112 protein-coding genes, 1 other RNA gene and 1 pseudogene (2 of these 114 running past the window's edge) are annotated in these 112,176 nt (G+C 57.9%); 73 read left to right on the forward strand and 41 right to left on the reverse strand.

Features of this window, described 5'->3' with window-relative positions; all coding sequences use genetic code 11:
* The 3 genes from MWU51_RS00360 to ubiA all read right to left on the reverse strand — a co-directional run.
* Window positions 1–140: the start of a hypothetical protein gene (locus tag MWU51_RS00360; RefSeq protein ID WP_247033005.1), read on the reverse strand. Its footprint begins 190 nt before the window's first position; the window shows 140 of its 330 coding nt (coding positions 1–140); its start codon is at window positions 138–140; its stop codon lies beyond the left edge, outside the window.
* Window positions 141–164: 24 nt separating this feature from the next.
* Window positions 165–2,198, reverse strand: coding sequence for an OmpA family protein (locus tag MWU51_RS00365; protein ID WP_247033007.1), 2,034 nt, complete (start codon window positions 2,196–2,198; stop codon window positions 165–167).
* Between the two features lie 64 nt (window positions 2,199–2,262).
* Window positions 2,263–3,231, reverse strand: coding sequence for a 4-hydroxybenzoate octaprenyltransferase (gene ubiA, locus MWU51_RS00370; RefSeq protein WP_247033009.1), 969 nt, complete (start codon window positions 3,229–3,231; stop codon window positions 2,263–2,265).
* 11 nt (window positions 3,232–3,242) lie between these two features.
* Between ubiA and MWU51_RS00375 the strand changes: the two genes are divergently transcribed.
* The 4 genes from MWU51_RS00375 (at window position 3,243) to MWU51_RS00390 (ending at window position 6,780) form a co-directional block, all read left to right on the forward strand.
* A complete protein-coding gene (locus MWU51_RS00375; RefSeq protein WP_247033010.1) occupies window positions 3,243–3,968 on the forward strand; it encodes a 16S rRNA (uracil(1498)-N(3))-methyltransferase in 726 nt (241 codons plus the stop codon).
* 5 nt (window positions 3,969–3,973) lie between these two features.
* Window positions 3,974–4,837, forward strand: a complete 864-nt coding sequence (locus tag MWU51_RS00380; RefSeq protein WP_247038627.1) for a GNAT family N-acetyltransferase — start codon at window positions 3,974–3,976, stop codon at window positions 4,835–4,837.
* A 5-nt stretch (window positions 4,838–4,842) separates the two neighbouring features.
* Window positions 4,843–5,346 carry a hypothetical protein gene (locus MWU51_RS00385; RefSeq protein WP_247033011.1) on the forward strand — a complete coding sequence of 168 codons (504 nt, stop codon included), beginning with the start codon at window positions 4,843–4,845 and terminating at the stop codon, window positions 5,344–5,346.
* Window positions 5,347–5,409: 63 nt separating this feature from the next.
* Window positions 5,410–6,780 (forward strand): glutamate--cysteine ligase, encoded by a 1,371-nt coding sequence (locus tag MWU51_RS00390; RefSeq protein WP_247033013.1) that lies wholly within the window; start codon window positions 5,410–5,412, stop codon window positions 6,778–6,780.
* A gap of 315 nt (window positions 6,781–7,095) precedes the next feature.
* Here MWU51_RS00390 and MWU51_RS00395 read toward each other — a convergent pair whose 3' ends face one another.
* On the reverse strand, window positions 7,096–7,338 hold the full coding sequence (locus MWU51_RS00395) for a hypothetical protein (RefSeq protein ID WP_247033015.1): 243 nt from the start codon (window positions 7,336–7,338) through the stop codon (window positions 7,096–7,098).
* 83 nt (window positions 7,339–7,421) lie between these two features.
* Between MWU51_RS00395 and MWU51_RS00400 the strand changes: the two genes are divergently transcribed.
* Window positions 7,422–7,787 (forward strand): YigZ family protein, encoded by a 366-nt coding sequence (locus MWU51_RS00400; RefSeq protein ID WP_247033017.1) that lies wholly within the window; start codon window positions 7,422–7,424, stop codon window positions 7,785–7,787.
* An 86-nt stretch (window positions 7,788–7,873) separates the two neighbouring features.
* Window positions 7,874–8,239, forward strand: a pseudogene (locus tag MWU51_RS00405) (diacylglycerol kinase).
* On the opposite strand, the gene MWU51_RS00410 reads toward MWU51_RS00405, so the two are convergent.
* Window positions 8,145–8,603 carry a hypothetical protein gene (locus MWU51_RS00410; RefSeq protein WP_247033020.1) on the reverse strand — a complete coding sequence of 153 codons (459 nt, stop codon included), beginning with the start codon at window positions 8,601–8,603 and terminating at the stop codon, window positions 8,145–8,147. The pseudogene MWU51_RS00405 and the gene MWU51_RS00410 overlap by 95 nt on opposite strands.
* Before the next feature lie 360 nt (window positions 8,604–8,963).
* Here MWU51_RS00410 and MWU51_RS00415 point away from each other — a divergent pair, with 360 nt between their 5' ends.
* The gene (locus tag MWU51_RS00415) at window positions 8,964–9,557 is read left to right on the forward strand and encodes a thymidine kinase (RefSeq protein WP_247033022.1); all 594 of its coding nucleotides are present in this window, start codon (window positions 8,964–8,966) and stop codon (window positions 9,555–9,557) included.
* Window position 9,558: 1 nt separating this feature from the next.
* On the opposite strand, the gene MWU51_RS00420 is transcribed toward MWU51_RS00415, so the two are convergent.
* The 4 genes from MWU51_RS00420 to MWU51_RS00435 all read right to left on the reverse strand — a co-directional run bounded on the left by MWU51_RS00420 (window position 9,559) and on the right by MWU51_RS00435 (window position 12,277).
* Window positions 9,559–10,509, reverse strand: coding sequence for a D-glycerate dehydrogenase (locus MWU51_RS00420; RefSeq protein WP_247033024.1), 951 nt, complete (start codon window positions 10,507–10,509; stop codon window positions 9,559–9,561).
* Window positions 10,509–10,847: a tRNA-binding protein gene (locus MWU51_RS00425; RefSeq protein ID WP_247033025.1), complete on the reverse strand. Its 339-nt coding sequence runs from the start codon at window positions 10,845–10,847 to the stop codon at window positions 10,509–10,511. Before MWU51_RS00425 ends, MWU51_RS00420 begins: the two co-directional genes overlap by 1 nt.
* Window positions 10,840–11,664 carry a pyrroline-5-carboxylate reductase gene (gene proC, locus MWU51_RS00430; protein ID WP_247033028.1) on the reverse strand — a complete coding sequence of 275 codons (825 nt, stop codon included), beginning with the start codon at window positions 11,662–11,664 and terminating at the stop codon, window positions 10,840–10,842. The genes MWU51_RS00425 and proC overlap by 8 nt, the downstream gene beginning before the upstream one ends.
* Before the next feature lie 109 nt (window positions 11,665–11,773).
* Window positions 11,774–12,277, reverse strand: a complete 504-nt coding sequence (locus MWU51_RS00435) for a YbjN domain-containing protein (RefSeq protein WP_247033030.1) — start codon at window positions 12,275–12,277, stop codon at window positions 11,774–11,776.
* Between the two features lie 326 nt (window positions 12,278–12,603).
* Between MWU51_RS00435 and MWU51_RS00440 the strand changes: the two genes are divergently transcribed.
* The 3 genes from MWU51_RS00440 to MWU51_RS00450 all read left to right on the forward strand — a co-directional run bounded on the left by MWU51_RS00440 (window position 12,604) and on the right by MWU51_RS00450 (window position 15,081).
* Window positions 12,604–13,890: a lipoprotein-releasing ABC transporter permease subunit gene (locus MWU51_RS00440; RefSeq protein ID WP_247033032.1), complete on the forward strand. Its 1,287-nt coding sequence runs from the start codon at window positions 12,604–12,606 to the stop codon at window positions 13,888–13,890.
* The gene (locus tag MWU51_RS00445) at window positions 13,883–14,575 is read left to right on the forward strand and encodes an ABC transporter ATP-binding protein (protein WP_247033033.1); all 693 of its coding nucleotides are present in this window, start codon (window positions 13,883–13,885) and stop codon (window positions 14,573–14,575) included. Before MWU51_RS00440 ends, MWU51_RS00445 begins: the two co-directional genes overlap by 8 nt.
* Window positions 14,576–14,667: 92 nt before the next feature.
* Window positions 14,668–15,081, forward strand: a complete 414-nt coding sequence (locus MWU51_RS00450; protein ID WP_247033035.1) for a cytochrome c — start codon at window positions 14,668–14,670, stop codon at window positions 15,079–15,081.
* A gap of 155 nt (window positions 15,082–15,236) precedes the next feature.
* Here MWU51_RS00450 and MWU51_RS00455 read toward each other — a convergent pair whose 3' ends face one another.
* Window positions 15,237–15,944, reverse strand: coding sequence for a hypothetical protein (locus MWU51_RS00455; RefSeq protein ID WP_247033036.1), 708 nt, complete (start codon window positions 15,942–15,944; stop codon window positions 15,237–15,239).
* Between the two features lie 15 nt (window positions 15,945–15,959).
* Complete coding sequence (gene parE / locus MWU51_RS00460; protein ID WP_247033038.1) at window positions 15,960–17,918, reverse strand: DNA topoisomerase IV subunit B; 1,959 nt, start codon at window positions 17,916–17,918, stop codon at window positions 15,960–15,962.
* Window positions 17,919–18,056: 138 nt separating this feature from the next.
* Here parE and MWU51_RS00465 point away from each other — a divergent pair, with 138 nt between their 5' ends.
* Complete coding sequence (locus MWU51_RS00465) at window positions 18,057–19,520, forward strand: pyridoxal-dependent decarboxylase (RefSeq protein WP_247033039.1); 1,464 nt, start codon at window positions 18,057–18,059, stop codon at window positions 19,518–19,520.
* Between the two features lie 70 nt (window positions 19,521–19,590).
* Here MWU51_RS00465 and MWU51_RS00470 read toward each other — a convergent pair whose 3' ends face one another.
* Both MWU51_RS00470 and truA read right to left on the reverse strand, forming a co-directional pair.
* Entirely contained in the window at window positions 19,591–20,442 is an 852-nt protein-coding gene (locus MWU51_RS00470; RefSeq protein WP_247033041.1) for a DUF533 domain-containing protein, read from the reverse strand.
* A gap of 158 nt (window positions 20,443–20,600) precedes the next feature.
* Complete coding sequence (gene truA / locus MWU51_RS00475) at window positions 20,601–21,368, reverse strand: tRNA pseudouridine(38-40) synthase TruA (protein ID WP_247033042.1); 768 nt, start codon at window positions 21,366–21,368, stop codon at window positions 20,601–20,603.
* 133 nt (window positions 21,369–21,501) lie between these two features.
* Here truA and MWU51_RS00480 point away from each other — a divergent pair, with 133 nt between their 5' ends.
* From MWU51_RS00480 to MWU51_RS00490, 3 genes are read left to right on the forward strand one after another with little or no spacing between them, the layout of a single operon-like run.
* Window positions 21,502–22,917, forward strand: a complete 1,416-nt coding sequence (locus tag MWU51_RS00480) for a YcjX family protein (protein ID WP_247033043.1) — start codon at window positions 21,502–21,504, stop codon at window positions 22,915–22,917.
* Window positions 22,914–23,348 carry a GNAT family N-acetyltransferase gene (locus tag MWU51_RS00485; protein ID WP_247033044.1) on the forward strand — a complete coding sequence of 145 codons (435 nt, stop codon included), beginning with the start codon at window positions 22,914–22,916 and terminating at the stop codon, window positions 23,346–23,348. Before MWU51_RS00480 ends, MWU51_RS00485 begins: the two co-directional genes overlap by 4 nt.
* Window positions 23,348–24,355, forward strand: a complete 1,008-nt coding sequence (locus tag MWU51_RS00490; RefSeq protein ID WP_247033045.1) for a TIGR01620 family protein — start codon at window positions 23,348–23,350, stop codon at window positions 24,353–24,355. Before MWU51_RS00485 ends, MWU51_RS00490 begins: the two co-directional genes overlap by 1 nt.
* Before the next feature lie 18 nt (window positions 24,356–24,373).
* Here MWU51_RS00490 and MWU51_RS00495 read toward each other — a convergent pair whose 3' ends face one another.
* On the reverse strand, window positions 24,374–24,811 hold the full coding sequence (locus tag MWU51_RS00495) for a group III truncated hemoglobin (RefSeq protein ID WP_247033047.1): 438 nt from the start codon (window positions 24,809–24,811) through the stop codon (window positions 24,374–24,376).
* Window positions 24,812–25,083: 272 nt separating this feature from the next.
* Between MWU51_RS00495 and ileS the strand changes: the two genes are divergently transcribed.
* The 12 genes from ileS (at window position 25,084) to MWU51_RS00555 (ending at window position 36,759) form a co-directional block, all read left to right on the forward strand.
* Complete coding sequence (gene ileS / locus MWU51_RS00500) at window positions 25,084–28,077, forward strand: isoleucine--tRNA ligase (protein ID WP_247033049.1); 2,994 nt, start codon at window positions 25,084–25,086, stop codon at window positions 28,075–28,077.
* Between the two features lie 77 nt (window positions 28,078–28,154).
* Window positions 28,155–28,613, forward strand: coding sequence for a methylated-DNA--[protein]-cysteine S-methyltransferase (locus tag MWU51_RS00505; protein WP_247033051.1), 459 nt, complete (start codon window positions 28,155–28,157; stop codon window positions 28,611–28,613).
* A gap of 62 nt (window positions 28,614–28,675) precedes the next feature.
* Complete coding sequence (locus MWU51_RS00510) at window positions 28,676–29,602, forward strand: ABC transporter ATP-binding protein (RefSeq protein WP_247033053.1); 927 nt, start codon at window positions 28,676–28,678, stop codon at window positions 29,600–29,602.
* On the forward strand, window positions 29,599–30,360 hold the full coding sequence (locus MWU51_RS00515) for an ABC transporter permease (protein WP_247033056.1): 762 nt from the start codon (window positions 29,599–29,601) through the stop codon (window positions 30,358–30,360). The genes MWU51_RS00510 and MWU51_RS00515 overlap by 4 nt, the downstream gene beginning before the upstream one ends.
* An 80-nt stretch (window positions 30,361–30,440) precedes the next feature.
* On the forward strand, window positions 30,441–31,244 hold the full coding sequence (locus MWU51_RS00520; RefSeq protein WP_247038628.1) for a S49 family peptidase: 804 nt from the start codon (window positions 30,441–30,443) through the stop codon (window positions 31,242–31,244).
* Window positions 31,245–31,409, forward strand: a complete 165-nt coding sequence (locus tag MWU51_RS00525) for a hypothetical protein (protein ID WP_247033057.1) — start codon at window positions 31,245–31,247, stop codon at window positions 31,407–31,409. It abuts the gene before it with no gap.
* 3 nt (window positions 31,410–31,412) lie between these two features.
* Window positions 31,413–32,387, forward strand: a complete 975-nt coding sequence (locus tag MWU51_RS00530; protein ID WP_247033062.1) for a calcium/sodium antiporter — start codon at window positions 31,413–31,415, stop codon at window positions 32,385–32,387.
* Window positions 32,384–33,175 carry an SDR family oxidoreductase gene (locus MWU51_RS00535; RefSeq protein ID WP_247033063.1) on the forward strand — a complete coding sequence of 264 codons (792 nt, stop codon included), beginning with the start codon at window positions 32,384–32,386 and terminating at the stop codon, window positions 33,173–33,175. The genes MWU51_RS00530 and MWU51_RS00535 overlap by 4 nt, the downstream gene beginning before the upstream one ends.
* A 315-nt stretch (window positions 33,176–33,490) precedes the next feature.
* A complete protein-coding gene (gene uvrC / locus MWU51_RS00540) occupies window positions 33,491–35,374 on the forward strand; it encodes an excinuclease ABC subunit UvrC (protein WP_247033064.1) in 1,884 nt (627 codons plus the stop codon).
* An 18-nt stretch (window positions 35,375–35,392) separates the two neighbouring features.
* A complete protein-coding gene (gene pgsA, locus MWU51_RS00545; RefSeq protein WP_247033067.1) occupies window positions 35,393–36,067 on the forward strand; it encodes a CDP-diacylglycerol--glycerol-3-phosphate 3-phosphatidyltransferase in 675 nt (224 codons plus the stop codon).
* Window positions 36,060–36,308 (forward strand): molybdopterin converting factor subunit 1, encoded by a 249-nt coding sequence (gene moaD, locus MWU51_RS00550; protein ID WP_247033069.1) that lies wholly within the window; start codon window positions 36,060–36,062, stop codon window positions 36,306–36,308. The genes pgsA and moaD overlap by 8 nt, the downstream gene beginning before the upstream one ends.
* Window position 36,309: 1 nt before the next feature.
* Entirely contained in the window at window positions 36,310–36,759 is a 450-nt protein-coding gene (locus MWU51_RS00555; RefSeq protein WP_247033071.1) for a molybdenum cofactor biosynthesis protein MoaE, read from the forward strand.
* Between the two features lie 11 nt (window positions 36,760–36,770).
* Here the strand turns inward: MWU51_RS00555 and MWU51_RS00560 are convergent, their stop codons facing one another.
* The 4 genes from MWU51_RS00560 to fsa form a co-directional block, all read right to left on the reverse strand.
* Window positions 36,771–37,469 carry a CDP-alcohol phosphatidyltransferase family protein gene (locus tag MWU51_RS00560; RefSeq protein WP_247033073.1) on the reverse strand — a complete coding sequence of 233 codons (699 nt, stop codon included), beginning with the start codon at window positions 37,467–37,469 and terminating at the stop codon, window positions 36,771–36,773.
* A gap of 62 nt (window positions 37,470–37,531) precedes the next feature.
* Window positions 37,532–38,467: a tyrosine recombinase XerC gene (locus tag MWU51_RS00565; protein ID WP_247033075.1), complete on the reverse strand. Its 936-nt coding sequence runs from the start codon at window positions 38,465–38,467 to the stop codon at window positions 37,532–37,534.
* Window positions 38,464–39,171, reverse strand: coding sequence for a DUF484 family protein (locus MWU51_RS00570; RefSeq protein WP_247033076.1), 708 nt, complete (start codon window positions 39,169–39,171; stop codon window positions 38,464–38,466). The genes MWU51_RS00565 and MWU51_RS00570 overlap by 4 nt, the downstream gene beginning before the upstream one ends.
* Before the next feature lie 141 nt (window positions 39,172–39,312).
* On the reverse strand, window positions 39,313–39,966 hold the full coding sequence (fsa, locus tag MWU51_RS00575; RefSeq protein ID WP_247033077.1) for a fructose-6-phosphate aldolase: 654 nt from the start codon (window positions 39,964–39,966) through the stop codon (window positions 39,313–39,315).
* Between the two features lie 102 nt (window positions 39,967–40,068).
* On the opposite strand from fsa, the gene MWU51_RS00580 reads away from it, so the two are divergent.
* Together MWU51_RS00580 and MWU51_RS00585 are read left to right on the forward strand one after the other, a co-directional pair.
* Window positions 40,069–42,264: a primosomal protein N' gene (locus MWU51_RS00580; RefSeq protein ID WP_247033079.1), complete on the forward strand. Its 2,196-nt coding sequence runs from the start codon at window positions 40,069–40,071 to the stop codon at window positions 42,262–42,264.
* A 65-nt stretch (window positions 42,265–42,329) separates the two neighbouring features.
* Window positions 42,330–42,764 (forward strand): GNAT family N-acetyltransferase, encoded by a 435-nt coding sequence (locus MWU51_RS00585; protein WP_247033082.1) that lies wholly within the window; start codon window positions 42,330–42,332, stop codon window positions 42,762–42,764.
* Window positions 42,765–42,779: 15 nt separating this feature from the next.
* On the opposite strand, the gene MWU51_RS00590 is transcribed toward MWU51_RS00585, so the two are convergent.
* A complete protein-coding gene (locus MWU51_RS00590; RefSeq protein ID WP_247033083.1) occupies window positions 42,780–43,853 on the reverse strand; it encodes a YeeE/YedE family protein in 1,074 nt (357 codons plus the stop codon).
* A 133-nt stretch (window positions 43,854–43,986) separates the two neighbouring features.
* Here MWU51_RS00590 and MWU51_RS00595 point away from each other — a divergent pair, with 133 nt between their 5' ends.
* The 5 genes from MWU51_RS00595 to MWU51_RS00615 all read left to right on the forward strand — a co-directional run bounded on the left by MWU51_RS00595 (window position 43,987) and on the right by MWU51_RS00615 (window position 47,862).
* Window positions 43,987–45,222: an MFS transporter gene (locus MWU51_RS00595; protein WP_247033085.1), complete on the forward strand. Its 1,236-nt coding sequence runs from the start codon at window positions 43,987–43,989 to the stop codon at window positions 45,220–45,222.
* A gap of 83 nt (window positions 45,223–45,305) precedes the next feature.
* On the forward strand, window positions 45,306–46,175 hold the full coding sequence (locus MWU51_RS00600; RefSeq protein WP_247033088.1) for a 50S ribosomal protein L11 methyltransferase: 870 nt from the start codon (window positions 45,306–45,308) through the stop codon (window positions 46,173–46,175).
* Between the two features lie 103 nt (window positions 46,176–46,278).
* Window positions 46,279–46,623: a hypothetical protein gene (locus MWU51_RS00605; protein ID WP_247033090.1), complete on the forward strand. Its 345-nt coding sequence runs from the start codon at window positions 46,279–46,281 to the stop codon at window positions 46,621–46,623.
* A gap of 202 nt (window positions 46,624–46,825) precedes the next feature.
* The gene (locus tag MWU51_RS00610; RefSeq protein WP_247033092.1) at window positions 46,826–47,149 is read left to right on the forward strand and encodes a 2Fe-2S iron-sulfur cluster-binding protein; all 324 of its coding nucleotides are present in this window, start codon (window positions 46,826–46,828) and stop codon (window positions 47,147–47,149) included.
* Entirely contained in the window at window positions 47,149–47,862 is a 714-nt protein-coding gene (locus MWU51_RS00615; protein ID WP_247033094.1) for a VCBS repeat-containing protein, read from the forward strand. The genes MWU51_RS00610 and MWU51_RS00615 overlap by 1 nt, the downstream gene beginning before the upstream one ends.
* Here the strand turns inward: MWU51_RS00615 and purD are convergent.
* The gene (purD, locus tag MWU51_RS00620; RefSeq protein ID WP_247033096.1) at window positions 47,859–49,121 is read right to left on the reverse strand and encodes a phosphoribosylamine--glycine ligase; all 1,263 of its coding nucleotides are present in this window, start codon (window positions 49,119–49,121) and stop codon (window positions 47,859–47,861) included. The two genes, MWU51_RS00615 and purD, sit on opposite strands and share 4 nt — an antisense overlap.
* An 80-nt stretch (window positions 49,122–49,201) precedes the next feature.
* Between purD and xseA the strand changes: the two genes are divergently transcribed.
* Window positions 49,202–50,710, forward strand: a complete 1,509-nt coding sequence (gene xseA / locus MWU51_RS00625; RefSeq protein WP_247033101.1) for an exodeoxyribonuclease VII large subunit — start codon at window positions 49,202–49,204, stop codon at window positions 50,708–50,710.
* Between the two features lie 12 nt (window positions 50,711–50,722).
* Here xseA and MWU51_RS00630 read toward each other — a convergent pair whose 3' ends face one another.
* Window positions 50,723–51,715, reverse strand: a complete 993-nt coding sequence (locus tag MWU51_RS00630; RefSeq protein WP_247033102.1) for a pseudouridine synthase — start codon at window positions 51,713–51,715, stop codon at window positions 50,723–50,725.
* Window positions 51,716–51,786: 71 nt separating this feature from the next.
* On the opposite strand from MWU51_RS00630, the gene MWU51_RS00635 reads away from it, so the two are divergent.
* Window positions 51,787–52,239 carry a nucleoside deaminase gene (locus MWU51_RS00635; protein ID WP_247033104.1) on the forward strand — a complete coding sequence of 151 codons (453 nt, stop codon included), beginning with the start codon at window positions 51,787–51,789 and terminating at the stop codon, window positions 52,237–52,239.
* Window positions 52,240–52,242: 3 nt separating this feature from the next.
* Here MWU51_RS00635 and MWU51_RS00640 read toward each other — a convergent pair whose 3' ends face one another.
* A complete protein-coding gene (locus MWU51_RS00640; protein ID WP_247033106.1) occupies window positions 52,243–52,941 on the reverse strand; it encodes a metal-dependent hydrolase in 699 nt (232 codons plus the stop codon).
* Window positions 52,942–53,089: 148 nt separating this feature from the next.
* Here MWU51_RS00640 and gatC point away from each other — a divergent pair, with 148 nt between their 5' ends.
* The 6 genes from gatC (at window position 53,090) to rpmG (ending at window position 57,085) form a co-directional block, all read left to right on the forward strand.
* Window positions 53,090–53,377 (forward strand): Asp-tRNA(Asn)/Glu-tRNA(Gln) amidotransferase subunit GatC, encoded by a 288-nt coding sequence (gene gatC / locus MWU51_RS00645; protein WP_247033108.1) that lies wholly within the window; start codon window positions 53,090–53,092, stop codon window positions 53,375–53,377.
* Window positions 53,377–54,858, forward strand: coding sequence for an Asp-tRNA(Asn)/Glu-tRNA(Gln) amidotransferase subunit GatA (gene gatA / locus MWU51_RS00650; RefSeq protein ID WP_247033110.1), 1,482 nt, complete (start codon window positions 53,377–53,379; stop codon window positions 54,856–54,858). The genes gatC and gatA overlap by 1 nt, the downstream gene beginning before the upstream one ends.
* Window positions 54,859–54,900: 42 nt before the next feature.
* The gene (locus MWU51_RS00655) at window positions 54,901–55,674 is read left to right on the forward strand and encodes a hypothetical protein (protein ID WP_247033112.1); all 774 of its coding nucleotides are present in this window, start codon (window positions 54,901–54,903) and stop codon (window positions 55,672–55,674) included.
* Window positions 55,675–56,361 carry an N-acetylmuramoyl-L-alanine amidase gene (locus tag MWU51_RS00660; RefSeq protein WP_247033114.1) on the forward strand — a complete coding sequence of 229 codons (687 nt, stop codon included), beginning with the start codon at window positions 55,675–55,677 and terminating at the stop codon, window positions 56,359–56,361.
* A 12-nt stretch (window positions 56,362–56,373) separates the two neighbouring features.
* Window positions 56,374–56,764: RNase P RNA component class A (rnpB, locus tag MWU51_RS00665), an RNA gene on the forward strand.
* A 153-nt stretch (window positions 56,765–56,917) separates the two neighbouring features.
* Window positions 56,918–57,085 carry a 50S ribosomal protein L33 gene (gene rpmG, locus MWU51_RS00670; RefSeq protein WP_008034579.1) on the forward strand — a complete coding sequence of 56 codons (168 nt, stop codon included), beginning with the start codon at window positions 56,918–56,920 and terminating at the stop codon, window positions 57,083–57,085.
* Between the two features lie 79 nt (window positions 57,086–57,164).
* On the opposite strand, the gene MWU51_RS00675 is transcribed toward rpmG, so the two are convergent.
* The 3 genes from MWU51_RS00675 to MWU51_RS00685 form a co-directional block, all read right to left on the reverse strand.
* Entirely contained in the window at window positions 57,165–57,869 is a 705-nt protein-coding gene (locus tag MWU51_RS00675; RefSeq protein ID WP_247033116.1) for an SGNH/GDSL hydrolase family protein, read from the reverse strand.
* Window positions 57,870–57,934: 65 nt separating this feature from the next.
* Window positions 57,935–58,708 carry a Bax inhibitor-1/YccA family protein gene (locus tag MWU51_RS00680; RefSeq protein ID WP_247033123.1) on the reverse strand — a complete coding sequence of 258 codons (774 nt, stop codon included), beginning with the start codon at window positions 58,706–58,708 and terminating at the stop codon, window positions 57,935–57,937.
* Between the two features lie 121 nt (window positions 58,709–58,829).
* Complete coding sequence (locus MWU51_RS00685) at window positions 58,830–59,039, reverse strand: DUF1127 domain-containing protein (protein ID WP_247033124.1); 210 nt, start codon at window positions 59,037–59,039, stop codon at window positions 58,830–58,832.
* Between the two features lie 123 nt (window positions 59,040–59,162).
* Here MWU51_RS00685 and MWU51_RS00690 point away from each other — a divergent pair, with 123 nt between their 5' ends.
* The gene (locus MWU51_RS00690) at window positions 59,163–60,017 is read left to right on the forward strand and encodes a LysR family transcriptional regulator (RefSeq protein WP_247033126.1); all 855 of its coding nucleotides are present in this window, start codon (window positions 59,163–59,165) and stop codon (window positions 60,015–60,017) included.
* On the opposite strand, the gene MWU51_RS00695 is transcribed toward MWU51_RS00690, so the two are convergent.
* Window positions 60,014–60,985, reverse strand: a complete 972-nt coding sequence (locus tag MWU51_RS00695) for an NADPH:quinone oxidoreductase family protein (protein WP_247033127.1) — start codon at window positions 60,983–60,985, stop codon at window positions 60,014–60,016. The two genes, MWU51_RS00690 and MWU51_RS00695, sit on opposite strands and share 4 nt — an antisense overlap.
* 317 nt (window positions 60,986–61,302) lie before the next feature.
* On the opposite strand from MWU51_RS00695, the gene MWU51_RS00700 reads away from it, so the two are divergent.
* From MWU51_RS00700 to MWU51_RS00715, 4 genes are all read left to right on the forward strand, one after another.
* Window positions 61,303–61,671, forward strand: a complete 369-nt coding sequence (locus MWU51_RS00700) for a helix-turn-helix transcriptional regulator (protein WP_091428302.1) — start codon at window positions 61,303–61,305, stop codon at window positions 61,669–61,671.
* Between the two features lie 56 nt (window positions 61,672–61,727).
* Complete coding sequence (hisN, locus tag MWU51_RS00705) at window positions 61,728–62,534, forward strand: histidinol-phosphatase (RefSeq protein WP_247033128.1); 807 nt, start codon at window positions 61,728–61,730, stop codon at window positions 62,532–62,534.
* A gap of 122 nt (window positions 62,535–62,656) precedes the next feature.
* Window positions 62,657–63,988 carry an 8-oxoguanine deaminase gene (locus tag MWU51_RS00710; RefSeq protein ID WP_247033130.1) on the forward strand — a complete coding sequence of 444 codons (1,332 nt, stop codon included), beginning with the start codon at window positions 62,657–62,659 and terminating at the stop codon, window positions 63,986–63,988.
* A 116-nt stretch (window positions 63,989–64,104) separates the two neighbouring features.
* Window positions 64,105–64,416, forward strand: coding sequence for a 5-aminolevulinate synthase (locus tag MWU51_RS00715; protein ID WP_229836738.1), 312 nt, complete (start codon window positions 64,105–64,107; stop codon window positions 64,414–64,416).
* Here the strand turns inward: MWU51_RS00715 and guaD are convergent.
* Window positions 64,406–65,692: a guanine deaminase gene (gene guaD / locus MWU51_RS00720; RefSeq protein WP_247033133.1), complete on the reverse strand. Its 1,287-nt coding sequence runs from the start codon at window positions 65,690–65,692 to the stop codon at window positions 64,406–64,408. The two genes, MWU51_RS00715 and guaD, sit on opposite strands and share 11 nt — an antisense overlap.
* A gap of 127 nt (window positions 65,693–65,819) precedes the next feature.
* Here guaD and mgtE point away from each other — a divergent pair, with 127 nt between their 5' ends.
* The 4 genes from mgtE to MWU51_RS00740 all read left to right on the forward strand — a co-directional run bounded on the left by mgtE (window position 65,820) and on the right by MWU51_RS00740 (window position 70,564).
* Window positions 65,820–67,202 (forward strand): magnesium transporter, encoded by a 1,383-nt coding sequence (mgtE, locus tag MWU51_RS00725; protein WP_247033134.1) that lies wholly within the window; start codon window positions 65,820–65,822, stop codon window positions 67,200–67,202.
* A complete protein-coding gene (locus MWU51_RS00730) occupies window positions 67,202–67,771 on the forward strand; it encodes a 5-formyltetrahydrofolate cyclo-ligase (protein ID WP_247038631.1) in 570 nt (189 codons plus the stop codon). The genes mgtE and MWU51_RS00730 overlap by 1 nt, the downstream gene beginning before the upstream one ends.
* A gap of 51 nt (window positions 67,772–67,822) precedes the next feature.
* A complete protein-coding gene (locus tag MWU51_RS00735) occupies window positions 67,823–68,647 on the forward strand; it encodes a TIGR00282 family metallophosphoesterase (protein WP_247033135.1) in 825 nt (274 codons plus the stop codon).
* A 138-nt stretch (window positions 68,648–68,785) separates the two neighbouring features.
* Entirely contained in the window at window positions 68,786–70,564 is a 1,779-nt protein-coding gene (locus MWU51_RS00740) for an SLC13 family permease (RefSeq protein WP_247033137.1), read from the forward strand.
* A gap of 12 nt (window positions 70,565–70,576) precedes the next feature.
* Here the strand turns inward: MWU51_RS00740 and MWU51_RS00745 are convergent, their stop codons facing one another.
* Both MWU51_RS00745 and MWU51_RS00750 read right to left on the reverse strand, forming a co-directional pair.
* Window positions 70,577–72,358 carry an SLC13 family permease gene (locus MWU51_RS00745; protein ID WP_247033139.1) on the reverse strand — a complete coding sequence of 594 codons (1,782 nt, stop codon included), beginning with the start codon at window positions 72,356–72,358 and terminating at the stop codon, window positions 70,577–70,579.
* Between the two features lie 32 nt (window positions 72,359–72,390).
* Window positions 72,391–72,984, reverse strand: a complete 594-nt coding sequence (locus tag MWU51_RS00750; protein WP_247033140.1) for a LysE family translocator — start codon at window positions 72,982–72,984, stop codon at window positions 72,391–72,393.
* Window positions 72,985–73,055: 71 nt separating this feature from the next.
* Here MWU51_RS00750 and MWU51_RS00755 point away from each other — a divergent pair, with 71 nt between their 5' ends.
* From MWU51_RS00755 to MWU51_RS00765, 3 genes are all read left to right on the forward strand, one after another.
* Window positions 73,056–73,508: an Lrp/AsnC family transcriptional regulator gene (locus MWU51_RS00755; RefSeq protein ID WP_247033141.1), complete on the forward strand. Its 453-nt coding sequence runs from the start codon at window positions 73,056–73,058 to the stop codon at window positions 73,506–73,508.
* Window positions 73,509–73,600: 92 nt separating this feature from the next.
* Window positions 73,601–74,341 (forward strand): YebC/PmpR family DNA-binding transcriptional regulator, encoded by a 741-nt coding sequence (locus tag MWU51_RS00760; protein WP_247033142.1) that lies wholly within the window; start codon window positions 73,601–73,603, stop codon window positions 74,339–74,341.
* A gap of 92 nt (window positions 74,342–74,433) precedes the next feature.
* Entirely contained in the window at window positions 74,434–75,342 is a 909-nt protein-coding gene (locus MWU51_RS00765) for a DMT family transporter (protein ID WP_247033143.1), read from the forward strand.
* Between the two features lie 43 nt (window positions 75,343–75,385).
* Here the strand turns inward: MWU51_RS00765 and MWU51_RS00770 are convergent, their stop codons facing one another.
* A complete protein-coding gene (locus MWU51_RS00770) occupies window positions 75,386–76,855 on the reverse strand; it encodes an ABC transporter substrate-binding protein (protein WP_247033144.1) in 1,470 nt (489 codons plus the stop codon).
* Window positions 76,856–77,009: 154 nt separating this feature from the next.
* Between MWU51_RS00770 and panB the strand changes: the two genes are divergently transcribed.
* Window positions 77,010–77,837 carry a 3-methyl-2-oxobutanoate hydroxymethyltransferase gene (panB, locus tag MWU51_RS00775; protein ID WP_247033145.1) on the forward strand — a complete coding sequence of 276 codons (828 nt, stop codon included), beginning with the start codon at window positions 77,010–77,012 and terminating at the stop codon, window positions 77,835–77,837.
* A complete protein-coding gene (panC, locus tag MWU51_RS00780; RefSeq protein ID WP_247033151.1) occupies window positions 77,834–78,670 on the forward strand; it encodes a pantoate--beta-alanine ligase in 837 nt (278 codons plus the stop codon). The genes panB and panC overlap by 4 nt, the downstream gene beginning before the upstream one ends.
* Window positions 78,671–78,739: 69 nt before the next feature.
* Here the strand turns inward: panC and MWU51_RS00785 are convergent, their stop codons facing one another.
* Window positions 78,740–80,017 carry an acetylornithine deacetylase/succinyl-diaminopimelate desuccinylase family protein gene (locus MWU51_RS00785; protein ID WP_247033153.1) on the reverse strand — a complete coding sequence of 426 codons (1,278 nt, stop codon included), beginning with the start codon at window positions 80,015–80,017 and terminating at the stop codon, window positions 78,740–78,742.
* A 204-nt stretch (window positions 80,018–80,221) separates the two neighbouring features.
* Here MWU51_RS00785 and MWU51_RS00790 point away from each other — a divergent pair, with 204 nt between their 5' ends.
* From MWU51_RS00790 to MWU51_RS00830, 9 genes are all read left to right on the forward strand, one after another.
* Entirely contained in the window at window positions 80,222–81,298 is a 1,077-nt protein-coding gene (locus MWU51_RS00790) for a hypothetical protein (RefSeq protein WP_247033155.1), read from the forward strand.
* An 18-nt stretch (window positions 81,299–81,316) separates the two neighbouring features.
* Entirely contained in the window at window positions 81,317–81,697 is a 381-nt protein-coding gene (locus MWU51_RS00795; protein ID WP_247033157.1) for a hypothetical protein, read from the forward strand.
* Window positions 81,690–82,859, forward strand: a complete 1,170-nt coding sequence (locus MWU51_RS00800; RefSeq protein ID WP_247033162.1) for a hypothetical protein — start codon at window positions 81,690–81,692, stop codon at window positions 82,857–82,859. The genes MWU51_RS00795 and MWU51_RS00800 overlap by 8 nt, the downstream gene beginning before the upstream one ends.
* 14 nt (window positions 82,860–82,873) lie before the next feature.
* Window positions 82,874–84,805 carry an ATP-binding protein gene (locus tag MWU51_RS00805; RefSeq protein ID WP_247033167.1) on the forward strand — a complete coding sequence of 644 codons (1,932 nt, stop codon included), beginning with the start codon at window positions 82,874–82,876 and terminating at the stop codon, window positions 84,803–84,805.
* Window positions 84,806–85,528, forward strand: coding sequence for a hypothetical protein (locus MWU51_RS00810; protein ID WP_247033168.1), 723 nt, complete (start codon window positions 84,806–84,808; stop codon window positions 85,526–85,528). It begins immediately after the preceding gene.
* A gap of 91 nt (window positions 85,529–85,619) precedes the next feature.
* Complete coding sequence (locus tag MWU51_RS00815; RefSeq protein ID WP_247033170.1) at window positions 85,620–85,961, forward strand: hypothetical protein; 342 nt, start codon at window positions 85,620–85,622, stop codon at window positions 85,959–85,961.
* Window positions 85,958–87,319 (forward strand): DUF6638 family protein, encoded by a 1,362-nt coding sequence (locus MWU51_RS00820; RefSeq protein WP_247033175.1) that lies wholly within the window; start codon window positions 85,958–85,960, stop codon window positions 87,317–87,319. Before MWU51_RS00815 ends, MWU51_RS00820 begins: the two co-directional genes overlap by 4 nt.
* A 2-nt stretch (window positions 87,320–87,321) precedes the next feature.
* On the forward strand, window positions 87,322–87,588 hold the full coding sequence (locus MWU51_RS00825) for a hypothetical protein (RefSeq protein WP_247033176.1): 267 nt from the start codon (window positions 87,322–87,324) through the stop codon (window positions 87,586–87,588).
* A gap of 8 nt (window positions 87,589–87,596) precedes the next feature.
* The gene (locus MWU51_RS00830) at window positions 87,597–88,274 is read left to right on the forward strand and encodes a DUF1523 family protein (protein WP_247033177.1); all 678 of its coding nucleotides are present in this window, start codon (window positions 87,597–87,599) and stop codon (window positions 88,272–88,274) included.
* Between the two features lie 57 nt (window positions 88,275–88,331).
* Here MWU51_RS00830 and MWU51_RS00835 read toward each other — a convergent pair whose 3' ends face one another.
* Window positions 88,332–90,683: an aldehyde dehydrogenase family protein gene (locus MWU51_RS00835; RefSeq protein WP_247033178.1), complete on the reverse strand. Its 2,352-nt coding sequence runs from the start codon at window positions 90,681–90,683 to the stop codon at window positions 88,332–88,334.
* Window positions 90,684–90,693: 10 nt separating this feature from the next.
* Window positions 90,694–91,713 (reverse strand): deoxyribose-phosphate aldolase, encoded by a 1,020-nt coding sequence (gene deoC / locus MWU51_RS00840; protein WP_247033185.1) that lies wholly within the window; start codon window positions 91,711–91,713, stop codon window positions 90,694–90,696.
* 335 nt (window positions 91,714–92,048) lie between these two features.
* Here deoC and MWU51_RS00845 point away from each other — a divergent pair, with 335 nt between their 5' ends.
* The 5 genes from MWU51_RS00845 to oppF all read left to right on the forward strand — a co-directional run bounded on the left by MWU51_RS00845 (window position 92,049) and on the right by oppF (window position 97,584).
* Window positions 92,049–93,671 carry a peptide ABC transporter substrate-binding protein gene (locus MWU51_RS00845; protein ID WP_247033186.1) on the forward strand — a complete coding sequence of 541 codons (1,623 nt, stop codon included), beginning with the start codon at window positions 92,049–92,051 and terminating at the stop codon, window positions 93,669–93,671.
* 71 nt (window positions 93,672–93,742) lie between these two features.
* Window positions 93,743–94,684: an oligopeptide ABC transporter permease OppB gene (oppB, locus tag MWU51_RS00850; RefSeq protein ID WP_247033187.1), complete on the forward strand. Its 942-nt coding sequence runs from the start codon at window positions 93,743–93,745 to the stop codon at window positions 94,682–94,684.
* 12 nt (window positions 94,685–94,696) lie between these two features.
* Window positions 94,697–95,614, forward strand: a complete 918-nt coding sequence (locus MWU51_RS00855; protein ID WP_247033188.1) for an ABC transporter permease subunit — start codon at window positions 94,697–94,699, stop codon at window positions 95,612–95,614.
* 12 nt (window positions 95,615–95,626) lie between these two features.
* Window positions 95,627–96,601 carry an oligopeptide/dipeptide ABC transporter ATP-binding protein gene (locus MWU51_RS00860; RefSeq protein WP_247033189.1) on the forward strand — a complete coding sequence of 325 codons (975 nt, stop codon included), beginning with the start codon at window positions 95,627–95,629 and terminating at the stop codon, window positions 96,599–96,601.
* Window positions 96,598–97,584: a murein tripeptide/oligopeptide ABC transporter ATP binding protein OppF gene (gene oppF, locus MWU51_RS00865; RefSeq protein ID WP_247033190.1), complete on the forward strand. Its 987-nt coding sequence runs from the start codon at window positions 96,598–96,600 to the stop codon at window positions 97,582–97,584. Before MWU51_RS00860 ends, oppF begins: the two co-directional genes overlap by 4 nt.
* Before the next feature lie 48 nt (window positions 97,585–97,632).
* Here the strand turns inward: oppF and MWU51_RS00870 are convergent, their stop codons facing one another.
* Window positions 97,633–97,824, reverse strand: coding sequence for a heavy-metal-associated domain-containing protein (locus MWU51_RS00870; protein ID WP_247033192.1), 192 nt, complete (start codon window positions 97,822–97,824; stop codon window positions 97,633–97,635).
* Window positions 97,825–97,973: 149 nt separating this feature from the next.
* Between MWU51_RS00870 and MWU51_RS00875 the strand changes: the two genes are divergently transcribed.
* The 4 genes from MWU51_RS00875 to MWU51_RS00890 all read left to right on the forward strand — a co-directional run bounded on the left by MWU51_RS00875 (window position 97,974) and on the right by MWU51_RS00890 (window position 104,571).
* Complete coding sequence (locus MWU51_RS00875; protein ID WP_247033194.1) at window positions 97,974–100,436, forward strand: heavy metal translocating P-type ATPase; 2,463 nt, start codon at window positions 97,974–97,976, stop codon at window positions 100,434–100,436.
* Entirely contained in the window at window positions 100,433–100,840 is a 408-nt protein-coding gene (gene cueR / locus MWU51_RS00880) for a Cu(I)-responsive transcriptional regulator (protein ID WP_247033196.1), read from the forward strand. Before MWU51_RS00875 ends, cueR begins: the two co-directional genes overlap by 4 nt.
* Window positions 100,841–100,940: 100 nt before the next feature.
* Entirely contained in the window at window positions 100,941–103,622 is a 2,682-nt protein-coding gene (locus MWU51_RS00885) for a bifunctional acetate--CoA ligase family protein/GNAT family N-acetyltransferase (RefSeq protein ID WP_247033198.1), read from the forward strand.
* A 25-nt stretch (window positions 103,623–103,647) separates the two neighbouring features.
* Entirely contained in the window at window positions 103,648–104,571 is a 924-nt protein-coding gene (locus tag MWU51_RS00890) for a histone deacetylase family protein (protein ID WP_247033200.1), read from the forward strand.
* Here the strand turns inward: MWU51_RS00890 and MWU51_RS00895 are convergent, their stop codons facing one another.
* From MWU51_RS00895 to xdhC, 7 genes are all read right to left on the reverse strand, one after another.
* Entirely contained in the window at window positions 104,572–105,645 is a 1,074-nt protein-coding gene (locus MWU51_RS00895; RefSeq protein WP_247033202.1) for an FAD-binding oxidoreductase, read from the reverse strand.
* Between the two features lie 166 nt (window positions 105,646–105,811).
* Window positions 105,812–106,891: a BMP family ABC transporter substrate-binding protein gene (locus tag MWU51_RS00900; RefSeq protein ID WP_247033204.1), complete on the reverse strand. Its 1,080-nt coding sequence runs from the start codon at window positions 106,889–106,891 to the stop codon at window positions 105,812–105,814.
* Window position 106,892: 1 nt separating this feature from the next.
* Window positions 106,893–107,687, reverse strand: coding sequence for an ion transporter (locus tag MWU51_RS00905; protein WP_247033206.1), 795 nt, complete (start codon window positions 107,685–107,687; stop codon window positions 106,893–106,895).
* A 9-nt stretch (window positions 107,688–107,696) separates the two neighbouring features.
* Window positions 107,697–108,620, reverse strand: coding sequence for an ABC transporter permease (locus MWU51_RS00910; RefSeq protein ID WP_247033208.1), 924 nt, complete (start codon window positions 108,618–108,620; stop codon window positions 107,697–107,699).
* Between the two features lie 11 nt (window positions 108,621–108,631).
* Window positions 108,632–109,717: an ABC transporter permease gene (locus MWU51_RS00915; protein ID WP_247033210.1), complete on the reverse strand. Its 1,086-nt coding sequence runs from the start codon at window positions 109,715–109,717 to the stop codon at window positions 108,632–108,634.
* Window positions 109,714–111,195, reverse strand: coding sequence for an ABC transporter ATP-binding protein (locus MWU51_RS00920; protein WP_247038633.1), 1,482 nt, complete (start codon window positions 111,193–111,195; stop codon window positions 109,714–109,716). The genes MWU51_RS00915 and MWU51_RS00920 overlap by 4 nt, the downstream gene beginning before the upstream one ends.
* 4 nt (window positions 111,196–111,199) lie before the next feature.
* Window positions 111,200–112,176: the 3' portion of a xanthine dehydrogenase accessory protein XdhC gene (xdhC, locus tag MWU51_RS00925; RefSeq protein ID WP_247033212.1), read on the reverse strand. Its footprint extends 16 nt past the window's final position; the window shows 977 of its 993 coding nt (coding positions 17–993); its start codon lies beyond the right edge, outside the window — the gene reads right to left on this strand; it ends in the stop codon at window positions 111,200–111,202.

Here is a 112,176-nt window from a genome sequence, read left to right on the forward strand (position 1 = left end):
TGTGCCATTTTGTCCAATTCGTCCATTTCGGTTCCAGCGACCTGAACGAACCGATGGATCAGCCAATGGGCGAACCATCCAAGCGCAAAGGCCACGAACAAGATGATGGCGGTGACGATGATAAACTCGGTTCTGTTCATCGTAGAAAGTCCTTGCTTGGAGGCCTAGCGCTCGGGGCGCGGTTTTGGGCGGGTGTCATCGGTTTTGGGCGTGAACACGTCCACGCCACTGTAAGGTGGAGCGTCGGCGTCTTGGGTCGCATCTGCGTCCTCGTCGGACGTACTGGCCTCTCCTTCGCGTGCGTCAGTATCCGAGGCCGCGGCATCCGCGTCATTGGGCCCTTCCGGATCAGTGCCGGTATCGCTGTCTTCTGCATCAGAAGTGTCCAGCAAGCGGAACTCGATCCGGCGGTTGGCTTCGCGGCCGTCTTCGGTGCCATTATCGGCGATTGGATCTGCTTCGCCATAGCCTTGTGCTGTCAGGTTTGTCGTCAGGATGCGGCGCGTTAGAAGCGCGTTCAAAACCGCCTGCGCCCGGCTTTGCGACAGGGCCAGGTTCATTTCCTCACGTCCCTGACTGTCGGTGTAGCCTTGGATTTCCATTCGCACATCCGCGCAATCTTTCATGATCTCGGCGATCTCGTCGATGGTTCCGGCGGCCGAGGCTTCGATATTCGCTGAACCGGGGGCAAATGTGATCTTTTCTTTGGCCATGATCGCGTTGATGTTGGCCGCACATTGTTCTGGGCTGGGCAACGACAGGCGCGGATCAAGTTCTTCCTGATAGTCTACATCGACCTGAAAGTTCTCAGATGCACCCAGTTTTTCGCTCAGTATGCGCGAAACTGAATCGCTTGCATCCGGGTCGCCGGTCACGCCGCGAATATCAACGACCTCGGGCTGAACCACGACCGACCCGCTCGACAGAAAGGACAGGGCTTCCAGCCCGGCCAGAACGCGGGTCGGCCAATCATTTGGCAATTCACCATCCAGCCGCGTAGCAGGGTACACGTTGCCCGATCCGAACTTTGCCCGGGCAAAGCTCTCAGTGGCGCTGCGCAGGGTTTCGTCTGTCAGACGACCCCGCATCTGGACCAGCCCTTCCGGGCTGCGGGTGGCGACAAATTCGGGTGGCCCGCTGCCTTCACCGCTGCCGTCGATCTTGACCGGGGCAGGCAAAACGGAGTGCAGGGAGTAAAGGTCGGGCAGATCGTTCTCCAACTCGCCGACAATGCGGTCAAATGTGGCTTGCGGGGTGGTGTCGGGGGCGACAAGGGTCACATCTGCATCCGAGAAGGTGATCGAGCCTCCACCCAGCTCACTGACTGCACGAATACCGGTTTCGACGGCATCCGGCCAATCGGGCGACGGAACACCAAGACCGATGGTGCAATTGGCGGCCTTGGTCAGGCCTGCTTCGGTCGCAGCAGATACAATGCGCGCGCGTCCGACGGTTGTGTGGGCTGAACACGCGTCGAAACGTGGGCCATCTTCGTCAATCAGGAACCGCAGGGTGAAAGGGGTGATAACTGGCCGTGGTGCCGAGATATCAATCGACAAAAGGGCGGTACGAGGGGCTGCGCGTTTCAGGTCACGCGCCCATTTGGCTTTCTGATCCACACTGTCGGCCAATGCAGTGATCGCCACCTTGTCCGCATCCATCGAGATTTTCGAGCGCGGCAACGTCTCAAGTGCATAGACCGCAAAGGCCAGCACCTCGTCCCAATTGGCAGGCACCGGATAGTCAGCGGTTTCAAGCAGGTCGGTGACATGAGAATCGCGTGCTATCGCGTTGACGTCTTTGTTCAAGCCTTCGCGGTCAGAAGCTGCCGGGATCAGTCCGATCATCGAAATACCCGCATCATTGCGCAGAATCTCGATCGAAAAGCGTGGTGGTTTGATGGCTTCGGCGGCCGGGATGGTCACGTTGTCGATGACGCGTGTCGAATCGACGACCTTGCCGGCGGCAGCAAGTGCGCGAAACCGTGCGGCCTCATTCGGGGCCACACCTGACAGGATCACCTGAAGCCCATCGGCTTCGGCGCTGGCCCATTCGTGACCTTGCAGAAACAGTTCGTCCATGACGCCGTCCTGCGACGTTGCCTCGATTGCGGACACGGCAAGGTTTGCTGCGAGAAGTGACACCAATGCAGCGATAAAGAACGAGGCAGGAACCAGAAAAACTTGCGAAAGGCGCATACTGAATGGCGTCCGTTATCTTGTGAATCCTATGCTTCTTAAGGCCTGTCGCAGTCCGGCGCAATCAAAGCAATATTGCGATGGCGAGAAACAGCACAGGGATCAGCCCGGTGTTTCGGTTGGAACGGAACAGTCGCAAACAAGTCTTGGGATCGTCTGTTTTCAATTGCCTGAGTTGCCACATCATATGCCAACCCATGAACCAAACACCACCAAGGGCAATGACCAATGACAGGATGTTTTCACCCGGAACCATGGCTAAAATCACTGCAAATGCCATCAAAACGATGGTCAGGACCTGAAACAACAGCAACCATTTTTGGCTGTTTTCACCGAACAATCGGGCAGTGGATTTGACCCCGATCAGAGCGTCATCTTCGGTGTCCTGATGGGCATAGATTGTGTCGTAGAACAGCGTCCAGGTAATGCCTGCGACATAAAGCACCACCGCAGGCAATCCAAGGCTTCCGGTGTGCGCTGTCCATGCCAGAAGCGCGCCCCAGTTGAAGGCGATGCCCAGAAAAACTTGCGGCCACCATGTGAATCGCTTGGCAAAGGGATAAATGGCAACCGGCACAAGCGAGACGATGCCCAATAAAATCGCGGCAGCGTTGAAGGTCAGCAGAATCCCGAACGCGATCAGGGCTTGCAGCGCCATCCAGATTGCCGCCTGTCGCGCTGTGACTTGCCCTGACGGAATAGGGCGGCTGCGCGTCCGTTCAACCCGCTCATCAATATCGCGGTCGGTGATGTCGTTCCACGTGCACCCCGCGCCGCGCATCAACCAAGCACCAATGGCACACCCCACCATGATCCACACATCCGACCAGCCGAAACGTCCGCTGACATTGGCCGCCAGCAATACCCCCCACCAACAAGGCAACAGTAATAGCCATGTGCCGATGGGCCTGTCCGCGCGGCTCAGGCGCAGATAGGGGCGGCTCCAGGCCGGGGCGCGATGGTCGACCCAGTTGTCGGTATAGGCGTCGGACACGCGTCCTTTTGGCTCTGGCATATCGGCGTTTTGGGTCATAGGTTTCCCTCATGAAACAGGCGAAAGTCAGGCTCTATGTAGATCACCCCTTGGCTGAGGGGCAAACCGTTTCGCTGGAGCGGGATCAGGCGCATTACCTTTTTGGGGTGATGCGGCTGGGCGAAGGCGATCTGGTGGCGCTGTTCAATGGTCGGGACGGAGAGTTTCCGGCAGAGATCATCGAGGCAGGTAAACGCAAGGGTGTTCTGGAATGTCAGACCCAGTCTCGACCTTTGCACATGCCGCCCGATCTGTGGCTGTGCTTTGCGCCGATCAAGAAAGCGCGCACTGATTTCATCGTGGAAAAGGCCGCCGAAATGGGCGCGGCCCTGATACAGCCCATGCAGACCGACTTTACCAATTCCGAACGTATCCGCCGTGACCGCCTGCAGGCTCATGCCATCGAAGCCGCCGAGCAATGCGGTGGCACCTATGTGCCCGAAGTGGTCGATCTGATGCGCATGGACAGGCTGTTGGACGCATGGCCAGATGATCGCCAGATCATGTTTTGTGACGAAGCGCTTGTGGGTGCGGCCGAGACACTCTCTGCCGCCAGTGGGCACCGCTGGGCCATCTTCATCGGCCCCGAAGGCGGGTTCTCTGACCGGGAACGGGCGCGCCTGCATGCGATGGAAAACGCCCACCCCGTCAGCCTTGGCCCGCGCATCCTGCGCGCCGATACTGCCGCCGTGGCGGCCATGACCATGTGGCAGCAGGTGTTGGGAGATTGGTCTTGATCCGCATGGCGAGGCCTGGTGATGAGGGCGCGATAGATGCGTTCCTGAAGCCCCATTCGGCAAGCTCCATGTTCTTGCGATCCAACCTTGCGCAATTCGGGCTGGGACTTGGCCCGGATCGGTCCGACGACCCGCGCGCGACAACGTTTTGGCTGGCCAAGAATGGTGCCATGCGCGCGGTCTTTGGGCTGAGCAACGCCGGGTTTGTTATGGGTCAAGCACTAGACAACGACCCCGATGACTGGATCGCTTTTCGCGACGCGCTGAAAGGCGCAACGGTGGCAGGCATCACGGGGGCCACGCCTCAGATCAAGACTGCAATGGAGGTTCTGGGGCTACAGAATGCGCCATATTCGGTGATGCGCGATGAGCCGCATTACAGGCTGGACCTTTACGATCTTGAAGACCCCGCCAGCAACGCGCGGTTGCGTCCCGCCAAACCTGACGATCTTGACCTGCTGTTCGACTGGATCATTGACTATGACACCAGTGTTTTGGGGTCCCCTTTGAACGACGTGACTCGTGCGCGCACCAGTGCAAATGCGCAGGCGCACATGAATTCAGACAGCCATCGCATTCTGGAGGTCGACGGCATGCCCGTCGCGAAGACCGCGTTCAACGCGTCCTTGCCCGACATGGTGCAGATCGGCGGCGTCTATACGCCCCCGGAACACCGGTCGAAAGGCTATGCCCGAACCGCTGTCGCGCTTCACCTATTGGAAGCGCGCGAACGCGGTGTGAAAACCGCGATCCTGTTTGCCAGCGGTGAACCAGCCTGCCGCGCTTACGAAGCTATCGGTTTTCAAAGGATTGGCACCTATACATTGGCCATTCTTGCCAAACCGCGCGTGATCGGAGCCAACGGATGAGTTTCATGCGACCAGAAGCCCGGGAAACACTGGCCAGATATCGCGAATCCTTGGTTGGCGGTGCGGTGATCGTAATGGGGCTTTGGTGGGCAATCGGATCGCTGGGGCTGATCAAGTGGATCGGCCTGACCGTCGCGGCGTTCGGCGCAGCGATCCTGTGGTTAGGCCTGCGTCACGCGCGCATTCGGGCGGGGCATGGTGGCGTTGGTGTGGTGCAGGTAGATGAACGGCAAATCACCTATCTGGCGCCCGTCGGGGGCGGGTTCGCTTCGCTCGACGATGTGGGCCGGATCGAGATCGCAAAAGACCGCGCGGGCATGGCGGTTTGGCGCTTTCGCACAGGCAACGAGATTTTGTTCATCCCGGTGCGCGCAGAAGGGGCCGAGGCGCTGTTTGACGCGCTCACCGCTCTGTCTGGCGCAGACATTGATGTGGCCATCCGTGCCGCCAACACTCCGCCCAATGAAACTGTCGTGATCTGGCAACGCGCGGTCGTAAAGCTGCATTGACAGTCTCGACCCATTGCCCCACGACTTGAAGACCCTGCAAGGCGCGAACAGTAGGAGACGCCCATGTCCATCCCTCAGTCCGGCGGCGGACCGATCACCCACCAAGACCAGTTGGCCCAGTATTTGTCAGACGGCTGCAAGCCGCGTAATGCGTGGAAGATAGGGACCGAGCATGAGAAGTTCGGCTATTGCAAGGACACGCTAAAGCCGCTGTCTTATGATGGGCCGCGGTCGATCTTGGCGATGCTGGAAGGTTTGCGCGACCGCTTCAACTGGACTGAGGTGCGCGAGGCGGGCAACCTGATCGGGCTAGAGCGTGACGGCGCGAATATCAGCCTTGAACCGGGCGGACAGTTCGAGCTGTCCGGGGCACCACTGGAAACCATCCACCAAACCTGTGACGAGGTGAACGAACATCTACGCGAAGTGCAGGAAGTCGCGGATGGGATCGGTGCGCGCTTCATCGGCCTTGGCGCAGCGCCCGATTGGACGCATGAGCAGATGCCGGTGATGCCCAAGGGGCGTTACAAGCTGATGACCGACTACATGGACAAGGTCGGCACCCACGGCAAACAGATGATGTATAGAACCTGCACCGTACAAGTGAACCTCGACTTCGCAAGCGAAGCCGACATGGTGAAAAAGTACCGTGTGGCACTGGCATTGCAGCCCGTGGCCACCGCGCTTTTCGCCAATTCGCCGTTTTTTGAAGGCAAACCCAACGGTCACAAGTCGTGGCGCTCGCGCATCTGGCGCGATCTGGATCCGGCCCGCACCGGAATGCTGCCCTTCGTGTTCGAAGACGGGATGGGGTTCGAGCGCTACGTGCAATACGTGCTCGATGTGCCGATGTATTTCGTCTATCGCGACGGGGAATATATCGACGCGCTGGGCCAATCGTTCCGCGACTTCATGCAGGGCAAACTTCCGGCACTGCCGGGTGAAACACCGACCCTATCCGATTGGGCCGATCACCTGACAACGATCTTCCCCGAAGCTCGTATCAAGCAATACATGGAGATGCGCGGTGCTGATGGTGGCCCGTGGCGCCGCCTTTGTGCGCTGCCTGCGTTCTGGGTGGGCCTGATGTATGATCAAAACAGTCTGAACGCGGCTTGGGATTTGGTTAAGAGCTTGGACGCCGAGACCCGAGAAGGATTGCGGGTGGCTGCGTCGGTCAAGGGCTTGCAGGGCGAAGCGGGCGGCATTAAGCTGCACGACCTTGCCCGCGAGGCGGTTAAGATCGCCGAAGCCGGGCTAAAAGCCCGCGCCCGAGCCGGCAACGCCGGACTGGTGCCAGACGAAACCCATTTCCTGAATGCCCTTCAGGAAAGCGTCGAGGAAGGGCGCTCGCCTGCCTGTGAATTGCTTACCAAGTATAATGGCGAATGGGGCGGCGATCTGACTCACCTTTATGAAGAATACAGTTACTGAGTGGGATTGCGCGCTAAGCCCGATATCCAAGTAATACGCCGCAAGCTAGGGGCGCTGCCCCTCGGCCCCCCGCGGCGCGGGTGGCCTCACCCCGAGATATTTGGAACAAGAAAAAAGAGAGGGGGATGCCCTCTCTTTCAAGCTCTCGCTTTTCCTTGTGCGGTCATCGGCGTCCCCGCCTGTACCGCAAAACCAGACTAGCCCGCATTGGTTAACAAAAGCTTACGCTTTTTCTTGTTACAAATATCCCCGCCGGAGGCATCGGCAGTTCAATTTTGCAAAGGGGAAGTTCATCTCCGTCATGTAGACGAAGGCCTACTCGTCCTTAACTTGCGTCGAGCGATAGATCCCTTCAGGCAGGTTCAGGGCTGCGGTCAGATCCCTGAGCTGCGCAAGTGACAGTGTTATTCTATGCACCAGATCCGTGCGTGGATCCCATTGCTCTAATGTGACGCAATCGTCGAAAGCATTGATGATGACATCTTCGTTCAGATGCTCTCTACCCTCGTCCACAAGGGTAACGACAGTGGCATCAAATTCGTGCTCAATGGTAAACATAGGTCGAGTTTAAGCGTTCACACGGTAAACGCCATAGCCTTGGTTAGACGCGGTCGTTGTAAACTAGGAGACAGCTGGGACATATGCAGCAATTCAGTGGGTTTCTAACGGATCGAGGGTCCAAATACGCAGTATCGGGTGGCCCGGTTACGTCGCGCGCCGATGTAAAGGCGTTTCTGAAAAAGCTTGCTCGCGACAAGCGGTTTGCCAAGGCCACCCACAACACCTGGGCTGCGATCTTGCCTGATGGCGGCCCCATCAAGGGGGATGACGGCGAGGCCGGCGCGGGACTGGTCATTCTTAGGATGCTGGAGCGGGAAGGTTTGCATGGACATATTATAGTGGTCACACGTTGGTTTGGTGGCATCAAGCTGGGCGGCGACCGGTTTCGCCGCGTGCAGGATTGTGTGGATCACTATGTTACCCATGCAAAACCGGAGGCGCGGTGATGAACCGGACGGAACTGAAACGTTTCTGGAACACCTGCCTCTGGTCTTGGGTAGGATGGCGTGCTGCATGGAAAACATAAAAATCGCTGCACCAGTGGACGATTGTATGCCTTTTATCCTGCGGTCTTGCGCTTTGGCTTGATCTTAGCCGTGGAGAGTGCGCTTTGACGCTTGCCCTGTCCATTTTGGTCGTGGCGTCCGAGCTTATCAATACGGCGATCTAGCAAGTTGTGGATCTTGTGACAAAAGACCGTCATCCGCTTGCAGAGCAGGCGAGGGATGCAGGCAGTGCCTTTGTTGCGCTGACGGCCTTGGCCGGTGGCGTCACATGGCTGGCGATCTTGATGGGTTGCACCCTCAGCTGCCGCTTTCTTCTTCCAAATGCAGCTTCATGTCGATCAGCACGTGCTGCAGCGCCAAGGTTTCGCGCAGCAGCCGTTTGGCTTCATTGATTGTGATGATGCCGTCTTCGATAGATTGCTGATACTCGCCCATCAACATGGCAAACCGTTGTGAAAGAGCGATCACGTCGGAATTGACACCGCCGCCCTGGGTGTTCTTGCGCTCTGCATCATAGGACATGGTAATGCCACGTAGCTCCGCCAGTGCGCCTGTCACATGGGGGTAACGCGCGGCCTTTTCTAAGGCGGCAACGGCGTCGACGGGCATAAACCGATCCGAGTGTTCGTCACTGTCAGAATAATACCGGCCCAGCGTTGCCTTGGATTTGCCTGTAAGCTCACAGGCGGCTTCAAGCCCCACATCCTTGACCAAAGCCTCGGTGTGTTTTTTCAGATAGCTGCCAATACTGTCCATCTTCGTAACCTCATCGCGTCCGCACTGCTTTGCGGGGAAAACCGGTTTTCTTTTCCCATTATTCTAAGCGCAATGGAATGGCTTATTTAATCCGTGGCAAGTTGGTGAGTTTATCGAGTGCTTGGTGCAGGTTGTGCCAGCGCACGGAAAGGGCCCGTCATGTGTATTATGGCGGGGATTTGGTCAGGTGATCAGGTCAGTGTCAGCAGGACACGCGTAGTGAGTTTGAGGTCCGTTCCATCCCCAGGGTTTCGACCCGCAGACCTCGGTATTGATTTCGTCTCTGCTACCCCCTTTTCGTCTGCGCTCATGTTGTCAGATGGCCTTGATCACGAGGCCTGTGCGGCGTAATCCCTGTGCATGGCAAAACTATACTTTCAGTATTCGACGATGAATGCAGGAAAATCGACCCTGCTCTTGCAAGCCAGCCATAACTATGGCGAACGTGGGATGCAGACTTTTCTGATCACTGCGCAGTTGGACAAGCGCGTTGGCGCTGCACGGATTGGTAGTCGAATCGGGATCGGGTCTGATGCTGATACATTTGCTGCCGGTGAAGACCTGTTTCAAAAAATAAAAGCGCGGTTGGATGCTGGTCCCTGCGCCTGTGTGTTTATTGACGAAGCGCAGTTCCTTGAACCTGATCAGGTGTGGCAACTGGCGCGTGCGGTGGACGACCTTGGTGTGCCGGTCATGTGTTATGGATTGCGCGTGGATTTTCAGGGCAAGCTTTTTCCCGGTTCCGCCGCCCTTTTGGCGCTGGCTGACGAAATGCGCGAGGTGCGCACAATCTGCCATTGTGGCAAGAAGGCCACGATGGTTGTGCGCCAAGACGGGGAAGGTAACGTGATGACCGCAGGTGATCAGGTGCAGATCGGCGGGAACGAAAGCTATGTTTCGCTGTGTCGGCGACACTGGCGCGAGGCGGTGGGTGATATTGCCACCGGGGCTTAGCCTAGACGGGACTGACCAGCGGCTTGCCTGCCGCGAACGCCTCCAGATTGTCCATCGCCAGCATTCCCATTGCGGTCCGGACCTCCAGCGTCGCCGTGCCCAGATGGGGCAGCAACGTCACGTTTTCGCGGGCGATCAGAGCGTCCGGAACTTTGGGTTCGAACTCGTAAACGTCCAGCCCGGCACCGGCAATTTGTACAGAGTCAAGCGCCGCGATCAGGGCGGTTTCGTCGACGATCTCGCCGCGGGCAATGTTGATCAGGATGGCGTGGGGTTGCATGGCAACGAAGGTGTCAGGGCCGATCAAGTGCCGTGTATCCGCGCCGCCGGGGACCGCGATCACCAGAATATCGCAGGTGCGCGCCACTTCCCGAATGCTGTCCATCTGTAGCGCCGGGAAGGGCAGGGATTTGGGCGAGCGGTTGAAAAACACCACATTCATCCCGAAACCATGGTGGCAACGGGCGGCGATGGCTTCGCCGATCCGGCCCATGCCGATGATGCCCACAGTCTTGCCGGTAATGTGCAAGCCTAGCATCTGCGTCGGGTGCCAACCTTCCCATCGGCCCGCACGCACCATCCGTTCACCTTCACCCGCGCGACGTGCTGTCATCAGGATTAGCGTCATCGCTGTATCGGCGGTGGCATCTGTGACGGCGCCGGGCGTGTTGGACACGGCTACGCCATGGGCGCGGGCGGCGTCCACGTCGATATGATTGTAGCCGACGCCGAAATTGGCCAACAGTTTGGCGCGAATGTTGTTAGCCGCCTTGAACACCTCGGCGGTATAGCAATCACCCAAAGTTGGCAGCACCAGATCGAAGCCGCGCAGGCTGGCGATCATTTCGTCTTGCGACAACGAGGTCGTTTCTGTGCGAAGAGTCACATCGAATGTTGCCCGAGCGCGATCAATCACGTTGTCGGGTAGGGCGCGCGAGATGAACAGCCGCATCAGTACATCCGCGCGCCGTTTGGCACGGTCTTGTCCGGCGTCAACAGCACGATATCTTCGTTGTCATCGGGCAGCCCTAGCACCAGAACCTCGCTCATCACCGGGCCGATCTGGCGCGGGGGGAAGTTGACAACGGCCAACACCTCTTTCCCCACCAGAGTGTCCGGCTCGTAATGCACGGTGATCTGGGCCGAGCTTTTCTTCTCGCCCAACTCCGGTCCAAAATCGACCCATAGCTTGATAGCGGGCTTGCGGGCCTCGGGGAAGGGTTCGGCGCGCGTAATGGTGCCTTTGCGAATGTCGACCTTCAAGAAATCGTCAAAACTCAGATCACCCATTGGCAAGCTCCTTGGATCGGTTGGCAGCGGCGGCAACAGCACGAGATAGAAGGGCGGGGAAGCCGCTTTTTTCGTTCATCAAGACCTCAAGCGCAGCGGCAGTGGTTCCGCCTGGGCTTGTCACGTTCACCCGCAATTGGGTCGGATCGTCATCGGACTGCATCGCTAGGGCGCCCGCCCCGGCGACGGTCGCCTTGGCAAGCTGCATCGACAATTCCATCGACAATCCTTGAGCAGCGCCAGCAGCGGCGAGTGTTTCGATCAGGTGGAACACATAGGCCGGTCCTGAACCGGAAACACCTGTGACCGCGTCCATCTGGTGTTCGCCGTCGAGCCGGACCACCTGCCCAACGGCGGACAAAAGCGCCTCGGCCATGTCCATATGCACGGCGGTTGCATGATCGTTGCCGCACATTGCCGTGATCCCACGCGCGATGGCGGCGGGCGTGTTGGGCATGGCGCGAATGATCGGCGTCTGGTTCCCAAGCATAGCTTCATACGTCGAAATCGGTGTACCAGCGGCGACAGACAGAAAAAGCGTGGTGCCGTTGCCGTATCCAGCCAGCGTGGGCAGCGCATCCGCCATCATTTGAGGTTTGACGGCGACCAAAACGATGGCTGGGCTGTTAGGCAAGGTCGTGTTCAGGTTCACCCCTGTCCCAGATAGCCAATCGGATGGGTATGGATCATTCACCCAGACCGACCCTGAGGGTAGCCCTTGCGCCAACCAGCCTTCCAGCATGGCGGACCCCATCTTGCCGCAACCCAGAAGCACAAGTCCGCGTGCCTCAAGCTTTTTCATGTTCCCAGCGCTCATGATGGCTCCTTCATTATTGGGCTTATGGATAACGCGGGGCTTGGGCAGGGCGCCAGCAAAAAAGCCCAGCCGAAGCCGAGCTTTGTCGTGAGAACATCATGTGGCCGGATCAGGCGCGGCCATAGGCCTCGGCAATGGCGACCTGAAGCGCGTCGTCCACACTGCGATCGGCCCAACAGACCAATTGGAAGGCCGGATAGAACCGTTCAGAAGTGGCAACCGCGCTTGAGATCAACTGGTCAATCTGCTGTGGGCTGACAATCTGTCCGCCATTCAGGGCCAGACCATAGCGATACACCATCAGTCGCTGTTCGTGCCAATAGGTGAACGCCCCGGTCCAACACATGTCATTGGTACGATTCAGCGCCTCGTAAAGGCGGGGCAGGCTTTGTTCGGGTGGTTCCATTTCAAACGTGCAGATCAGACGCAGGGTTTCGTCATAGGGCGACCAAGCCAAGGTCAGGGAATAGGTTCGCCATTGCCCTTCGACGGCCATCGCAATCTGGTCATCTGCTACACGGTCAAACTCCCACGCGTTGTGTTCCGCTATGGTTTCGACGATGTCGATGGGGTGAAGATCGTCACTTTCGATAAACTGCTCGGTCGCGGACATTGTGTTGTCCTTCCCTTCGTTTCAGCCTTACGGCGCTTTGTGCAGATGGTCTGCCAAGACCAAATGCGGCCACTAAGACTTGATGCCTGTACTAGGTTCGGCGTTCTGCGCACCTTGCCCTTACTAGATATGGTGTCAGGTCACTGACTCTCTGTAAAGACAAACTTTCGCAGGTGAAGCAGTTGTCCACAGAAAACATTTGTTTCTCCACAGGTTAACAGGGAATGACGGGAAAGGCGGAACCAAGCCAGTTTTATTGGGCCTGCTTGACGTTACCCCTCCGAACCCCCAACTTGCCGCGAAAGATCAGAGTTCAGGAGACACAGGTGTCCAAAAACACAGCCCCGTTTTCACGGTTCGAGTGGCAGATTGCGTGGCGATACCTTCGGGCGCGCCGCGCTGATGGGGGCGTCAGCACGATGACCTGGATCAGTCTGATCGGAATTACGCTGGCCGTCGCTGCTCTGATCATCACACTGGCGGTGCGCACCGGGTTTCGCGACGAGTTTGTTGATACGATCCTTGGCGCCAATGCTCATGTTGAAGTCTTTGCCCAAAGCTATGTGAACGAGAATGGGCAGGTCGAACAGTCGATAACCGATTTTGGCGGCTGGGCAGACCGCATCGCGCAAGTGCCCGGAGTTCTGCGGGCGGCCCCGTTGATCAAAGGGCAGGTCATGGCAAACTCTGGTCAGAACAATGCTGGTGTTGAAGTTTTTGGCATCACTTATCACGACCTGCTTGCCATCCCGCGCGTGGCCAAGCCCGAGAGCTTTCTGGGCGACATCACCGCGTTCGAGGACGGGATTGCCATCGGGTCCGGTGTGGCGGCTGAACTGGGTGTCGGGTTGGGTGATAAGATCAAGATCATCTCGCCCAATGGGGTGAAAACCGCGTTTGGTACCAGTCCGCGAGTCAATGCCTATGACGTGACCTATATCTTCACCGCAGGACGCTGGGACATCGACCGCACACGTGTTTATCTACCGTTTGCCGAGGCACAGAGCTTTTTCAACCGCGAAGGCACCGCCGACCAGATCGAGGTGATTGTCGAAGATCCCGAACGCGTGGATCGGTTGATCGAGGACATTTTGTCTGCCACCGAAGAGCCATCGTCCTATTGGACCTGGCGCGACCGCTCGGGCGCGTTCCTGCGGGCGCTGGATATGGAGGACAACGTGATGTTCATCATCCTGTCCGTTCTGGTGCTGATCGCGTCGATGAACATCACCTCGGGCCTGATCATGCTGGTGAAGAACAAGGGGCGCGACATCGGCATCCTGCGCACCATGGGCCTGACCGAGGGGTCGATCCTGCGGGTGTTTTTCCTGTGCGGATCGCTGACGGGGATCGTCGGCACCATCGCAGGGGTCATCCTTGGCTGCCTGTTCGCAATCAATATCGACGCCATCTTCTCGGCGGTAAATTACTTTGCCGGGGGCGGGGTGTGGGACCCATCAATTCGCGGTATCTATCGCCTGCCGGCGAAACTGGAGTTCTGGGACGTGGCGTCCGCCGTGGGCCTGTCTCTGACCCTGTCTTTCCTTGTCACCCTGTTTCCGGCGCGCAAGGCGGCCCGGATGAACCCGGTCGAGGCGCTGCGCTATGAATAACTCCGTCCTGCACCTCTCGGGCATCGAAAAGACCTATAACGAAGGCACGCCCGGCGAAATCCGGGTTCTGCGCGGCGCCGATCTTCAGATCGCGCGGGGTGAGGTCGTGGCGCTGGTCGCGCCCTCGGGGTCCGGTAAATCGACGCTTCTACATATCGCGGGGCTGCTGGATACGGCAGACGCGGGGCAGGTGGCGATCAACGGGCAGGACATGGGCGCGCTGTCGGACCGCAGGCGTACTGCGGCGCGACGCAATCAGGTGGGCTTCATCTATCAGTTCCACCACCTGCTGCCGGAATTTACCGCGCTGGAGAACATCGTCTTGCCGCAACAGGCAAATGGTATCGACGACAAAGCGGCCCGCGATCATGCGATGGAACTGATGACGCGGGTCGGCGTCGATACACGCGCGACGCACCGGCCCGCAGAGCTGTCAGGCGGAGAACAACAACGCGTTGCCTTCTGTCGGGCGCTGGCCAACCGCCCCGCGCTTTTGCTGGCGGACGAGCCGACGGGCAACCTTGACCCCGACACCGCCGACACGGTCTTTGCCGCGCTGATGGAGCTGGTGCGCGACACTGGCCTGTCGGCCCTGATCGCCACCCACAATCTTGAGCTTGCCGCGCGGATGGATCGAACGCTCAGGCTGGATGCGGGCGTGATCGTGGACGGAGCGGGCATATAAGCGCAAATCGCCGCCGCCCAAACCACCTTCCAGTTGAACGCAAACCAGCGCGTGATACTCTGCCCTCAACACCCCAACCCAAGCGAGGTTCCATGCTGCGCACCGCCCTGATCATCCCCGCCCTGACCCTGACCCTTGCCGCCTGCGGGCCGGATGGGTTGTTCACCGCAAGCACCGATAAAGTTGACGTGACGGACGAGACCGGCGCGCAAATCTTTGCAGAGAACTGCGAGTCCTGCCACGGGGCGGACGCCAAGGGCGGCGCGATGGCAGGTGCCCCCGACCTGACCACATTAACCGCCCGCCACGGCGGCAAATTCCCCGCGCGCTATGTCATGTCCACAATTGACGGCTATGCCCAAGGCACCCACCGCGGACCCATGCCCGAATTCGGCGCCTATCTGGAAAGCGAAATGGAGGTCTGGGTGGACGAAAAAGGCGTGCAAACCCCGACGCCAGGGGCCTTGGTGCGGCTGGCGGAGTATTTGGAGAGTGTGCAGGGGTGAGGTTTCGCCCGGCTGATAGGCCGGGCAGCGCCCGACCCTCCCCACGGGAGGGCGCTTTTGCAACGTTATCAGCACACGGAATGGGTTCGGGGGTTGTGAGTGGTTGCCTCACGAGAGCTGAACGAGCGCCCACCCAGGGTCGGGCGCTGCCCTAGTCATACTTCTTTGTCCGAACTGCGGTTTTTTTCGAGCTCGGACAAAGGGGGGACTAAATCCCAAAAATCAGAACAGTATCGCTTTGCTACACTTAACTGATCTTCGCAGTTGACTACATGAAATGTCCAAATTCTTATTGCTTCTTCAGTGAGCCTAGCGCATTGATTTGCAAGTTTAATTACTTGTCGATAATTCACCTTTCTCACTTCGTAGCCAGACCTTTCAAGCTTTCGGCGGTGACCACTGATGTTCTCGAGATGATGCGCCAGAATCTCGTCGCGATGGATCTTTACCGCATCGAACTCAGGACTTTTCAAAGCATTTTCGACATTCTCGGCAAGACTTTCGATTGAAGATCTGACTTTGCCAATCTCAAAAAATTCCTCCGGCCAATCAGGATGTGCTTGTCTTCGAGCGTTTTCAATATGTTGCTCCATGCCTTGAATGGACCTGACGAACGTCGGAAGCGAGTTTCCATGATTGTCCAGGATCCGGCAAACGAACATGACCATACTGCCGATGACAGCCTGAACAGCAGTATCTAGGGCGTGCCCAGAAAAGGAATCGTTGATAACTTTGGTGACTCTTTCGTTCCCGACTACCGCATCCATAAAGGCCACTTCCCATAGCGAAGCAGTGAGTCTTTTTTCTAGTTCTGCAGCTACTTGGTCCAGCTTCTGAGTGTTTTTACTTGGGCTTTTTATCATTGATAAGTTTAACCCTCAAACATCCAACTCCTCCACAAACTTCGCGTTTTCCTGAATATACTGGAATCGCAGTTCCGGCTTTTTCCCCATGAGTTGCTCAACCAAGGCCGCCGTTTCACCTGGTTCATCCTCGTCAATCGTGACGCGGATCAGCTTGCGGGACGCCGGGTCCATCGTGGTTTCTTTCAGGTCTTTCGCGTCCATCTCGCCCAGACCCTTGAACCGGCTAACGTCGATTTTCCCTTTGCCGCCCAGACCTTTTTCCAGCCACGCGTCCCGCTCGGCTTCATCAAGGCAATAGACGCGTTTGGCGCCTTGGGTCAGGCGGAACAGGGGCGGGCAGGCCAGATACAGGTGGCCTGCGTCGATCATCGGGCGCATTTGGGTGAAGAAGAACGTCATAAGCAGCGCCGCGATATGCGCACCGTCGACATCCGCGTCAGTCATGATGATGATTTTGTCATAGCGCAGGTCGTCGACGTTGAACCGCGTGCCCAGCCCCACACCCAAAGCTTGGGTCAGGTCGCTGATTTCGGCATTGGTGCCGATCTTTGAGCTGGCCGCGCCCAACACGTTCAGGATTTTGCCGCGCAGGGGCAGAAGCGCCTGCGTTTTACGATTGCGCGCCATTTTGGCGGACCCGCCTGCGCTGTCGCCCTCGACAATGAACAACTCGGTCCCTTCGCGGCTGGTGGCGGAACAATCGACCAGCTTGCCAGGCAGGCGCAGCTTCTTGGTGGCGGTCTTGCGGGCGGTTTCTTTCTCCTGCTTGCGGCGCAGACGTTCCTCAGCCCTGAGCACAAGGAAATCAAGGATTGCACCGGCGGATTTCGTGTCGGCGGCCAGCCAGTTGTCAAAATGGTCGCGCACGGATTGTTCGACCATCTTGTTGGCGCTTTCGGTCGACAGCCGGTCCTTGGTCTGCCCCACGAAGGACGGATCGGCGATGAAACAAGACACCAGCGCGCAGCCGCCTGTCATCAGGTCATCGCGGGTGATGTTGGCGGCTTTCTTGTTGCCCACCAATTCGCCATAGGACTTGATCCCTTTCAGGATCGCGGCCCAGAAGCCGGTGACATGCGTGCCACCTTCGGGTGTCGGTACCGTATTACAATAGGACTGGATGTAGCCATCGCGCGACGGCGTCCAATTGATCGCCCATTCGACATATCCGGGTTCACTGAAACGCTCACGAAACTCGACCTTTCCGGCGAAGGGTTGATCGGCATAGACCGACGCACCGCCCAGCGTTTCCTTGAGGTAATCGGCAAGCCCGCCGGGAAAGTGGAACGACGCCTCGGTCGGGGTTTCGCCGTCGTCAATGTGCGACTTCCAACGGATCTCGACACCCGAAAACAGATAGGCCTTGGACCGCACCATGGTGAACAGCCGCTTGGGCTTGAAACGGTGGTGGCCAAATATTTCCTCGTCTGCGTGGAAGGTGACATCCGTGCCCCGCCGGTTGGGGGCCGCGCCAACCTTCTCAACCGGGCCCAGGGGGATGCCGCGCGAAAACCGTTGTTCGAACAGTTCCTTGTTCTTGGCAACCTGCACGACCATCGTATCAGACAGGGCATTCACAACGGACGAGCCAACCCCATGCAATCCGCCTGATGTCTGGTAAGCCTTGCCAGAAAACTTGCCGCCCGCATGCAGAGTGCACAGGATCACTTCCAACGCCGATTTGTCGGGAAACTTCGGGTGCGGATCTATCGGGATGCCGCGCCCGTTGTCGCGGACGGTGACGGCATAATCTGCATGCAGTTCAACCTCGATCCGGTTGGCATGGCCCGCTACAGCCTCGTCCATAGAGTTATCAAGAATTTCGGCGACCATATGGTGCAACGCGCGTTCATCTGTGCCGCCGATATACATGCCCGGTCGCTGGCGAACAGGCTCCAACCCCTCCAGCACCTCGATCGAGGATGCATCATAGGTATCGTGGCCCTGATCAGCCAGAAGATCGTTGCTCATAGATTTTTTGCCCTGCATGCTGCTTTGCTTTGCTATTTGGTGTAGTATGACAGAGCACCCCGACCGGGAAAAGGGCGGGTATGCAACTTGATTGTATTAAAAGACCTTTTTTTGCTAAGATTTTTGAAGGACCGGATTGTGACGGAACAGATGAATATTAAAGGTATTGTACCTGTCGAAAGTGACCCCGATGGGCACCTTAACCCTCCCGATTGGAACGTATTTCGCGAGCAGATGCACGATTTGCTTGATCGCTGCCTTGATCGGATGTGCGCTGCCGAAAGCCATCCATGGCAAGTTCCACCAGATGACCTGACCGAGACTTATGCGATTGGGCAGGGTGGTGATCTTGTTGATCGCCTGACGAAACAAGTCATGCCCTATCACAGCGGCAACACACATCCGCAGTTCTGGGGATGGGTGCAGGGCAGTGGGTTGCCGACAGACCTGATGGCCGGGTTGGCAAGTGCCGTGATGAATTCGAATGTCGGCGGGCGCCACCATGGTGCCAATGCTATGGAGCAGGCTGTTGTCGATTGGACACGCCGCAAGATGGGTATGGGGCCGGAAGCAAGCGGTGTGCTTGTCACAGGCACCTCGCAGGCCACGGTGCTGTCATTGCAGGCTGCCAAGGTTCGCGCCATTCCAAATCTGCGGGCTGAAGGTTCGCAAGAGAAATTGACGGTTTACGCCGGAAATGGGGTTCACAATGCCACGCGTAAGGCGGTTGAACTTTTGGGTCTTGGCCACAACGCGTTGCGGCTGATCCCAACCCATCACGGCAAGATGGATGCCCTAGCCTTGGCGCAGCAGATCGCACAGGATCGCGCAGACGGTTTTATGCCGCTTGCGGTTGTTGGCACGGCCGGATCGGTGGACGTCGGCAGTTTCGATGATCTGAATGCTCTGGCGGATGTCGCGAAAGCGCAGGATATCTGGTTGCATGTTGACGGCGCTTTCGGGGCGTGGACGCGATTGGCTGGCGATCCGTGGTGTAGTCTAAGTGATGGGATCGAGCGGGCCGACAGCATTGCGTTGGATTTCCACAAGTGGATGTATGTTGGTTACGATTGCGGCTTGGCCCTGATCGCAAGCGAGGCTGATCACCGTGCCGCTTTTGCAATCCGTCCACCCTATCTGGAGGGGTTCGAAGCCGGGCTGTCCGGGGGCGACCGTTGGTTTTGCGACTATGGCATCGACCTGTCTCGTGGTAACCGCGCGCTGAAGGTTTGGTGCGCTTTGGAGATGTTCGGGGAAGAAGCATTTGCGGCCTCGATCACACGCAACTGTGCGCAGGCCGCGCTGTTGGCTGATCTGGTCCAATCGCAAGGGATGGCGCTGGTTGCCCCGGTCGTGTCGAACATCTGTGTGTTTACGGCAAATCCAGATTTGTCGCCGCAAGAACAATCGACGCTGAACAGTCAGATTGCGATCAAGCTGCAACTGGATCAGCGAGCGGTGTTTTCGACCACCCATGTAAACGGGATGACATGTTTGCGGGCTGCATTTACCAACCATCGAACGCGGGACCGTCATATCCATGCTGCGGTGCAAGATGTGAAGGCACTCGCCGAAAAAGGCGCTTTAGCCGACAAAAAATAACGTATCGACCATCTAAAATGTAGAAATGGCACCAGTTGAATGGCGCCATTTCAATCTAACCGGTTCGCGCTTAGCTATACAGCGCGGGCTCTCCCATGCGTTGATGGATTGCGTTGGCAGTGCGGGCGTCAATTCCCAATGCCTGTCCAAGCGCATGCAAGTATTTCGCTTCGGCCTGACTGTCGAGGTCCAGACCAATCAGCGACATCGCATAAACCTGCGCTTCCATCCCGCGCGGCACGTCGCGGGCAAGACCTTCGACGCTGACAGGGCGGCGGAACGCGTCGTTCACAGCATCCACATCGTCCTGAGACATATCACCCATATGCTGCATCAACGCCTCTTTTTCACGTTCATCAACACGCCCGTCACATTTGGCAGCCTGCACGATGGCGCGCAACAACACGGCAGCTTGTTGTTCCTGTTCTTGGGTAGGGGTGGCTTCGGGTGCGCCTCCATGTTGAAACGCATCGTTCAACACACCGCCAAGCGATCCAGGTGCAGGTGCCTTTGCGCCTGTCTCTACCGCTCCACTGCCAGACAGGCTTTCCAGCAGGCCACCCAAACCACCTTGTGCGGCGCCACCGCGGGCACCACCCAGCATTCCGCCGAGCATGTCCATCAAGTCGCCACCCGGAGCGGATTGTTGACCTGATTGCGCGCTTCCTCCAGGCTGCATGATGCTTCCCAGAATATCGGACAGCCCACCGCCTGAACCTTGTGTGCTGGTCGATGCCCCACCGGTCAAACCGCCCAACAGATCACCAAGACCACCTTCTGGGGAATGGTCGCTGCCAAAGATGCTTCCGGTGCCTGGATCGGATGCGGGACGCTGGCGGGCTGCGCCTTTGCTCATACTCGACACGCCTTTTGCGATCGCAGCCCCTAAGGCCATTTTTGCCAATGTTCCGACAAGACTCATTTCAATACCTCCCAGTTATATCTTGATGGATACTAAAGGAGCAGCCGCGCCGACATAAGGGGAAAGCCGGTGGACATGCGTCATTCATGAGAAGTGACCGGGCAAAACGCCCTTGAAGGAAGACCGGCGTCGCCGCCTCGGCGCATCGTGATAACGCGCTATGCGAAGGGGTCTTTGGGATAGGTCACGCCCGCCAGATACAGCCCATCGGGTGAACATACAGGTCCGCAAGCCGCGCGATCCCGCGCCTGCAACGCGCGGCTGACATCATCAGGCGACCAAGCGCCAATACCGACCCGTTCCAACGTGCCGACGAAACTGCGCACCTGATTGTGCAGGAAAGAGCGTGCGCGAATGTGGAAGCGGTATTCCGTGCCGTTGCGGATGGAAAGTTGCTCTACCCGTAACTCGTCCAGAGTTTTGACCGGACTTTCGGCCTGACAGACAGACGAGCGGAAGGTCGTGAAATCGTGTCGCCCCACCAGCCTGTCTGCCCCCGCCTGCATGGCGACCGCATCGAGCTTGTGCTTGATGTGCCATGCAAGCCCACGATCATGGGTCAAAGGTGCACGGCGGGAAATCAAACGGAACAGATACCGCCGTTCAAGTGCCGAAAAGCGTGCGTGGAAATCCTCATCCACACAGGCGCAATCAACAATCGCGACACGCAGACCACGTAGGTGATAATTCAAAGCTTCGGACAGCCGGAACGCATCCCAATCCTTTGCCAGATCGCAATGGGCCACTTGCGCTAGGCCGTGCACGCCTGCATCTGTGCGCCCTGCCGCAGCGATGGTGTGATCGCCGGGTTCCAGTTCGGCCAACGCAGCTTCGATCGCTCCCTGAACCGAGGGTTGCTCTTTCTGGCGTTGCCAACCGGCAAAACCTGCGCCGTGGTATTCGATCTTCAAAGCGTATCTGGGCATAGTATTCCGCATATCGCGCGACAAAGGGGTGGGCAAGGCAGGATACGACGGGGAGGGCGGATTGAAAGCTCCCCTCTGGCACACCGGTGTTCGTGCACATATGTTCAGTTGAACAAAAAAGACGGAGGCACCCGTGGGGCTAGGCGATATCGCAGACAGCATCACCCGACAGATCGAGGCCATCGGCGACGCCACAAGCGAGGTGTTGTTCGAGCCGGTTATCCGTCTGGGGGTTACCGGCCTGTCGCGTGCAGGCAAGACGGTGTTCATCACATCGCTTGTCGCTAACTTGATGAACCGGGGCCGCATGTCCGGACTTTTGGCTGCGGCTGACGGGCGCGTCCAGACAGCTTTCTTGCAGCCGCAGCCGGACGATACGGTGCCGCGTTTTGATTTTGAAACCCATTTGGCGGCGATGACGGGCCCGACACCGCATTGGCCCGCATCGACCCGCGCCACGTCTGAACTGCGTCTGTCGTTCCGGGTGCAGCCGTCAGGCTTGCTGGGTGGACTACGTGGGCCACGTACTGTGCATCTGGATATTGTGGACTATCCGGGCGAATGGCTGCTTGATCTGTCTTTGCTGGATCTCAGCTATGCCGATTGGGCCGCACAGGTGTTAGATCGGATTGCCAGCCGCCCGCAAGCAGCAAGCTTTCTGGGCATGGTGCAAGGCGTCGATGGCGCCGCACCGCTGGACGAGATGGAGGCAAAACGCCTTGCTGGCGGGTTTGCAGCCTATCTGACGTCCGCACGCGAAGATGGTTACAGCGATTGCACCCCTGGCCGGTTCCTTTTACCCGGTGATCTGGAGGGTAGCCCCGTTTTGACTTTCGCTCCGATTCTTCAGCCCGGATCGACCCCGCGAAAAAGCTTGTGGCGCGAGATGGAGCGACGGTTCGAAGCGTATAAAACCCGTGTGGTCAAACCATTCTTTCGTGACCATTTCGCCAAGATTGATCGACAGATTGTGCTGGTTGATGTGTTGGGTGCGATCCATTCCGGCCCCGCGGCCTTGGAAGACCTGCGCCGCGCCATGGCCGAGATTCTGACCGCCTTCCGCCCCGGCGCGAATGCGTTCCTTAGCTCGATCTTTTTGGGACGACGTGTCGAACGGATCCTGTTTGCCGCGACCAAGGCTGACCATCTGCATCATAGCCAACACCCCCGCCTGACCGCGATCACCGAGGCGCTGCTGCGTGAAGCGCGTGACCGGGCGGATTTTGCTGGTGCGAAGACCGCTGCCATGTCCATCGCCGCGCTGCGCACAACTGTTGAAGAGCGAATGGAGCATAACGGGCAAGTGCTGGATTGTGTGCGCGGGCGGCTTTTGGACAGCGGCAAAACCGCTGCGTTTTATCCAGGTGCCTTGCCTGAGGACCCCGCGCGCTTGCTATCGCCTGCCCGAAAGGGGGCCGAGGTTTGGCTTGATGCGGATTACGAGGTCATGCGCTTTGCACCGGCCGTCGTATCGCTCAAGCCCGGCGAAGGGCCGCCGCATATTCGCTTGGACAAGGCGGCTGAATTTCTGTTTGGGGATCGACTATGAAAATCTTGCCTGCAACCCCGGCAGATGCTCCCGCTATTGCAAACATCCTGACGGGGTGGATCGCGGCAACTCCATGGATGCCACGCGTTCATTCCCGCGCGTCCGAAAAAGAGTTCGCGCGACTACTTGTGGATCGTGGCTGGACCCAAGTGGCACGGGATGGGGGGCGAACATTTGGCTTTCTGTCACGCGATGGGTCCGAAGTGCATGCGCTTTATCTGTCACCCGCAGCGCGTGGGCAGGGGATCGGCAAGGCTTTGCTGGACGTTGCGAAGACCGTGAGCCCGCAACTATCACTCTATTCCTTTCAGGCAAACGAAGGTGCGTGTCGGTTCTATCTGCGCGAAGGGTTCACCGAAGAATTTCGCACAGATGGGGTTGGTAACGATGAACATCTGCCAGACGTTCGCTTTAGTTGGAGGGCTGCGTGATGAGCAGATCTGAGAAACCCAGAACCGGCCCCGTGTTGATCGAGTTGGAAGATACGCAGACGATCTCGCCTGCTGATGCACCTCCGGTGCCGGAGGTTCCGGCGGTGGATGCCACCGGGGCAGCAATGCAGGGCGCGATCAGCTTCGCAGGGCGCAAGCGATCGCGACTGGCCGGGTGGTTCTGGTCTCTTCTATTGACCATCACCGGGTTCGTTTTGTCGGTAGCGGCTTATGACTTCGTCAGCAGCCTGATAGCCCGCCAACCTGTGCTTGGGTATGCGGCACTAAGTTTGGTCGGAGCCTTTATTTTGGTGCTTCTGATCATCGCGCTTAAAGAATGGGTGGCCTTTGTCCGGCTGCGCCGCGTTGACATGCTTCACCACGCCGCCGAAGCCGCCATGGTACACAACAACTTGGCCGAGGCGCGAGGCGTTGTTGAAAAGCTCAAACATCTCTATCGCGGTCGTGATGATTTGCGCTGGGGGCTAGAACGTCTGGCAGAGCGCGAAGCGGATGCTTTCGATGTGGACACGTTGCTTGATCTGACGGAACGCGAGTTGTTGACCCCGCTTGACGCTGCGGCGGTGAAAGAGGTTGAATCCGCCGCCCGTCAAGTGGCCATGGTTACAGCCATCGTTCCGATCGCATTGGCCGATGTGATCACGGCACTGACCGCCAATATCCGCATGATCCGTCGCATTGCCGAGATTTACGGAGGTCGTTCTGGCGTTTTGGGTGGCTGGCGGCTGACCCGCGCGGTGATGGCGCATCTTGTAGCCACGGGCGCGGTCGCCGTTGGTGATGACATGATCGGGTCGCTGGCCGGTGGCGGGATGCTGTCAAAACTCAGCCGCCGGTTTGGCGAGGGGGTGGTAAACGGTGCGCTGACCGCCCGCGTAGGAGTGGCAGCTCTTGAGGTCTGCCGCCCGCTGCCATTTGGGCCGAAAAAACGCCCCAGCGTGTCGGGAATCGTGAAGCGGGCACTGACGGGTCTGTTCGGAAAATAGTCAACAGCCCGGGCAGTATCAGCTCAGTTTTGGCACCTGATGCGGGGGGTGCGACAAGTCTTCGACGCCCATCCGAAGCCCGCGCCCGATCCGATGGGCCAGCATTATCCACGCGCGCGCCGTTTCAGGTGGAAGCAATTCTGTCGTGACTTCTTCAAACAGGTCCAGCCATGGATTGAAATGGGCTGGTTTCACGTCTCCGGCTTGCATATGTGCCCGCATTGGATTGCCGTCGTAACCGGGTTCTCGCAGGATAGCCCCACGCCAAAACCGTGAAATCAGGGCGATATGCTCCGCCCATTCGTCATCGGTGGTTCCCACATGACCGTTGAAAATGGGACCGAGTTCGGGGTGTAGCCGGATTCGCGCATAAAACACGGCCAAAACCCGGTCGATCTGATCCGGCGAGATATCAAAAAGCCTGAGTGGATTTGGCTTTGAAGCTGTCTGTGCCATCGCACACCTTTTTTCCGAGTAAAATACTCGACAAACTCGGGGCCGCCAAGTGGGGGCGACATGGACAAAACAGCACAGGCCTTCAGGTCTTCATGACTTTACGCCGCCCAACCACGCGCCTATAACGCCCCCATGATGCACGCACAGGCGATCATTATTCGAATTATATGCCCGGCGCTCTGATCCAGACGAGCCGCCGGGACAAGGCGTTTGGATGACCCGCGCCGCCCCCTATTCCATTTGCAGAAAATATCCTGAAAAGGACCGGACAGATGTGTGCCGACACCCCTGAATACAAAAACACCCTGACGCTTCCCGTCACTGATTTTCCCATGCGTGCGGGTCTGCCCAAACGTGAGCCTGAATGGTTGGCCCGGTGGGAAAAAATCGGCGTCTATGATCGCCTGCGCGAAACTGCTGGTAGTCGCACGCCTTTCGTGCTGCATGATGGCCCACCCTACGCCAACGGGCATTTGCATATCGGCCACGCGCTGAACAAGACGATCAAGGACATCATCGTGCGCAGCCACCAGATGATGGGTTTCGACGCGCGTTACGTGCCGGGTTGGGATTGCCACGGCCTGCCCATCGAATGGAAGATCGAAGAACAATACCGCAAAAAGGGCAAGAACAAAGATGACGTCGATGTCGTCGACTTTCGCCAGGAATGCCGCAAGTTCGCCGAGGGTTGGATCGACATCCAGCGCGAGGAATTCAAGCGTCTGGGCATCACCGGCAACTGGGCTGACCCCTATCTGACGATGGATTTCCACGCCGAACGCGTGATCGCTGAGGAATTCATGAAGTTCCTGATGAACGGCACGCTTTATCAGGGATCGAAACCCGTGATGTGGTCACCGGTCGAAAAAACCGCGCTGGCCGAGGCCGAGGTGGAATATCACGACAAGGAAAGCTTCGCCATCTGGGTGAAGTTCAAAGTCACGGATTTCAACCTGCCTGACATGGTTTTGTCGGATGAAGAAGAAACCGACGACACCCGCGAAGCCATAGCCGAGGCGAAAGACGCTGCCGCCCATGATTTCATCGGTGCGCATGTGGTGATCTGGACCACCACGCCGTGGACCATTCCGTCCAACAAGGCCGTCGTGTTTGGCGAAAAGTTCGAATACGGGCTTTATGAAGTGACCGATTGCCCGGATGAGTGCTGGGCTGCCAAGGGCGACCGTTTCATCCTTGCCGACAAACTGGCAGCGGATGTAATGGCGCGTGCCCGTCTGGAACCCGGCACGTATCGCCGCGTGCGAAGCGTGACCCCCGCGCAATTGTCGGGCATGATGTTGCAACACCCGCTGGCCGGGGCCGAAGGTGCCAATGGCGAATGGGACGCGCCCCGCGATTTCCGCGCTGCCGATTTCGTGACCGACGAGGAGGGCACCGGGTTCGTTCACTGCGCTCCCTCGCACGGGATGGAAGAATTCGAGTTGTATCGCGATCTGGGAATGCTGGATCAGGTCATCACCTATAACGTGATGGATGATGGGTCATTCCGCTCCGATCTGCCCTTCTTTGGCGGCACCTACATCCTGAACCGCAAGGGCGGCGAGGGTGACGCAAACAAGACCGTCATCGACAAATTGGTCGAGGTGGGCGGGTTGCTGGCGCGCGGCAAGATCAAGCACTCCTATCCGCATTCGTGGCGGTCGAAGGCGCCGATCATCTATCGCAACACACAACAGTGGTTTGCATCCGTGGACCGCGAAGTTGGCGATGGACAGGACGAGATGGGCAAGACCATCCGGGAACGCGCTCTGAATTCGATCGACCAACTGGTGAAGTGGTGGCCGCAATCTGGGCGCAACCGCCTGTATTCGATGATCGAGGCACGGCCCGATTGGGTTCTGTCACGCCAACGCGCTTGGGGCGTGCCGCTGACCTGTTTCACCAAGAAGGGCGCATTGCCGACCGACCCGGACTTCTTGCTGCGCGATCCCGCCGTCAATGCGCGCGTCGCCGAAGCCTTCGAGGCCGAAGGCGCGGATGCGTGGTATAAGGACGGAGCTAAAGATCGCTTCATCGGCGATGCGGCGAACCCCGACGACTATGATCAGGTCTTCGACGTGCTGGATGTGTGGTTCGACAGTGGCTCGACCCACTCTTTCGTGCTGCGCGACCGTGAAGACGGCACGCCGGACGGCATCGCGGATGTCTATATGGAAGGCACCGACCAGCACCGCGGTTGGTTCCACTCCTCGCTTCTGCAGGCCTGCGGTACCAAAGGTCGTGCGCCCTATAAAAATGTCGTGACCCATGGTTTCACGCTGGATGAAAAGGGCATGAAGATGTCCAAGTCCTTGGGCAATACCATCGTGCCCGAGACCGTCGTGAAGCAATATGGCGCGGATATCCTGCGCTTGTGGGTGGCACAGACGGACTACACGGTTGATCAGCGGATCGGGCCGGAAATCCTGAAAGGTGTTGCCGACAGCTATCGCCGTCTGCGCAATACGATGCGCTTCATGTTGGGCAACCTGCACGGTTTTGACGAAGGAGAGCGCGTCGACGCCGCCGATATGCCCGAGTTGGAGCGTTGGGTGCTGCACCGACTGGCGGAGCTTGATCACGTTGTACGCGAGGGTTACCGAACTTTTGACTTCCAAGGCGTGTTCTCGGCGGTGTTCAACTTTGCCACCGTCGACTTGTCGAGCTTTTATTTCGATATCCGCAAGGACGCGCTTTATTGCGACGGGGCGGACAGTCTGAACCGCCGCGCGGCGCGCACGGTTCTGGACATCCTGTTCCATCGTTTGACCACATGGCTTGCGCCTGTTCTGGTTTTCACCATGGAAGATGTGTGGTTGGAGCGGTTCCCCGGCGATGAAAGCTCGGTGCATCTGGTTGATTTCCCCGACACACCTGCGGACTGGTTGGATGAACCTCTGGCGGCAAAATGGTTCGGTGTCCGTAAGGCCCGCCGCGTTGTCACGGCCGCGCTGGAAGTTCAGCGGCGCGACAAAGTGATTGGCGCATCTTTGGAAGCGGCCCCTGTGGTGCATGTGCGCGACAAGGACATCTTGTCGGCCCTGAAATCCGTGAACTTCGCGGACATCACAATCACTTCTGCTGTGTCGCTGACAAATGACCCGCTGCCCTCGGAAGCCTTCCGCCTGCCGGAAATCGAGGGCGTGGGCGTGGTGTTCGAAAAAGCGTCTGGCGACAAATGCCAACGCTGCTGGAAAATCTTGCCGGATGTGGGCAGCCACGATCACACAGGTGTCTGCGGACGCTGTGATGAGGCGCTGAACTGATCTAATAGGGCCGAATAGCAAAGAAACGGAGCGCTCCGGCCATTGTGCGGGGGCGTTTTCTTTTGCAGGCTGTCCCAATGGGAATTGCAGTGGTTGATAGCCCCGTCGGGCGTTTAGGAGTGGAAGAGAAGGCCGGGGCCATCGTCCGGCTGGTTTGGAATGCCGAACCCGACGGAGCAACGACACCCCTGCTGGCCGAGGCGCAGGAGCAACTCAACGCCTACTTCGAGCGGCGATTGACGCGGTTTGATCTTCCAACACGCGTCGAGGGTAGCGATTTTCAACGGGCGGTATGCAATGCAATATCGTCCATTCCTTATGGAGAAACCCTGACATATGGCGATATTTCAAAGTTGACAGACAATTCGGCACAGGCGGTCGGCAATGCCTGCGGCGCCAATCCGATTCCAATTATTATTCCCTGCCATAGGGTCATGGGCGCGGGGGGTAAACTGGTGGGATTTTCGGGCGCAGGCGGGGTCGAGACAAAAGTTCAGCTTTTGCGCCTTGAAGGTGCTGCTGGGTTGCTTATCTGAAAGACTTGGTCCGCAACGCGCTGTTGAACAACAAACAGCCAGCGGAAAATCTGGGGGACAGCATGACCACGATCCTGAATGTCAGCGGCGTGACCAAGACCTATGAAGGCGGACACCAAGCCCTTAAGGGCGTCGATCTTGAAATCGAAGAAGGCGAGATCCTTGCCTTGCTTGGTCCCAATGGCGCAGGCAAGACGACCTTGATCTCGATCATCTGTGGCATCGCGACGGCAAGCTCGGGCACGATTACCGTCGGTGGGTTTGATCACGTGAAAGACTACCGCGCTGCGCGCAACCTGATCGGACTCGTGCCACAGGAAATCAATCTTGAGCCGTTTGAAACTGTCATGAACTCTGTGCGCTTTTCACGCGGCCTGTTTGGACAGCCTCGTGATGATGCGCGGATTGAAGAAATTTTGAAGCTGCTCAGCCTGCATGACAAGAAAGACAGCCGTATCATGACGCTGTCGGGTGGCATGAAGCGGCGTGTTTTGATCGCGAAGGCTCTGTGTCACGAACCCCAGATTCTGTTTTTAGATGAACCCACTGCAGGCGTCGATGTCGAACTGCGCAAGGATATGTGGGCGATTGTGGCGAAGCTGAAGCAGACCGGTGTGACGGTCATCCTGACCACCCACTACATCGAAGAAGCCGAGGCGATGGCTGACCGGATCGGGGTGATCTCGAAGGGGGAAATCCTGCTGGTCGAGGACAAGGAAGCGCTGATCAAGCGCTTGGGCCAGAAGGAATTGTTGATCGAACTGGATACGCCGATTGACGCCGTGCCTGAAACACTGGCTGGCTATCCTCTGACCCTGTCGGAAGAGGGTGGGTTGGTCTATAGCTATGATGCGCAAGCGGGCAGCACCGGGATCACTGGGCTGCTGGCAGATCTGCGCAAAGCAGGGCTGCATATGTCGGACCTGTCCACGCGCCAAAGCTCGCTTGAGGATATCTTTGTGGATTTGGTGAAGGAGGACGCCGCATGAACTGGAATGCAATCGCCGCAATCTATCGGTTCGAAATGGCCCGGACCTTCCGAACGCTGATGCAGTCCATCGTGTCGCCCGTTCTGTCTACATCGCTCTATTTTGTCGTGTTTGGCGCCGCCATTGGGTCGCGTATTGATCAGGTCGAAGGTGTCAGCTATGGCGCGTTCATTGTACCCGGTCTGATCATGCTGACTGTGCTGACGCAAAGTACCACCAATGCCTCGTTCGGAATCTACTTTCCCAAGTTTATTGGCACGGTTTACGAACTCTTATCCGCTCCAATTTCGTTTTTCGAGATTGTCATCGGCTATGTAGGGGCGGCGGCGACCAAGGCCTTTGTGATCGGTCTGATCATTCTGGCCACGGCGCATTTCTTCGTCGATCTGACCATTGTCCATCCCTTCTGGATGATGGTGTTTCTGGTGCTGACCTGTATCAGTTTTGCGTTGCTTGGATTTATCATTGGCATCTGGGCGCAGAACTTCGAACAGTTGCAGCTGGTGCCACTGCTGGTGATCACGCCGCTGGTGTTTCTGGGTGGGTCGTTCTATTCAATCTCGATGTTACCGCCGGTCTGGCAGACCATTACGCTGTTCAATCCCGTCGTTTATCTGATCTCTGGATTCCGATGGGCGTTTTTTGGCATGGCGGACGTGTCGGTCGGCTGGTCAGTGCTTGCGATCGCAGTTTTCATGACCACATGCCTTGCAACCATCGGCTGGATTTTCCGCACCGGTTATCGGTTGCGCAGTTGATGATGGGCGATTTGCAACAGCGGGAATACGCAATGCCCCTTTCCCTTGTTTGATCCGGAGGCACAATCTAAATGACAGCCATGACGACCTATATTCCGTTCATCAAGAAGCCGCCGCTGGTTGCGGTGATCCGCCTGTCTGGCGTGATTGCTTCAGGGGCGCGTGGGCAATTGAACGACGCCGCCCTTGCCCCGGTGATCGAACGTGCGTTTCGCAAAGGAAAGCCGCAGGCTGTCGCGTTGGTGATCAACTCGCCGGGTGGCAGCCCGGTGCAATCCAGCCTGATCACCGCGCGCATTCGTCGCTTGGCGGCTGAGAAAGAAATCCCTGTCTATGCGTTCGTCGAGGATGTCGCGGCGTCCGGCGGATACTGGCTGGCAACGGCGGCGGATGAGATCTATGCCGATGAAAGTTCGATCCTTGGATCCATCGGCGTGATTTCGGCTGGGTTCGGCCTGACCGGCCTGATCGAAAAGATCGGGGTCGAGCGGCGGGTTTACACGGCGGGCAAGTCGAAATCCATGCTGGACCCGTTCCAGCCGGAAAAACCGGATGACATCAAACGTCTGAAGACGTTGCAGGAAGACATTCATTCTGCATTCAAGGTGCAAGTGGCCACTCGCCGCAAAGGAAAGTTGGAAAGAGGTGCTGGCGCTGATTTGTTCAACGGCGATGTATGGCTAGGCAACGAAGCATTTGAGCTCGGCCTTATCGACGGGATCGGGCATGTGGTGCCGACCATGAAAGAGCGATACGGCGACAAGGTGCGGTTCCGGGTGCATGGCCCGCGCCGTCCGTTCATCAGCCGGTTCGGATTGCAGCTTGGCGCCGATGCGATTGCGGCAATAGAGGAGCGGGCGGAATTTGCGCGCTTTGGTCTTTGAATGATCATCAAGATCGTCGTTCTGTTTCTGGTTGCCATGGGTGTGTTGGCGATGTTCGGAAAGCTCAAATATCCCGGACAGCAGCGCATTGAATCGATGAAATGTCCGCGCTGCGGGCGTTATCGGCTGGGGAAGTCCCCCTGCGACTGTAACGGGAAGGGCTGAGCTTTGGATCTGATCTATGCCGCGCTTGGCCTTGTCATTCTTCTGCTTGCAGGCGACAGCCTTGTGCGCGGGGCGGTGAACATGTCGCTGCGATTGGGCGTGCCTGCCCTGATCGTCTCGCTGACCATCGTCGCGTTCGGCACGTCGGCACCCGAGCTTTTGATCTCGGTCCAGGCGATTGCCGAAGGCGTGCCGGGGCTGGCCATGGGTAACGTGGTTGGTTCGAACACAGCAAATATCCTGCTGGTGCTTGGCGTTCCCGCTCTGATCTCGGGTCTGTCCACGGCAACATGTGACACCAAGAAAAGCTATCTTCAGATGATGGGGGCCACGTTGCTGTTCATCGTCTTGTGCATGGGTGGCGTCATCACATGGGTGCAAGGGCTGGTGCTTTTGGCCGCGCTTGGTCTGATGTTAAGCTCAGCGTTTCGCGAAGCTCTGTCGCACCGTCGTTCTAACCACGTTGCAGCGAATGATGCCTGTTGTGATGGCGAGGAAGAGGTCGAAGGCGCAGACCCCGACATGCCGTGGTGGAAAGTCATTCTGTTTCTTTTTCTGGGTCTGATTGGACTTCCGCTGGGGGCTGATCTTCTGGTCGACGCTTCGACCAATATCGCCCGGCATTATGGCGTTTCTGAAACGGTCATTGGCCTGACACTTGTGGCGTTGGGCACGTCTTTGCCCGAACTGGCGACGACGGTTATGGCCGCTCTGCGCAATCAGGCCGAAGTCGCATTGGGGAACGTGATCGGATCGAACATGTTCAACCTTCTGGCAATCATTGGTATTGCGTCGTTTATCGGTCCGATCCCGGTTGAGCTTGGCATCCTGCAATTTGATCTTTGGGTGATGCTGGGCACGTCTATTCTGTTGGCGCCTTTCGTGTTCCTGAAATGGCATATGGGTCGCATTTGGGGCATCGTATTGTCTGCGCTTTACGTGATCTATGTGATGATCGTTCTGGGGATGTCCGGATGAACCAGCCACGCGCATTGATAACCGGGGCAGGTGCGCGTCTTGGCCGTGCCATGGCGTTGGAACTTGCGCGGCAAGGATGCGATGTGGTCGTTCACTATGCCACGTCAGAAGACGGGGCAGCCGAGACCGTCAGAGAACTACAAGCCATGGGTCGCAACGCCGTTACCGTGCACGCCGATCTATTGGACATGGAGCAAGTTGAAACGCTCATCCCCCGTGCAGCAAATGCGTTGGGCGGACCGCTATCTGTTCTGGTCAACAACGCGTCGATCTTCGAATATGACACGCTGACCTCGGCTACACAGGAAAGCTGGGACAGGCATATCTCGTCAAACCTTCGTGCACCGTTCTTCCTGATGCAGTCTTTTGCCGCGCAAGTGTCCAAAGCCGTTCTTGATGAAAACGGCGAAAGCCTTCCCCAATCGCTTGTCGTGAACATGCTGGATCAGCGCGTGCAAAAACCCACGCCCGAGTTCATGACCTATAGCCTTGCCAAGAACGCCTTGTGGGCCCTGACCCGGTCGGGCGCGCAGGCATTGGCCCCACATGTCCGCGTCAACGGCATCGCTCCTGGCACCACACTGATCGGTGCGCGTCAGTCGCAGGCGCACTTTGACGGACAGCGCGCTGCATCACTTTTGCAACGTGGTGCGAACGTCGAAGATATCACTGCGGCACTTGCATTTTTCCTAAATGCACCAGCCGTAACGGGCCAAATGATTGCGGTGGATGGCGGGCAACATTTGGCATGGCATACCCCGGACATACGCGGCGTCGAAGGTTACTGAAACCCGATAAAACAGCGCTGGTGGCTTTCAACCACGGGAAAGTTGTGCACTCGTGAAGTTCCCCCTACGGAAGGACCATATTTTTTGCAATGATTTCATCTATTTACGCAGTCGCTGTATTTCTTTCTATGATTATCAATGGGTTAGATAACTGCCTAATAAATAGGCACATCGTGGAAGCAGGCTGAATACAAAGGATTTTTGTGAATGGTCAAAACATGTCCTCAGAGTTATCCACAGAAATTGTGGGCAGGTTTCCTCTTGTCTTCGTGGCGTTAAGATTGCAGGCGCGCAGAGAATCGGGGCGGCACTTTCATGAACGCTAAAAACACCAGAGATGAGCAGGAAAAACTGGAGGTTCCGGTTGGGCATGGTGTTATCCAATCCTACCTGAAAACGCTAGACAATTCGCCGGGTGTCTACCGGATGCTCGATGCCAAAGGGCGGGTGCTATATGTCGGCAAAGCGCGCAGTCTGAAAAAACGCGTGTCGAGCTATGCCAAACCAACGGGCCACACCGCTCGCATCGCTCGGATGATCAGCCAGACCGCCTCGATGATGTTTCTAACCACGCAGACAGAGACCGAGGCGCTGCTGCTGGAACAGAACCTAATCAAGCAATTGAAGCCACATTTCAACGTGCTGCTGCGTGACGACAAGAGCTTTCCGAACATTCTGGTCACCGGACATGATTTTCCGCAGATCAAAAAGCACCGGGGTGCGCGGAAAGAAAAGGGTGCTTACTACGGCCCCTTTGCCAGCGCTGATGCGGTGAACCGGACGCTGAACCAGTTGCAGAAGGTGTTCCTGCTGCGCGATTGTTCGGACGCGATGTTTGAAACCCGTACACGGCCTTGTCTTCAATATCAGATCAAGCGGTGTGCCGGTCCGTGCGTGGGGAAAATCAGCGATGCAGACTATGCAAAGCTGGTGCGTGACGCCGAAGATTTTCTGTCGGGCCGCACGACAAAAATGCAAGAAAACCTGGCCGCTGATATGCAAGCGGCATCCGAGGCGATGGAGTTCGAAAAAGCCGCCATTCTGCGCGACCGTATCCGCGCTTTGACGCAAGTGCAGCAGGCGCAAGGCGTCAACCCGCGCGGCGTGGCCGAGGCGGACGTGATTGCGCTTCACATGGACGGGGGGCAGGCCTGTGTGCAGGTGTTCTTCATCCGCGCGCACCAGAACTGGGGCAACCGCGACTTCTATCCGCGCACAGGAGCGGGGGCAGAGCCGGGAGAAGTGCTTCAAGCCTTCGTAGGCCAGTTCTATGACCAGAAGGAACCGCCACGCCTGATCCTGCTGTCCGACCCGCTGGACGAACAGGACCTGATGGCCGAGGCGTTGTCGGAACGGTTGGGGCGCAAGGTTGAGATATCGGTGCCCCTGCGGGGCGAGAAATCCGAGCTTGTCGCCAACGCCCAACGCAATGCCCGCGAAAGCCTGGGGCGCAAGATGGCCGAAACGGCTACGCAAGCACGGCTGCTGGACGGAATCGCTCAGGCGTTTGATCTGGACGGTCCGCCCCGGCGGATCGAGGTCTATGACAACTCGCACATTCAAGGCGCCCACGCCGTTGGCGCGATGATCGTGGCCGGGCCAGAAGGCTTCATGAAAAGCCAGTACCGCAAATTTAACATCAAGGGCGACGACCTGACCCCCGGCGACGATTTCGGCATGATGAAAGAGGTGCTGACCCGCCGCTTCAAACGCCTGCTGAAAGAAGATCCCGACCGCGAGGGCGAACACTGGCCCGACCTTCTGCTGATCGACGGCGGGGCCGGGCAAGTCAGTGCGGTGCATCAGATCATGGAAGAACTGGGTGTGACCGACATTCCGATGATCGGGGTGGCGAAGGGGGTCGATCGTGATCAGGGTAAAGAAGAATTCTACCGACGGAAAAAGCGCCCCTTCGCGTTGAAACGAAATGACCCGGTTCTGTATTTCATCCAACGCCTGCGGGACGAAGCGCACCGTTTCGCCATCGGCACCCACCGCGCCAAACGCGCCAAAGCGCAGGGCTCGACGCCGCTGGACGATGTGCCTGGCGTCGGTGCGACCCGCAAACGTGCGTTGTTGCAGCATTTCGGTTCCGCCAAGGCGGTCAGTCGGGCAGGGCTTGACGACCTTAAGACGGTCGATGGAATTTCCGAAACACTTGCCGAAACAATTTATGGCTTCTTCCATGACAAGGGCTGACGGGGTAAGGAGAAACCTATGAGATGGAACTTGCCCAACATTCTGACCGTCGCCCGGTTGGTCGCCGCGCCGTTGTTGCCGGTGATGTTTCTATACTTTGCGCGCCCGTGGGCGGATTGGTATGCGATGATCTTGTTCATTGTCGCTTCGATCACCGATTATCTGGACGGGTACCTGGCACGTGCGTGGAAACTGGAAAGCCTGTTCGGAGCAGCGATGGACCCGATTGCCGACAAGGCGATGGTGTTGATCGCGCTGCTGGTGATAAACGGCTATGCCGGGGTGACGCCGTGGATCCTGTTGCCCTCGGCGCTGATCATCTATCGCGAAGTGTTCGTATCCGGCCTGCGCGAGACGCTGGGCGACCGTGCGCGTGCGCTGAAAGTGACCAATCTGGCAAAATGGAAGACCACCGTGCAGATGGTGGCGATCGCAGTTCTGTTTTCGACCGGAATTTTTCAACACAGCTTGCTGGACCGGATGCAGGGCATGGATCAAGCGACCGTTGACGGCATCTTTAACGGTACGATCCCTGATGGAATTGGTTTGCTATACTACGAGGCCGCTGGTCGGTGGTCCGCTTGGTTGGGAATTACACTGCTGTGGATCGCTGGTGCGTTAACGGTTGTGACGGGCTGGGACTATTTCCGCAAAGCGCTGCCCTTTTTAAAAGAAGAGCCTGACCATGGTTGAGATTATGTATTTTGCCTGGGTGCGTGAACGCATTGGCGAACCGCGCGAAAAAGTTGAAACTGAAGCGTCAACTGTAGCTGAACTGGTGGACGAACTGCGAGCCCGTGAACCACGGTATGCTGCTGCGTTCGCCGATCTGTCCGCACTTCGTGTAGCGTTGGATCAGGAGCTTGCAGATTTCGATGCCCACTTGAAAGGCGTGCGCGAGGTTGCGTTCTTCCCGCCTATGACAGGAGGGTAAGATGGCTGTCAGGGTTCAGTCTGAACCGTTCGATCCGGGCGAAGAACTGTCGCGGTTTGGTCAAGATCGCACCGATATCGGGGCTGTTGTCAGCTTCACTGGACTGGTGCGTGATGATGACGGAACGTTGGACCGGATGGAGATCGAGCACTACCCCGGCATGACAGAAAAGGCGATTGCCACAATTGTGGATGAGGCGTCTCAGCGGTGGTCGTTAACAGACTGTCTGGTGATCCACCGTCATGGCCCCCTCGCTCCGGGTGAGGTGATTATGATGGTCGCAACAGCCGCCAAACACCGCGTCGCCGCGTTTCAGGCGGCCGAGTTTCTGATGGACTTTCTGAAATCCCGCGCTCCGTTCTGGAAAAAAGAGTTTCAGAGCGACGGATCAACCGATTGGGTGGATGCCAAGGTAGACGACGAAGATGCCCTGAAGCGGTGGTCAGATTAGGCAATTGTCCCTCAGGCCGTGGTGCGTTCCGGTAAAATTTGCTGCGCGATTCCAGCCCCAAGCAAATAGATCGACGTCAGGACCAACCCCCAATGCGCCCAGCTTTCCGGGTGGAAATCGACCCATGCCGCCCAGCCTGCAAAGAATGTCCACGCAAGGGCGCAAGGCAGACTGATCGCGCGCCAACGTTCGGTGCGGACCGGATGGATGAATTTCAACGGCAGGAACATCGCCACAGCAAGCGCCGTGACCAGTACCAGCATGAACCAGAAGTTCGGCTGTGTTGCGAAGAGCACGATGACCAGCATGTTCCAGCATCCGGGAAACCCTGAAAAGCTGTTGTCCTTGGTCTTCATTCGCGTGTCCGCGAAATAGATTGCACTGGCGAAAATGATGACGATGATGGCGAACCAGCCGGTCCAACCGGGCATCAGTCCTGACTTGAACAGGGCATAGGCCGGGATGAACACGTATGTCAGATAGTCGATGATCAGGTCCATCAGCACGCCGTCATACTGCGGAGCGTTGACCGACACGTCATAACGCCGTGCCAGCGGCCCGTCGATGCCATCGACCCCGAAGGCGACAACCAGCCACAGAAACATCAGGCTCCAGTTCTCGTCTACGGCGGCAAGCATGGCCAGCATTGCAAAAACGGCACCTGTCGCGGTCAACAGATGGACGAGAAGGGCTTTTGTCGAAAGTTTCATGCGCGCTTTGTGCCGGAAAATTGAAAAGGGGGAAAGAAGAAACCTTGGAGGCTTCGGTTTGGTCATGCGCGTGGATGGGCGGCGTTGTAGACCTCTAACAACCGTGAAGTGTCAACCGTTGTATAGGCTTGGGTCGTGGACAGACTGGCATGGCCCAGCAATTCCTGAATGGCGCGCAGATCGCCACCGGCGGCCAGAAGATGGGTTGCAAAACTGTGCCGCATGGCGTGGGGCGTGGCGGTTGCGGGCAGACCCAATTGCAAGCGCACCTGCTCCATCATCTTTTGTACGATGCGCGGACCCAGCGCCCCGCCGCGCACGCCGCGAAACAGCGGCGCGTCTGGTGTTTCCGGATGAGGGCATAGGCGGCGATAGGCTTCGACTGCGCCGCGGGCGGCAGGCAATACCGGCACAACCCGCTCCTTGCCGCCCTTCCCTTTGATCCGCAGGGTGTCTGGCAAAGGGGCATCGGCGCAGGTCAGACCCAGCGCCTCGGAAATGCGCAAACCGCACCCGTAAAGAAGCGTTGCGACTGCAATGTTACGCGCCCCGACCCAGCCATGCTGTGATTGAATTCCGGCGGTTTCGATCACCGCTTTCGCAGCATCTGGCGCCAGTGGGCGAGGCAGTTTCTTGGTGAATTTGGGGCTGCGGGTCGACAAAACCGCAGTCGCGTCAAATTCATCCCGTTCGCTGAGCCAGCGGTAGAAGCTCTTCACAGCGGATAAAGATCGGGCCAGAGATCGCGCGCCAACGCCTCGACCTCGTTCATGCGCCATCCATGCACGCATATCTGATAGCGTTACGCGGGCCAATCCGCCTCGTCCTGCAGACCCACCCAGATGTTGGGCCATGAACGCCAGAAACCCGGTCAGATCAGTCTGATATGCCGTGATCGTGTTCGTGGACGCGCCGTCCAGAGCGCGTATGTTGTCCAGCCATTCAGACAACGCATCCCGAGCGCCGTCCGGGATCGCCAATGTGTCCTTGGCGGTCACGACAACCAGCGGCGCATCGCGCGTTCAAACACTCCGCCGAAAAAGGCCAGAAGATCGGTGCCTTGTCCGGGTTTGAATTGCTCGGCATTCTCAACCCCCAGAACCAGCATACCGGGTAAACGGCCTTCCCCCAGATCCAGACGAATGCAAGCCTCGGACCGGACCCAGAAGCCAGTGTCGCCATAGATCGTTTCGTCTTGTTCCTGAATTTGGCGCAGGAAGACCTGACGGGTCGATTGATCGCCACTCATACCCAGATAGTCATCGACGAACCCGGGGGCCGCGATAGACAAAACCGGTCCCAACCGCCCGACAGCGCTGTTTTTCTGGCCAAGTTCAGTTTCCAGAACCAATCGCACACAATCAACGCGCAATATCTCGGCCACTTCGCCGCTGAGGTCTGCCATGAACAGTTCAAAATCCGCCGGGTCCAGCATCCTGAGAACAGCTCGATGGATCATGTTCATGCCGGAGATATTGTTATATGCCGCCGCGATCACCGACCGGTGCGTGTCTTCCAGCCGGTCCAGTCGGGCTTCGAGCCGTTCCATCGCAATGCCGCGAAGGTCCACGATATTAGCCCCCATCGCGCGCTCATTCGCGGCGATTAACGCGCGCATAATGTCCTGATCATCCAGAATGGTTTCGGGTTGCGCGATTAAATGCGCGCGCAATTCATCATCAATCGTAGCTGGTACGCTCATCTGCTGCCTCGGTGTTTTGTTCTTGTCGTTTTATGCGAACATACACCAAGGCATCGCGCGGGTGGCAGATTTTTCGCACCAGCCACAACAGAAAGAGGGGGCCGTGGCCCCCTCGTAACAGTCGTGGTTTTAAGATCCAGCTTACAAGATCTTAATGTCTGCCGCTTTAATGTCCGCCAGAAACGCGTCCAACCCCTTGTCGGTCAGCACGTGTTTCGCCATCGCCTGAATGACCGATGTTGGTGCGGTTGCCACATCTGCCCCGACCAGCGCGCAGTCTTTCATGTGGTTGACCGACCGGATCGAGGCCGCCAGAATCTGCGTCTCGAACCCGTAATTGTCATAGATGGTGCGAATGTCCTCGATCAACTCCAGCCCATCCATGTTGATGTCATCCAGACGACCGATGAACGGCGAAATGAAGGTCGCGCCGGCTTTTGCGGCCAGCAGTGCTTGGTTGGCCGAGAAGCACAGCGTCACGTTCACCATGGTGCCTTCGTCGGTCAGAACTTTACAGGCTTTTAGCCCGTCCCAAGTCAGCGGCACCTTGACCGCGATGTTGTCGGCGATCTTGGCCAGTTTGCGGCCCTCGGCGATCATGGTGTCAGCATCGACGGCGGTGACTTCGGCTGACACGGGACCTTCCACAATGTCGCAGATTTCCTTGGTCACTTCCAGAATGTCACGCCCCGATTTCTTGATGATCGAGGGGTTGGTGGTTACGCCGTCAATCATCCCGACGTCGTTCAGTTCCTTGATGGCGTCGATATCGGCGGTATCAGCGAAGAATTTCATGTGCGCGGCTCCTGCAGCTTATGAGCGTTTGCGCTCTCATACCCCATGGGCGCGCGGGCAGAAAGCCCTTATGGTGCACTGGAAGACAGGGAATCTGGCTATATGAGCGACGTTGAGCAGTTTCCAGAGGGCACAAGGGTCGGCGTGTTGACCACTCAGCCACTGGACCGAATCCTGACCTACCGGGCCCCCGAAGGCGGTTGCGTACAAGGTGCATTTGTTGAGGTGCCGCTTGGCCCGCGCAAGGTGTTGGGCGTTGTTTGGGGTCCGGGAGAAACTGGATTTGACGCATCCAAATTACGCGCTGTGAACCGTGTTCTGGATGTTGCCCCCATGCGCATCGAAATGGCCGAGTTTCTAACCCGTGTGGGCGACTACACTCTGACGCCGATGAGTCAAATGCTGCGCCTTGCTACCCGTGCGCCGGGGCTGTCCGACCCACCTTCGATGCGGAAAGTGTTGAAGGCGTCGGGCCATCGCCCCAACCGCTTGACGGATGCACGTGCCAAGGTGATGGACGTGTTAATGGATCAGCCCGGCGTTGGGTTCACACAGAAAGAACTGGCCGATCTGGCGGGGGTCAGCGGGTCGGTTGTGAAGGGGTTGGTAAAGCTTGGGGCGATCCGCGAGGAAGATACGCCGCGTGACATGCCTTATCCGCGTCTTGACCCCGACTTGCCGAGCAAAGAGCTGACTGAAGATCAAGTCGCGGCCGCCAAGCAACTGACCGTCGGCGTGCGCGCGGGCCGCTATGGCACCACGCTTCTGCGTGGGGTCACCGGCGCCGGCAAGACCGAGGTGTATCTGGAAGCCGTCGCCGCCTGTTTGAAGAAAGGCCGTCAGGCGCTGGTGCTTTTACCCGAAATCGCCCTGACCGCCGAGTTTCTGAAACGGGTCGAAGAACGCTTTGGCGCGCGGCCCGCCGAATGGCATTCGGGCGTCACCATGACCGAACGTCGCCGCTGTTGGCGGATGGTCGGGCAGGGGGATGCCTCGCTTGTTGTGGGTGCGCGCTCCGCACTCTATCTGCCCTTTCGCGACCTTGGGCTGGTGATCGTGGATGAGGAGCATGACAGTTCCTACAAACAGGAAGACGGTGTGCTCTATTCGGCCCGCGATATGGCGGTGATGCGGGCATCCATCTGTGACGCGCAGGTGGTGCTGGCCTCGGCCACGCCGTCGCTTGAGACATGGGCCAACTGCGAGGCGGGGAAATACAAGCGGATTGACCTGACCAGTCGCTATGGCCCGGCCGTCATGCCCGACATGCGCGCGATTGATATGCGGCAGGAGAATATGCTGACGCAAAGCTGGATCTCGCCCACGCTGAAAGCGGCCGTGACCCTGCGCATTGCGAAGGGCGAGCAATCGCTGCTCTTCATCAACCGCCGTGGCTATGCGCCTGTCACGATCTGCCGGGCCTGTGGACACCAGATCGGTTGCGATCATTGCGACGCGCGCATGGTCGAGCACCGGTTCCAAAAACGGCTTGTCTGCCACCAATGCGGCGAGACGAAGCCGATGCCAGAGGCCTGCCCGGAATGCGAAGTCGAAGGGAAACTCGCCCCTGTCGGGCCGGGTGTGGAACGGCTGGCGGAAGAAGTCCGCGCAAGCTTCCCCGATGCCCGCGTGGCGGTGTTGTCGTCGGACCTCTTCGGTTCAGCCCGCGCACTGAAAGAACAGATTGAACTGATCGCCGACGGTGGGGCTGACATCATCATCGGCACGCAGTTAGTGGCGAAGGGGCACAACTTTCCAAAGCTAACTTTGGTAGGCGTAATCGATGCCGATCTGGGTCTGCAAGGGTCCGACCTGCGTGCCGCAGAACGCACGTTTCAATTGATCCGACAGGTCGCTGGCCGGGCTGGGCGAGCCGAGACACCGGGCGTCGCACTTCTGCAAACCTTCCAACCCGAACACCCGGTGATCCGCGCGATTCTTGCGGGCGAGGAAGAGAATTTTTGGCGCGCCGAGGCAGGCGAACGCCAAGCGGCTGGCGTGCCGCCTTATGGGCGTTTGGCGGGGATCGTCCTGTCGTCGCCCGATATTCAAGCAGTGTTTGATCTGGGGAGCGAGATGGCGCGGCGGTCCGAGCCGCTCATCCAGATCGGTGCGCAGCTTTATGGCCCTGCATCAGCGCCCATCGCGCGCGTCAGAGGGCGGCATCGTGTCAGGCTTTTGGTGAAAGCTGAGAAGGGTGCGCCCATCCAAGCTGCATTGAAACGCTGGCTCGCACAATTCCAGATCAAAGGGGATATGCGCGTATCGGTGGATATCGATCCGCAAAGTTTTTATTGAGGCAACCGTGCTTCCAGATCGTCCCTGGTATTTCAAGCAATCACAGCATCGGCTATGATGTATTTATGACCGACCGGGTGACCTATCATGTATTGAGCCGCGAGAACGCCGCGATGCTCGATAAAGCAGAAGCTTTTGACAACGCGGTTGATCCTGAGCAGTTGAAGACGTTCGTGTCCAGAACCGGACACGAACTGGTATTTGCGCGATTGGGCGACAGAGTGATCGGCTTTGCGTCAGGCAACGTCCTGTTGCATCCAGACAAGCCCCCAGTGTTTTTCATCAACGAAGTTGGTGTTCTTCGCGACATGCGCAGACAAGGCATTGCCTCCGCACTTTGCCGAAAGTTGATCCAACAAGCGCGTGGCGCCGGGTGTCAGGGCATCTGGCTGGCTACTGAGAAGGAAAACGATGCAGCGCGAGCACTTTATCATAGCTTGAGAGCACGCGAGACCGGCGGCATTGTTGTCTATGATTGGGATGACGCTATGGGCGCCTGATGCGCCTTTGGCTGATTATTGCGCCGGAAGTGCCGCACCTCGGCCCTGTTTTTGATCCACCAACGCATCGGTGAACACAGCCCCAATCCACATGCACAATAGTGCGAGCCATGCCGTACCGACAAAGATCGAGGTGCCGGTGACGCCCGCGCCAATCGCACAACCACCAGCCAGCATCGCACCGAAACCCATCAAGACAGCCCCGAACATCGAACGGCGCATGTTGGCCTCGCCATCGAACCCTTGGAACTTGAACTCTCCAGCCAGCCAGCTTGCGGCAAAGGCCCCGATGACAACGCCCGGCACAAGGCCCACGTCGAACTCCAGCACCGGGTCGGGAATCAGGAAAAACATTAGCGTATTGGCGGACGGGCCGGAGAAGGTGGCAGAGGTGACCGAGACGGGCTCGAACGCCGCCAGCGACAATTGATAGGTCAGCACCCACCCCAATGCGACGGCAAAACCGACACCGGATCCAAACACCAAACGCCGATAGCCCATGCCGGACTTGCGCGCGATATAGATCGCGAACACGGCGGTCAGAATACCAAGCGCAAAACCGGACCAGTCCGGGACCCCAAGGGCATTCAACAGGTTCAGGTTCACGCCACGCTCGGTCATCCAGAGCCGGGCCAGCTTGTCGCGTGCAGGGGCCAGCCAGCCATGCAAACTCATTTGAGCGACCACAGCGAAAATCAATCCGGATACCACAGACCGAAGGTTGCCCGTTGCGGCCAACACCAGAAGTCGACCAGAACAACCACGTGCCAGCACCATGCCGACACCAAACATTAACCCGCCAATGATGGCACCCGACCACGTTCCGGTCACCGCCATCATGCGCGCATCCTCGGGTCGCAGCAGGCCTAGAAGCGACGCGCCTTGCACCCAGACCAGAGCGGTCGAGAAAGTCAAAAGCCAGATTGCGAGGGAACTGTCCATCATGCGCCGGGCGAACTCGACTGTGGCAGCGCGCAGACAAAACCGCGACCGTTGGGCGGCCACGCCAAAGACAATACCGGTGACAAGCCCAAACAGCGCGGCTGTCGGCTCTTCTCCGATACGGTCAATTAGGGGCACAATGTCCATGCGGGTTCCTTCAATTGTTGGATACCTTGCCGTGATTCACGGTAACCTGCCTTGACATAAATCATAAACATATAAGCTTAAATGAATGCGTTTTGATCTCGCAAACTGGTAAAAACAGGCGTAATGCGGGGCCATGAGACACCAGATCCTGACCCTTGAAGAAGCTCGAGCGCTACCGTTCTGGCGCCGCCCCATCTTTCTGCTGATGTTGATGGCAGCGGGGATGCCCATTGCGTTTTTCACGTGGTCTGCGCTTCTGAACAACTTCGTGATCGAAGCGGCCGGGTTCACAGGCGTCGAAATCGGCTGGTTGCACACAGTGCGCGAAATTCCCGGCTTTCTGGCCATCGGTGTGATCGCGCTTCTGATGTTGTTTCGCGAACAGGTGCTGGGCGTTGTCGCCTTGGGTATGCTTGGCGCGGCCACAGCCATCACCGCGTGGTTTCCGAGCTTCGGTGGCATACTAACAGTCACCATGCTGTCGTCGATCGGGTTCCACTATTTCGAAACGGTGAACCAATCGCTTCAATTGCAATGGATCGATAAAAAGCGAGCTCCGCAAATGCTGGGGTGGATCATGTCAATCGGATCGGCGGCGGCTCTGTTGAGCTACGGGCTTCTGGTGCTGACGTGGAAGGCGTTCGATCTGAGCTATAATCTAGTCTACATGATCGCAGGCGGCACGACCCTGGCCATCGCAATCTTTGCATATTTTGCCTATCCACAGTTTGAAAGCCCCGAGCCGCAGTTGAAGCAATTCGTGCTGCGCCGTCGTTACTGGCTCTACTATGCACTGCAATTCATGGCAGGCGCGCGGCGACAGATCTTTACGGTGTTTGCCGCCTTCATGATGGTCGAACGCTTCGGGTTCGAAGTGCATGAGGTCACGGCGCTGTTCCTGATCAACTATCTGGCCAATATCTTCTTTGCGCCACTGATGGGGAAAGCGGTTGCCAAATGGGGCGAGCGTCGCGCGTTGGCCTTTGAATACACCGGACTGATCAGTGTGTTTCTGGCCTATGGCGGGATTTACTATTTTGGTTGGGGTGTGGTGTTGGCCGCGGCGCTTTATGTGCTCGACCACCTTTTCTTCGCGCTGGCCTTCGCGCTGAAAACCTATTTCCAGAAGATTGCGGACCCGCAGGATATTGCGCCGACGGCCGCCGTGGCATTCACAATCAACCACATCGCCGCGGTCTTTCTACCCGCTCTGCTGGGCTACCTGTGGGTTGTGTCTCCGGGGGGCGTTTTTGCATTAGCAGCGGGAATGGCCTGCGTCTCATTGATGTTGTCTCTTCTTATTCCACGTCATCCGGAAAAGGGGAACGAGACAGTATTCTCGCGCCCGTTGCCGCAGATCGCCGAGTAAACATCCGTTTCGGCAGCGCAGTTGTGGTTGACCGCGCAGGCGCTGCTCGGTAGGCCGTTCCCGTCATCAGAAAGGATTTTGTCATGTCCACTTGGACTGCACTGACCACGCTGGACGGTCAAGACGCCGCCGAAGCGCTTGGCTTGGCGATGGAGACATTAACCCCTGAGCCCACCGGTATCGGCGTCTTTGAAGTTGAAGACGGAAGCGGCACTTGGGAGGTTGGCGGCTATTTCACCCACGAACCAGACACCGCGGGACTGGCCTTGCTGGCGGCAATGCACAATGCGAAAGATTTCACCGTCTCGGAATTGCCCGAGGTTGATTGGGTCGCCCATGTTCGGCGCGAACTTTCCCCGGTGGAAGCGGGCCGCTTCTTTGTGCATGGCAGTCACGATGCGGATAAAGTGCCTGACGGAAAAATCGCGTTGCTGATCGAAGCCGCGATGGCATTCGGGACAGGACACCACGGCACCACGCTAGGTTGCCTGAAGGCGCTGGATGGATTGGTAGAACACGGGTTTGTCGGCAAGAATGTGGTCGATATTGGTTGCGGGACCGCCGTCTTGGCAATGGCTGCCGCGCGTGTTTGGCCTAATCCGGTCTTGGCCAGCGATATTGATCAGGTCGCCGTTGACGTTGCAAAAGCCAATGTCGCAGCCAACAATTTGGAAGAAAGAGTTTACTGTGTCGAGGCGGCAGGATTTAACGCGCCTGAACTTCAAGAAGCGTCTCCATTCGACCTAGTATTTGCTAATATTCTGAAAGGGCCGCTGATCGGTCTTGCCCCGGATATGGCGAAGCACCTTTCTACCAAGGGTTATGCGATTCTGTCGGGCATTCTGAACCCGCAAGCGGACGAAGTGATTTCCGTTTATGTCCGAAACGGGTTCAATCTGGTCGAACGCACCGAAATTGTTGACTGGACAACACTAGTTTTACAAAAAAGTTAGTGTTTATTACGTGAAAATTTAACAGATTTCTGGCCACCACCACTTTTTTGCCATATTCTGAGGTGGGTGTATTATTTTTTTTATTGAGGGGAGGGTATTGATCGTGACTGATGCACAAGTTCAAGACTTTCAAAAACGGGTGCGCGGAATTAGCCGACAGCATCGCCGCTTGTCGCAAGGCTATGTTCAATTGGTCGAGCGTGATGGGCTGTTGGTGCCCAGCAAACCTAGGCTGCGCCGGGGGTTCCCGATCAAGGGGCTGCTCCTGACGCTTGTCGGATTCATGTTGTTCAAGGGGTTCCTTTTCAGCCAAGTCGGCGTGATCAATTACAATGATCGTGTTGACCGACTGTCGCAGGGGTCAATGATCGAACAGGCCGGTGCTTGGATCATGCAGGACGATCCGGTGACCACTGCCATTGCCGGGTTCATGACCAACCCATTCTGACGCGGAAATCGAATTTGAAAACCCAGCCCGTGCGCCACGACGCGTTTCGGGCTGATTTCATTTTGGAACCCAGCTTTCGCGATGTCATTGCGCAGCAAAGCCACATTTTTAAACCACTTCAAGCTGTCTTGACTGGCAAATCCTCTTTGCCTTGCCTATTTGCCTTGTCTAGAACGATCGGAGCATGAACAGGAGGCGCCAGATGGCAAAGATTACCTATATCGAGCACAACGGAACACAGCACGTCGTCGACGTCGCCAACGGTTTGACCGTGATGGAAGGTGCGCGCGACAATAATATTCCCGGCATCGAAGCCGATTGTGGTGGTGCTTGCGCCTGTTCGACCTGCCACGTCTATGTCGACGCCGCGTGGGTGGAAAAGATGCCTGCCAAGGATGCGATGGAAGAAGACATGCTCGACTTCGCCTATGAGCCGGATGCCGAGCGTTCGCGCCTGACCTGCCAGCTTAAGGTCACAGACGATCTTGACGGTCTTGTCGTGCACATGCCTGAAAAGCAGATCTAATGACCGGTCTTCGGGTCGCGCTGGTTTTCATCTGCCTTGCGACCCCGGCGGCCGCGCAGATCACCTCGGCCCGCTATGTTGAACCTACAGATCGCTATGGCCATGGGGCTGTTCCCGGCGGCGAGTATGGCGCGCTTGAGGTCAATCTGTCTGACGGATCGCGCACTATCACACGCGTTTCAGACGGTGTTTTTGAAGACACCATACCACGCCTTCACGATTTCAATGGTGACGGAGTGCGCGAAGTTGTGACTGTGTTCAGCGGCGATGATGTCGGCGCAATGATACGCATCTATGCGTTGGATAAGGGCGAACTGGTGCTGCGCGGCTCCAGCAACCCCATCGGCATGCGCCATCGTTGGTTGGCAGTGGCAGGCATCGCGGATTTCAATGGCGATGGAGTGGACGAGGTCGCCTATGTCGATCGCCCTCATTTGGCCCGCAGGCTCACGCTTGTCTCGGTCCGACCGGATGCGGGAGGATTTTTGTTCAAAGATTTGGCAACGGTTGGGGGTGTCACAAACCACAAGTTCGCAAGCCCAGTCATCGAAGGCGGTGTACGGGACTGCGTGGGGCATCCGCCTGTCGTCGTAACTGCCAGCGCCAATTGGTCGCGTGTTATTGAAACACGCCTGGACGGCGGTGAGCTGAAGCTGACCAATGTCGCACCTTACACCGGACCGGATAGCCTGTCGGCGCGTCTGGGCTGTTAAAGCGCGCGCCAGCCGATATCTGCGCGGTTGAATCCTTCCGGCCAGTCTATTTTGTCAATCATCGCATAGGCGCGGTCACGAGCCTCTTGCAAGCTATCGCCGCGCGCGGTGACGTTCAGGACACGCCCGCCGGAAGCTGTGATCTTACCGTCTACTTCGGTGGTGCCTGCGTGAAACACCATATTCATCGAATCCTCAGGCAGGTTATCCAATCCATTGATGATTGATCCCTTCTGGTAAGCGCCGGGATAGCCATTCGCCGCCATCACCACGGTGATCGCGTGATCGTCAGCCCAGTTGACCTTAGCCTTGTCTAACTGCCTCTCGGCACAAGCCAACATCAAGTCCAGCGCCTGTGCACCCAGCCTCATCATCAAGACCTGACATTCCGGGTCGCCAAAACGTGCGTTGTATTCGACCAGCCGTGCCTGCCCGTCCTTGATCATGAACCCCGCATAAAGCACACCTTGATAGGGTGTGCCGCGCTTGGCCATTTCAGCCACAGTCGGCTCGATGATCTCACGCATGGCGCGGGCGGCAATCTCGTCCGTCAGGACCGGGGCGGGGGAGTAGGCGCCCATGCCGCCGGTGTTCGGGCCCGTGTCGCCATCGCCGACGCGTTTGTGGTCCTGTGCTGTGCCGATGGGCAGAGCGGTCTTACCGTCGCAGAGGATGAAGTATGATGCCTCTTCGCCCTCCATGAATTCTTCGATCACCACTTCGGCCCCGGCCCCGCCAAACGCGCCGCCGAACATGTCGTCGATGGCGTCCAGCGCCGTCTGCTTGTCCATCGCGACGATCACGCCTTTGCCGGCTGCCAGTCCGTCCGCCTTGACGACAATCGGTGCGCCCTGTTCGCGAATATAGGCCTTGGCGGCATCTGCGTCGGTGAAATGACCATAGGCAGCGGTTGGCGCGCCCGCGGCATCGCAGACCTCTTTCGTGAAGGACTTGGATGCCTCAAGCTTCGCGGCCTCGGCCGAGGGGCCGAAGACACTGACGCCCGCCTCGCGCAGACGGTCGGCCACGCCTTTGGCCAAGGGCGCTTCCGGCCCGATGATCACGAAATCAATGGTGTTTTGCTGCGCAAAGGTCACCACCGCGTCACCGTCTTCGATGTCCAGCGATGCGCACTCCGCGATCTGCGCCATGCCGGCATTTCCGGGTGCCACGATCAACCGATCACATTTCGGGTTTTGCATCACAGCCCACGCCAGCGCGTGTTCGCGCCCACCGCTGCCCAGAATAAGGATGTTCATGGCTCTTCCCCCGCTTGGCCTTCTGTCATCGGCGTTCTAAGGTCGGGGCGCTGAAATCACAAGGAAAGAGACACCGGCCCATGTCCGACCTGATCGACGATCCACAGCCCGGCGAAAACGCACCGGAGTTCACCGTCTCGGAAATCTCCGGCGCGCTGAAGAAAACAATCGAGGGGGCATTTGGGCGTGTCCGCGTGCGGGGCGAGGTTGGGCGGGTCATGCTGGCACGCTCGGGGCATCTGTATTTCGATGTGAAGGATGACCGGTCCGTGCTGGCGGCGGTCAGTTGGAAAGGGCAGGTCAGCCGCCTGTCGATCAAGCCCGAAGAAGGCATGGAGGTGATTGTCACCGGCAAGCTGACCACTTTTGGCAGCCAGTCGAAATACCAGTTGAACGTCGATGATGTCGTCGTCGCGGGCGAAGGCGCGTTGATGGCAATGTTGGAAAAGCGCAAGAAAACGCTGGCGGCAGAGGGACTTTTCGCGCCCGAACGCAAGAAAAAGCTGCCTTTCCTGCCCGAAGTGATTGGCGTTGTCACATCACCGTCCGGTGCGGTGATCCGCGATATCTTGCACCGTCTGCGGGACCGTTTCCCGCGCAAAGTGCTGATCTGGCCCGTCGCCGTGCAGGGCGAGGCGTGTGCGCCTCAGGTCGCCGCCGCAATCGAAGGTTTCAACCGTATGCAACCGGGCGGCGCGCTGCCGCGTCCTGACTTGCTGATCGTTGCGCGCGGTGGTGGTTCAATCGAGGATCTGTGGGGGTTCAACGAGGAAATCGTCGCGCGCGCCGCCGCCGCGTCGGATATTCCCCTGATCTCGGCGGTGGGGCACGAGACGGACACGACCCTGATTGATTACGTGTCTGACTTGCGCGCGCCGACGCCGACCGCGGCTGCCGAACATGCCGTGCCAGTGCGTCTGGAATTGCTAGCGTGGACCGAGGAACAAGGCACCCGCTTGACCCGTTCGTTGGAACAGGCGTTGACGCAACGCGGCCAGCGCCTGCGTGACGTGGCCCGCGCCCTGCCGCGCCCCGAGGCGTTGTTGGACACTCCACGCCAGCGGCTTGATGCCGCCAGCCACAAACTGCCCTCAGCCCTGCGCAGCATGACGCAAGTGAGGCGAGTCAAGTTGACCGAGGCGTCCGCAGGTCTGCGCCCGCGCGTTTTGACCGCGCGACTGGCCCCGATGCGGGACCGGCTAAATATGGCAAGCGCACGCTTGGACCCCGACCGAATCACAGACGCCAACAAACGCCGAACGGTTGAGATCACCGGACTGTCCGCGCGATTGGATCGGGCCTTCTTGGCAAATACAAAGCGGCACGAGGATCGGCTGACCAGCCTTGAACGAATGCGCCAAACGCTGGGCTATACCGAGACGTTGAAGCGTGGGTATGCGGTTGTGCGGGGCGACGGAGATGTGGTGACCAACCAAGCCGCTGCCGCAAAAGCCAAAGCGCTTGAGATCGAGTTCGCGGATGGTCGATTGGCGCTGGATGGGTCAGGGACATCGGCGGTGAAGCCGATCAAACCCGCAACAAAGCCCAAGCCCAAAAAGGACGCCCCCGATCAAGGATCGCTGTTCTAGCCGGTAACCATGCTACTTGTTGCGCGAACCGGGGCGGCCCTGGGGCTTGCCGCCCGGACCTTTGCCGCCGGGGCCTTTTCCCGCCGGACGTTGACCTGGTTTCCCTCCGGGCCGCCCACCTTTGAATGCAGGCTTGGCCCCCGGTTTGCTTCCATGCTTGCCGCGCGGGATCTCTTTGCGCGTCCGCACGGGCGCCGGCTTTGCGTCTTCCATCCCAAGCTGGTCGCGCACAACGCGTTGGCGGATTTCCTCGACCTCTCCGGGTTTCAATTCGCCCAGTTGGAAAGGGCCGTAGCTGACGCGCAGCAGACGGTTGACGGTCAGCCCGACTGCTTCCATCGCGCGGCGCACCTCGCGGTTCTTCCCTTCGCGGAGGGTCACGGTCAGCCACGCGTTCGCGCCTTGTTGCCGGTCCAGCGACACGGCCATCGGCTGGAACCGCTCGCCATCAATCGTCAAACCCTTGCGCACCGGCGCCAGTGTGTCCTCGGTGGGTCGCCCGTTCACCCGCACGCGGTATTTGCGTGACCACCCGGTCGAGGGTAGTTCCAGCTTTCGCTTCACCTCGCCATCATTGGTCAGAAGCAACAGGCCTTCGGAATTGATGTCGAGCCGCCCGACGCTGACCACGCGGGGCAGGTCGTCGGGCAGGTTTTTGAATACCGTGTCGCGCCCCTTCTCATCCCGCTCGGTCGTCACAAGGCCGATGGGCTTGTAATACAACCACATGCGGGGCGGTTCCGGTTCGGCCAAAGGGGCTTCGTCAAACAGGATCGTGTCCTTGGCGGTGACGTTCAGCGCGGGGCTGTCGATCACTTTTCCGTTCACGGTTACGCGGCCCGCTTCGATCATCCGTTCAGCCTCGCGACGGCTGGCGACACCGGCGCGGGCCAGCACCTTGGCGATGCGGTCGCCTTTGGACGGATCAGCCGTCGCGGCATCCGGCTTTTTCGGGGCGGGCTTGCGGGCCGATTTGGGAACGGGGGGGCATTTTTTGTCTGTCATGCCTTCGCATAGCGCGGGGCGGGGCAAAGGGGAAGCCTTGGCAAGCGGTCGGCGCCAAGGCAAAAGGGGGCATGAGCCGTTTTAAAAGCCATATGGATGCCGCAATGGCAGAAGCCCGTGCTGCCGCCGCGCGCGGTGAGGTGCCCGTGGGAGCGGTGCTGGTGTCGCCGGACGGCAAGGTGATCGCTGCGGCAGGCAACCGGACGCGCGAGTTGAACGACCCTACGGCCCACGCCGAAGTGTTGGTGATCCGCGAAGGCTGCGCTCAGGCCGGGTCGGAACGCCTGCCCGACCACGACCTTTACGTGACGCTGGAGCCGTGCGCGATGTGCGCAACCGCCATGTCGGCGGCGCGTATTCGCCGGGTCTATTACGGCGCGGCGGACCCGAAATCAGGCGGCGTGGCACATGGCGCGCGCATCTTCACGCATTCGCAATGCCACCATGTGCCCGAAGTCTATGATGGCATAGGCGCAGATGAGGCAGAACAGATCTTGAAGGACTTCTTCGCGTCCCGGCGCTGATCCTTAGATCGTTATCGGCTTCAGAACCTCTGGTTCAATCACATTCACGTCGGGCAGTGCAGCGACCAATTCATCAGCGGACTGCGCCAGAACGGGGAAGGTCTTGTAGTGGCAGGGAATCACGGTCTTGAAATCGAAGTACCGTTTTGTCGCGTAGCCCACCCGCGCCATATCCATCGTGTAATGCCCACCCGCGCACAGGATACCGATATCGGGTTTGTGCAGATCGCCCATCCACTCCATATCCGCCATGATGTCGGTGTCGCCAGAGACATAGATCACGTGACCTTCGCCTGCGATCATGAACCCGACCTCGGCGCCTGCGCAGAGTGGCCGATCGCCGCCCAGATAATCGAAACTGGCGGAATGCGAGGCATTCACCATCGTCACTTTCGCCCCGTTCAGGTCTATGGTGCCGCCTTTGCCAAAGCCCAGCGTCTCTATCCCATCTTCATTGCCCCAGAAAGTGGCAAGCTCGTGGATCGCCGCAATCGGAATGTTCTTCTCGCGCGCGATGGCCAGGGTCGATGAGGCGTGGTCGCCATGCCCGTGGGTAATCAGGATGTGTGTCGCGCCTGCCGTCGCCTCGTCCCGACGATCTTCTGGAAACATCGGGTTACCGTCTAGCCACGGATCGACCAGCAATACCGCGCCTTCAATTTCGATCCGAAACCCCGAATGGCCAAGAAATGTGATTTGCATAGAAGCCTCCCTTTTGATCATTCATGGTCAGACTAGCAGCAAAACCGTGCCTGTCATCTGTGGGACAGTGCCGCAACCTGCGCACATGGCTTGCGGGCGGGGCGGGTGCGCGCTAAACGATCTGGCGAAACACACACGGGAGCCACCCATGTCGATCGACATCGAAACCGCGCGCAAGGTTGCGCATCTGGCCCGCATCAAGGTCGAAGACGACCGCCTGCCGGAGCTGGCCGAAAACTTCAACGCGATCCTCGGCTTTATCGAGCAGTTGAACGAGGTGGACGTGGACGGCGTCGAGCCGATGACCTCGGTTACGCCGATGCGCCTGAAGCGTCGGGAAGACGTGGTGACCGATGGCGACATGCAGGACAAGATCCTGTCGAATGCGCCTGATGCGCGCGAAGGCTTCTTTGCCGTGCCGAAGGTGGTGGAATAATGGCTGACCTGAACAAACTGACGATTGCCGAGGCCCGTGACGCGATGCGCAAGGGCGATCTGACCTCGGCGGAATTGACCGAGGCGTGTCTGACCGAAATCGAAGGCGCAAGCGCGCTGGGCGCATTTGTGCATAACACGCCTGAATTGGCACGCGAACAGGCCAAAGCGGCGGACGCGCGGATCAAGGCAGGTGACGCGCCTGATATGTGCGGCATTCCGTTGGGCATCAAGGATCTGTTCTGCACCAAGGGCGTGGCGTCGCAGGCGGGCAGCCGCATCCTTGAGGGCTTCATTCCGGAATACGAATCGACCGTCAGCCAGAACCTTCTGGACAGTGGCACAGTCATGTTGGGCAAGCTGAACATGGACGAATTTGCTATGGGGTCGTCGAACGAGACATCGGTTTATGGCAATGCTGTGAACCCGTGGAAGATTGATGATCGCAAGTTGACACCCGGCGGGTCGTCCGGCGGGTCGGCGTCCGCTGTGGCCGCTGACCTTTGTCTCGCTGCCACCGGCACAGACACGGGCGGCTCGATCCGTCAGCCCGCCGCGTTTACCGGCATCAACGGCATCAAGCCCACCTATGGCCGCTGCTCGCGCTGGGGCGTTGTGGCTTTTGCCTCGTCGTTGGATCAGGCCGGGCCAATGACCAAATCGGTGCGCGATGCGGCCATCATGCTGGAAGCCATGTGCGGCCACGACATGAAGGATTCGACCAGCGCCGATATTCCGGTACCGAATTTCGAAGCGATGCTGACCGGCGACATCAAGGGCAAGAAAATCGGCATCCCCAAGGAATACCGCATGGACGGCATGCCGGATGAGATCGAGGCGCTTTGGTCCAAGGGCGCAGACATGCTGCGCGATGCCGGGGCCGAGATCGTGGATATCAGCCTGCCGCACACGAAATACGCGCTGCCTGCCTACTACGTAATTGCACCTGCCGAGGCGTCATCGAACCTCGCCCGTTATGACGGCGTGCGATACGGCCACCGCGCCAAGCTGGGGCAGGGGGACGGTATCACCGAGATGTATGAAAAGACCCGCGCCGAAGGGTTCGGCGACGAGGTACAGCGGCGCGTGATGGTTGGCACCTACGTGCTGTCGGCGGGCTTTTATGACGCCTATTACAACCGCGCCCGCAAGGTCCGCGCGTTGATCAAGAAGGACTTCGACGATGTGTTCGCACAGGGCATCGACGCGATCCTGACACCGGCCACACCGTCAGCCGCGTTTGGGCTGGGCGAGATGGAAAACGCAGACCCGGTCAAAATGTATCTGAACGACGTGTTCACCGTGACCGTGAACCTTGCCGGTCTGCCCGGTATCTCGATTCCCGCCGGTCTGGATGCGCAAGGTCTGCCACTTGGTCTGCAACTGATCGGACGACCGTGGGAAGAAGGCGATTTGCTGAATATCGCTCACGAGGTCGAGGCGCGCGCCGGATTTGTAGCAAAGCCCCAGAAATGGTGGTAACGCAGGCGGGTCAACCAATCTGCCTGCCAGAAAGAGGGTTCTATGCGGTATTTCATTGGGTTCGCCTTTGTAGCATCACTGTCTGCCTGCGTTAGCAATGCGCCTGACAGCCGTTCACCGGACACCGTTGTGCCGCGTGCCGAGGCTGTATCGGGTGCGCCATTGTCGGCGATGATCGAAGGAAGCTCAGTAACTAGTCAGTCGATTGATGGCGGCCAGGATACAGCTGCTGCACCAGCCATTTCCGACGAACAGAATTTCAGCGCCGTGGCCGCCCGCGAAAGCATCGAAAGCGATGCAGAGCGGCTGGAAAGCTATCAAGCCGCTTATACTCAGGCTGAAGTCGTGGCTGTGCCGGATCGGCCTGATGGGGGCGATGTGTCTGTGGTCGAGTTCGCATTGTCGACTACCAATACGGTGGGGCAATCGATCTACTCGCGTTCGGCCTTGTCAGGCGAAGCGCGGGCGCAGCGCAATTGTGCGCGCTATACCTCGGCCGATTTTGCTCAGATCGCATTTCTTGAGGCTGGTGGCCCGAATCGAGACAGACATGGACTGGACCCTGATGGCGACGGTTTTGCCTGTGGTTGGAACCCAGCCCCCTTCCGGACCGCACGCGGTGTGGCCGAAGATGCCACCGTGGTCGAAGAAACGGGCATCAGCAGAGCGGACCTTGAGGCGCTGGGCATCACGACAGATGACACGACGGACGCAGCGGAATCGGCAAATACGTCCGATTCGACAGATCTGTCTGATCCAGCTCCGCTTCCGGGCGATACGTTGAATATTTCGGGCGAAACTGTCGCGAGCGAATAGGTGCAGATCACGCCCTGTCCGTCCCCGAATTTCGGCCCGCGCCGGGGCGGGCTTACGCCGTCACTGGTCGTACTTCACTACACTGCGATGCCCGATCCCGCTGAGGCGTTAGAGCGGCTATGTGCCCCCGAACACGAAGTGTCTGCCCATTATTTGCTGCATCGCGACGGACAGTTGTTTCAACTGGTCGATGAAGACAAGCGCGCCTGGCATGCGGGCGCGGGTATGTGGCGCGGGATGGATGACATCAACTCCCGCTCGGTCGGTATTGAAATCGACAATGACGGGTCGTCCCCTTTCAGCGAAGCGCAACTTGCGCAGCTTGATCGGATTTTGCCGCAAATCATGGACCGTTGGTCCATCCCGGCGGAAGGGGTGATTGGCCACAGTGACATGGCACCAGGCCGCAAATTCGACCCCGGCCGCCGGTTTCCGTGGTCCCGGCTAGCACGCCAAGAGCTAACCATCTGGCCGGATGGGTCAGAGGTCGCGCCGGACGAGGCAGCGTTTCTTCGTCAGGCTGCCATTTTCGGCTATCCCACTGACACCGGGTGTGATGCTGTGTTGGATGCCTTGCGCCAACGCTTCCGTCCTTGGGCGCACGGACCGCTAGACGCCCGTGACATGGGGATCGTCAGTGACCTTGCCAAACGCTTCGGCGTTGACCTGCCTGCACCCTTGGCCTAAGTCAAACTTTGCGCGGATGGCTGGATGACCGCGGGTGACTGTGGGGGCATGCCCCTGCGTGACGCGAGGAAAGTCCGGACTCCATAAGGCAATGGTGCCGGGTAATACCCGGCCGGGGAAACCCGAGGGAAAGCGCCACAGAGAACAGACTGCCTGCGCTTGCGCGGGTGATGGTGAAACGGTGGGGTAAGAGCCCACCGCGCGCTTGGCAACAAGGGCGGCACGGCAAGCCCCACCAGGAGCAATGCCAAATAGGGACCGCACGGGGCTTGCCCCAAAGCCGCCTTGGCTTTTGCAGGTCCGGGTTGGCAGCTTGAGGTGTCTGGTAACAGGCATCCTAGAGGAATGGTCATCCACGGTGGCAACACCTGGACAGAATCCGGCTTATAGGCCATCCGCGCATGAATTCACGCCGTAAGGGCACCGTTGCACGCGTGGTTTCGGAACGCACGCGAATTTCCCGATTGCCTGTTGACTCGGGGGCCAATGGCGCTAAAAGGCGGGTTCCAGAGATTTACCCGGGCGGGGTGCGCCCACCCGATGAGGAGCTGACGACATGGCGAAGCCGACCACTATCAAAATCCGCCTGAACTCGACCGCGGATACAGGCCACTTCTATGTGACCAAGAAAAATGCTCGCACCATGACCGAAAAAATGGTCGTGAAGAAATACGACCCGGTTGTACGCAAGCACGTTGAGTATAAAGAAGGTAAGATCAAGTAATCTTGATCTCTTTCGAGTTTCGAAAAGGCCGTGCTGTTGGGCGCGGCCTTTATCTTTGCCGCGCGTCCACAACTGGTCGTTAGCGGTGAAGAATTTTTTCGGCGACTGTTCTGCCTATCAAGAAATACGCGTTGACCCCCGGATGAAAGCCGTCTTCGGCCATCATTTCAAGCGTCAGTGGGATGTCGAACGGGACGTAGTCAACGCCAAGCTCTTGGGCTTGCCGTTGTAGAGCCTTATCAAAACGACGCGCCTGAACGCCCAGAAACCAGCGCAAAGGTTGCGGCAACAAAGGGAAATTACCCAGCGGCGGTATGCCAGCGGCAATCACCCGTTTGGCACCCCAAACACTGAAAAGGTGTTCATAGAGTTTTTCGCGCGCCTGAAGAAGATGGGCTAGCGGGATCTGGCTGGTCACATCATTCACCCCAAGCACGACAAGCGCGACGTCTGTCGGAACGGAAATCTGCGATCTTAGTAAAGGTAACGCTTCGCGGGTGGTGGCGCCGGTTCGGGCGACCAGTTTCCAGTCAATTCGGTGTGACGATCCAAGCGCTTGTACCAGTTGACCTGACAAGGCCTCGTTCTGGTGTTTGGCACCAACACCAGCGGCCGAGCTGTCACCAACGATCAAGAGGCGCAGAGGTGTGCCGATGCCGAATTGACCAGACCTATGCCCCGGGGGTTCAGGCAGGGTTGAAGCAGTGTTTCTAACCTTAAGGGCTTGCGCCACCAAAAGTGGGCTGAGAACGAGTTTTGCAATGGTTTCGATAGTGGGGTTCATGGGTGTCTCATAACAAAAAAAGGCCGGTCGCAGTGACCGGCCTTTCTTTTTCTATTGCGCTCCCATCACTCGCGATTGCCCAGGAATTGCAGCAGAAACATGAACAGGTTGATGAAGTCCAGATACAGGTTCAGAGCACCCATGATCGCGGATTTCGCAAGCCATTCGCTATCCATCGCCTGCGCATGCGCGATATAGTCTGTCTTGATCTTTTGCGTGTCATAAGCGGTCAAGCCTGCAAAGATCAGCACACCGATCACCGAAATGGCGAAATGAAGCATCGAGCTTCCGATGAAGATGTTCACGATTGAGGCCACGATCAGACCGATCAGGCCCATGATCAGGAACGCACCCAGCGCGCTAAGATCGCGCTTGGTGGTGTAGCCATAAAGGCTCAGACCCGCAAATGCGATTGCGGTGATCAGGAAGGTTTGCACGATCGACACACCGGTGAAGACCAGGAAAATCGAACTGATCGACAGCCCCATAAGCGCGGCAAATGCATAGAAGAACAGTTGCGCACCAGATGCGGACAAGCGGTTAATCGCAGCTCCGAAGGCGAAAACCATCGCCAAAGGCGCAAACATGACCACCCATTTCAGCGGGGACATGTAGATCGCCTGACCTAATCCGGTCAGATACTTACCTTCGCTGATTGCAGCGGTTGCACCTGTCGGATCGGTGGTGACAGCAAGGCCAGCAATGGCCCAGCTTGCCAACGCGGTAATTAGAAGACCGACGGACATAAGCCCGTAGACCTTATTCATATGGGCGCGAAGCCCCTCGTCGATTGCGGCACGGGTGCCTACACCTGCGCGAACCGTATCAAATTGAGCCATTTAGACCTCCAGAAAATCACAACTGGCGAGCCCCAAACGGAAACCGCCCTTGGCCTTAATATCGGCAAGAGCGGTCAGTATTTCAAGAGGAATAGGGTAACTTGATCGGAAAGATCAGGTATTAGTCCAACTGTGCTGGAATATCCCAAACGGGCCGACTTGCTTCGCGATACGCAGCGTCGGCGGTCAGGCCGATATCTTTCAACTGGTTGGCGTCCAGATTTGCCAGCGCACGACGTTCGCGGTGAACTTCCCAAGCGTGGACTAGCCAAGCCAGCGGCGAGAACGCGCGTTTTGCGATAGGGGTATTGGTGCAGGTAACAGCAGACATCTCGTCACTCCTTCTTAGGGTATATGGTTGATAGACGTTGCATCAACGTTCTTGATGTTTATGCTGATTTGGGTTTGATAAGTAAAATGAATGTTTTTGCTCTAATATATCAAAAGGTGTGATATGCCCCGAAACCTTGATCTGACGGCAATGCGCAGTTTTGTCACCGTGGCGGACGCAGGCGGAGTAACGCGGGCGGCAGGGCTTTTACACCTGACCCAATCAGCAGTGTCGATGCAATTGAAACGACTTGAAGAAAGTCTGGGGCGTCCCCTTTTGGACCGTTCGGGTCGGGGCGTGTCTCTGACAGCAGACGGCGAGCAGTTGTTGGGATATGCGCGTCGCATGATGCGTCTGAATGACGAAGTCTATGCGCGGCTCACCGATCACGCGTATGAGGGCGAAATCGTATTGGGCGTGCCCTCGGATGTTGTTTATCCGGCGATCCCGACGGTGTTGAAACAATTTCACGCTGAGTATCCGCGTATGCGCGTCCACTTGATCTCGTCCTATACAAGCCGTTTGAAGTCCATGTTTGCGCGTGGTGAATGTGACATCATATTAACCACCGAGGAAGAAAAGGATGCGGGCGCTGAAACTCTGGCAGCGCTTCCCTTGGTTTGGGTTGGCGCGCCAAATGGTCAAGCGTGGCGCAGTCGCCCCCTGCGCCTTGCTTTCGAGCGGAACTGCATCTTCCGTAAAGGTGTTCAGAAGGCGCTTAATGCAGCGAATATTCAGTGGGAGATGGGCGTGGATGGCGATTCCACACGCACGATCGAGGCTTCGCTGTCGGCAGATTTGGCGGTGCACGCGGTAATCGACGGCACCGTCCAACCATTTTTGGAGCAGATCGACCACGGCGGAGCATTGCCCGAGCTGGCTGTCACTCGAGTGAACATGTATGCGGCGAGTAATTCTGGTGGTCAGGCCATGCAGGATCTGTTGTCGATGATCCGCCGCGCGTTTGCCGAGCTTTAGGGCGAAGTCGGCATGGTGACGACCACCTTGCCCGTCGATTTGCGCTGTCGGAGTAGGTCCAACGCCTCGTTCGCGCGGTCTAGTGGCAGCGTGTGGCTGACATGCGGTTTGATCTTGCCCATGCCATACCATGTCAGCAATTGACGCAGGCTGTCGGTTAATAGTCCAGGCCGGAATTTCAGATATCCGCCCCAGTAAAAGCCGATCAGTGTGATATTCTTGACCAGCATATGGTTGGGTCGCACGTCAGGCAGATCGCCGCTTGCAAACCCGATCAGCAGGATGCGGGCATCCGGATTGCAGGCGCGAAAAGCTGCGTTGAATTGCTTGCCTCCGATGGCGTCATAGACCACATCTGCCCCGCCCAGTGCCTTGATCTCATCCCGGATGTCCTGAGTGTCGGTGTCAATCAGATGATCCGCGCCTGCTCGGCGGCAAATCTCCAGCTTCTTGGTCCCACGTGCGCAGGCAATAACGCGGGCACCCATGACTTTGCCAATCTCGACTGCAGTCAGACCGACCCCGCCAGCTGCCCCCAAGACAACCAGTGTTTCGCCAGGTTGCAGCCGTGCTTTGTAGTCTAGTGCCATGTGGCTGGTACCATAGGCGATCTGGAAAGCGGCAGCGTCTTCGAAGCTCATGTTGTCGGGCAGAGCCAGGCATCGAGTTGCATCGAACACACCTTTCTCGGCCAGACCGTTGCGGCCTGAGAAGACGACAACCCGCGTTCCCGGTTCAGGCCCGTCAGTGTCAGGTCCAAGCGCGATGACGATCCCCGCCGGTTCCATCCCCAGCGAAAAAGGAGGTGTGGGCGTGTCTTGATATTTGCCTTTGGTCATCAGAAGATCGGCGAAATTCAAACCGCAGGCTCGAATGTCCACCAGTGCCTGGCCCGTCGCGGGGGTCGGTGTGGGAACGTCGGCCAGTTGAGCGGGGCGGTCGAAATCGGTGACTAGAAAGGTTTTCATACGGCCTCCTTTTGGTCACTCCTTAGGCGTTTCCGCACAGAAAATCGAGCAAGATAGTAGAGAATCATTCGCTCGCCTTTGCGTTGTGGAGTTGCAAAATGCAAAACTTGCTGCTAATCTCCTTTTGCGTGTGCTTTCCTCTGGGCGACTTTCGCTGTGGTGGAGGCGCGAAAAACAACGATTAGTATGCATATCGCATTGGTATTAATAAGTTTTTCATTATTGACGCTGAAGCTGACCAAAAAGACAGGTTGAGTGAATGCGCCGTCGCGTGATCAGTGGTTGCGTAATTCAATCTAGTAACGAGGAGTGGTTCAATGAAGCATCCAGTGGATGTCCATGTCGGTAAACGCGTTCGTCACCGCCGTTGGATGGTGGGGATGACGCAGCAGCAGTTGGCTGAAAAAGTAGGGATCAAATTCCAGCAGATCCAGAAATACGAAACCGGCATGAACCGCGTCTCGGCCTCACGGCTTTGGGATATTGCGGCCGCGCTTTCTGTACCAGTCAGCTTTTTCTTCGAAGGGTTGGAAAGCAAACCTGATGCCGATACCGAAGGTGCGCTGCCCGGCGATATTCTGGCCGACAAAGAAGCGCTGGAACTGGTGCGCAGCTATTATGCTATCCCCGACAATCAGCGCAGACGCCTGTTTGAATTGGCGCGTGTCCTGTCGGACGTGGCCTGAGCTTGACGCCAGACCGGTTGCCCTGCTACCGCGCAGTCAACAACTGCCGGGGTGACATGGTGACCGATCTGACGACAGAGACCCAACAAGACTTGTTGCGCGTTGCAGAGGCATTGGCCGAAGCGGCGCGCAAAGCCATTCTACCCTTTTTCCGTGCCGATGATTTGTCCACTGATAACAAGCTCAACGAAGGGTTTGACCCTGTCACCGAAGGCGACCGTGCGGCAGAACGCGCGATGCGCGATATTCTGGCAGTTCGACGTCCCAAGGACGCCATTCTGGGCGAGGAATACGGCATGACGGCCGGGGAGAGTGGTCTGACATGGGTGCTTGACCCGATCGATGGCACCCGTGCCTTTTTGTCGGGCACGCCCACATGGGGGGTTTTGATCGCGGTCGGAGATGACAGCGGCCCCCAACTTGGCATCATAGATCAACCTTACATTGGGGAAAGGTTTGTCGGCGGTTTCGGTGAAGCCCGTGTGGATGGGCCGCAAGGGTCGCGCCGCTTGCAAACCCGCGCACCACGCAATCTATCGGATGCCATCCTTTTCACCACGTTTCCCGAGGTCGGCACGTGTGAAGAAGGGCAGGCGTTTCAACGACTGTCAAAAAAGGTCAAGCTGACGCGGTTCGGATTGGATTGTTATGCCTATGGATTGGTGGCGTCGGGGCAGATCGACCTTGTGGTCGAGGCGGGCTTGCAGGCCTATGATATCCAAGGCCCGATGGCGGTGATCCAGGCGGCGGGTGGTATTGTTACCAATTGGGATGGTGGCCCAGCGCATCAGGGCGGACGCGTTTTGGCCGCAGCCAATTCGCAGATTCATGCAGCCGCATTAGAAATCTTGTCCAAGGCCTAAACAGTTGATCAAGGGTATTGTCGGACACCTTCGCCGCATGGCAAGCTGACACTGCGCGCGAGTCCTTTGCCCTTTCTGTCGCCGCCACAGTTGTCTCACCGAAATGGGCGGGAGGAGACAACATGGACTATCTGATCCGCAATGCACGAACCATTCTGACAATGGATGATGACAGTCGCGAATTGTCGTCCACCGACATTCGCATCTCGAATGGGATTATCATCGCTATTGGGCCCGAGCTTGAGCGGGATTGCGAGGTGCTGGACGCAAGCCGCGCCGTCGTGACGCCGGGTTTGGTGAATACGCATCATCATCTGTATCAGACTTTGACGCGGGCGGTGCCAGGGGGGCAGGATGCGCTTCTGTTCGGCTGGCTTCAGACACTGTATCCGATCTGGGCACGCTTCGGACCGGACGAGATGCGCGTGTCGGCGATGGTTGGTTTGGCCGAACTAGCCCTGTCAGGCTGCACGATGAGCTCGGACCACCTTTATCTCTACCCCAACGGAGCGCGGCTTGAGGATACGATTGACGGCGCACGTGAACTTGGGCTTCGGTTTCATCCCACGCGTGGTGCGATGTCGATTGGGGAAAGCGATGGCGGTCTGCCACCCGACATGCTGGTCGAACGTGAAAGCACCATTCTTGAAGATTGCATTCGCGTGATCGACGCCTTTCACGATCCGTCCGAAGGGTCGATGCTGCGCGTGGGTGTGGCGCCGTGTTCCCCATTTTCGGTCAGTCGCGAGTTGATGAGGGACGCCGCCGTTCTGGCACGCGATAAAGGTGTGATGATGCACACTCATCTGGCCGAAAACGACGAGGATATAGCCTACAGTCAAGCACAGTTCGGTTGCCGCCCCGGTCAATACGCAGAGGATCTGGGTTGGGTAGGGAATGATGTTTGGCACGCCCATTGCGTCAAGCTGGACAGCACCGAGATAGACCTGTTCGCCCACACTCGAACCGGGGTGGCGCATTGTCCGTGTTCGAACTGTCGACTTGGATCGGGGATCGCACCGGTGCGCCAAATGCGCGATGCGGGCGTCAAGATCGGCTTGGGGGTCGATGGATCGGCGTCCAATGATCAAGGCAATCTGATGGATGAGGTTCGGCAAGCCATGCTGTTGCAACGCGTCGCCTTTGGTGCCGACAAGATGAGCGCCCGCGAAGTGTTGCGCATAGCCACCCGTGGCGGGGCCGAGGTTTTGGGGCGGTCCGATTGCGGTCAGATCGCTGTGGGGCAACGTGCAGACATCGCGATTTGGGATGTTTCGGGGCTGGAATCTGCAGGCAGTTGGGACCCGTCAGCGCTGGTTCTGGCTGGTCCGCGTCAGGTCCGCGACTTGTTTGTTGAAGGACGCCAGGTCGTGCAAGACGGACAGATTACAACGGTCGACCTGCCGCGTCTGATCGAAGATCAAAACCGCCTTGCGGCTCGCCTTGGTGCGTAAGGAGCTGATCGTGGTGCTTTGAGAACGGATCAAAATCTGTTAAGGTCAACCTTATTTTAAAACCTCTCTCACGCGGATATTGCCGCAGAAAGGATGGACTCACCATGCTTTCCGTAATGAGTGACAAGACATTTTTAGCACTGGCCGCTGCCCTTGGTTACGGGGTTTCGACCATTTTGATGAAGCATTTTTCTTATGGATTTGCGCTGTTGCCACTGGCGCTACTTGTCGCCGTTTTGGCAGGCACCGTCGTTTCAGAAGTGCTTTTGCTTCGCCAAGTTGAACTTGGTCTTGCCTATATTGCGATCATTGCCACCGAATCCCTTTTGGTGCTGGCCTATGCCTTTGTAATTGGCGAAGGGCTATCACGGCAGGAAATGGCCGGGGCGGCGTTTGTTCTGGTCGGGGTGGCCCTGGTCAGCTTCTAAGAAGCGCGCCATTGGTCCAGACGGCTTTGATCGCGCGGTCATCCCCCATCATGATGGTGGGGAAGATGGTTTGCCATATATCCTCGGCGCGTACAGCGCGCTGAGCGATGGCGTGTGTCGAGGCCAAATCGATCACCGTAATGTCGGCCTCGGTGCCCGGTTCAAGTGTGCCAATCTTGTCGTCCAAACGCAGAGCCCGAGCCGAACCTTTGGTTGCCAGCCACCAAAGCTGCGCGGGGTGTAGCGGATGGCCGCGAAGTTGGGCCACCTCGTAGGCTGCCGCCATGGTGCGCAGCATCGAAAAGGATGATCCGCCGCCGGTATCGGTGGCCAAGCCGATCCGGTGCCTTTGCTCCATCAAGCCGTGCATGTCGAACAGTCCGGACCCGATGAACATGTTTGATGTCGGGCAATGGATCAGGCTCGCGTCCACCTCTCGGATGCGGTCGCGTTCGCGGTCGGTCAGGTGAATGGCGTGCCCCAAAAGCGCACCGGGGCCGACCAGGCCGAAACGCTCATAGACATCAAGATAATCCTTCGCGTCCGGAAACAGGTCCGCGACCCACGCGATTTCCTCATGCTGTTCGCTGATATGGGTCTGCATCAGCACGTCCGGGTTCTCGGCCCACAGCGTGCCCAACGCCTCAAGCTGTTCGGGGGTCGAGGTGGGCGCAAAACGGGGTGTGATGACATAGGATAGACGATCCTGCCCGTGCCAGCGGTTCAACAGCGCCTTGCTGTCGTCATATGCGCTTTGCGGTGTGTCTTGCAGCGTATCGGGGGCGTTGCGATCCATGCAGGTCTTGCCGCCCAGCACCCGCAACCCGCGCTTAGCGGCGGCGGTGAAATAAGCGTCCACGCTTTCCGGGTGGATGGTGCAATAGCTGACCGTGGTTGTGGTGCCCGATGCGGTGACAAGATCGAAATAGGTCTCGGCAACCCCGGCGGCGTGGGCAGGATCGCCGAAACGGCTTTCCTCGGGAAAGGTATAGCTGTTCAGCCAGTCAATCAGCCGCTTGCCCCATGACGCGATGATCGCGGTCTGGGGATAATGCGCATGCGCGTCGACAAACCCCGGCGAGATCAGCGCATCGCCATAATCGGTGACCTCTGCCTGCGGGTACTTCATCCGCAGGTCATCTACTGATCCGATATCTGCAATCTTTCCACCATTTAGGGCGACCGCGCCGCGACGTTCGTGTGTCGCACTATCGGTCACGGGGACCTTGAATGGGTCAGCGGCAAAGCGGATGGTTTGTCCCAGAAGAAGCTGCATGTCGCGCCTTTCGTCAATGCATCGGGCAGATTACGTTTGGAAAATTAACGTGGCAACGAGTTTCTTCCTGTTCCATTGCGTTGGGCCATGCCCTATGTTCGCGCAGACCAATCAGGAGGGCTTCGTGATGCTGGATGAACAACATAGCGACGATGCGCTCGAAGAAGGCGATTATGAACTGGATAGTGAGGTGTTCCAGCCGGTTCTGAACGCCCTTGAGGCGGAAGACGCCGAGGCGTTGGTCCGGGCGCTTGAACCCGTCCACCCTGCAGACATCGCCGATATTATTGAACAATTGGGCCATGATGAGCGTGTCGCGCTTGTGCGCCTATACGGTGGTGAACTGGACGGAGAGATTCTGTCCGAATTGGACGAGGGGCTGCGCGAGGAAATCGTTGGGGCGATGTCGCCCAAGGTTCTGGCCGATGCGGTTCGCGAGTTGGAAACCGACGATGTTGTTGACCTGATCGAAGACCTTGATGAACCGCAAACAGCGGCGGTTCTGAAAGCGTTGGATGATGACGACCGGGCTGTGGTCGAACAATCCCTATCCTATCCCGAGGAATCTGCCGGCCGTTTGATGCAGCGCGAACTGGTGTTTGCACCGGAGCACTGGGATGTTGGGCAGACCATTGATTTTCTACGCAATCAGGATGACCTGCCTGAACAGTTCTATCATGTCATTCTGGTCGACCCTCGGATGCGCCCGACCGGATATGTCACTTTGGGGCGCTTGATGGGCAGTGCCCGCAAAGTCAAGATGACGGAAATTGCCGAGGACAGCTTTCGCACAATCCCTGTGATGCAAGATGAAGGCGAAGTCGCCTATGCGTTCAACCAGTATCACTTGATTTCAGCCCCCGTGGTCGATGCGGATGACCGTCTGGTCGGGGTGATCACCATCGACGATGCCATGGTGATTCTGGACGAAGAGCATGAAGAAGACATCATGCGTCTGGCGGGGGTCGGTGAAAGCAGCCTGTCGGATCGGGTGATCGACACCACCAAGCGCCGCTTCCCTTGGCTTGCGGTGAACCTTGTGACTGCCATTCTGGCGTCACTGGTGATCGCGCAGTTCGAAGACGTGATCGCACGGTTCGTTGCCTTGGCCGTCCTGATGCCGATCGTGGCGTCGATGGGGGGCAATGCGGGCACGCAATCGCTGACCGTGGCGGTGCGTTCGCTGGCAACGAAAGACCTGACCTCGGCCAACGTCTGGCGAGTGATCCGGCGAGAGGCTGCGGTCGGATTGATTAACGGTCTGATCTTTGCAGTTGTGATGGGGCTTGTGGGCGTCGCGTGGTTTGGAACCCCATTGCTGGGCGTCGTGATCGCCGTTGCGATGGTCGTGAATTTGGTGGTGGCGGGTCTGGCGGGAGTTATCATCCCTGTTGTGTTGGAACGTCTCGATATTGACCCCGCGCTGGCATCGGGCGCGTTTGTGACAACGGTCACCGATGTTGTGGGCTTCTTTGCTTTCTTGGGACTTGCTGCGGTGATGCTGCAATGATGATAGATCAAACCGACCTGAAAAAGACAAAGGACGAGGCGCGTAAGGCGGCCTTTGCCCGTCGGAAAGATGTGCATAGCGAAGCACGATCTGCAGCGGGTGTGGCGCACCTTCTATCGGTCGTGACCGAGCACAAGGGCGAGGCACTGTCCGGCTATATGCCGATCCGTACCGAAATCACGCCGGTGCCAGTGATGGCGGCGATGGCTGTGCATGGACCTGTCTGCGTGCCTGTCATTGGCAAGCTGGGCGAACCGCTGCGCTTTGCGCTCTGGACTCCGGATTGCGAGATGACCGAGGGTGCCTTCGGGGCCTTCATCCCAGCTTCGCGCCAGTTTATCGAGCCCGAACTGTTGATTGTGCCCTTGCTGGCTTTTGACCGCAACGGAGGTCGCTTGGGCTATGGAGGTGGGTTCTATGACCGCACGCTGGAGGGGCTTCGAGCCAAGCGGCCAACACTTGCCGTCGGTTATGCCTACAGCGCACAAGAAGTAGAAACGGTGCCGCTTGAACCCACCGATCAGTTGTTGGACGCCATCGTCACGGATGAAGGCGTGCATTGGGTTTGATTCCAACGCTTTGGCTTGCCCTTTCATGTGATCCGCCCTAGGGCTGGGGGCATGAAGATACTTTTTCTTGGCGATGTAATGGGGCGCGCGGGCCGGCGCGCGGTGACCGAACGGCTGAAGTTTCTGCGCGAGGCATGGAAACTGGATTTCGTGGTGGTGAACAGTGAAAACGCGACGGGGGGGGCGGGACTGACCGCTGCACATGCGCGCTCAATCCTGGATGCGGGTGCCGATGTGATCACGCTAGGCGATCATGCGTTTGACCAGCGCGAAATGCTGACATTTTGCGAGCAGGAATCGCGGATCATTCGCCCGCTGAACTATGCCAAGGACGCCCCGGGCACCGGGGCGCGGGTGTTTTCGGACGCGCGTGGGCGCAAGATTTTGGTGACGCAAGCTCTGGGCCAGGTGTTCATGAAGCGGCCTTTTGACGACCCATTTTCGGCGGTCGATGCGGTGCTGAAACGTCATCCTCTTGGCGGGGCGGTTCAGGCGTCGCTGGTCGACATCCATTGCGAGGCTACGTCGGAAAAGATGGGCATGGGGCATTGGTGTGACGGGCGGGCCAGTGTGGTCGTGGGCACCCACACCCATGTGCCGACCGCGGATGCGCAGATCCTGGCCAGAGGCACGGCGTTCCAGTCCGATGCCGGGATGTGTGGCGATTATGACAGCGTGATCGGAATGCAGAAAGAAGAGCCGATGCGCCGATTCATCACTGGCATGTCGAAAAGCCGTTTCACCCCCGCATCAGGCGAGGCCACATTGTCGGGCCTGTATGTTGAAACGGATGACCGTACAGGCAAAGCCACGCGCGTTCAGATGATCCGCGAAGGGGGGCGATTGGAGCAATCGACTCCATCCGATCTGGGCTGAACAGACGACCCAACGGTATTAACCTGTGAAACGTGCGGTCGGTCCCGTATCGTACGCCATATATTTGGTGAAAACCGCGCTTGCTCACCGGGCGCGCACGGGGCAAGACTGCACTGACGAACCAAACAGGGACAGCGAATGGGCCTATTTGATTTTGGCGATATGACATTGGCAGTGCTTTCATTGCTGGTCGTGGCAGGTATGTTCGTGATGTTCTTGCGCGAGACTTTCCCGACCGAGGTCGTGGCCATTGGTGGTGTCGCCATCATGCTGGTCTTAGGCATCTTGGATTATAATCAAGGCTTGAAGGTTTTATCGAACCCCGCTCCGTGGACCATTGCAGGCATGTTCATCGTGATGGGCGCGCTTGTGCGCACGGGCGCACTTCATTGGTTCACGCAAATTGCCGAACGCAGGGCCGAAAAAAGCCCCGTTCTGGCGCTATCGGCGCTGATGGGTTTCGTGGTGATTGCTTCGGCCTTTGTCTCAAATACGCCTGTCGTCGTGGTGATGATTCCTGTCTTCGTGCAACTTGCCAAGAAGATCGGCACCTCGGCGTCGAAACTGCTTATACCGCTTAGTTATGGGGCCATCCTGGGGGGGACGCTGACGTTGATCGGGACCTCCACAAACCTGTTGGTGGATGGTGTGGCGCGCGCCAACGGATTGCAGGCCTTCACGATTTTCGAAGTCACGCCGCTGGGCATAGCGCTGGTCGCCTGGGGGATGATCTATATCTATTTCATCGCGCCGAAGATCCTGCCGGATCGCGACAGTATGGCATCGCTATTGTCCGATCGGTCCCGCAAAAAGTTCTTTACCGAAGCCGTGGTTCCGCCGGAAAGCAACCTGATCGGGCGCGAGGTGAACGGCGTGCAATTGTTTAAACGCGATGGTGTCAGGCTGGTCGACGTGGTGCGAGGCGATGCCTCGTTGCGGCGCAATTTGGACGGGGTCACGTTGCAGGTCGGCGACCGTGTTGTCCTGCGTACGGCAATGACCGAACTTCTGAGCTTGCAACGCGACAAAAGCCTAAAACGTGTGGACCAGGTGTCTGCGGTCGAAACCACGACTGTCGAAGTTCTGATCACCCCGGATTGCGGCATGGTCGGAAAGCAGTTGGGCCGGATGCGTTTGCGCCGCCGTTACGGCGTTTATCCCCTTGCGGTGCATCGCAAGAACCAAAACATCGGTCGGCAACTGGATGATCTTGTGGTACGCGTGGGAGATACGCTGCTGCTGGAAGGTGCGCCCGAGGATATTCATCGGTTGGCGCAAGATATGAACCTTCTGGATGTCTCAAAACCGTCTGCGCGGGAATATCGACGCGGTCACGCACCGATCGCCATCGGGGCACTGGTGGGTCTGGTTGTCCTGGCTGGCCTTGGGGTGGCGCCGATTTTTTATCTGACCGTGCTGGCCGTGGCGATGGTGCTGCTGACACGATGTATCGACGCGGACGAGGCTTTTGGCGCGGTAGATGGCCGATTGTTGGTCTTGATTTTCTCGATGCTGGCCATCGGTGCTGGGTTGGAAAACTCGGGCGCGGTTAGCCTTATCGCGGAAAACGTAGCGCCGCTTCTAGGCAACTTGCACCCGTTCCTGATTGTCTGGGCGATCTATCTGCTGACGTCAGTCCTGACCGAGCTTGTGTCAAACAATGCGGTGGCCGTGGTTGTGACTCCGATTGCCATCGGCCTTGCCAATGCTTTGGGTTTGGACCCGCGCCCACTTGTCGTGGCTGTAATGGTCGCGGCTTCGGCCAGCTTTGCAACCCCCATCGGATACCAGACCAATACGCTGGTTTATGGTCCGGGCGGCTATAAGTTCTCGGACTTCCTGAAGGTCGGTATTCCGCTGAATCTGTCGGTGGGGCTTCTGGCCTCGGCTCTGATCCCGTTCATCTGGCCACTCTAAACATAGCGCGGATCATAACGGCCAGAACACCAGAATGGCGGGGATCGAGACGGCAACGACCAAAACTTCCAACGGCAATCCCATTCGCCAGTAGTCGCCAAAGCGATAGCCGCCGGGGCCAAGGATCAGCGTGTTGTTTTTGTGACCGATCGGCGTCAGGAAGGCGCAGCTTGCTGCCACTGCGACCGCCATCAGAAACGGGTCGGGGTTCTTGCCAAGGGTCTGCGCCATCTGGATGCCAACCGGGGCGGCCACGATGGTGGTGGCGGTGTTGTTCAGCACATCGGACAGGGTCATGGTGACGACCATCAAAACCGTCAACACAGCCCAGGCGGGCATGCCCTGCGTGATCCCCACCAATGCGTTCGCGATCAGTTCGGTGCCGCCCGAGGTTTCTAGCGCCGCGCCCAGCGGAATCATCGACCCCAGCAGAACAACCACCGGCCATTCTATGTGGGAATAAAGTTCGGACAGCGGCACAATCTTGGTCAGGGTGTATCCCACGACCACAAGCCCCAACGCGACGGGCAGATAGACAAGGCCAAAGCTGGCTGCCGCGACGGCCCCGCCAAACAATCCAATCGCCAACCAGACCTTGTCGTCCTGCGTGACTTTCAGCCCGCGTTCTGCAAGTGGCAGAGCACCTAGCCACTCGGTGACATCAGCCTCGGTTCCTTGTGGGACGAGCAGTAGAAGTATGTCACCGGCGCGCACTTCCGTCTTGCGGACCTGCTTGGTGATTCGCTTTCCGGCACGTGAAATGCCCAGAAGGACAGATCGCTGTCGCCAGTTCAGCCCGATGGACTGAGCGGTCTTGCCCACGATGCGGGCATTAACGGGCACAACAATCTCGATCTTGGACAACCCATCACCTTCTGCCCGTAGTTTTTCCTCGCGCTCGGCATCTGTGAATTTCAGGCTCAGGGCGGCGCGAAATTCGTCCAACGCCTCGGGCCGGGCTTCCAGCACCAAAGCATCGCCAGCTTCAAGTTTCGTAGCGCGTTGGGTGCCGTAACGACGTTTGCCAGCGCGCACAAGACCAAGGATCGCGACATCGTTCTTCTCGGCCACTTCGTCCAGATCTTTCAGGCGTTTGCCGATATGTTTCGACTCTTCCGGCACGGTCAGCTCCGCGACATAAAGGCCGAAATTCTCCATTGGATCCGATCCATTCTCGACGGTTTCAGCCTGCGGAATCAGCCGCCAACCAATCAGGGCGACGAAAATCAGACCTGCAACGGCTGTGGCAGCTCCAACTGGAGCGAAATCGAACATGTGGAACGGCTCGCCCAAGGCTTCCCCTCGAATCGAGGCGATGATGATGTTGGGTGGGGTGCCGATCAGCGTGACCATGCCGCCTAAAATGGTCGCGAAGGACAGGGGCATCAGGCTCAACCCCGGTGGGCGACCTGCTTTGCGAGCGGTCTGCACATCGACCGGCATCAGAAGTGCCAAGGCGGCTACGTTGTTCATAAACGCTGACAAGACGCCACCAATCGCGCCCATCAATGCGATATGCGCCCCAAGCGAGCGCGAAGCATCCACCATCGTGCGGGTGATTAGGAACACTGCGCCCGACCGCACCAATCCCGCAGACACCACCAGCACCAGCGCCACGATCAGCGTGGCCGGATGGCCAAAGCCCGAAAACGCATCTTTGGTTGGTACGACGCCCAAGACGACACCGACCATTAAGGCGGTAAAAGCCACAAGGTCATAGCGATAGCGGCCCCAAAGCAGCAGGCCGAAAACCGCACCGAAAAGCGAGAAGAGGATGATTTGATCTGTTGTCATGCCTCAAGGCTTACCGCCTGTACGCGGCAACGTCACCCGTAGATTACGGGGAAAAGTGTAGCGACCAGCAACAGAGCCATCGTTATATTGAACGACCGAAGGCGCGTTGGGTTGGTCAGGATCACCCGTATTTTCTGCCCCAAAATGGTCCACACCGAAACAGAAGGCAGGTTCACGATGCCGAAGATCGTGGCGACAAGAACCACGGCCGCCATATCGCGCGAAGGCGCATAAACACTGATCGCAGTCAGCGCCATGGCCCAAGCCTTGGGATTAACCCACTGAAAAGCGGCGGCTTGCAGAAAGCTCATCGGTGAGCCGCCCGCTTTGCCGGAGCCGGGTTCGGACGCGTTTGCAATTTTCCATGCGAGCCAAAGCAGATACACCACACTGCCAGCTTTTAGGATGGTGTAGCTGACGGGATAAAGATCAAACAAAGTCATCAGTCCCGCGCCGACCAGCACGATCATGAAGGTAAAACCGATGCCGATCCCCAGCATATGCGGAATGGTGCGCTGAAATCCGAAATTCGCGCCAGACGCCATTAGCATCAGGTTGTTTGGTCCCGGTGTGATTGAGGACACGAAGGCAAAGGCCACAAAGGCAAAAAGAAGTTCAAAAGACATAATGCAATTATCCGAAGATTTGGCGACGAAAGATTGCATTGTTGTATGATTGACGGCTATCTCTGCAACAAATGTCAAATGTTGATCAAATAAACCAGAAAATATTGCAAGAGCTGTCCCGGGACGGCCGTCTGCCCAACACCGAGCTTGCTGACCGTGTCGGGCTATCCCCTTCGGCATGCCTGCGCCGTGTGCAAGAGCTTGAGCGTCGAGGCGTGATCAAGGGCTATCGCGCCGTGCTGGACCCTGTTGCATTGGGGAATGGCTTTGTCGCCTATGTGACGGTCGGCCTGTCAGATCACACCAAGGCTGCGCAGGAAGGCTTCGAACGGTCGGTCGCGCTGTATGACGAAGTACGGGAGTGTCACAATATTACCGGCACAGTCGAGTACCTGCTGCGGGTCGAGGCCGAAGACTTGATCGCCTATAAACGCTTCCACACGGACAAGCTGGGCACGCTGCCGCAGGTGCACCAAATCGTTACCCATGTCGTGATGGGATCGCCCAAGGACGAACGCGCTTAGACAACTTGCTAGCAACACTCTTGCGGCCCACCCGGCCCCTGCTGTATTGAACCGCGCAACACATCTACACCTGAATTAATTCGGAGGTCGCCATGGCTGGCCACTCAAAATGGGCAAACATTCAGCACCGCAAGGGGCGTCAGGACGCCGCGCGTTCGAAGCTGTTTTCCAAGCTCGCCAAAGAAATCACCGTGGCTGCCAAGATGGGCGACCCGGATCCGGACAAGAACCCGCGTCTGCGCATGGCCGTTAAAGAAGGCAAAAGCCAGTCTTTGCCAAAGGACGTCATTGATCGAGCGATCAAAAAAGCCATCGGTGGAGATGCCGAGAACTATGACGAAATCCGCTACGAGGGTTATGGCCCGAACGGCGTGGCCGTTATTGTTGAGACGATGACCGACAACAAGAACCGGACAGCTTCGACCGTGCGCTCGACTTTCTCAAAAAACGGCGGCAACCTTGGGGAAACCGGATCCGTAGGGTTCATGTTCGATCGCAAAGGTGAAGTAACCTATCCGCTGGATGCAGGCGACGCTGACACAGTGATGGAAGCCGCGATTGAAGCTGGTGCTGAAGATTGCGAAACCTCAGAAGACGGGCACCGGATCGTCTGCGCCGACACTGACCTGAACGACGTGTCAAATGCGCTGGAAGCCGCGTTGGGCGAGTCGGAGTCGACCAAGCTGATCTGGCAACCCAACATGACCACCGAGCTTGACCTTGACGGTATGCAAAAGCTGATGAAGTTGGTTGATGCCTTGGAGGATGACGACGACGTGCAGCGCGTTACCACAAACTTTGAGGCCACGGACGAGGTTCTGGCCCAGCTCTGACACGGCCCATCGGAAGGAATAATCAGACCCCGGCCCGGAAACCCGCGCCGGGGTCTCTTGTCTTTCGCGGCATTCTCGGGTCAGGTCGCCGGATGAGCATCGCGACCCCAGCCGTTCAACGCCCCCTCTTCGGTATCTTGTGGATGCTGGCTGCAGGGCTGTTCTTTGTTCTGATGAATGCGCTGGTGAAGCATGTGGGGCAGGGGCTGCCATCTGCACAAGCGGCGTTTCTGCGCTTTGCGTTTGGGCTGGTTTTTGTGCTGCCAGCACTGGGGCAGGTGCGACGTGTCCGGTTCTCGCGCAAAATCTGGCGGCTGTTTGCGTTGCGCGGGCTGGTTCATAGCGGTGCAGTGCTGTGCTGGTTTTATGCCATGACGCAAATCACCGTGGCCGAGGTCGTGGCGATGAACTACCTGAATCCGATCTATGTGATGTTGGGGGCAGCGCTGTTTCTGGGTGAGACGTTTTCGACCCGCCGCATGATCGCGGTCGCCTTCGCGTTTCTGGGTGTGTTGATCATCTTGCGCCCGGGTCTGCGTGAGCTTGGGCCGGGGCATCTTTCAATGGTGTTCACCGCCATATTCCTTGGCGCATCTTATCTGATCGCCAAGCGCCTGTCGCAGGAAACGTCAGCCGCCGTGGTGGTGGCGATGATGTCGATCACTGTGACCATTGGCTTGACACCTGTGGCATGGGTGGTCTGGGTCGTGCCGACGATAACCCAGCTGGGATGGCTGGTGTTGGTCGCCTTTTTCGCGACCGCCGGGCACTATGCTATGACCCGCGCCTTTGCCGAGGCTCCGGTGTCGGTGACGCAACCTGTCACTTTCGTGCAGATCATCTGGGCCGCGGCAATGGGCGCATGGCTGTTTGCCGAGCCGGTTGACATATGGGTGGTTGCAGGTGCAGGCGTGATCATCGGAGCTGTCAGTTACATCACATGGCGCGAGGCGATGCTGAACCGACGTATCACGCCGAACGCCAACGCCGCCAAGTCATGAAAAAGGGCGCCCGATGTAGCGCCCTTTCGATTGCCTTCGAAACTTACTCCGACCAACTAACACCGGTCAGGTCATTGGCTTGCGTCGGCGCGTTCTCCCAAAGCCCGTTTATCTTCGCGTTGGCAACACCGGTTTTGGCCAGTTGGAACAAATACCCATTCACGTAGTCATCTGCGATCATCTGCTGCGCTTGTTTGTTCAGCTCTGACCGCATGGCTGGGTCGGACGTCACTGACAGCTTGTCGATCAGTGCCTGGAAATCGGCATTGTCATACTGGAAATAATAATCAGGCCGCGCATAGATGTTGATGTCGGCAGGTTCGGTATGGCTGACGATGGTCAGGTCGAAATCCTTGCCTTTGAACACCTGTTCGATCCATTGCGCCCACTCAAGGTTCGAAATCTCGGTGTTGATCCCGACTGCGCGCAGTTGTGCCGCGATGATCTCGCCCCCACGCCGGGCGTAGGATGGGGGCGGAAGCATCAGGCGAAGGGTCAAACCCTCGGCCCCGGCTTCCGCCAGAAGGGATTTCGACATGTCCGGGTCAAAGGCAGAGTTGCCAGTCAAATCAACATAGTCGGGGTGATGAGGGGCAAAATGGCTGCCGATGGGCGTGCCATAGCCATACATCGCGCCGTCGATGATATCTTGCCGGTTGATCGCGTGGGCAATCGCCTTGCGCACCCGGACATCGGCCAGTGGGCCGGACTTGTTGTTCATGGACAGGATTGTTTCGCCCTCGGTCGAGCCGACGATCACGTTGAAACGGGGGTCGGCCTCGAATTGCGACAGGGTTTCGGTGGCGGGAAAGTTCGGGAACGCATCCACGTCTTCGGCCATCATCGCAGCAAAGGCGGCGTTGGGGTCCGAGATGAATTTGAAGGTGGCCGTGGCCAGCGCGGGTACCGCGCCCCAATAGGCGTCGTTGCGCGCAACGGTCACATGGTCGCCCTTGGCCCATTCGACGAAAGTGAACGGGCCTGTGCCCACGGGCGCAGTGGCGGCGTTTTGGATGCTCTCAGGCGCGACGATTACGGCGTCGCCCCACGCCATGTTGAACGGGAAATTGCCGTTGGGAGCGGACAATTTGACCTCGACCGTCAATGGGTCGGGGGCGGTGACAGATTCGATATCCTTGAACAGTGCTTTTTGGGCGTTGGTCGAATCCTCGGCACGCGCGCGATCAAGCGAGAAGATCACATCTTCCGCGTCCATTGTGCTGCCGTCATGGAAGGTCACGCCGTCGCGCAATTTGAACGTATAGGTAAGGCCATCGTCGCTGACCGTCCATTCGCTGGCAAGGCCGGGCAGAACCGATCCATCAGGCCCAAACCGGGTCAGGCCCTCAAAGATGTTTGCGTAGACAACTTCGTCAATTGCGGCCGCTGCGCCACCCGTCGGGTCAAGGTTTGGCGGCTCAAGTACCATGCCAAGCGTGATTGCGTCGCCTCCGGCCAGCGCGGTCGTCGCCATAAGCGCCCAGGCGGCTGCGGTGAGTTTCAAGTTGGTCATGGTCGGTCCTCCTTAGCCCAAGACACGGGACAGGCCACATGAAACGCGCGAATCTGTGTCAGTGCAAGGGGTAGACGCTGCGGCAACTCCCCTTTGATATTCTGCGACGCAGCATTATAGTGTCCTTGCGAAGAGGATCAGGGGAGGAGAAACCATGAGCGCTTCTGCTAAGATTACCGTGCCGACACCGTCGGATATCCGGGTGCGCAAAGGTGGCACACCGCTGGTCTGCTTGACGGCGTATGCGACCCCGACGGCTCAGATGATGGATGCGCATTGTGACATCGTTTTGGTAGGCGATAGCGTCGGCATGGTCGTGCATGGCCTCCCCGATACACTTAGCGTCACGATGGAGATGATGGAACTGCACGGAGCCGCTGTGAAACGCGGGCTGACGCAGGCCATGATGGTCGTCGACATGCCGTTTGGATCGTACGAAGAAAGCCCCGAACAAGCCTTCCGCAACGCTGCCCGCCTGATGCGCGTGACCGGTGCGGCAGCCGTTAAGCTGGAAGGTGGCGTGACGATGGCCGAAACGATCCGTTTTTTGACCAGTCGATCGATACCGGTCATGGCACATGTCGGTCTGACCCCGCAGGCAATCAACACGTTAGGTGGCTATAAGGTGCAGGGGCGCGGGGAAGATCGCGCGCGAGTGCTGGCCGATGCAAAGGCGGTCGAAAACGCTGGAGCCTTCTCGGTCGTGCTTGAGAAAGTGCCGGAAGGGCTGTCGAACGAAATCACCGAAACCTTGTCCATCCCAACCATCGGTATCGGCGCGTCCGCTCGTTGTGACGGGCAAATCCTTGTTGTCGATGATATGCTGGGCCTGTTCACAGCATTCAAACCAAAATTTGCCAAGCGATATGCGACTTTGGGTGAAGATGGCGACAAAGCCATTGCCCAATATGCCAAAGAGGTGCGTGCGCGCAGCTTCCCCGGCCCGGAACATGTGTTTGCCGATGTGGGTCCAAAGAAATGAAGCTGGTTCGCACCAAGAAAGACCTGCGCACCCTGCGCCGGAAATGGATATTCAAAGGTGAACGCGTGGCGGTTGTTCCTACAATGGGTGCGCTTCATGCGGGGCATTTGTCTTTGGTCGAGGTTGCAAAGCAGAATGCCGATCGCGTGATCGTCACCATTTTCGTGAACCCCAAACAATTTAACAATCCCGGTGATCTGGAAAACTATCCGCGCACTGAAGAAGAGGATGCAGCAAAGCTTTCGCCATATGGGATTGATGCGCTCTATGTCCCGACGCCGGATCAGATTTATCCCAAAGGGTTCGCGACCAACGTTCGCGTCTCGGGTTTGACCGAAGAATTGGAAGGCGCGCATCGTCCGGGGCATTTTGACGGTGTAGCGACAGTTGTTTCAAAACTGTTTTTGCAGTCGCGTGCGGATGTCGCCTGTTTCGGGGAAAAGGACTACCAGCAAATGCTGTTGGTGCGCCGTTTGTCCGAAGACTTGGATATCGAGACGGAAGTATTGGGTTGCCCAACGATCCGTGAACAGGACGGGCTGGCAATGTCTTCGCGAAATGTGCGCCTGTCGTCGGAACAGCGCGCTGTTGCGCCTGCGCTAAAGACCGAACTGGATCGGGCGGCCCGTGCGATACGGCGCGGCGCAGATATTCGCGTGGTGTTGGACAGCGCAAAAGCCCAGATTGAGCGGGCAGGTTATGATAAGGTCGAGTATTTGGAATTGCGCGATGCGACAGATTTGATGCCAGTGTCAAATCTGGATCGCCCGGCGCGACTGCTTGTTGCTGCGACACTTGGAGATGTTCGGTTGATTGACAACATCCCGGTCTGATGGAAGGGCTATGCCCCTCGCGGCTGGGCCGCTCAATCGAATATAATTCGGCCAGACGAAGCCGGGTTGTCAAAGCAGTTCCTTGAGCACCAGTGCCATGACGCCAGCACTGTCGATCATATCGTCAACGCCAATCCATTCGTCCGGTTGGTGGGCGAGGTCTAGAATGCCCGGCCCGTAGGCGATGCAGTTTTTCAGTTTGCCAATCCGGTCGATGTGTTTCTGATCGTAAGTGCCGGGGGAAACCACGTAGGATGGCTGTTGACCCAACACTTTTTCAATCGCCGCAGCGGTTGAGGTAACGACAGGTGAATCTTTTTCGGTCATGGTCGGGATGACTTCGTGCATATCGCGGATTTCGTATTCGAAGCTCGGGCGCTGGGTGCGGATCGACTCAAGCATTCTTGTGACCTCAGCTTTCACTTCGCTCAGGTCCTCTTCCATCAGGAACCTGCGATCAATGATGATGCGGCAGCGGTCGGCCACACACGGCGCAGGCAGGCCGGTATAATCGGTGTCCTGCTCGGCTTCGCCGCCATGGATCGAGTTGATGTTCAGTGTAGATTGTCTGGCCCCTTCGGGAACAACAGGCATATCGGTGTGTTTCGTCGCGAGAAGCGGGAACAAGTGCGTTTCCATTTCTTCCAACACGGCGCCCATGTGTCGGATCGCGCTGTCTCCAAGAAAGGGCATCGAGCCGTGCGCAATGCGCCCTTTGGTTTCAATTTCAGCCCACCAGACACCGCGGTGACCCAGGCAGATACGGTCTTTGTTTAGGGGTTCGGGTATGATGACGTGCTGCACGCGATCCGGGTCGAAATACCCTTTCTCGGCAAGATAGGCGACGCCGCCATAGCCTCCGCTCTCTTCGTCGGCTGTGGCACTGATCTCAACGACGCCTTTGTGGTCGGGAAAGAGTGTGACGAAAGCTTCGGCTGCGATGATTGAAGCTGCCAGCCCGCCCTTCATATCGCAAGCGCCGCGGCCATAAATTCGCCCGTCTTCCAGTTCGCCCCCGAACGGGTCTTTGGTCCAGCCATGCCCCACTTCAACAACGTCATGGTGGCTGTTGAAATGCACACAATCGCCAGCCTGCGCACCTTCGTGGCGACAAATCACGTTCCAGCGGGGGTATTCGGTACTATCGCCGGGCGTGCCCTCGGCGCGGATCATCTCGACCGACCAGCCTTGTGCACCCATACGTTCTGCGATGAAAGAACAGACCCGGCGGTAATCGCAGCCGGGTGGGTTCAGCGTTGGAATGCGGATCAGGTCTTGCGTTAAGGCGATCAAGTCATCGCGGCGGCGCGCAATTTCGGTCAGGAGGGGCTCTTTGTCGTGTGTCATGACGAAAGCCTATGCAGCTTCCTTTTGACAAACAATGACAGAGTCAGCGCGCAATCCAATTTCATTCTGTGCGCGAGCGAAAACTCTGTTGCGGGTCTTTAAATCGCGCTAAACTCAACCTAAATAGATATGTAACAACGATTAACATTTTCTGAACTGGCAGCAAGACCAGGCCGGATATTCCGGTGGAACAAAGGAGGGCACATGTCCAGTTTTGATAAGCAGATTCGTGAAAGCCAAGCGCAGGTTGAAGAGGCGCAGTCCAAGATTTCCGAACTGACGACGCGGATTGAGGCCGCTCGCGCAAAGGCCGCGACGGGCGAAGATATCTCGATCGATATCGAGAACGCGACGCTGGATGACGTGCATGCACATACCGAGGCGATGAACGCAAATATCGCTGAACTGATCATGGGTTTGGATGATGTGACGTCGGGCTTTTCGCAGGATTTTGACCAGATGCGGTCGAAAACCGGGTGGGAGACTTTTGTTGGCATCTTCTCGAAAGGGAAGTCCGAAAGCATGCGGCAGGAACGGATGCGGACGGCGTCCATCGACGACAAGCTGCAAGAATTGATTGCGCAGTCGGATTCGATTGTGAGCCTGCTGGAGGGTCAGTTGGCAATGCTGAACGAGCAGAAGGAAAAGGTAGGTAAGAACCTGACCGCCACGCTGGACGAGCGCGAAATGACGGTGGGCGAGTTGGAAGCCCTGCGCGCCGACATTCTGAACATGGACCCCAAGATCATTGAGCTTGAGGGCAAGATTGCCAATGAACAGGACGCTGCCAAGCGCACGCAATTGGAAACCCAGCTGGCTGACCTGAACACGCAATACAACGAGATGGTGCAGGACGAGCAAGTGAAGCTTGCCAAGTCCCAGACGCTGGAGCGCTATATCGAAAAGGGCAAAACCTGGGTCGACTCGCTGCAAAACCAAGCGGCGACGCAGATGGTGCTGATCAACAAGTTGCAGACAGACACCAAGCAGCGCGTGGTGCTGTATGACGCGCTGACCAAGTCGCTCAAGACCGCGCAGCAGCAGGATGTGGCCCACCGGATCAACGAGATCGGCGTCGAGACCGACAAGGAAGCCCAAGCCGCGATGGCCGCGATTGGGACGGCAACGAACCAGCGCATGGCCGACATGATGGAAGCCCACGAAGACCAGATGGTCTTTGCCCGCGACGTGCTGGAGCAGAAGGCCAAAGCCGACGAACGCTTCGCCCGCCGTTTTGCTGCGATTGTCGAGAAGCACGACAAGAACCTGTATGGGCAATAACGTCCTATGAGGAGCATTTTGTGGGCATTATCAGCTTGGGTGGGTGTATCCCTGCTTTCGGTGATTGTGCTCATAGGTCTCGATTGGCTTACAAGTGCGGAGATCGACTGGCTACTGGTCAAAACACTTTTCTTGATCGTTGTGGCCATTCCGGTTTTGTGTGTGCTTGCGTTTTGGGTGATGTTCTCCGTTCTAGCGCCTTTGATGGCTTGGGGCACTTGGCATTACTTCAGCTTTCTCGCTGCATTGGTGCCGGTTTCACCTCTTCGCAGGCTTCGAGATTTCATTCATCGAGAGTTGCTCGCGGACACTATCTGGACGATTACGGGGCAGCACGGAATAGCAGCCAAGGTCCGGCAAAGCTTGTTGGAAACAGACTCAAGGATGATCCGTGACTAACGACATCAAAACCTCTGAACGCGCCTCGGCCGGCTTCGCCCCCCGCGACCATGCCGAGCTGACGGACACGCAGATCACGCGGCGCTATTTCTCGAAATTCGAGAAGATCACCGCGCATCTGGCCCGTGTGGCTGGACAGATGGAGGTCGAGGGCAAGTTGACCCGTGACGAGGTCGATGTGCTGGCCCGATACGTGATCAAGCTGGGCCTTAGCTTCAAGGCGCTGGCGAACAAATATCACATGTCCGAAACGGCCTATGGGTTGGGCGGTAAAACCCTGACTTTTGATCGTCGCGACAGCGGGTTTCCGATCCATGCCGAACTGCTTCAAATGGCGTCCGACGCCGCGCAGGCGGGCACGCATTTGAAGGGCATGGCCACCGCCTCAGACCTGAAAAGCCAGATGGTCAGCCAGATTGTTGGCGACTTGTCGGTTCCGAAAAAGCTGCAATATGCGCTGTCGCAGCGGCTCTATTACGAGGAACTCCAGCGCGGCGACCTGTTCTGGCCGCAGATGCACCCCGACGTGATCTGGCGGATGAACAAAGGTGAAGGGCGTGACGCGCGTCGCGTCTATCTGGCCCATTGGGCGGTCTATGACAGCGAGGTCAACCTGCCCACCATCTATCTGATGGAGCTTGAAGATACTGGCCGCACAGCCCTTCCCAAAGATGAACGCCGCTGGCCGCAAGTGCAGTCGCATCTGATGGCGCAATCTATGGCGGGGCTGAAGCTCGTGACCATCGCGACCGGGTTCGATAAGGATTTCGACGATCTGCATCCCAAACGCCTGCGCCGGTTTCATGTGGGGCCGATGTATAGCCATACTTTCACCCAACAGACCGGCCCGTTGCGCGAGGTGCTGGCCGAGGCGAAAAGCCCGCCCGGTGAAGACTGGGCCTTGGCTTGGACGGTCGAGGAACTGAGAAGCCAAAGCGTCAAGGAAGAGAAGTCCGGTTGGTTCGGCACAGTGGAGCGCGAGATTTTCGCGCTGGATCCCTTTGCCGGATCGGGGTCGAATATCGGCGCGACCAGCATGGAACGCGCCATCATCATGCCGGCGCGTCCCTTTCAGGTGCTGGCTGAAAAGAACCCTGCCGGGTTCAACGACGTGCGTAAATTTGTTGTCAGTCCCGGTGGCCGGGTGCTGAGTTACCGTTGATTTAGGAGTGCTTGATGTCTTTACCCGCTGATTTGATGGAGCTTCGCGAAGAAGAAATCCGTGCACATTACACGGCGGCTGCCGGGCTTCTGGAAGGGTTTGACCACACACCGCGCATTGCAAAACCGAAGGAAGCGCCCAATGCCGAACGTAGCCCAGGCATTGGACGTGCTCGGCGGTTTCGATCCACCACGCCGGGTCTGGTAACGCGGTCAACGGCACGGCCTGAAGGGGTGCATCTGGCGGACCGAATTGAAAGCGCAGACGGGGATGACCCGTTGATTTCTCCGCTTCAGGCGACGGTATTGCACGCGCTACGCCGCGCGATAGCGATTGCGTTGGCTGTCGGTGATGGCTTTGCTGAACAAACCGAACTGGCCGCCCTGCGCCGCGCCAATCTTGAGGGTCGATTGGGGGCTGATAAGTCCACTGCATTTTCAGAGCTTCTGACTGCCGAGGCGCTGATCGCCCTGCATGTATTTGCCAACGCAACGTCTTACTTGCTGGCCGATCACGCCAGTGAGGCGTCGATCGAAGTCGGCGCGGTTGATGAGGTCCTGACCGATAATGCGCCGCTCGCCTTGAACGGAGCGCTGTGGGAGTTGGATCAGGAACTGGCGACATTCGCGACGTCCGAGGATAAGCTGGTCGCAACCGTCTTGGCTTTTGTCGAACAACTGATGGAAAAGGTTGCCCTGCGCGCTCAGACCGCCAGCCATCTTGGCCCATTCACCTCGGCCAATTACCGGGTCGAAGCGGATGACCTGACCATCTCCGGCTTCACACCCGCCCGCGCCCATCGCGGTTCGACACTCACGATGACGTTCAAGAAACCGAACGAGGTTGTTGGCAACCACATCGCGAAATATCAGGCGATGAAGCTGGCCAAGATGCTGATGGCCTATGATTTCGACCGCAAGCTGAACCCGTTTGCCGAACTTGGCGGATTCATCTTCACCTTCATGGGCGATGGCAAGCCGGGCACGGGGAAAACCACGCTGATCCAGATGATGGCCGGCTTGGTCAATGATTATTGCACCGTTGCGGGCTATCCTTTCCGTTATCAGAATTTCGGCATCGACAATATCGACAGCTATCAGGGCAAGTCGGGCCAGAACGCCAAGGCGTTCATCAACAATGTGCTCGACCCCAACGTGATTGGCTTCGGCACCGTGGACGACATCGACCAGATCGCGGGCAAGCGGGGGGATCGTCAGTCCTCGGCGGGCCAGCAAGAGGTCACGGCGGTCCTGATGGAAAGCTTCTCGGGCGCCAACACCGTGGTGCGCGGGAACTGCACCTTCGGCATGTTCTCGAACTATCCCGAGAATGTGGATGACGCCCTTCGTCAACGCGCCGGTGCGCGGTTCCTGGTAGATGGGCCACGGACGCGCGAGGATTACATCGACATCCTGCATCTGCTGATGGGCAAGAACCACGACATCCCGCTGGGCGACCACGACCTGTACGCCGCGCAAGAGATTAAATCGGCGGTCGCCCGGTCGTTCGAGGCGCATAGCAAGCCCCATGAGGCCGGGCTGATGAACGTGTTCGACCGCGTGCATGATAAGATTGGTGGGCTGGACGATATCGCCAAAATCGGCACCTATCTGAAAGGCATTCAGGAGGCGGACGAGCGCTTCACGGGCCGCTCGATCAAGAACATCACCGACGCGGTGAAAGTCCGCGCGATGGACTTTGAGCTGCCCGACGAATGGATGGAGAACCCCGAACTGTTCTTGGTGAAAGACTACGACACCAAGAAAGCGATGATCGCCGAGCTGCGCGTCCCCATCACCACCGACATGGTGATTCAGGAAATCAACCGCTACGCAGATTCAGAGTTCCGCTATGCCGACAAGTCCGACGAAGCCGCGATTGAGGCGATGGTGCGGGACTTCGGCCGTCAGGAAGAGGCGAAGAAGCGGTTTTTGGGGGGGAAGTGAATGCTCCCACTAATAAGTTTACTCCAAAAGCTGTCATACTCAATCGTAGTTAGTACCCTCGCTCTAGTGGTGTCAGTAGGGGGACTATGGATTAGCTATTACAAGCTGAACCGCGAAGGAGTTCCTCCCGAAGTTTTCTGGAACCTCAAGAGTATTGAGGTTCGGCCAATAGCTTTGAACAAGTCAGATCTCGAAGTCGCTAGCGAAACAGTTTTGGAAATCGACGGTGAGTTGGAGATTTCCGTGTCCAACAGAAGTTCAGTCCCCGTGTTTATCGTGTCCTGCAAAATTGCAGGTGAGGGTGTGCATGTGGGAGCTGGTGGCTATGGTGAACGATTGTACGACTGTCTTGTGAAAGATGAGATTGGGTTGGAAAAGATCGAGCCAGGGCAAACCGTTTTCATAAGCATAAAGTTTCGCGAGGATGTTTCTCTATATGATGTGCATGGGATCACTTACTATCGCGGCTGGGACGGAAAGTTACTGGATAAAGTAATCAGGGAAGGGAACACTTGTCGGATCAGCTTTAGTTTGACCGCTGGCGGTGGAGGTTGGGGGCAGAGCTGTGGTCTATTCCGCGGTAGCGAGCGATTGTACTCAATTTTGCTGCAAACCGGCTCTGGCGAGATTATTAGGAAAACTGTCACCGTGACTGGAACACCTCAATGGCCGTGGGGGCGACTGGAAAGATACGTTTCTGGAGACTGGGAGAACTCTCAATGAAACGCCTCATCCAACGCGGCCTCATGTTTGGCAATCTGATCCGGGTCGAAAGCTCGGCGCTCATAGAGCAAACCAGAGATGAGAAATCCTGATGGAAGGCGCTTACCCCTCAGAAACGGTATCGCTAATCGTGAACGCAATCGCCTTGTTGGTCCTCGCTGTTCTGCCATGGTTCACGGCGCGGTGGACAACGCATCGCGGCGCGCGGTTTTTCTCGGCCATTCCGGGCGTTTTCGCGTTCACAGCCGCCACCACCGTTTGGGCGATTGACGCTGGTCTCAGCATCATTCCACGAGCGCCCGATATGACCCACAATTTCGAATTGGCAGTCGGCATGTTGATTGGCAACGGCATGCTTTACTTGCTGGTCTGGTCGGTGGTCTTCACCTTCATCCTGCGCCATGGGGCATCAAAGCGGAGTGCCAACATATGAAACGCCTCATCCAACGCGGTCTCATGTTTGGTAACTTGATCCGGGTCGACAGCCCGGCGCTGATTGAGCGGTATAACCGTGCGCTGCACGGGCTGGCGGGCAAGCGCACGGGGCTGACCGAATTTCACATCGACATCTCTGGCTACTCGCCCGAGATCGGCGAGGAGCTGGACGATCCGCTCTACGTCAACCCCAATGGCTGCAACCGGCAATTCATCATTCTGACGGTCGACCAGAAGACCGCGCCGCTGCTGAACGCCATGTTCTCGACCTCGCGTGGGATCTTGCGCCGGTTCATCACGGACAATGAAGCGAAGCTGTTTGCCCTCACGGCCCATGACGCGGTGGCAGGCGAGTTGATGAACTCGGTCTATGACATCTCGAACCCCGCACGGCTGTTTGATATCCGCAAGATCACGGTCGAGGCCGATACGACCCAAAGCCATGTGAAGAACGCCCGCCTTCTGGCCGACAAGATCAACAAGTTTCAAAGCGAAGAGAACGCGTGGTTCGACGACGACCTGATCGCCGAAATGATCGAGCTTGCCCGCGAAACCGGTGACGTGACCAAGGTTCCCGTCGATCTGGGCGTGCAGGAATACGAACAGGGCAATTTCTGGACGGCGCATTTCGGCGGGCTTTACATTTTCCGCGACGTGGAAAACCCCGCGGTGATCGTGTCAGGCGACAAGACGCGGCTGACACTGCCACCATCGGTCAAGGTACTGGACACGGGCGAGGCGAACCGGCTGGCGGGTTTCCTCAGCCGAAATGACCTTGTCGAACCTGTCGTGCAGGAACGAGGCGACGGTGGCGCGGCAATCCTGCGCCAGAAGATGGAGTTCATTCTGGTAGATGCAGCCACCAGTGCGGGGCTCGATCTGGGCGATATGTCTTCGCGCACATTACGTCACGTGGCACAGCGCATGGGCGCGCATCTACCCGAGGCGTTTCGTGGGCTGGCCGCCATGGTGCGCTGGGCCGAGGCAGGCGGCGGGTGGCCCCGGATCGACAGCCGACACCCGGCCTATTTCTATACCTTGCGCGCGCGTCCTGATCACCCGGACCGCGATTTGATCAACCGGCTGCTATCCGAACTGGCACCAATGGATTTCCGGCAACTTTTCATCTGCCACAAGGAGCTTTTCTATGCTTCTTACGCCACATGGCCTGACGAAAAGCGTGAATTTGTGGCAGAATTCCTGCATCGTGATTATATGGCAAACAAGGCCGGTGCGCGCGAGGCGCTGTTTGGTGGTCGTAAGAAACCGTTGCAAGTGCCGCGGACAACCCGCGCGCAGACACGTGACGAGATCATCGAGATTGTCGGCCCATGGGGCGCAGTAAGTAGGAGGTAATGATGGGGTTGGTGCGACTTGTCATTTTTGGATTTATCGGGCTGAGTATCGTCTATGTGCTGGTCAGCATTTATTCCCGTTCGGTCCGGTTGGAAAAGCTCGAGAATCAGTGGGCCGAGGAACATCCCGACGGTGACGTGACCGACCGCGAGGCGTGGTTGCGCGAAGGGATGGAGGACTACAAGAAAAGCTTTCGCCCCAAGCTGATCCTGCTGGTTTATGTGATCCCCGCAATCTTTGTTCTGATGTCTGTCATATTAATTAACTGAGGTTCCCTATGCGCCGATTTCGTATCATCATCCGTAGCCTGATCTTTCTGATCCTGTTCGGCGTGTTTCACTATGTTTTGCCACAGCATGACGTCGTTCGGGTCGTAAACACCTATCAGGAACGGCAGGATCTAGGTGACTGGACCCGGATATTCTGGTCAAAGCCGGATGATCAATCCGCGACTTTGATCAACCGCGATGTTCAGTTTATTCAGACGGTAAAGAAGAAAACCTATCTTCTGGGCTTCATTCGCAGCGATGCGGAAGAAGTCATGGTTTATCGCAATGAAGACACCGGTTGGGGCTGGCCTTTCTATTTCAAGTTCGACACTGCAAATTTGCAGACCGAGGCGGACGACCTTCGATCCTCTGGCGAGAGCCCGAAATGGGCAGTGATGACGCATTACGGGTGGCGCAACGAACTGATTTCAGCCTTCCCCAACGCCGTCGCGATCCGGGCCGTCGCAAGCCCGGATGTCACGATCATTCCTTGGTTCAACATCCTGTTCTTCCTTGTTCTGGCGATCATCATTGGCTTCGTGCGCGCCCTGTGGCGGCAGTTCCGCGAACGCTCGATTGATCCGGCATTGGAAGACGCGGGCGAGGCATGGGACGCCGTGGACGAACGCGCGGACAAGGCGCGGGGCCGGTTCTCGCGCTGGCTCGGGTCTTGGCGCGGGAAGTGACGCAATAAAGAACGCCGCGCAGAGGGTTCTGCGCGGCGTTTCACATGTCAGGACCGTTTATTCGCCGTAAGGCACCCAGATCGTTTTGACTTCTGTCGCATGGGTCAGAAACTCGCGACCTTCGCCAGCTGCCCCGAACCAGTCCCGCGCTTTCGCATTGTTGACCCAGCTGCGTTTCAGGTTCCCCGCGCTTTCTCCTTCGACGATGGCCGAGATGTCTGCGCCCGATTGCGCCCAAACAGCGTCCACACCAAGGTGGCCCGCCAAGGGCGACGCCAGTTCTGCGTGGCTTCCGGTAACGATGTTCACGACGCCCGCCGGCACGTCAGATGTGTCGAGCACCTGATAGAAGTCGGTAGCCGCCAATGGGAACGGCTCGCTTGCCGCCAGCACCACGCGGTTGCCCATCGCGATGGCCGGGGCCATCAAGGACACGAACCCCAGAAGGGGAGCATCGTCCGGGCAGAAGCCGCCAATCACGCCGACAGGCTCGTTCATCGCCAGCGCTACGCCGCGCATTGGGACGGGCTTAGCAGCACCATCATATTTGTCGGCCCAAGCGGCATAGGTGAATAGGCGACTGACGGCAGCGCCGACCTCTTTCGCACCATTCCGTCCGCTCATCATGGCGTCGATCCGCGCGGCGAATTCCTCCGCGCGGGCCGAGAGGTTTTCACCGATGTAGTAGAGGATCTGTGCGCGCAAGTGGCCCGTTGTCTTTGACCAGCTCGTCGCCGCATGGGCGGCTTCGAAGGCGTTGCGGATGTCCTTGCGATTGGCAACGCCTACATGACCCAGAAGGTCGCCCTGTTTGGACCAGACCGCTTTGCTATAGCCGCCATCAGGCCGCGCCTGTTTGCCGCCGATATAGAATTTCGCAGTGCGGTCGAGCGCGTCGACCTTGGCCTCTTTCGGGGCGGGGAAGGCGGCGATAGGTTTGAGAGACAGCGTTTTGCCGCGAGGCTTGGTATAGGCTTGCAAGCCTTCCCAACCGCCTTCGCGACCAAACCCGCTTTCGCGCACACCGCCAAAGCCTGCGGCAGCGTCAAACATGTTGGTGCCGTTCACCCAGACCACGCCCGCGGCCAGTTTGGGCGCGATGTCCAGCGTCAGGTTCACATTCTCGCTCCACACCGTGGCGGCCAGCCCGTAACGGGTGTTGTTGGCGATCTCGACCGCCTCGGCTGGGGTGCGGAAGGTGGTGGCGACCAGTACCGGGCCGAAGATTTCTTCCTGCATCAGCATGGACGCCGACGACAGGCCGGTGATCAGGGTGGGCGGATAGAAACAACCCGCCGTGGGGATCGGGCAGGGGGCTTGGTAAAGTACGCCGTCGCCTGCGCCCGCCTCGACCAGCTTCGTGATTTGCGCGTGCTGAACAGGGTCCACCACGGCGCCCACGTCAATGGATTTGTCCAGCGGATCGCCCATGCGCAACTTGTCCATCCGGGCTTTCAGCTTGGTATAGAAACGGTCGGCGATGCCTTCCTGCACGATCAGGCGCGAGCCTGCACAGCAGACCTGACCCTGATTGAACCAGATTGCGTCCACCAGACCTTCGACCGCTGAATCCAGATCGGCGTCGTCAAATACGATATAAGGGGACTTGCCCCCAAGTTCCAATGTCAGAGACTTGCCCGACCCCGCCGTTTCACGACGGATCACGCGGCCAACCTCGGTCGAGCCGGTGAAGGCGATCTTGTCGACCTCTTCATGAGTCACAATGGCCTCACCTACTCGCCCGTCGCCGGTCACGATGTTGACGACGCCCTTGGGCAAGCCTGCTTCGTCGCAGATTTGTGCGAACAGAAGCGCGGTCAGAGATGTGTATTCGGCGGGTTTCAGGACTACCGTGTTCCCCATCGCAATCGCGGGCGCGATTTTCCATGACAACATCAGAAGTGGGAAATTCCAGGGGATGATCTGACCGCAGACGCCCAATGCCTCGCGGTCGGGAAGCTCGGCGTCCTGCAACTGCGCCATACCTGCGTGGTAATAGAAATGCCGCGCGACCAGCGGAATGTCGATGTCGCGGCTTTCGCGGATAGGCTTGCCGTTGTCGAGGGTTTCCAGAACCGCGAACAGCCGCGAGTGCTTTTGCACCAGTCGCGCGAGCGCATAGAGGTATTTCGCGCGTTCGTGCCCGGACAATGCCGCCCATTTACGCTGCGCTTTTCGCGCTGCGGTCACGGCGGCGTCCACATCGTCGGGTGAGGCCTGCGTAACCTGAGCCAATACCTCACCCGTAGCTGGGTTCTTGCTGTCAAACGTGTCGCCGACAGCGGTCATCCTGCCGCCGATATAAAGACCGAATTGGCCGTCGTGTTCGGCAATCCACGCCAACGCCTCTTTCGCGCTTTCCGGGGCGAGGCCATAATCCATAGTGTCGAAGATCTCTTTTACGGTCATGTCTAAGTCCTCAGCCCATTGGGTGGCGGTAGGTGGCCGAGTAATGTCCGGTCACGTGATGTTCCAACTGGCGCTCGATATCACCCAGAAGCGAGCTGGCACCGAAGCGGAACAGGTCAGGGGTCAGCCAGTCGTCGCCCAGTTCTTCCTTGATCAGGGCCAGATAGGTGATCGCATCCTTGGCCTTGGAAATACCGCCGGCGGGTTTGTAGCCGACACGGTATCCCGTTGCCTCGTAGTAGTCGCGAATTGCCCGTATCATGACGAGGCTAACGGGCAGGGTGGCGTTCACGCTTTCCTTGCCGGTCGAGGTCTTGATGAAATCGGCCCCAGCCATCATGCAGACCAGCGAAGCACGGGCGACGTTACGCAAGCTGCCCAGTTCACCGGTCGCAAGGATGGCTTTCACATGCGCCTCGCCGCACGCTTCACGGAAATCTCGCATCTCGTCATACAGCGCTTGCCAGTTGCCGGTTAGAACGTGATGGCGCGAGATAACGATGTCGATTTCTGAGGCGCCAGCGCGCACGCTTTCGCGGATTTCTTCGACCCGCAGGTGATAAGGGCTAAGACCTGCAGGGAATCCGGTCGAAACAGCGGCGATGGGCAGTGTGACGCCCAAATGTTTCAGTGTATCCGCCGCAGTCGGGATCATGTCGTGATAGACACAAACCGCCCCGGTTGTGATGTCGTCAACGCCGAGTGCATCCATGATTTCCGGGCGCACCGGGTGGGCGGCCTTGGCGCACAGTCGGTGCACGCGCCCCGGCGTGTCGTCGCCTGAAAGAGTCGTCAGGTCGATCATCGTTATGGCCTTCAACAGCCACGCTGCCTGATGTTCTTTCTTCACACTCCGTCGCCCAGGAAGGGACGCACAACGGCGTTCGATCGCGGATGTGTTGGCCTGCACGGCGCGCACCCAGTTCATGTCCAGGTCCATGCCCGGATTGCGGGAATGGGTCACTTGAGGCAACTGCGCCGTGTCCCGATCCCTTTGCGAGGTGCGGGCTGATGTCTGTTCGCTTTGCACGGATTTCCCTCGGATTTGTCCAGTGGGTTGTGGTTGTCCAAGGTTCGCACGCGTATTCGGAATTGGCAATATTGCTGTAGCGGAAGGCGGGCCTTGTCAGATTCGCCGCCATTATGACGAAATCCGCCGTCATAATGGCGGATGCGACGGGCAGGGCTCGTCGATTTGACCTCTCGACATGTTGAAAAACGACAGTGTTGCAAGGAGTTGTTTCTCCTGACAAGTTGCGCATAGGATGCTTCATCGGTGATTGCCGGAGAGCTGAGTCTCTCGCGGAACGATTGAGTTCCGTTCGAAAGCATCATCCCACAAAAAACTGACTAGGGAGAACCTTCATGAACATTTCAATCAAAGCGGCCCTTCTGTGCTCGGCTTTTGCGATTGCAAGCCCGGCGCTTGCTGCGGGCACCCACCCCGACACGGGTGAAGCACTGGCAGATAGCCAAACCTATACCTATCGGATGCTCGACGATGTGAAGTCGTTCGACCCGCAAATCAACACGGACGTCGAAGGCTCGCACATTCTGCGCGACCTGTTCGAAGGCCTTGTGAACTCGGATCCTCAGGGCAACTCGGTTCCTGGCGCTGCGGAAAGCTGGGAAGTGTCCGAGGACGGCCTGACCTATACATTCAAGCTGCGTGACGCAAAGTGGTCAAACGGTGACCCCGTTACCGCCGGTGACTTTGTTTACGCGTGGCGCCGTCTGGCCGATCCGGCCACCGCATCGGAATACGCCTGGTACATGGAGCTGATGGGTGTCGAGAATGCCACCAAGATCGTTGCAGGCGAGATGGCCCCCGACACGTTGGGTGCCACCGCAATTGACGACAAGACGCTCGAGGTCAAGATCGATGCGCCGCGCCCCTATTTCCCCGGCATGCTGACTCACGCATCGACGTTTCCTGTGAACCAGAAAGTGATCGAAGCGCATGGCAACGATTGGACCAAACCCGGCAATCTTGTTGGGAACGGTGCTTATGTCCTGACCGACTATGTTCCTGGCGTCAAAGTGACGCGTGAGCGCAACGACATGTACTGGAACAACGACAAGACCATTCTTGAGACCGTCGTTGCACTGGTCATCAACGATGAAAATATCGCGCTGACCCGTTACGATGCAGGCGAAGTGGATAAGACCGAAGTTCCTGCAGGTCAGTATCCAGCTTTGAAGGAAAAGCTGCCGGACGAGACCTATTCGACGCCGCGTTCGTGCTCGTACATCTACATGTTCAACTTGCGTGAAAATGGTCCAGAGGCACTGAAGGATGTTCGCGTTCGTAAGGCCCTGTCATATGCGTTGAACCGTGACGTGATTGTCGACAGCATCCTGAAAGGCGGCCAGTATCCGTCGTACAACTGGACCCACCAGAAAACCGCCGGCTTCGAAATGCCGAACATCGAATACGCCAACTGGACCCAGGAAGAGCGTATGGCAAAAGCCAAAGAACTTCTGGAAGAAGCAGGTTATGGCCCCGGCGGCAAGCCGCTGGAACTGACGCTGAACTACAACACGTCGGAAGCACACAAAAAGATCGCGATTGCCGCGTCGCAGATGTGGAAGCAAGCCCTTGGTGCCAACATCACTCTGGCAAACTTCGAGTGGAAAGTGCACCTGGACAAGCTGCGCAACGGTGACTTCGGCATGGCGCGGTATGCCTGGTGTGGCGACTACAACGAGCCGTCGACCTATACCGACCTGTTCACCACGACTTCAGGGCACAACAACGGCAAGTACACCAACCCGAAATATGACGAGCTGGCGAAAGCTGCGAAAACCTCTGAAAACCCTGCTGAAGAATACAAGCAGATGGAGCAATTGCTGGCCGACGACATGCCGATCGTTCCGGTGTACCAGTACACCAACGTGATCATGGTCAAGCCGGACCTGAAGGGGTATCCGTTCGAGGACCTTATGAACAACATCTATTCCCGCCGGATGTACAAAGTGGCTGAATAAGCCCAGAATGTTCTAATCAAATGGGGCGCGTCCGGGAAATCGGGCCGCCCACCTAAAAGCGGGGCTTCCAAATGCTGGGTTTTGTTCTTCGTCGCATCGCGATGGCCGTTCCTGTCATCCTGATCCTGATTATCTTCTCGTTCGTTCTGATGCGTGCTGCGCCAGGTGGGCCGTTCACGAAAGAACGTGCATTGCCACCGGTTGTGTTGGAAAACATCAACGCCAAATACGGGCTTGATGATCCCTTTCTCGTTCAGATCGGTACATATCTGAAAAATATTCTGTTCCATTTCGATTTCGGTCCCAGCTTTGTCTATCAAGACAGAACTGTGAACCAGATCATCGCGGACGGATTCCCGGTTACGCTGACCTACGGGTTCTGGACCTTCGTTTTCGCCGTTCTAGTCGGGGGTGCGCTGGGCATCGTCGCGGCCTTAAAGCAGAACACGTGGATTGACTATCTGGCGGTCGGGTTCTCAATCGGGGCGCAGGCTTTGCCCAACTTCATTATGGCACCCATTCTTGTTCTGGTTTTCACCTTGTGGCTAGGTTGGCTGCCAGGTGGCGGCTGGTGGGGAGGTCCGGGTGATCCGAATTCCTATACCTCCTATCTCGTCATGCCCGTCATCGCTCTGGCGACGTCCTATCTAGCGTCGATTGCGCGACTTACGCGTTCATCAATGCTGGAGGTGATGAACTCAAATTTCATCCGAACAGCGCGGGCTAAGGGTCTGCCGGATCGAACAATCATCTTGCGTCACACGCTGAAGCCGGCGCTGATCCCTGTGATCTCGTATCTCGGACCGGCCTTTGTTGGCATGATCACCGGGTCGGTGGTGGTTGACATGTTCCTGTCGACAGGCGGCATCGGGAAAGATTTTGTGCAGGCTGCATTAAACCGCGATTACTCGGTGATCATGGGTATCACGATCCTTGTCGGCATGCTGACGATCCTGTTCAACTTGGTTGTGGACGTGCTTTATGCATGGATCGACCCACGGATCCGGTACTAGGGGGGCGTACGCATGACACATATAACAAACGTAGAAACCGCCGTGGAATCGACCGAAGTGATCAAAGGCCGTTCTTTGTGGCAAGATGCGCGGGCACGGTTCTTTCGCAATAAAGCAGCGGTCGTTTCGATGATCATTCTGATCCTTGTTTCGCTGTTTGCTCTGTTTGGCGGGATGCTGACCCCCTGGTCAAATGAAGAGATTGACTGGAACCTGATGGGCGATGTGCGCACTCTTGGCGGGCCATCCTTTGAGACGAAACACTATTTCGGGCTGGATCCACTGGGGCGCGATCTATTTGCGCGCGTCGTGCAGGGCACGCAGATTTCGTTGATGATCGGCATAGTTGGTGCGCTGATCTCGGTCGTCGTGGGCACGCTTTACGGCGCAACGGCGGGCTTTATTGGCGGGCGGCTGGACAACATCATGATGCGGATCGTCGATATCCTGATGGCGATCCCCTATATGTTCGTTCTGATCCTGCTTCTGGTGGTATTCGGGCGGTCGATCTTTATGCTGTTCGTCGGCATCGGGTTGATTTCATGGCTGGACATGGCGCGGATCGCGCGGGGACAAACCCTGTCGATCAAGAACAAGGAATTTGTCGAGGCAGCGATCGCCACGGGTGTTTCGACCCCCAAGATCATCATCCGCCACATCGTTCCGAACCTGCTGGGCGTGGTCATTGTTTATGCGACGCTTCTGGTGCCGTCGATGATCATGTTCGAAAGCTTCATCTCGTTCCTTGGGCTGGGCGTTCAAGAGCCGCTGACCAGTTGGGGTGCGTTGATCAATGAAGGCGCTGGGCAGATGCGCTATGGCACCTTGTGGATGCTGGGATTCCCGCTGTTCTTCTTCCTGATCTCACTGTTTGCGTTCTTTTTCTTTGGTGACGGCCTGCGCGATGCGCTGGACCCGAAAGACAGGTAGGGGTTTAGCGATATGGCACTTCTTGAAGTTCGTGAGCTTAGCGTTCATTTCGATACCCCAGACGGTACTGTCACTGCCGTGGATCGGATCAGTTTCGACTTGACGGCAGGCGAAACGCTTGGCGTGGTCGGAGAAAGTGGGTCGGGCAAAAGCCAGACGGTCTTTGCGATCATGGGTTTGTTGGCCCGCAACGGCAAGGCGACCGGATCGGTCAAGCTGGCAGGGGAAGAGATATTGAACATCTCGACCAACAAGCTGAACAAGATCCGGGCCGAGAAGATCGCGATGATCTTTCAGGACCCAATGACCTGCCTGAACCCGTTCATGCGGGTGTCTGATCAGATGGCCGAGGTGTTGACTCATCACAAAGGCATCTCGCGGTCCGAGGCGGTGCGCCAATCGGTCGAGTTACTCGACGCCGTTCGCATTCCTGAAGCGAAAAAACGCATCAACATGTATCCGCACGAGTTTTCGGGTGGGATGCGGCAGCGGGTGATGATCGCGATGTCGCTTCTGTGCAAGCCCGATATCCTGATCGCTGACGAACCGACCACGGCGTTGGACGTGACCGTGCAAGCGCAGATCATGAAGCTGCTAGAGGACTTGCAGGCTGAGTTTGGCATGTCGATCATCCTGATCACCCACGACCTTGGTGTCGTGGCCGGGTCGTGCAAGGAAACGCTTGTCATGTATGGCGGACAGCAGATGGAATATGGCACCACCGAGGGGCTGTTTGAAATGCCCACCCATCCTTACACGATGGGCCTTTTAAAAGCCGTGCCGCGTCTGGATGTCGAAAGCGAGCGTCTGGCGACCATTCCGGGCAGTCCGCCCAATATGATGAACATGCCGATCGGTTGCCCGTTCTCGCCGCGTTGTGAATTTGCAATCGAGGACTGCGCCACTGTCCGTCCAACGCTGAATGGCGTTGCGGGCCGCAAAGTGCGCCGCCGTGCCTGTATCCGGCCCTTGGAGGAGCTTGTATGAACGCCCAATCCCCTCTGCTATCCGTCCGTGACCTAAAGGTCTGGTTCGACATCAAAGCCAAAGGCGCAATGCCATGGACTGCACCCGATAAACTGAAAGCCGTTGATGGGGTCGATTTTGACCTGATGTCCGGTGAAACGCTTGGGATCGTCGGCGAAAGTGGTTGTGGCAAGTCCACTCTGGCCCGTGCGATCATGCGAATGGTTCCCGCCGAGGCTGGCACCGTTCTGTGGCTGGGTGACGATCTTTTGTCGCTCAGTAAACAGGGAATGCGTCAGCATCGCAAAGAAATGCAGATGATATTTCAGGATCCTCTGGCGTCCCTGAACCCGCGCATGACAATTGGTCAAATCGTGGCCGAACCGCTCAAGACCCATTATCCTGACGTGTCAAAGTCAGAGGTAAAGACCCGCGTGCGCGAAGTGTTGGATCGCGTGGGGATTCTGCCCAACATGATCAACCGCTATCCACACGAATTCTCGGGCGGGCAGTGTCAGCGGATCGGAATTGCGCGCGCACTGATCCTCAAACCACAGTTGATCATTTGTGACGAACCTGTGTCGGCGCTGGATGTGTCCATTCAGGCTCAGGTGATCAACCTGCTGATGGAAATTCAGGAGGAGATGGGGTTGAGCCTGATCTTCATCGCGCATGATTTGTCGGTTGTGAAGCACATCTCGACCCGAGTGATGGTGCTTTATCTCGGCAATGTAGTCGAAATCAGCGAGGCTGAGCAGCTGTATCGCGCGCCCGGCCATCCCTATACGCAGGCGCTGATATCTGCAGTTCCGATCCCCGATCCGAAAGCCAATGCCGAAAAAGAAGTGATGCTTTTGGATGCGGACCTGCCATCGCCTTTGAACCCACCGTCAGGCTGTGTGTTTCGCACAAGATGCCCCCTAGCCAAACCCGTCTGCGCAGAAACAAAACCACCGCTGACGGATCGTGGGAACGGACAGCAAGTGGCCTGCCACGTTATCTGACCGGGATCGATCCGGGCAAACAGAAACCTCGGCCAGTGCCGGGGTTTTCTATTTTTGCACTGCGGGGAACCCGATTTCATCCAGCTTGGCGATGACTGTTTCGGACGCCAGACCGGTAACGTCGACCGTACGCGCCTCCATGTCGAAAGACAGTTGTTCGGCCCCTGCCTGGGTCAAGGCTTCGGTAACTGAAGCCTTACAATGCCCGCAACTCATATCCGGCATGTGAAATGTCGCCATGTGGAAACCCTTTTCGTAAACGGTGTTTCTTATCTCCTTACGCTCAACGGCGTGGCGGTCAAGCGAGTTGAGAATATTCTATCGCCATATCTTGACCTTCCAGTTACTGGAAGCCTTATGTAAGATGCATCGTGATATCGGAGCATCTCATGTCTGCTGCAACAACTCTGACGTTGAAACTGGAAAACCTGTCTTGCGCGTCTTGCGTTGGCCGGGCCGAACGGGCTTTGACCGCCGTTGATGGTGTTGAAAGTGCGCCCGTCAATCTGGCAAATGAAACGGCGCGTGTGGCCTTTTCGGGTCCAGCGACAGCCAGCAAACTCACGGACGCGTTGGATCGCGCGGGATACCCTGCGCGGCGTGAGACGGTGGTGTTGGAAGTTGGGTCGATGACCTGTGCGTCCTGTGTAGGACGGGTTGAGCGTGTGTTGACTGGGACCCCCGGGGTGTTGGAAGCGCGGGTTAATCTGGCGTCAGAGCGTGCTTTCGTCACTTATCTGGCCGGTGCCATAAGCCCGGACGAGTTGGCCGCCAAAGTGTCGAAGGCAGGGTTTCCGACACATCCGCGCGCAGATGCAACCTCGAAAGGTCCCGGCGATAAGGAAGCCGAGGCACAGGCTCTGAAACGCAAAGCCCTTTTGGCAGCGGCTCTTACCGCACCTGTGTTCATTCTTGAAATGGGCGGCCATGTATTCCCTGCGTTTCATCATTGGGTCGCGCGATCTATCGGCCTTGGCACATCCCATTGGATACAGCTTATTCTGACGAGTTTGGTGATGATTGGGCCGGGGCGCGTATTTTTTTCCAAAGGGGTGCCCGCCCTGTTGCATGGCGCGCCCGAAATGAACGCTCTGGTCGCGTTGGGCACGTCGGCGGCCTATTTTTATTCGGTCGTGTCGGTGCTGGCGCCGGGGATTCTGCCAACCGGAACTGCGAATGTCTATTTCGAAGCAGCGGCGGTGATCATCGTCCTGATCCTGATTGGACGCTGGATGGAAGCGCGCGCCAAGGGGCGCACTGGTGAAGCGATCCGGGCGCTTGTGGCGCTGGCACCGAATGACGCATTGGTCGATGTCGATGGTCAAACCCTGACGCGTCCTGTGGCGCAGGTTGTTACAGGTGAAGTTGTGGTGATCCGGCCCGGTGAACGCGTGCCACTGGATGGCGAGGTGATCGAAGGCGAAAGCTTGATCGACGAAAGCATGATCACCGGAGAGCCGGTGCCTGTGCCAAAGACCAAAGGCGACTGTGTGACCGGCGGCACCGTGAATGGAACCGGCGCTCTGAAAGCACGGGTCACGGCTGTTGGACCGGACACGCTATTGTCGCAGATCGTGCGCATGGTCGAGGACGCACAGGGCGCGCGGTTGCCGATACAGGCGCTGGTTGACCGGATCACCGCGGTCTTTGTGCCCATTGTCATGGGAATCGCCGCGCTGACGGTGGTGGTCTGGCTGTTGATTGGGCCAGACCCCGCGCTTGGACTTGCACTGGTTGCTGGGGTGTCCGTTTTGATCATCGCCTGCCCCTGTGCGATGGGATTGGCGACGCCGACGTCAATCATGGTCGGAACAGGGCGCGCGGCGCAGTTGGGTGCATTATTCCGCCGTGGGGATGCGTTGCAAACACTCCAATCTGCCGAAATCGTCGCCTTCGACAAAACCGGTACGCTGACGCAAGGTCGACCTGAAATGACCGCATTTGAGGCAGCGGATGGCTTCAAAGACGAAGAAGTTCTGGCCATGGTTGCCGGAGCCGAGGCGCAAAGCGAGCACCCGCTGGCCCAAGCAATCCTACGTGGCGCGGAGGATCGTGGGGTGACACCTGCAAAAGTTCGCAATGTGCAAACGGTCACAGGGTTTGGTCTGCACGCAGAGATTGACGAAACGCAGATCCTTGTCGGTTCACAACAGTTCATGGCACGCGAGGATGTTCCATTAACCGATCTGGTTGATCGTGCGGATCCGATGCGGGCAAAAGGCCATACTGTGTTTTTCGTAGCGCTTGGTGGGCAACTTGCCGCACTGATTGGGGTTGCGGACCCAATCAAGCCCGATACGGCGCCTGCCTTGGCTGCCCTGCGTGCTATGGGAAAACAGTTGGCCATGATCACCGGTGATGATCCCGCAACCGCTGCGGCGATTGGCCACCAACTTGGCATCGATCATGTGAATGCCGGTGTGTTACCCGATGGTAAAGTGGCCGCCGTCGAGGCGCTTCATAACAAATTTGGCAAGGTGGCTTTTGTCGGGGATGGTATCAATGATGCCCCTGCCTTGGCGCGAGCTGATGTTGGATTGGCCATCGGAACAGGCACCGATGTGGCAATTGAAGCAGCGGATGTCGTATTGTCTTCAGGTGCCCTATCCGGTGTGGTGAACGCGTTCGAGATCAGCCGACGCACCATGACCAACATTCGTCAAAACCTGTTCTGGGCCTTCGGGTACAACGTCCTATTGATCCCCGTGGCCGCTGGTGTGCTGTATCCTGTTTGGGGCATCCTCTTGTCGCCAATGCTGGGGGCAGGGGCGATGGCCGCTTCCTCTGTGTTGGTGCTCACGAATGCGCTGCGCCTTCGGTTCGTCCGCCCCATTTTGGAGGATGCGACATGAATATTTCTGATGCCGCTCAACATGCTGGTCTGCCGGCGAAAACGATCCGATATTATGAAGATATCGGGCTGGTCGGACCCAATCGTGACACCAATGGCTATCGCGTTTTTTCCGAGCGGGAACTTCACAAACTGACATTTCTTGCACGATCCCGCGCGCTTGGTTTCTCGATCGAGGATTGCCGCGCTTTGTTGGCGCTCTACGAAGATCAATCCCGCGCAAGCAGCGATGTGAAACGCATTGCCAAGGAACATCTGGATGAGATCGAGACGAAGATTGCTGACTTGGTGGCTATGCGGGATACCTTGTCGGAACTGGTGCATGCCTGTTCAGGCGACGATCGGCCGGATTGCCCGATCTTAAAAGGGATCGAACACGCAAGTGGTCCAACCAAAAATTCTTGAGCCACATCAAAGACAGGCCATGTTTGCGCGTGCAGAAACGTGGCAGGAGGAGTTGTCGGCCCGCCCCGTCGGGTAAGCTATGTGCGAAGGACCAATCAGAATGGACAAAAGCCCGCTCAGCCCTCTTTTCGATCCAAGATCTGTCGCCGTGTTCGGAGCCAGCCCGACCGGCAACTCCGTGGGGGCGCTGGTCTATGCCAACATTATGTCCGGTGGCTATGATGGTGCAATCTATCCGATCAATCCCAAATACAAGGCGATTGGTGACGTGGAGTGCTTTCGCAAAATCGCAGGGATCGCTGACGAAATTGATCTGGCCGTTATTGCAACCCCCGCCCGCACTGTCCCTGGCATCATGCGCGACTGCGCAGCGGCGGGTGTGAAAGCAGCAATCATTCTATCGGCGGGGTTTGGCGATGGCGATCAGAAGGGGCGTGCTTATGAAACACAGGTCATGCACGAGGCCCGAAAAGTCGGCATTCGCGTTCTGGGACCAAATTGCGTGGGGCTGGTGCGGCCATGGCTTGGATTGAATGCGACATTCCTGAAATCGCAGGCTCCGCAAGGACGGCTTGCGATGGTGTCGCAGTCGGGGGCCCTGATATCGGCCATTGCGGATTGGGCGGGACCACACCATTCAGGATTCTCGGCTATGGTATCACTGGGCAGTTCTCTGGATGTCGATATTGGCGACACGCTGGACTATCTGGTGAACGACCCAAAAACCGACGCGATTTTGCTGTATATTGAGGGCGTAAAGGACGCGCCAAACTTCATGTCAGCGATGCGCCGGGCTGCGCGTCTGAAGCCAGTGATTGTCTTGAAATCCGGTCGTCATAAGGACAGCGCGAAAGCGGCACACACACATACAGGCGCGTTGATCGGCTCAGATGATGTGTTTGACGCCGCTCTGGAACGTGTCGGAGCGGTACGGGTCAATACGTTGGGGCAATTGTTCGCCGCGGCCGAGCTTTTGGCCAACACCAAAAAGACATCTGGCGATCGGTTGTGCATCATCACCAACGGCGGTGGTGCGGGTGTACTGGCCGCAGACCGCGCGGGTGATCTGGGCCTAAACCTTCCATCCTTGTCTGAACCGACGCGAAAAGCGTTGGACAAGGTGCTGCCTGCGTATTGGAGCCATGCCAACCCCGTCGACATTCTGGGCGATGCGACCCCCGACGCCTATGGCGCCGCGGTCAAAGCCGTGATTGCCGATCCCGAGGTTGATGGCATCCTTGTCCTTCTGACGCCGCAAGCCATGACCGATGCCACGGCCGCTGCGCAGGCGGTGAAGGACGCTTTGCCCAAGCGCAACCGAAAACCGGTTCTTGCCTGCTGGTTGGGCGAGGATGTTGTTGCGGAAGGTCGTGTTTTACTGTCTGCGGCCGGGATATCCGTGTTTGAAACGCCAGAACGTGCAGTGGAAGGGTTTTCATACCTCACCCAGCATCACCGCAATCGGAAACTCTCTCTCGAAGTGCCGCGCGCACGCGCATTTGAACAAGGTCTTGATCTGGACGGCGCACGGATGATCATCTCGAACGCATTGGCCGCCGGGCGACGCATCCTGTCAGACACCGAAAGCAAAGCTTTGCTGAGTGCGTTCAACATTCCGGTGAACCTGACGTTCGAGGCAAAGACCGCCAACGAAGCGTTGATCGCAGCCGAGACGGTTCGCTTTCCTGTGGCGATGAAAATCTCATCGCCTGATGTTTCTCACAAGACAGATGTCGGCGGGGTGAAGATCAATGTGGCACATGCAGCATCCGTGACCCGCGCGTTTCACGAGATCATTGGCAGCGTCAAAAAAGCCTTGCCAGATGCCGAAGTTTCGGGCGTCACGGTCGAGGCAATGTCGCATATACGCCAAGCCCGCGAGCTTGTGATCGGGGCCAGCCGTGACCCGGTGTTTGGTCCGACGATACTGTTTGGTGCGGGCGGCACGATGGTCGAAGTTATGAAGGACAGCGCAGTTGCCTTGCCACCGTTAAATTCTGTTTTGTCCGAGCGCTTGATCAATCGCACCCGAGTGTCAAGGGCGCTGGACAGTTTCCGCGATTATGACCCCGTCAACCGGGCGGCGCTGGTCGATGTGCTGAAACGGATCTCGATCATCGTCAGTGAATTGCCCGAGATTGTCGAACTGGACATCAACCCGCTGTTTGCCGGGCCGGATGGGGTCTTAGCAGTGGATGCGCGCATTACCGTGGCGCGCCCGCCGTCCAATGATGGCCGCTATGATCACATGGCGATCCATCCCTATCCGCGCCACCTTGCACGGCAGACTTTCCTGCGTGATGGCACTCACCTGACCATCCGCCCGATCCGACCCGAAGACGCCGAAAACGAAAAGAAGTTTATGCGCGATCTGTCGGACGAGGCGAAGATGATGCGATTCATGGGCTCGGTCAACGAGCTTAGCCCCGAGCTTCTGTCGCAGTTTACCCAGATCGACTATCGCCGGGAAATGGCGCTGGTCGCGATGGCCGACATTGACGGCGTACCAGTTCAGGTCGGCGTGGCGCGATATGTAATCAATCCTGATTGGAAAAGCTGTGAGTTTGCCGTTGTGGTGTCGGATCGCATTCAAAATCAGGGTCTGGGCACGAAACTGATGAAAGGATTATTCACGGCGGCGCAGGACCACGGGTTGAAAGTGATTGAAGGCACGGTGCTGCGAAAAAATGCCCCGATGCTGCGTTTGATGAAGGATCTGGGCTTCACACAACGCCCCGACCCCGACGACCCTGACGTAGTGGTCGTCGAACGCGAACTTTAGGCTGCGGTTCAGGAGAGGAGACCGAATGCTATCCATCATATCGCACCCAGAGTGCCGAGAACACGATGCAGGCCCCCTGCACCCGGAAAGCAAGGCGCGGCTGGATGCGATCAACAATCAGCTGATCATGTCCGGCATGGATTACGTTGTGCGCCATCGCGATGCGCCGCTTGTCGACCGGGTACAGTTGGAACGAGTGCATGACCGCGATTATCTGGACCGGGTCTATGCGCTGGCACCGGGGCAGGGGATGCAAAGCGTCGAAGTTGATGGTGACACCGTGATGAGCCCGGGCACACTACGCGCGGCCGAGCGCGCCGCTGGTGCCGGTGTGCTGGGCGTTGATCTGGTGATGGCGAACGAAGCCAATCCAGTCTTCTGCATGATCCGCCCTCCCGGTCACCACGCCGAACGCGACAAGGCGATGGGTTTTTGTTTGTTCAATAATATCGCGGTTGCCGCGGCGCATGCGCTTGAGGCGCATGGGTTGAAACGCGTAGCGATCATTGACTTCGATGTGCACCACGGAAACGGGACTGAAGAGATTTTCAAGACCGAACCGCGCGTTCTGTTCTGCTCCAGCTTTCAGCATCCGTTCTATCCGTTCACAGGGCACGAGAAGGAAACCGACAACCTCGTTGACATTCCCCTGTCCGCAGGCGCTGGAAGTGCGGAATTTCGCGAAGCCGTCAGTGCACATTGGTTGCCGCATCTCAGGGATTTCAAACCAGAGTTTGTTCTGATCTCGGCCGGTTTTGACGCGCATGTGGCGGATGATATGTCTAGTGTGCAACTGACGGATGCTGACTATGAATGGGTCACGCGCGAGCTGAAGGCGGTGGCAGACGAGTTTGCCGGGGGGCGTATCGTTTCGATGTTGGAAGGCGGATACGAACCGGATGTTCTGGCGCGGTCCGTCGTTAAACACTTGAACGTGCTTTTGGGCTGATCAGCTGAACCGCGCAGGGCTGAGCGTCGTGACCGTTGCCGAATCCAGTTCCGACGGGGTTCCTGCGACAATATCTGCAAGCAATCGTGATGCAGCAGGGCAGGTCTGAAACCCGTATCCACCCTGACCAGCGAACCACAAGAACTCTGCGTCCTGCGGGGATGGCCCGATGACGAGATTGCGGTCGGGTGCAAAACTGCGCAAGCCCGCCCAGTTGGTGATCATCCGTGTAACCGGTTCCGTCACCAGATTTTCGTAGCGGGTCAAACCCTCCGCCAGAACCATGTCATCCGCCCATGCGTCCTGCGGTTCGACCGGATCGGCATCCGCGGGCGACACAATCAGGGCACCTGCATCGGGTTTGGCATACCAGCTTTCTCCTGCACCCATGAACATCGGCCAACGCGACACGTCACAGTCGTCAGGCGCCGGAATGCGCGCCATGGATCGACGATAAGGCTGAATGCCAATCGGTGCGATCCCCGCCAGCGTGGCAATCTGATCGACCCAGGCTCCGGCGGCGTTGACCAGCGTCTTTGCGGCGAAGGTGCCTATCGGGGTCGTGACCTCCCACCCCGCGCCAAGACGGGAGATTTTCTGAACGACTGCGCCTGTGACGACCTGACCATTTGAGCGAACTTCACGGGCGAAATTCTGGACCAACAGATCTGTGTCGATGTCCCATGCATCGGTGTGGTAGCCAGCACCAACCATGGTTTCGGGGTTCAGGATCGGCACCAGCGCTTGCGCCTCCTCGAACGAAATCGCCTGCATGTTCATCGTTGTCAGGTCCTGCGCCAATAGGTCTTCTTGTCCCTTTCGGGCGACGATCATCAACCCGCGAGGGCTTAGCACACCGCCATTGGCGGTTACATGGTGGTGACGCGAGGCGCGGTTCAACTCGATCACGCTGGGTGCGCCATAGCTTTCTTCAAACATCGCTGCAGAACGGCCGGATGCGTGATACGCCAGTGCGTTCTCGGCTTCCAACAACGTGACGGTTCCAAGGTGCGACAAACGCGCACCGGCTGAAACGCCTGCAACGCCGCCGCCGATTACTATGAAATCCTGCATCTCAGCTTCCTCGACTCATTGGTCAAATACTCAGCGCAACACTTGCACGCTGCCATCGGGAAGCAAAGGATTGGAATGTCAAAACCATTTGGGCACATATATCGGACGATCAAAAGAAAAGACCTCGCCCAACGGCGAGGTCTGATGGTTCCAAGTGATCCGTAGATCAGCTGGATGGGATTTCGCCCTCGATGCCTTCGACATAGAAGTTCATGCCAGCCAGCGTCCCGTCATCTGCGGTCTCACCTTCGGCAAGCCAGGCTGATCCGTCTTGCTTGTTCAGCGGGCCGGTGAAGGCGTGGTATTCGCCCGAACCCAGCGCGTCACGCAGCGCTTCGGCTTCGGCCTTCACGTCGGCAGGCACGGCGTCCGTGATCTCGCCGATGCCAACCATGCCAGAACCGATGCCGTCCCATGTGGAAACGCTTTCCCATGTTCCATCCATGACGGCTTTGGTGCGCGCGATGTAATAGGGTGCCCAGTTGTCGATGATCGACGACACACGCGGCATTGGTGCATAGTCGGCCATATCCGAAGCCTGACCGAAGGTGATGATGTTCCCGGCTTCCTGAGCGGCAGCTTGTGGGGCGGTCGAATCCGTGTGTTGCAGGATCACGTCAGCGCCTTGTTCGATCAGGGCCTTGGCGGCGTCTGCTTCTTTGGCCGGATCAAACCAAGTGTAGGCCCAGATGATCTTGAACTGAACGTCCGGGTTCACCTTCTTGGCGTGGATATAGGCCGAGTTGATGCCACGGATAACTTCCGGGATCGGGAATGACGCGATGTAGCCGATGATGTTCGACTTGGTCATCTTGCCAGCGATATGGCCCTGAACGGCGCGACCTTCATAGAAACGTGCGGAATAGGCCGACACGTTCGGCGCTGTCTTATAGCCGGTGGCGTGTTCAAACTTGATGTCCGGGAACTTCTCGGCCACGGCCACGGTCGCGTCCATATAACCAAACGACGTGGTGAAGATCAGGTCTGCACCCGCCAGCGCCATTTGCGTGATCGCACGCTCGGCGTCTGCACCTTCCGGCACGCTTTCTTGATAGATCGTTTCGACGCTATCGCCGAACTCTTCTTCTACGGCCAGACGGCCTTGGTTGTGTTCGTAGGTCCAACCACCGTCGCCGACGGGGCCGACGAAAATAAAGCCGACCTTTGTCTTGTCTTGGGCCTGGGCCGCACCGGCCAGGCCAGCCGCCAAGGCCACACCGGCCAATAGTGTTTTTACTGCACGCATATCATTCTCCCTTGATGGATTGAGCAGATTTCGGGTTTTCAGTTTCGGGTTCGTCCTCGTCTCCGTTTTCGGCGTTCTCACGGATACGACGTTGAATATTTGTTTCGCTTTCAAGCAGCGCGGCGGTCACGATGGCCGACGGCACGGCGATCACGCCGAGCCCGATGAACAGCACGAAGGTGGTGAAAATCCGGCCACCCGGCGTGATCGGGAACATGTCGCCATAGCCCACCGTCGTGAAGCTTGCGACGGCCCACCACAGGCTGTTTGGGATCGACGAGAATACCTCGGGTTGGGCGTCATGTTCGAACACATAGATGCCCACGGCGGATACATAGAGCATCAGGCCCGCAATTACGCCGAACACCGCCAGCTCTTCTCGGACTTGCCCAAAAGCGACCACGAGGCGCTCCATCGCGTGAGAACCGCGAAAGAGCTTCAGCAAGCGCACAAGACGCAAAAGCCGGAAGGTCCGCACGACCTGCCACTGCGGGGTCAGAAACGCGATGGCCGGTGCGATGCTCAGCAGGTCTATGATGCCCCAGAAGCTGAAAGCATAGCGCAATGGGCGCGGGGCAGACACAAGACGCACAATGTATTCGACTGAAAAGACGGCCAACAAGCCGATCTCGAACGTGAACAGCAACCGGCGCAAGTTGGCTGGCAATTCCGGCATGGTTTCAAGCGCGATCGCGACGGCAGATAAAACGATCAACCCGTCCATGATGCGGCCAACATTCACGCCACCCAAGGGCTTGTGCCCATCAAGGATCTCGTGAATGTCGGGTTTGATCATCAGGCGGTCCTAGTGTGTCGCGTGGAAGATGCGCCCAAGTGATCCGGGCGCGCCGTGTTGGCCACGCAAAGAGATAACCACAAGCACAAGAATTGTCACGACATAGGGGCTCATCGCCAATATCTCGACGGGGATGGCGGCGCCTGCGGCTTGCAGGTTCAGTTGCAGGACAGTGATGCCACCAAACAGATAAGCCCCCAGAAGTACGCGCCACGGCCGCCAACTGGCGAACACGACGATGGCAAGGGCGATCCAGCCGGCCCCGGCGGTCATGCCTTCGACCCATTGTGGCACCCGGACAAGGCTGACATACGCCCCGCCCAACCCTGCACACGCGCCGCCAAAGGCAATGGCCAGCAGACGCACACGCACCACTTTGTAACCCAGCGCGTGGGCTGCATCGTGGTTTTCGCCAACCCCCCGCAGGATCAGACCCGCGCGGGTGCGCGTCAGCACATACCAAGTGGCCGCCACGATGATCAGGCTGACATAGACCATGGGATCATGGCGAAACAGGATGGGCCCAAGCACCGGGATGTCGCTCAGCAGCGGGATGTCCCATTTGGCCATACTGGGCGCTTTCATCCCCTCATAGGGTTTGCCGATCAGCGATGACAGCCCCAGCCCGAACAGGGTCAGGCCCAAACCCGTCGCAACCTGATTGGACATAAGATACAGTACCAGCACGCCAAACAGCATCGACAGTGCGGCCCCGGCAACGGCGGCAGCGACAAAACCCACAGCGGGGCTGCCGGTATTCACGCCGATGGCAAAGCCCACCACAGCCCCGGTGATCATCATGCCTTCGACCCCAAGGTTCAGAACGCCCGACTTTTCAACCACTGCCTCACCTATCGCGGCCAACAGGATCGGCGTGGCAGCCACCATTAAGGAAGCGAGCAGCAGAAGCGGGTTGATTTGACCTAGATCCATCGTCGTTCTCCTTACGCTGTCGCGGTTTTGTTGAAGCGGATGCGGTAATGCGACAGCACGTCCATCGCCAGAAGGAAGAACATCAACATGCCCTGGAACATCTGAATGGCCGCGCCGGGCAGACCCAGCATCAGTTGCGCCAGTTCCCCGCCAATGTAGGTCAGCGCCATCAAAAGCCCGGCCAGCAGAATGCCAATCGGGTGCAAGCGCCCAAGAAAGGCCACGATGATTGCGGTGAATCCATAGCCAGAGTTGAAGTCGATGGTGACTTGCCCTGACGGGCCAGAGACTTCGAACAGTCCCGCAAGCCCGGCCAACACCCCTGACGTGCCAAGGCAGAACAGGATCAGGCGGGTCGGATTGACCCCGGCGAACCGAGCCGCGCGCGGCGCCTCGCCTGTCAGGCGTACCTGAAAACCCAGCATATGCCGGGTCAGCAACACATAGGCGAAGATGACCGCAACAAAGGCTGCAGCCACACCCCAGTGCATCCCGGTGCCGCTGATCAGTTCGGTGTTATAGGCGGCAGGAAAATCGCGGAAATTGCGCGAACCGGGAAAGCCCATCCCCTCGGGGTTTTTCAGAAGCCCCTGACTGACCGAGGCCAGCAGATTTTCGGCCACATAGACCAGCATAAGGCTGACAAGGATTTCGTTGGTGCCGAATTTCACCTTTAAAAGACCCGGTATCATTGCCCAGACCCAACCACCTAACGCGCCCGCCAACACCATGGCCGGGAAGATCAGAACGCTTTCGGACGGATAGAAGGCCAGCCCGACACCCGCGCCGCAAATCGCGCCCATGATGTATTGGCCCTCGGCCCCGATGTTCCAGATCCCCGCGCGAAAGCCCAGACTCAGCCCGATTGCGATCAGGATCAGCGGGGCAGCCTTCACAAGAAGCTGTGGGCGTGAATACGGGCCGAAGGTTTTATGAAACAACGGATCCCAGAAGATCGTGCGGATCGCCTCCAACGGAGGTTTGCCAAGCATCCAGAACATGATGCCGCCGGCGACCATCGTGGCGATGACCGCCAATACGGGTGTGAAGCCCGCCCAGAATTGCGATGGTTGGGGACGTTTTTCCAGGTGTATCATGCTGCTGACTCCCGCTCGCCGCCACCCATCATCAGGCCAATGGTTTCAACATCCAAACCCTGTGTGGCGACAGGATCAGCCAAACGGCCTTCGTTCAACGCCGTGAAGCGATCCGAGATTTCCATCAATTCATCAAGATCCTGGCTGATCACAATTACCGCCGCGCCATGTTGGGCAAGGTCCAGAAGGGATTGCCGGATCGCAGCCGCGGCCGAGGCATCGACCCCCCAGGTCGGCTGGTTCACCACCAACACATCAGGCCGTTGCAACACCTCGCGCCCAATGACGAATTTCTGCAAGTTCCCGCCCGATAACGACCCTGCGGTGTTGTCGGGTCCCGGGGTGCGCACATCAAAATCCTTGATGATCTTGCATGCAAACCTTTCCGCCTTACCCCAAAGCAGGAAGCCACGCTGGATCAGGTTTTCACGCACCGCGCCCGTTAGAAGGGCATTTTCGGTCAGGCTCATGTCAGGTGCTGCCGAATGGCCAAGACGCTCCTCGGGTGCGGTCAAGAGCCCACGCGCGCGTCGGGCGTTCGGGTGCATCGTTCCGATATCTTCATCGGCCAGTTTGATTCTACCGCTCTGCGCGCGCGCTTCGCCTGACAGAACGGCCAGCAACTCGTCTTGCCCGTTGCCCGCCACACCACCGATTCCCAGCACTTCGCCCTTGCGTACCTCGAGCGAGATATTGCGCAGATTGGTGCCAAACTCGGTCGGAGATGACATTGAGACATCTGACATCGACAATGCCACTGCACCGGGTTCCGCCGCATCGCGGAAAGGCACATGAAGCGTGTCGCCGACCATCATTTCGGCCAGCTGGCGGGCGGATTTCTCGCGCGGATCGCAGGTATCGACAACCTTGCCCAACCGCAGAACCGTGGCATGTTCGCAGAGTGTACGAATCTCTTCCAGCTTGTGCGAGATGTACAGGATCGCGGTGCCCTCGGCGGTCAGCTTGCGCAGAGTTTCGAAAAGAATATCGACTTCTTGCGGCGTCAGAACCGAGGTTGGTTCGTCCATGATTAACAGCTTTGGGTCTTGCAAAAGGCAGCGAATGATCTCGACGCGCTGACGTTCGCCAGCAGACAACTCACCCACGATGCGCCCCGGATCAAGCGGTAGGCCATAGGCTTGGCTAACCTCGCGGATACGTGCTGAAAGCGCCCTCCGGTCGGGAGGATTGTCCATGCCAAGCGAAATGTTCTCGGCGACTGATAAAGCGTTGAACAGGCTGAAATGCTGAAACACCATCGTGACGCCAGAACTGCGCGCTGCAGCCGGATTAACCGGTGTAAAGTTTTCGCCGCGAAGTGTCATCTGCCCCGCATCCGGTTTGACAAGGCCATAGATCATCTTCACCAGCGTCGATTTGCCCGCCCCGTTTTCACCCAGCAGGGCGTGAACTTCGCCCGGCAGGATCGAAAACGAAACCTGATCATTTGCCACGACACCCGGATAGGCTTTCGTCATTTCGTCAAGTGTCAATAGCGCGTTTTGGTGGCGCGTATCCCCTGTCACCTGGCATTCCCCTATTGTTTTTTTCGTTGTTTGCCACGCCATTAAGTAGCGTAGAGGCAACCCCGATCGCAATGGCTTGCGGGGTCTTTCCAAGGCCCGGATCACCAATCGGGCACTGAATTCTGTGAATCTTGTCGGCGCTATGACCAAGGGCGGTCAGGCGTCGTTGAAAACGAACCCATTTGGTGGCGGACCCGATCAAACCGGCGGTTGCAAATCCGCGCGACAGGATCGCGTGGCACAGTTCCAGATCAAGGCTGTGGCTATAGGTCAACACCAGATGATGCGCGTCTTGAGGGGCCAACCCAGCTGCGGCGGCAGGATTGGGTGCTGGTTGTGCTGTGACGCAGGTGGGAACGGTTGCCGGAAACCGATCGGTTGACGTATCAACCCATGTGATTGCCAAGTCGGGTAGCGGCGATAGCACATCAACAAGCGCGCGCCCAACATGACCAGCCCCGAAAATCCAGACCGGGGTGGTTGAGCGCAACAACGGTTCAATCATCCACCCGTTCAGCAACTGAGGGGCGGGACGTAGCCCTTGGGCCCGCGCCTGATCCAGCACACGTCTAACGGCCAACGGGGTCGTGTCCATCGCAGCCACCGGCCGCGCGATAACACTGTCCTGCGCCAATAGTGTAAGATCATCCGACGAATATCGCTCGGTAAGCAGCGTGACCGCCCCACCGCAGCATTGGCCAAGCTCCGGCCCCAGCGGCACTCGTTTCAGGGCTGCGCTTGTGCCATTGGCCAGCAAAGATCGCGCGGCAATGGTGGCGCGATATTCTAACTCCCCTCCGCCGATTGTGCCGCTTTGCCCGTCCGTCCAGACAAGCATGGATGCCCCTACTTCGCGCGGGGTCGAACCGGCAGTTTCTGCCACCACGATGCGGGCGACGGGGCCGCACCGGGCAATCGTTTGGGCAAGCTGGG

The sequence above is a fragment of the Aliiroseovarius sp. F47248L genome, from assembly GCF_023016085.1.
Classification (GTDB): Bacteria; Pseudomonadota; Alphaproteobacteria; order Rhodobacterales; family Rhodobacteraceae; genus Aliiroseovarius.

Excerpts from the sequence above, each read along its gene's own strand:
- MWU51_RS00735 (WP_247033135.1), top strand. The coding sequence starts at position 67,823 with ATGAAGATACTTTTTCTTGGCGATGTAATGGGGCGCGCGGGCCGGCGC.
- MWU51_RS00585 (WP_247033082.1), top strand. The coding sequence starts at position 42,330 with ATGACCGACCGGGTGACCTATCATGTATTGAGCCGCGAGAACGCCGCG.
- gatA (WP_247033110.1), top strand. The coding sequence starts at position 53,377 with ATGGCTGACCTGAACAAACTGACGATTGCCGAGGCCCGTGACGCGATG.
- MWU51_RS00675 (WP_247033116.1), bottom strand. The coding sequence starts at position 57,869 with ATGAACCCCACTATCGAAACCATTGCAAAACTCGTTCTCAGCCCACTT.
- MWU51_RS00755 (WP_247033141.1), top strand. The coding sequence starts at position 73,056 with ATGTCAAATGTTGATCAAATAAACCAGAAAATATTGCAAGAGCTGTCC.
- gatC (WP_247033108.1), top strand. The coding sequence starts at position 53,090 with ATGTCGATCGACATCGAAACCGCGCGCAAGGTTGCGCATCTGGCCCGC.
- MWU51_RS00820 (WP_247033175.1), top strand. The coding sequence starts at position 85,958 with ATGAAACGCCTCATCCAACGCGGTCTCATGTTTGGTAACTTGATCCGG.
- MWU51_RS00685 (WP_247033124.1), bottom strand. The coding sequence starts at position 59,039 with ATGTCTGCTGTTACCTGCACCAATACCCCTATCGCAAAACGCGCGTTC.
- MWU51_RS00745 (WP_247033139.1), bottom strand. The coding sequence starts at position 72,358 with ATGACAACAGATCAAATCATCCTCTTCTCGCTTTTCGGTGCGGTTTTC.
- MWU51_RS00580 (WP_247033079.1), top strand. The coding sequence starts at position 40,069 with ATGAGCGACGTTGAGCAGTTTCCAGAGGGCACAAGGGTCGGCGTGTTG.
- MWU51_RS00525 (WP_247033057.1), top strand. The coding sequence starts at position 31,245 with ATGATCATCAAGATCGTCGTTCTGTTTCTGGTTGCCATGGGTGTGTTG.
- MWU51_RS00885 (WP_247033198.1), top strand. The coding sequence starts at position 100,941 with ATGGACAAAAGCCCGCTCAGCCCTCTTTTCGATCCAAGATCTGTCGCC.
- oppF (WP_247033190.1), top strand. The coding sequence starts at position 96,598 with ATGAACGCCCAATCCCCTCTGCTATCCGTCCGTGACCTAAAGGTCTGG.
- MWU51_RS00770 (WP_247033144.1), bottom strand. The coding sequence starts at position 76,855 with ATGACCAACTTGAAACTCACCGCAGCCGCCTGGGCGCTTATGGCGACG.
- MWU51_RS00570 (WP_247033076.1), bottom strand. The coding sequence starts at position 39,171 with ATGAGCGTACCAGCTACGATTGATGATGAATTGCGCGCGCATTTAATC.
- proC (WP_247033028.1), bottom strand. The coding sequence starts at position 11,664 with ATGAGCGCTGGGAACATGAAAAAGCTTGAGGCACGCGGACTTGTGCTT.
- MWU51_RS00495 (WP_247033047.1), bottom strand. The coding sequence starts at position 24,811 with ATGGCACAGACAGCTTCAAAGCCAAATCCACTCAGGCTTTTTGATATC.
- oppB (WP_247033187.1), top strand. The coding sequence starts at position 93,743 with ATGCTGGGTTTTGTTCTTCGTCGCATCGCGATGGCCGTTCCTGTCATC.
- pgsA (WP_247033067.1), top strand. The coding sequence starts at position 35,393 with ATGAGATGGAACTTGCCCAACATTCTGACCGTCGCCCGGTTGGTCGCC.
- MWU51_RS00520 (WP_247038628.1), top strand. The coding sequence starts at position 30,441 with ATGACGACCTATATTCCGTTCATCAAGAAGCCGCCGCTGGTTGCGGTG.
- MWU51_RS00875 (WP_247033194.1), top strand. The coding sequence starts at position 97,974 with ATGTCTGCTGCAACAACTCTGACGTTGAAACTGGAAAACCTGTCTTGC.
- MWU51_RS00830 (WP_247033177.1), top strand. The coding sequence starts at position 87,597 with ATGCGCCGATTTCGTATCATCATCCGTAGCCTGATCTTTCTGATCCTG.
- MWU51_RS00485 (WP_247033044.1), top strand. The coding sequence starts at position 22,914 with ATGAAAATCTTGCCTGCAACCCCGGCAGATGCTCCCGCTATTGCAAAC.
- cueR (WP_247033196.1), top strand. The coding sequence starts at position 100,433 with ATGAATATTTCTGATGCCGCTCAACATGCTGGTCTGCCGGCGAAAACG.
- MWU51_RS00455 (WP_247033036.1), bottom strand. The coding sequence starts at position 15,944 with ATGATAAAAAGCCCAAGTAAAAACACTCAGAAGCTGGACCAAGTAGCT.
- mgtE (WP_247033134.1), top strand. The coding sequence starts at position 65,820 with ATGCTGGATGAACAACATAGCGACGATGCGCTCGAAGAAGGCGATTAT.
- moaD (WP_247033069.1), top strand. The coding sequence starts at position 36,060 with ATGGTTGAGATTATGTATTTTGCCTGGGTGCGTGAACGCATTGGCGAA.
- MWU51_RS00560 (WP_247033073.1), bottom strand. The coding sequence starts at position 37,469 with ATGAAACTTTCGACAAAAGCCCTTCTCGTCCATCTGTTGACCGCGACA.
- MWU51_RS00920 (WP_247038633.1), bottom strand. The coding sequence starts at position 111,195 with ATGACGAAAGCCTATCCGGGTGTCGTGGCAAATGATCAGGTTTCGTTT.
- MWU51_RS00595 (WP_247033085.1), top strand. The coding sequence starts at position 43,987 with ATGAGACACCAGATCCTGACCCTTGAAGAAGCTCGAGCGCTACCGTTC.
- guaD (WP_247033133.1), bottom strand. The coding sequence starts at position 65,692 with ATGCAGCTTCTTCTGGGACAAACCATCCGCTTTGCCGCTGACCCATTC.
- MWU51_RS00655 (WP_247033112.1), top strand. The coding sequence starts at position 54,901 with ATGCGGTATTTCATTGGGTTCGCCTTTGTAGCATCACTGTCTGCCTGC.
- MWU51_RS00845 (WP_247033186.1), top strand. The coding sequence starts at position 92,049 with ATGAACATTTCAATCAAAGCGGCCCTTCTGTGCTCGGCTTTTGCGATT.
- MWU51_RS00915 (WP_247033210.1), bottom strand. The coding sequence starts at position 109,717 with ATGATACACCTGGAAAAACGTCCCCAACCATCGCAATTCTGGGCGGGC.
- MWU51_RS00515 (WP_247033056.1), top strand. The coding sequence starts at position 29,599 with ATGAACTGGAATGCAATCGCCGCAATCTATCGGTTCGAAATGGCCCGG.
- MWU51_RS00750 (WP_247033140.1), bottom strand. The coding sequence starts at position 72,984 with ATGTCTTTTGAACTTCTTTTTGCCTTTGTGGCCTTTGCCTTCGTGTCC.
- MWU51_RS00810 (WP_247033168.1), top strand. The coding sequence starts at position 84,806 with ATGCTCCCACTAATAAGTTTACTCCAAAAGCTGTCATACTCAATCGTA.
- MWU51_RS00715 (WP_229836738.1), top strand. The coding sequence starts at position 64,105 with ATGAGTGACAAGACATTTTTAGCACTGGCCGCTGCCCTTGGTTACGGG.
- panC (WP_247033151.1), top strand. The coding sequence starts at position 77,834 with ATGAAGCTGGTTCGCACCAAGAAAGACCTGCGCACCCTGCGCCGGAAA.
- MWU51_RS00785 (WP_247033153.1), bottom strand. The coding sequence starts at position 80,017 with ATGACACACGACAAAGAGCCCCTCCTGACCGAAATTGCGCGCCGCCGC.
- MWU51_RS00860 (WP_247033189.1), top strand. The coding sequence starts at position 95,627 with ATGGCACTTCTTGAAGTTCGTGAGCTTAGCGTTCATTTCGATACCCCA.
- MWU51_RS00690 (WP_247033126.1), top strand. The coding sequence starts at position 59,163 with ATGCCCCGAAACCTTGATCTGACGGCAATGCGCAGTTTTGTCACCGTG.
- MWU51_RS00890 (WP_247033200.1), top strand. The coding sequence starts at position 103,648 with ATGCTATCCATCATATCGCACCCAGAGTGCCGAGAACACGATGCAGGC.
- MWU51_RS00415 (WP_247033022.1), top strand. The coding sequence starts at position 8,964 with ATGGCAAAACTATACTTTCAGTATTCGACGATGAATGCAGGAAAATCG.
- MWU51_RS00835 (WP_247033178.1), bottom strand. The coding sequence starts at position 90,683 with ATGACCGTAAAAGAGATCTTCGACACTATGGATTATGGCCTCGCCCCG.
- xseA (WP_247033101.1), top strand. The coding sequence starts at position 49,202 with ATGTCCGACCTGATCGACGATCCACAGCCCGGCGAAAACGCACCGGAG.
- purD (WP_247033096.1), bottom strand. The coding sequence starts at position 49,121 with ATGAACATCCTTATTCTGGGCAGCGGTGGGCGCGAACACGCGCTGGCG.
- MWU51_RS00760 (WP_247033142.1), top strand. The coding sequence starts at position 73,601 with ATGGCTGGCCACTCAAAATGGGCAAACATTCAGCACCGCAAGGGGCGT.
- MWU51_RS00615 (WP_247033094.1), top strand. The coding sequence starts at position 47,149 with ATGACCGGTCTTCGGGTCGCGCTGGTTTTCATCTGCCTTGCGACCCCG.
- MWU51_RS00425 (WP_247033025.1), bottom strand. The coding sequence starts at position 10,847 with ATGGGTGATCTGAGTTTTGACGATTTCTTGAAGGTCGACATTCGCAAA.
- MWU51_RS00535 (WP_247033063.1), top strand. The coding sequence starts at position 32,384 with ATGAACCAGCCACGCGCATTGATAACCGGGGCAGGTGCGCGTCTTGGC.
- MWU51_RS00630 (WP_247033102.1), bottom strand. The coding sequence starts at position 51,715 with ATGACAGACAAAAAATGCCCCCCCGTTCCCAAATCGGCCCGCAAGCCC.
- parE (WP_247033038.1), bottom strand. The coding sequence starts at position 17,918 with ATGAGCAACGATCTTCTGGCTGATCAGGGCCACGATACCTATGATGCA.
- MWU51_RS00410 (WP_247033020.1), bottom strand. The coding sequence starts at position 8,603 with ATGGACAGTATTGGCAGCTATCTGAAAAAACACACCGAGGCTTTGGTC.
- MWU51_RS00730 (WP_247038631.1), top strand. The coding sequence starts at position 67,202 with ATGATAGATCAAACCGACCTGAAAAAGACAAAGGACGAGGCGCGTAAG.
- MWU51_RS00385 (WP_247033011.1), top strand. The coding sequence starts at position 4,843 with ATGCGACCAGAAGCCCGGGAAACACTGGCCAGATATCGCGAATCCTTG.
- MWU51_RS00505 (WP_247033051.1), top strand. The coding sequence starts at position 28,155 with ATGGGAATTGCAGTGGTTGATAGCCCCGTCGGGCGTTTAGGAGTGGAA.
- MWU51_RS00450 (WP_247033035.1), top strand. The coding sequence starts at position 14,668 with ATGCTGCGCACCGCCCTGATCATCCCCGCCCTGACCCTGACCCTTGCC.
- MWU51_RS00640 (WP_247033106.1), bottom strand. The coding sequence starts at position 52,941 with ATGCAAATCACATTTCTTGGCCATTCGGGGTTTCGGATCGAAATTGAA.
- MWU51_RS00635 (WP_247033104.1), top strand. The coding sequence starts at position 51,787 with ATGAGCCGTTTTAAAAGCCATATGGATGCCGCAATGGCAGAAGCCCGT.
- MWU51_RS00825 (WP_247033176.1), top strand. The coding sequence starts at position 87,322 with ATGGGGTTGGTGCGACTTGTCATTTTTGGATTTATCGGGCTGAGTATC.
- MWU51_RS00435 (WP_247033030.1), bottom strand. The coding sequence starts at position 12,277 with ATGTCCGCGACCGAGCAGTTTATCGAAAGTGACGATCTTCACCCCATC.
- MWU51_RS00855 (WP_247033188.1), top strand. The coding sequence starts at position 94,697 with ATGACACATATAACAAACGTAGAAACCGCCGTGGAATCGACCGAAGTG.
- MWU51_RS00790 (WP_247033155.1), top strand. The coding sequence starts at position 80,222 with ATGTCCAGTTTTGATAAGCAGATTCGTGAAAGCCAAGCGCAGGTTGAA.
- MWU51_RS00805 (WP_247033167.1), top strand. The coding sequence starts at position 82,874 with ATGTCTTTACCCGCTGATTTGATGGAGCTTCGCGAAGAAGAAATCCGT.
- MWU51_RS00600 (WP_247033088.1), top strand. The coding sequence starts at position 45,306 with ATGTCCACTTGGACTGCACTGACCACGCTGGACGGTCAAGACGCCGCC.
- rpmG (WP_008034579.1), top strand. The coding sequence starts at position 56,918 with ATGGCGAAGCCGACCACTATCAAAATCCGCCTGAACTCGACCGCGGAT.
- MWU51_RS00895 (WP_247033202.1), bottom strand. The coding sequence starts at position 105,645 with ATGCAGGATTTCATAGTAATCGGCGGCGGCGTTGCAGGCGTTTCAGCC.
- MWU51_RS00740 (WP_247033137.1), top strand. The coding sequence starts at position 68,786 with ATGGGCCTATTTGATTTTGGCGATATGACATTGGCAGTGCTTTCATTG.
- MWU51_RS00815 (WP_247033170.1), top strand. The coding sequence starts at position 85,620 with ATGGAAGGCGCTTACCCCTCAGAAACGGTATCGCTAATCGTGAACGCA.
- MWU51_RS00870 (WP_247033192.1), bottom strand. The coding sequence starts at position 97,824 with ATGGCGACATTTCACATGCCGGATATGAGTTGCGGGCATTGTAAGGCT.
- MWU51_RS00905 (WP_247033206.1), bottom strand. The coding sequence starts at position 107,687 with ATGATCAAACCCGACATTCACGAGATCCTTGATGGGCACAAGCCCTTG.
- MWU51_RS00555 (WP_247033071.1), top strand. The coding sequence starts at position 36,310 with ATGGCTGTCAGGGTTCAGTCTGAACCGTTCGATCCGGGCGAAGAACTG.
- MWU51_RS00710 (WP_247033130.1), top strand. The coding sequence starts at position 62,657 with ATGGACTATCTGATCCGCAATGCACGAACCATTCTGACAATGGATGAT.
- MWU51_RS00390 (WP_247033013.1), top strand. The coding sequence starts at position 5,410 with ATGTCCATCCCTCAGTCCGGCGGCGGACCGATCACCCACCAAGACCAG.
- MWU51_RS00510 (WP_247033053.1), top strand. The coding sequence starts at position 28,676 with ATGACCACGATCCTGAATGTCAGCGGCGTGACCAAGACCTATGAAGGC.
- MWU51_RS00700 (WP_091428302.1), top strand. The coding sequence starts at position 61,303 with ATGAAGCATCCAGTGGATGTCCATGTCGGTAAACGCGTTCGTCACCGC.
- MWU51_RS00695 (WP_247033127.1), bottom strand. The coding sequence starts at position 60,985 with ATGAAAACCTTTCTAGTCACCGATTTCGACCGCCCCGCTCAACTGGCC.
- MWU51_RS00365 (WP_247033007.1), bottom strand. The coding sequence starts at position 2,198 with ATGCGCCTTTCGCAAGTTTTTCTGGTTCCTGCCTCGTTCTTTATCGCT.
- panB (WP_247033145.1), top strand. The coding sequence starts at position 77,010 with ATGAGCGCTTCTGCTAAGATTACCGTGCCGACACCGTCGGATATCCGG.
- hisN (WP_247033128.1), top strand. The coding sequence starts at position 61,728 with ATGGTGACCGATCTGACGACAGAGACCCAACAAGACTTGTTGCGCGTT.
- ubiA (WP_247033009.1), bottom strand. The coding sequence starts at position 3,231 with ATGACCCAAAACGCCGATATGCCAGAGCCAAAAGGACGCGTGTCCGAC.
- MWU51_RS00610 (WP_247033092.1), top strand. The coding sequence starts at position 46,826 with ATGGCAAAGATTACCTATATCGAGCACAACGGAACACAGCACGTCGTC.
- MWU51_RS00590 (WP_247033083.1), bottom strand. The coding sequence starts at position 43,853 with ATGGACATTGTGCCCCTAATTGACCGTATCGGAGAAGAGCCGACAGCC.
- MWU51_RS00765 (WP_247033143.1), top strand. The coding sequence starts at position 74,434 with ATGAGCATCGCGACCCCAGCCGTTCAACGCCCCCTCTTCGGTATCTTG.
- MWU51_RS00910 (WP_247033208.1), bottom strand. The coding sequence starts at position 108,620 with ATGGATCTAGGTCAAATCAACCCGCTTCTGCTGCTCGCTTCCTTAATG.
- MWU51_RS00420 (WP_247033024.1), bottom strand. The coding sequence starts at position 10,509 with ATGCGGCTGTTCATCTCGCGCGCCCTACCCGACAACGTGATTGATCGC.
- MWU51_RS00380 (WP_247038627.1), top strand. The coding sequence starts at position 3,974 with ATGGCGAGGCCTGGTGATGAGGGCGCGATAGATGCGTTCCTGAAGCCC.
- MWU51_RS00900 (WP_247033204.1), bottom strand. The coding sequence starts at position 106,891 with ATGCGTGCAGTAAAAACACTATTGGCCGGTGTGGCCTTGGCGGCTGGC.
- MWU51_RS00395 (WP_247033015.1), bottom strand. The coding sequence starts at position 7,338 with ATGTTTACCATTGAGCACGAATTTGATGCCACTGTCGTTACCCTTGTG.
- fsa (WP_247033077.1), bottom strand. The coding sequence starts at position 39,966 with ATGAAATTCTTCGCTGATACCGCCGATATCGACGCCATCAAGGAACTG.
- MWU51_RS00445 (WP_247033033.1), top strand. The coding sequence starts at position 13,883 with ATGAATAACTCCGTCCTGCACCTCTCGGGCATCGAAAAGACCTATAAC.
- MWU51_RS00375 (WP_247033010.1), top strand. The coding sequence starts at position 3,243 with ATGAAACAGGCGAAAGTCAGGCTCTATGTAGATCACCCCTTGGCTGAG.
- MWU51_RS00490 (WP_247033045.1), top strand. The coding sequence starts at position 23,348 with ATGAGCAGATCTGAGAAACCCAGAACCGGCCCCGTGTTGATCGAGTTG.
- MWU51_RS00680 (WP_247033123.1), bottom strand. The coding sequence starts at position 58,708 with ATGGCTCAATTTGATACGGTTCGCGCAGGTGTAGGCACCCGTGCCGCA.
- uvrC (WP_247033064.1), top strand. The coding sequence starts at position 33,491 with ATGAACGCTAAAAACACCAGAGATGAGCAGGAAAAACTGGAGGTTCCG.
- MWU51_RS00470 (WP_247033041.1), bottom strand. The coding sequence starts at position 20,442 with ATGAGTCTTGTCGGAACATTGGCAAAAATGGCCTTAGGGGCTGCGATC.
- ileS (WP_247033049.1), top strand. The coding sequence starts at position 25,084 with ATGTGTGCCGACACCCCTGAATACAAAAACACCCTGACGCTTCCCGTC.
- MWU51_RS00400 (WP_247033017.1), top strand. The coding sequence starts at position 7,422 with ATGCAGCAATTCAGTGGGTTTCTAACGGATCGAGGGTCCAAATACGCA.
- truA (WP_247033042.1), bottom strand. The coding sequence starts at position 21,368 with ATGCCCAGATACGCTTTGAAGATCGAATACCACGGCGCAGGTTTTGCC.